This window comes from Serratia sp. CY38905 (genome assembly GCF_052168875.1).
Taxonomy (GTDB): Bacteria; Pseudomonadota; Gammaproteobacteria; order Enterobacterales; family Enterobacteriaceae; genus Serratia; species Serratia sarumanii.
Genome location: NZ_JBJNLV010000006.1, coordinates 1 through 111,238 on the forward strand (window position 1 = coordinate 1; position 111,238 = coordinate 111,238).

The following is a 111,238-nucleotide window of genomic DNA, read 5'->3' on the forward strand; positions in this document are numbered from 1 at the left end:
AGTCTCAGGATGAGACGAATTGTGTAGGACAAATCCGCCGGGAGCGGATTTGAACGTTGCGAAGCAACGGCCCGAAGGGGGGCGGGCAGGACGCCCGCCATAAACTGCCAGGCATCAAAACAAGCCGAAAGCCCTGAACATCAGTTCAGGGCTTTTTGCTATGCGTAAAACGGAAAATCCCCGTTGCAATCCGCTTCAGCTTTCAGCGTGCGGTTTAATATTCATCACAAATTCCGCGCATTGTCCCTCCAAACGCCAGATATTCTTCGTCCGCTATTAAGTTTGGCTGTTAACTTATAAATAACAATAAAGTAACAACCAGAGCGGCAGGACGCCGAATTTCATCATTGCTATGGCTCGGAGAAAATACCATGACAGAAACAACCTCGGTTCTTGAGGATGAACGCGGCGTCGAACAGGGGGCGCTGGATAACAAAAAACGCATTTTTGCCATCGTCGGGGCTTCATCAGGCAATCTGGTGGAGTGGTTTGATTTTTATGTTTACTCCTTCTGCTCAATCTACTTTGCCGCCTCATTTTTTCCGGCGGGCAACAGCACGACACAACTGCTGCAAACTGCCGGTGTGTTCGCCGCCGGCTTCTTTATGCGGCCGATCGGCGGCTGGCTGTTCGGCTACATTGCCGATAAACACGGCCGAAAAAACTCAATGTTGCTTTCGGTCTGCATGATGTGCGCCGGATCGCTGGTGATCGCCTGTCTGCCGACGTATGAGTCGATCGGCAGCTGGGCGCCGGCGCTGCTGCTGATCGCGCGATTGTTCCAGGGGCTGTCTGTGGGCGGCGAGTACGGCACCAGCGCCACCTACATGAGCGAGGTGGCAATCAAGGGGCGGCGCGGCTTCTACGCATCGTTCCAGTATGTCACGCTGATCGGCGGGCAACTGCTGGCGCTGCTGGTATTGGTGATCCTGCAGCAGATATTGTCCGGCGAAGAGCTGAAGGCCTGGGGATGGCGCATCCCGTTTGCCTTGGGGGCCGTGTTGGCGGTGGTGGCGTTGTACCTGCGCCGTTCGCTGAATGAAACCTCCGATGCGAAAACACGTAACCACCAAGATGCCGGTTCGCTGACGGGGCTATGGAAAAACCGCAAGGCGTTTGTGATGGTGTTGGGCTTTACCGCCGCCGGTTCACTGACCTTTTACACTTTTACCACCTATATGCAGAAATATCTGGTGAACACCGCCGGTATGGACGCCAAGCTGGCCAGCGCCATCATGACCGCCGCGCTGTTCGTCTTCATGCTGCTGCAGCCGGCGGCAGGCGCGTTCTCGGACAAAATCGGCCGTCGCAGCTCGATGCTGATCTTCTCGGCATTGGCCACCCTGTTGACGGTGCCGATCCTGTTCGCCCTGAAAGGGGTGAGCAACCCCTTTATGGCGTTCGGCCTGATCGTACTGGCGCTGTTCGTTGTCAGCTTTTACACCTCGATCAGCGGGCTGCTTAAAGCCGAGATGTTCCCGCCGGAGGTGCGTGCGTTAGGGGTAGGCTTGTCTTATGCGGTAGCGAATGCCCTGTTCGGCGGTTCGGCGGAATATGTCGCGCTGTCGCTTAAATCGTTCGGCGTGGAAAATGCCTTCTTCTGGTATGTTTCCGGCATGTGCCTGCTGGCGTTGCTGGTCTCACTCCGGCTGCATCGCAAAGGCAAGGAAATACAGCTGTAATAAAAACCCCGGCCTTGGCCGGGGTCAGAGTAGATCTTACAGGATACGGCTAATCAACCGATCGATGCGGATACGCCGTAGACGGCGAATCAGCTTGCGCACCTTGATCGGGTACTGCTGAATGCTTTGCAGCTCCTGATAATGGCCGACCACGGTGGTGTGAGTGCGGATGCACTCCAGTTCTGTTTGCCGTTGCTCGCGCATTTCCTGCTTGGGATCGTGGATCAGAATGGCGTTTTCCAGATCCAACCGCCAGGCGCGCGGGTTGAGGTTATTGCCGGTAATCAGCTGCCACTCTTCGTCAACCCACATGCCTTTCAGATGATAGCTGTTATCGCCATCCTTCCACAGACGCACGATCAGCTGCCCGGTGTCTATATAGCGCTGCAAGCGGCTCAGAAAACGGCGCAGGTTGATCTCGTACAGGTAGGGCAGCGCGCCGATGATTTTGAACGGCTGGTCTTCCGGAATATAGAAGTCGTTGGCGGTCTTGTCGCCGACGATGATCTCCACCTGTTTGCCCTGGCGCAGCAGATAAATGATATTGCGCACCAGCAGCGCCGGCAGGTTGAAATAAGGGGTGCACAGCGTCAGTTTCTGGTCGGCGCACGACATCAGGTGATGAATGGTTTTATTCAGCACGCTTTGCTTGCCAAGCCCAACCAGTGGCGTCACCGCCAACTCATCGTTGCCGGCCTTGCCGCGGAAGTGATAGCCGGCGCGGCGAAGGGCGAAACGGAACAGGCGGGTCTCGTTTTTGATCTCCGGGCTTTTCGGCCGATCGCTGCGATCGAGGCGCTGTACGGCGCCGGCGGTGAGCAGATGCTGCTTGATGTAATCGATCAGGGTATCGGCCAACACCTCGTTGGTGATCAGCTGGTAGCGATCGTAACGGTATTTTTCATGCTGATGCAGATAAACGTCGTTGATGCTGGCGCCGCTGTAGATCACGGTATCGTCGACCACAAAGCCCTTCAGGTGCAGTACGCCCAACGCTTCGCGGGTATTGACCGGCACGCCGTAGATAGGCACCGACTGCTCGGGATGTTGGCCGGCCATGGCGCAGTACCAGTCGGCGTTGGTATTGGCGGCGGCGGCGCCGATGCGGCCGCGCTGTGCGCGGTGCCAGTCGACCAGCACGCAGATTTCCAGCTCGGGCCGCCGCTGCTTGGCTTGATACAGCGCGTTGAGGATCTCGCGCCCGGCGTCGTCATGCTCCAGATACAGGGCCACCAGATAGATGCGTTGGGTAGCGTTGGCGATGGCGTCCAGCAGCGTGGTGCGAAAATCGGACGGCGCGTACAACGTACGAACATCAGCAACCGTCTGGGGGAGTTTGGGCAGTTGTGCAAGGTGTTGTTGATGTTTGCTACGTTTAAATTTTGACAACATCACAGTGCGTTTCTTCTCTCATGATTGATGGCCGGAACGCCACAGGCATAAAAACATTAAACCGAATAATCGGGCGATAATACCATTAGTTGCCTCGATTGTGCGTATGTTTTGGCGTTAAGTGGTGGATTCGTAGCGCATTGCGACGCAGGTCACTGCGCGTCGTCGGCCTGCAGCGGCAGCGTCAGATTGACGATGCCGTCCTCAAGCTGCACCTCGATGCCAAAGCCCAACCGCTGCGCCAGCGCGATCATGCCGCGGTTATTCGGCATGGTGATACCGCTCAGGCGGGTCAGGCCATGCGCGCGCGCATAGGCGATCATTTTCTCCAGCAGCTGGCGGCCCAGGCCCAGGCCTTTCAGGTCGGAACGTACCAGCACGGCGAACTCGGCATCGGTGTTGTCCGGATCGGACAGCGCGCGGGTCACGCCGATGATCTCGTCTGCGCGCACCGCCACAAAGGCCATTTCCCGATCGTAGTCGATCTGCGTCATGTTGGCCAAATCGTCATGGGTAAACTCGTTGATCTCGCTGAAGTAGCGGTAATAGAGATCTTCCTTGGTCACCCGGTCGATGAAATGCTTCAGCGCCGGCTCGTCTTCCGGCAGGATAGGGCGGAACAGGCATTGGCTGCCGTCTTTCAGCGCGATGGTTTCTTCCAGCTCATGCGGATAAGGGCGAATCGCCAGCCGCGCCTGCGGATCGCCGCTGAACGGCGCGAGCTGCATCGAAACGTCCAGCAGGGTGAATTCGCTGCCGGAGGCCAGCACCGGGTGAATATCCAGCCGGGCGATCTCCGGGCAGTCGAGGATCAGGTTGGAGACCTGCACCAGCAGGCGGCTCAGCCCGGGGATATCCAAAGGGCGCAGCGCGCTGCGGCCGCGGATCTTGCCGCCTTTCACCGCCTGCAGCACCAGATAACGCGCCAGCGCCATGTTCAGCGGCGGCAGCGCTACCGCCACCTGATTTTCCTGGCGCCATTCCACGCCGCCTTCGCCCAGCATGATCAGCGGGCCGAAAATCGCATCCTGCTCCACCGCGATGCGCAGCTCCTGGGCGCCGGCACGGTTGGCCATGCTCTGCACCAGCAGGCCGTGAATGCGCGCCTGAGGGTAGGTGCGCTTTACGCGGTCGAGGATCGCCTCCGCCGCGCGCTGCACTTCGGTCGCGGTGCGCAGGTAGAGCATGACGCCCTGAACTTCCGATTTGTGCGGGATATCCGGCGAACGCAGCTTCAGCGCCACCGGGTAGCCGATCTGTTCGGCAATGTGTACCGCTTCGGCGCTGTCCTCGGCAATCCAGGTCGGCAGGGTGCTCAGATCGTAGGCCTGCAGGATGGATTGCACCTCGTGGGTATCCAACTGGGTGGCGCCTTCGGCCAGCGCCTGATGGATAAGGCGGTGGGCGTCGGCGGTGTTGGCGGTCAGGCCGATCGGCAGCGCAGGCGTCTCTTTCAGCTGCTTCTGGTTGCGGCGATATTCCACCATATGCATAAAGGCGGTCACCGCGCCTTCCGGGGTGCGGTAGGTGGGAATGGCGGCCTCGGTAAACAGCCGGCGCGCCTCTTGCGAAGAGTATTCGCCGCACCAGTTGGTCAGCAACGTGATGCGCTTGCCGCGCGCATGGCGATGCAGCGCGTCGATCAGCCGTTCCGCCGTGGCGGTGCCCGGCGCCGCCGCGCTCGGCGCGTGGATCAACAGCAGCGCGTCATAGTCGTGGCTGTCGAGCAGCGCTTCGATTGCCGCCAGGAAGCGCTGCGGCGTGGCGTCATCGCGCAGGTCGAGCGGATTGCCGGCGCGGATGAAATCCGGCAGCGCGTCGCTCAATTTTGCCAGGCTCTCATCGCTCAGCGTGGCCAGTTTGCCGTTGCGTCCGAGCAGTTCGTCCAGCGCCATCGCCGCCGGCGCCGCCCCGTTGCTGACGATCATCAGCCGCTCGCCGCGCAGCGGATGCATATGGCTGAGGGTTTCCACCGCCGAGAACAGCTCGTGGGTATCCTGCACGCGCAGCAGGCCGGCGCGCTGGATGGCGGCATCATAGGCGGCGTCAAGCCCCAGCTGGCTGTTGAGCAGCAGCTGCGCCTGTTGGCTGCGGCCGCTTTTGATCACCAGAATGGGCTTGTTGCGTGAGGCGCTGCGCGAGGCGGAGAGAAAGCGCCGCGCGTCGCTGATGTTTTCCAGATACAGCAGGATGGCGCTGGTCTTGCTGTCGCGCGCCAAAAAGTCGAGCAGGTCGTCGACGTCGATGTCCAGGCTGTCGCCCAGCGCGATGAAGTAGGAGAAACCGACTTCGCGCTGCTGCGCCCAGTCGAGAATGGTGTTGGCCACGGCGGCGGACTGCGAGATAAACGCCAGTTTGCCCTTTTGGATCGGCACCGGCGAGAAGCTGGCGTTGATGCCCTGCCACGGCGCCAGCAGCCCCAGGCTGTTGGGCCCTAACAGCCGCATGGCGTAGCGCTGTGCGCAGGCCTTCAGCTCGGCGAACTGTTCCGGCGGCGAAGAGAGCACGATGGCGGTTTTGCAGCCGCGTTGGCCCAGCGCTTCAATCAGCGCCAGATTGCGTTTGGCGTGGGTGCAGATGATCGCCAGATCTGGCGTCAGCGGCAGGCTGGCGACGTCGGGGTAGGCCATCACGCCGCATACCGCCTTGTAGCGCGGCGTGACCGGCAAGATGGGCCCGCCGAAACCGCCGGCCAGCAGATTGCTCATCATCAGGTTGCCGGCGCGGCCGGGCTGCTGCGACGCGCCCAGCACGGCGATCGATTTGGGACGTAGTAGCGCTTCTAACCCTCGCTGGCTCATGCACGGCTCCTTTTGGCAACGTTACGCCTGATTTTAGGCGCTTTCTGGCTATATTGCTGTGACCGGTGCCTCCGGGCGGGTCGGTTTTCCCGCCAGATACTGTTGACGGAAATAGCGGAAATGCTGATTCAATCCGTCGGCGGCCGGCAGATCGCCCGCCTGTTGCAGCAGGGCGGCGGCCACTTCCGCCGTGCAGTGTTGCTCGGCGCGGCTGGCTTCGCGCAGCTGGTAGTCCGATGCCGCGTCGACGTTGAGGGAAAACACCGGGAATTGATTGAGGTACGGGCTTTTACGGAACATTTTGCGCGCTTCCGCCCAGGTGCCGTCCAGCATGATGAACAGCGGCGGTTTGCCGCCGGCGGGCAGCTCGCTGAACACCGGCCGTTCGGCGTCGGCGTAGGAAGCGGGGAACACCACATAAGGCTGCCGCGCCGGATCGTTGATGGCCGCCAGCAGGGCCGGATCGATCTCGGTGCGCGACCAGAGGAACGCCTGGGTGTCCGGCAGGATATCGGCGATCAGGCGGCCGGTGTTGCTGGGCTTGAGCGGCTCGGCGCCGAACATGATCAGGCAGAAACGGCTGCCGGCCTGCTGCGGGCGAATGGTGTCGCACAGGCAGTTTTTATGCGGCAGCAGGCAACCCTGACAACGCGCCACCCGGCAACCGCGCGCCAGGAAGGGGCGGGTGGCGCGGTCTAAACGGAATTGGCGCAGGCGAAGTACGGCGTTGTCGGTCATAACGATCCTGGGGAAAAACCGCCATTGTAACGCAGAAAAAAGCCCGCCGGGAGGGGCGGGCTCGATCGGGGCGCGTTCGCGCGCGATGGCGGGATACGGCCTATACTTGCCGAATCACACTAACTCGTTGAGCCAGTTGTCAAACGGCGCTTTCGGCATCGCGCCGTTGAGCATATCGACCATTTTGCCCTGACGGAACACCATGATGGTCGGGATGCTGCGGATGCGGAAACGGGCGCTCAGCTCCGGCTCGGCTTCGGTGTTCACTTTCACGAAGCGCACTTTGCCGGCGCGCTCTTCGGCCACGTCTTCAAAGATCGGCGCAAAGCTGCGGCACGGGCCGCACCACGGCGCCCAGAAATCGACCACGACCGGCAGATCGTCCTGCAGCAACTGGTCCAGCGTGGCGGCGGTGGCGTTGATCACTTCACCGTCGAAGAGCTCATGGCCGCAGCGGCCGCATTTCGCGTTGTCCGCCAGACGTTCTTCCGGCACGCGGTTGGTGGCATTGCAAGCTGCACAAACTGTATTCATGTTGACCTCGGGTACAGAGAAAGCATGGTCCCCGCAACGCGGTTGCGGAGATGTTTCTTTAATGCTGACAATTATCGGCAAAACCCGGCGCATGAACAATGAGGTTTGTTCAATGGATGTGATAGTTGGGAGCTTTTAGCGCAAGTTGGTGGCTTCGTGCACCAACATCAGGTAATCTTCGCGCCCTGCGCGTTGGTGGAGAAGACAATGAACGATTCATTTAGTGGCAAGAACGGTAAAGTCAAAGTGATGTACGTCCGCAGTGACGACGACAACGGCGACGACCGCAACAAGAATAAACGTCCGGCCGGCAAAGGCCGTCCGGCTGACGGTGCGCGCTCGGGCCGCACCGGTCAAGACAAGGCGCGCGGCGGCAACGATCGCCGCGGCGCCGACTCCCGCCGCAGTGAAAGCGATCGTCCTCGCCGTCCGGCGCGCTCTGAAGATCGCGGCGGCAACGAGTCGCCGTGGAGAACCGTCTCGCGCGCGCCGAATGAAGAGCCGGCGTTCGATCACGGCGGCATCAGCGGCAAAAGCTTTATCGATCCTGAGCAACTGCGCCGCCAGCGCGCGGAAGAAACCCGCGTTTACGGTGAAAACGCCTGTCAGGCGCTGTTCGCCAGCCGCCCGGAAGCGATCGTGCGCGCCTGGTTCGTGCAGTCGGTCACCCCGCGCTTCCGCGAAGCGCTGCGCTGGATGGCGGCCAACCGCAAGGCTTACCACGTGGTGGATGAGGAAGAGCTGGCCAAGGCTTCCGGCACCGAGCACCACGGCGGCGTGTGCTTCCTGATCAAAAAACGTCAGGGGCTGGACGCGCAGACCTACCTGAAAACCGCCCCGGCGACCGACTGCGTGCTGGCGCTGGAAGAAGTAGGCAACCCGCATAACCTGGGCGCCATCGTCCGTTCGTGCGCCCACTTCGGCGTCAACGGCGTGCTGCTGCAGGATCCGGCGCTGCTGGAGTCCGGCGCGGCGGTGCGTACCGCAGAAGGCGGCGCTGAGCACATCAAGGCGATCAACGCCGATGATTTCCTGTCGGTGCTGGATACCTTCCGCAAGGCGGGTTACACCATCGTTACCACCTCCAGCCATAAAGGCACCGCGCTGGCGCAGGCCAAGCTGCCGGCCAAGATGGTACTGGTGCTGGGCCAGGAACGTGACGGTCTGAGCGACAGCGCCTGGCAGCAGGGCGACATGAACGTGTCTATCGGCGGCACCGGCAAGGTGGAAAGCCTGAACGTTTCCGTGGCGACCGGCATTCTGCTGGCGGACTGGTGGCGTCAGAATCAGGCGTAATCTGTTCTACGTCGGATAAAAAACGGGCGCCTCAGGGCGCCCGTTTCGTTATTGAAGCTTAGTGGGCGCCGCCGCCCCCACCGCCGCCGGAGCTGAACGGCGGTTTCGCCACCCACACCAGCGCCAGCAGCACCAGGAATACCCCGGCCGACAGCCAGAAGATCTCGTTGGCGGAGATGATCAGGCCTTGCGCGGTGATCTCATTGGCGATGTAGGCCGAGGCCTGCTGCTTGCTCATGCCGAGCTGCTCCAGCTGCCGGTACATCTCCTGCGACTGCGGGCTGTACGGGTTGACGAACTCCGTCAGCTGCGAATGGTGCTGCGATTCGCGCTGCGTCCACAGGGTGGTGGTGATCGAGGTACCGATCGACCCCGCCAGCGTTCGCGTGAAGTTCGACAGGCTCGACGCCGCCGCCATGCGTTCCGGCGGCAGGCCGGACAGCGTGATGGTGGTCAACGGCATGAAGAAGCAGGCGATGGCGAAGCCCTGAACGAACTGCGGCCAGGCGGACGCGCCGAAGTCCATGCCCGGTTCAAACGTATAGGCACGCCAGTAGAAGCACACGGCATACATGATGAAGCTGAAAGTCACCAGCTTGCGCATGTCGAGCCGGTTGCCGAACTTGCCGATGATCGGCGACAGCAGCACCGGGATCAGCCCGACCGGCGCCGACGCCAGCCCAGCCCAGGTGGCGGTATAGCCGTACACCTCTTGCAGCAGCTGCGGCAACAGCACGATGGCGCCGAAGTACAGCATGTAGGCCAGGCTGATGCACAGGCAGCCGATGGTGAAGTTGCGCGACTTGAACAGCGACAGATCCACCACCGGATGGTCGTCCGTCAGCTCCCACACCACCAGGAACAGCAGCGCTACTACCGCCACGACGGTGAGCGTGATGATCTCGGTCGAGTTGAACCAGTCCAGCTCCTTGCCCTGATCGAGCATCACCTGCAGCGAACCGATGCCGACGATCAGCAGCACCAGGCCGACGGTGTCGATCGGTTTGATCTCGGTTTTGGTTTCTCGCCCCTTCAGCGTCGCCATCGCCGCCACGATCACGAAGGCGCCGATCGGGATGTTGATGAAGAAGATCCAGCCCCAATGGTAGTTGTCGCTGATGTAACCGCCGAGGATCGGCCCGAAGATCGGCGCGACGATAACGGTCATCGACCAAAGCGCCAGGGCCATCGCCCGCTTGGCGGGCGGGTAGTTGTTCAGCAACAGGCTCTGCGACAGCGGGATCAGCGGCCCGGCCACCACGCCCTGGATCACGCGGAAGAAGATCAGCATGCCGAGGCTGTTGGAGATGCCGCACAGCCAGGAGGCGAGGACGAACAGCGCGGTGGACCAGAGGAACAGCCGCACTTCGCCGATGCGCTTCGCCAGCCAGCCGGTGATCGGGATCGAGATGGCGTTCGCCACGCCGAACGAGGTGATCACCCAGGTGCCCTGCGAGTTGGAAGACCCGAGGTTACCGGCAATGGTGGGGATCGCCACGTTGGCGATGGTGGAGTCCAGCACCTGCATGAAGGTCGCCATGGCGAGCGCGACCGTCATCCAGGCGAGCTGGGCGCCTTCAAGCGGTTTCTGTGGCAAGATGGCCTCCCGCGCGCTTAGCCGGCGTTCGCATGGATCACGTCGGCGATCAGCTGATTAACCGGCGCCAGGTTCAAGGCCAGCGCGTCGCTCTGGTACAGCGGTTTGTCGCGCACCACGTCGGCCAGCACGCGGCCGTCCAGGTTGGCGGTGTCGACGGTCACCAGCGTCGAAAGACCGATGCGCAGCGGATGGTCGGCCACCTGCTTGGCGTCGAGCTCAATACGCACCGGCAGACGTTGCACCACTTTGATCCAGTTGCCGGTCGCGTTCTGGGCCGGCAGCAGCGAGAAGGCGCTGCCGGTGCCCATGTCGATACCGGCCACTTTGCCCTGATATACCACGTCGTCGCCGTAGACATCGCTGACCACCGTCGCCGGCTGGCCGATGCGCATGTTGGCGATCTGGGTTTCCTTAAAGTTGGCGTCAACCCAAATGTGATCGGCCGGCACCACCGCCATCAGCGGCGAACCGGCGGCGATCTGCGCGCCGACCTGCACGCTGCGGCGCGAGACATAGCCGGTAATGGGGCTGATCACTTTGGTACGCTGCAGCGCCAGCCAGGCATCGCGCATCTGCGCGGCGGCCTGTTGGATCGCCGGCTGCTGTTCCAGCGGGGTATTCAGCACCATCGCCTGGTTGGCGTTGTATTGCTGCACCGCCACTTCCAGCGCGGCCTTGGCGCTGTCGACCGCATCGCGAGCGTGTTGCAGCTCTTCGCGGCCGATGGCGTCAACGCTGCCCAGCACCACACGGCGCTTCAGATCGTTCTCGGCCTTGCTCAGATCGGTCTTGCGCAGGGCGATGTTGGCCTGATATTGCTTGCTGTTGATGATCAGCTGGTGGGTCTGGCGCACGCTGTTGGCCAGGCCGGTCTTGGCGCGTTCAAACGCCTGCTCGGCATCGGTCGGATCGAGCGTCAGCAGCACGTCGCCCTGCTTGACGTAGTCGGTGTTGTCGAAATTGACGCTGTTCACGCTGCCGGACACCTGGGCCATGATCTGCACCTGGTTGCCGGAGACGTAGGCGTCGTCGGTTTCCTGATGATGACGCAGCACCAGGAACCAATACACTAAGTAAGCCACCCCTATAACAATGAAAATAACCGTCAGCAACAGTAGCCAAAATTTACGCTGCTTCTTTTTGCCGCTCGGCTGCTGCGGGTTTTGGATTTCCGCGCTTGCGCTCATGGTGTTCTCCAAGCCTTATATTATTATGCTTTCGAATCCGCTGCGGCCGGGGCCTGATAGCCACCGCCCAGCGCACGGATCAGTCCTATCTTCGCCTGCAGTAAGTTGCTGCTGGCATTCAACTCCGCCTGTTGCTGCTGCAATAGCTGCGTCTGGCTGGTCAACAGATCGTCGCGCCCGATAATCCCTGCCTGGTAACGGGCGTTGGCGACCTGATACACCTGTTGCATCGACTGGGCCGCGGACGCCGCCTGCAGCTGCTGTTGCGCAGAACTCTGCTGGATGGTGATGGCGTCGGCGGTTTCCTGTACCGCATTCAGGATGGTTTGGTTGTAGGATTCCACCGCTTCGTCATACAGCGCGGATTCCTCGCCCAGCTTGCTGCGCAGCGCCCCGGCGTGGAAGATCGGCAGCGAAATCGCCGGCATCACGTTCCAGGCCTGGCTGGCCGCTTCAAACAGATTCGGGCTGGTGCCACTGGTATTGGTGGTCATCAGGCCGGCGAAGGCTGAAATGGTCAGGCTGGGGTAAAACTCTTTACGCGCGGCGCTGACGCGCTGGCTGTAAGACTCCACCAGCTGGCGTTGCGCGGCGATGTCCGGGCGTTTGCCCAGCAGATCCGCCGTCAGCTCGCCCTGCGGCGCCATCAGGTTGTCTGCGGGCAAAGGCACCTGACGCAGGTGCTGCATGGCGTTCGGCCCCTGGCCCGCCAGCGCGGCGAGTTGGTGCCGGAGCTGCTCGATCTGCGACTGCAGCTGCAGGATCTGCTGCTTGGCGACGTCGGACTGCGCCTGGGTTTGTTGCGGCACGTCGACGCCGGTCAGCCCGGCCTGATAGCGCTGTTGGCGCAGCGCGGTCAGGCGCTCATTGTTGTTCACTTCCTGTTGCAGCAGCTTCTCGAGCGCCAGATTGCTCTGCAACTGATAGTAGGCGGACGCCACCGAGCTGGTCAGCGTCAGCGCCGCCTGTTCCTGCTCGGCGCGCGCGGCGTTGACCTGCGCTTTGGCGGCGTTCACCTGGTTGCGGTATTTGCCCCACCAGTCGAACTCGTACGCCAGGTTCAACCCCAGCGAGTTGGAGCTTGAATAGATCGGCTTATGCGGATACCCCAACCCCATATTGACGTTTTGCGGCACGCGCTGGCGCTGGGTGCTGGCGTTCAGATCCAGGTTCGGCCCGTTGGCGGCGCTGGCTTCACCCACCACGCTTTGCGCTTCGCGCACGCGGGCGGCGGCCTGCCGCAGGGTCGGCGAGCTTTGCAGCGTTTGCGTCATCAGGGTATCCAATTGCGGATCCTTGAGGGCGCGCCACCACTGCGGGCTGACGGCCAGCGAACTGACTTTCGGCTGAGCCAACTGCAGGCTCTGCGGATCCATCAGCGTGGATTGCGGGGCAATATTATCGGTCGAAGCACACCCGGCCAGCAGCAACACGGCGAACAGCGGGGTGAATCTCCAGTTAAATGGGGATCGCATAATAGGTACCTGAACAGAAATTGTGAATTAGGGTAACTGTTCTGTGATTTCCATTTGATCCAGACGTGCCAGCAATTTGCGCGTCAGCTGTTCCAGCTGTTTTTGCTCATCGTCGGTCAGCGTGGACCACAGGAAATGCAGACATTGGTGCTGCGGTGGCAGCAGTTGACTGAGAAACTCTTCCCCCTGCGGTGTCAGATGCAGATGCAGGCAGCGGCGATCGTTGTCGCTTTCCCGGCGCTCGATCCAGCCGCGTTTCTCCAGCTCATCGGCGATGCGGGTCGCATTGGTGCGCGAGGAGCCCAAGGCAGAGCTTAGCTCAGAAGGTTGGATGCTGTGGCTCTCCTGCGCATCCAGGGTAATCAGCGCCATAAACAGTGTTTCGTTAATCCCCTGCGCCTTGAGCATCTTATTGCGGTTTTCCAGCAGCTTGCCTTGCATGTGCATGCACAGGCGGGTCAGCAGGATTTCCTGATAAGGGAAATCTTTCTGCCGCGTGGCGCGGAAATTCAGCATTTGTTCTATGGGGGCAAACGAGCTTTCCATAATTTAGGGCCTCATTAATTTCGTTCGAGATAGTAACGACGGTGACTAATAATGTAAATGTTCAGCCGTGCGGATAATTTAGCAATTCGTGTCATTTGTCAGTGTTTGTAAAGATGTGGCGCCTGAAAACGCCAAAGTGAAGCCAAACGATCGGAGCGGCGTCAGCCCGGACCGAAAAGCATTAACAGCTTTAATGTGACGCCAAAGGCCGTCGCGCCGAGCAGCGTCGACAGAATGATGCTTTTGCTGCGGTAGAAGCACAGCGCCAGCGCGGCGAACCCCACCAACGTCGGCAGCAGCTTGTCCGGTTCGCGCATCACCACCGGCGTGCTGGAGACCACCAGCAGGGCGCAGATCGAGGCGATGCCGATGCTGTCGAGCAGCAGGGCGGCTTTACCGCGTTTGAGGCCGGGTTGGGCGCGCGCCGGCGCCAGCCGCAGCGGCAGATAACGGAACAGGTAATTGGCGCAGCCCACCACCAGACCGATCGCCAGCACATCAGTGTTCATGGGGGGCCTCCGCAGGGGCTGGCTGGAACAGGGCGGCGATGCAGCCGGCGCCGATGCCGGCCAAAATGGCGACCGGAATGGAGAACAGCACTACGCCGAGCAGCGCGCCGGCCAGCGCGGCGGCGATAGTCAGGCTCTGCGGGCGGCGGAAGGCGGCCAGCAGGAAGCTGAGAAACAGCGCCGGCAGCATGAAGGCCAGCGAGGCTTCTATCACCGGGAACTGCTCCAGCGGGCCGTTGCCGAACAGCGCGCCGAGCGCGGTGCCGGCGACCCAGGAGAGCCAGGAACAGAGCGCGATGCCCAGCATCCAGTTTTCGCTCCAGCTGCGGTTATTGCGCATCAGCCTGGCGGTCGCGGCGGCGAAAACTTCATCGGTCAGGCCAAAGGCCCACATCGCCGTTTTGCCGGGCGACATGCGCGAGACGATGCGGTGACGCAGCGCCGGGCCGTACAGCAGGTGGCGCACGTCCATCGCCATCACCGTCAACGCGGAGACCCACAGCGACATTCCGGCGCTCAGCAGGGCGGTGATCACGAACTGGCTGGCGCCGGCGTAGATGATGCAGGAGAAGAAAATGCTTTCCAGCGGGGAAAAGCCCAGTTTGACGGCGCTGAGGCCGAAGGCGAACGCCACCGGGACATACCCGATGACGATCGGCAAACTGTCGACGACGCCGTTGGCGAAGGTGGCGCTGACGGCGGGCGGATTGAGGCTGTCTGCAGCTTGGCTTTGCATGGTTGTGGGTCGCAGGGTAGATAGGACTTCAATAGTTTATGGCCAGAACATTACCAGAGAGTAAGTAATGTTTATACCCTGCACCGCTAATAAATTTCTTAAGTTACTATTTGCACGATAATCAGATTGTCGCCAGCCCCTGCGGATCGTGGTGCTTGCCGAGCCACCAGGTCAGCAGGTTGAGCAGGCATAACACCCCGCCGGCGGCGGCCACGCCGTACCAGCCGGCATGCTGATAGGCCGAGGCGGAGAGCAGTGAACCGAGGGCGCCGCCGATAAAGTAGCTGGTCATGTAGCCGGCGGTCAGGCGGTTGCGCGCGTCCGGCATGATGCGGTACATCACGCTCTGGTTGGTGACGTGTACTGCCTGCACCGCCAGATCGAGGATCAGGATGCCGGCGATCAGCGCCCACAGCGATTGTTTAGCCAACGCGATGGGTATCCAGGACAGCAGCAGCAGCACCAGGCCGACGGTGGTGGTCAGCCCGGCCTTGCCCTTGTCCGCCAGATGCCCGGCGCGCGAAGCGGCCAGCGCCCCGGCGGCGCCCACCAGGCCGAACAGCCCGATCACCCCCTCGGAGTAGTTGAACGGCGGCGCGGCGAGCAGAAAGGCCATGGAGGTCCAGAGCACGCTGAAGTTGGCGAACGACAGGGCGCCGAGGATGGCGCGGGTGCGCAGCAGCGGCGTGCGGCAGAACAGGCTGAAGATCGAGGCCAGCAGCTGCGGGTAGTTCAGCCCGGAGTGCTGCTTATAGCGCGGCAGCGCGCGCCACAGGATCAGCGCCATCAGGATCATCAGCACGCTGGCGACCCAGTAGATGGTGCGCCAGCCGCCGAACGACGCCAGTGCGCCCGCGACGGTGCGCGCCAGCAGGATGCCGAGCAGCAGGCCGCTCATGATGATGCCGACGGTCTTGCCGCGCTTTTCCGGGTGAGCCAGCGTGGCGGCCAGCGGCACCAGGATCTGCGCCACCACAGAGAACAGCCCGGTGAGTGCGGTGCCGAGGATCATCATCGGCAGCGTGGCGGAGGTGGCGGTGATCAGCATACCCCCGGCGGCCAGCAGCGTCATGAAAACGATCAGCCCGCGGCGCTCGAACATATCGCCGAGCGGCACCAGCAGCAGCAGGCCGGTGGCGTAACCAAGCTGCGCGGCGGTGACGATAAAGCCGGCCTGGTTGACCGACAGATTGAAGCCGGTGGCGATGGTTTCCAGCAGCGGCTGCGCGTAATAGTTGCTGGCGACCGCCAGGCCGGTAGCGATGGCGATCAGCACGGTCAGCGCCGGGCTGAGGCCCGGGTGGACGTTTTGTTGGTTCATGATTTTTTCATCACGGGAAGAAGATAGCGCGCAGTATCCGGCAATGCGTCTGCGGAAACCAATGTATAATTTTCATTTGATTTATCTCATTTCAAGATAGATGCCATGAACCTGAAACAGATCCGCTATGCGCTGGCGGTGGCGGAGGAACAGAGCTTCACCCGGGCGGCGCAGCGCTGCCATACGGTGCAGTCGGCGCTCAGCCACCAGATCGCCAAACTGGAAGAAGAGCTGGGCTGTACGCTGTTTGAGCGCACCTCGCGCCGGGTGCGATTGACCCCCGCCGGCCAGGCTTTCATTCCCTCGGCGCAGCGGCTGCTGGCGGCACAGCAGGCGCTGGTGGAAGAGGTGACCGCCGCCGGGGATGCGGTGTCCGGTACCTTGACCATCGGCACCATTTCAACCATAAACGCGATTGATCTGACCGAAAAGCTCGACAAGTTTCATCGCCACTATCCGGCGGTGAACATCCGCCTGTACGTCGGCATGAGCGAAGCCCTGCTGGAGGACGTGCGTCAGCAGAAGTGCGATATGGCGTTCGTCGGCATCTGGCCCGGCGACGTCGATTTGCTGCCGATGTCGCACCGGCAGTTGACCGATGAGCCGCTGGTGGCGTTGGTGGCGCCGCAGCATCCGCTGGCCAACCGCGAGCGGGTGAATCTGCAGGCGCTGGCGGAAGTGCCGCTGGTGGATTTCTACAGCGGCACCGGCGCGCGGCGCCAAACCGATCGCGCCTTCCAGGCGGCGGGCATCCGCCGGCACGTCAGTTTTGAAATCGATCATATCGAATGGTTGGAGAATCTGGTGCGGCGCGGATTGGCGGCGGGCATCGTACCGATCTCGACCGCGCAACGCCTAAGCACGCTGGTGTCGATTCCGATTGAAGACGGGCCGCGACGCCAGGTGTATTGCATCTGGCCGCAGCCCTTGTCAAACGCCGCCGCACGTTTTTTACAGTTCAGCGGCATTGATATGGTGGGGTAGGGGGCGGCGGATGCGGCGCCCCCGAGCAGTTACGGCTTCGCCGCCTCGGCGGCGGTTTTCACCCAGCCGTCGAAGGTCGCCTGATGCGCCTTGATCCAGCCGTTGACGTGGTTCTGGATGTCGGCTTCCGAAGCCTGGCCTTCATGCATACGCAGGTTTTGCGCGTTAATGTCGGCGATCGGCAGCTTCATGATGGCGAACAGCTTGGCGGCCGCCGGATTGGCTTCGGCCCACTGCTTGTTGGCGGCGATGCGCATGGTGTTGACCGGGAAGCCGTAGTTGGCGCCGTTAGGCAGCTTGGTGTCGACGTTCTTCTGCTCGCCCGGCAGAGAGGAGAACGGCACCTGCAGCCAGACCACGTCGCGGCCCGGCACCATCACATCGCTGACCCAGTACGGCGTCCAGGTGTAATACAGCACCGGTTTGCCCTCTTTGTAACGGGTGATGGTGTCGGCGATCATCGCCGCGTAGTTGCCCTGGTTGTGCTCGACGGTGTTGCTCAGGCCGTAGGCCTTGATGTGGTGGTTGATCACCGCTTCGCAGCCCCAGCCCGGGGTGCAGCCGGTCAGATCGGCCTTGCCGTCGCCGTTGGTGTCGAACAGCTTGGCGATCTTGGGATCCTTGAGCTGTTCGACGTTGGTGATGTGGTATTGCTCGGCGGTCTTCTTGTCGATCAGGTAGCCCTGCGCGGCGCCGTTGACGTAGACGCCTTCGCGGTAGAACTTGGCGTCGCCGCCGGCGGCCTTGTACTGATCGGCGTGCAGCGGATCCCAGTTGACCGCGATAAAGGTCGCGTCGCCGGAGGCGATCGAGGTGTAGGCGACGTTGTAATCCACTTCACGCGGTTCTTTCACGTCGTAACCCAGTTTTTCCAGCGCCTTGCTGACCAGCAGCGTCTGGAAGGTCTCTTCGGAAATGGTGCTTTGCACCGGCTGTACCGCGATCCCCTTGCCGGGTAAATCTGCCGCGCTCACGCTCTGTGAGCCAATCAGCGTCGTCAGGGCGAGAGCCCAGATGCCCGTAGTGCGCATAGTGTTTCCCCTTTTTTCGATGTGGTGGTGTCATAGCCCGCCGGGGCCGCAGCCGCCGGCGGGAAAAGCGTCAGGCTTGCTTGATGAACGGGCGAGTCAGCAGCCCGATGGGGCCGCGGCGGTACCAGCGGCCGATGCCTTTGCTGCGGCGATCGCGCCCCAGCGATTGGGTGAGGCGATCGAGAATGATCGCCAGGATCACGATGCCGACCCCGCCGACGGCGGCCAGGCCCATGTCCAGCCGGCCGATGCCGCGCAGCACCATCTGGCCCAGCCCGCCGACGGCGATCATCGAGGCGATGACCACCATCGACAGCGCCAACATCAGCGTCTGGTTCACGCCGGCCATGATGGTCGGCATTGCCAGCGGCAGCTGCACCTTGAACAGCAGCTGGCGCGGGCTGGCGCCGAAGGACTCGGCGGCCTCGATCAGATCTTCCGGCACCTGCTTGATGCCGAGAATGGTCAGGCGCACGATCGGCGGCAGCGCGAAGATAATGGTCACTACTACGCCCGGCACGTTGCCGATGCCGAACAGCATGACGATCGGCACCAGATAGACGAAGGCCGGAGTGGTCTGCATCGCGTCGAGCAGTGGCCTGATGACTTTGGCGGCGTGCTTGCTGCGCGCCAGCCAGATGCCGAGCGGCAGGCCGATAAGGATGCAGAAGAACAGTGCGGTCAGCACCAGCGCCAGCGTGACCATCGCCTGCGACCAGGCGCCGATGGCGCCGATGGCGACCAGGGAGAGCAGCGTCGCGGCGCCCATGCCGATGCCCGAGACCTGCCAGGCGAGCAGCGAGAACACCAGAATGGCGATCGGCGCCGGCATGCCCAGCAGCAGTTGCTGGAAGCCGCTCAGGATCATGTCGACCGGCACGCGGATGCCCTGGAACAGCGGGCGGAAGTGCAGCACCAGCCAGTCGATGCCCTGCGTGACCCAGGTATCGAACGGCACCCAGGCCTTGTGGAACGGATCGAGCAGGCTGAAGTGTTCCGGCTGCGCCGGGGCGCTGCTGAGCCAATCGGCGCCTTGTCCGGCGGCGTCATGGGTGGCCGGCGGCGGCGCGCTGGACCAGGCGTCGCCGGCGTTGGCGGCGGCATCGTTTGCGGGTGCGGCGCCGGTATCGGCCGGTGCGGTAGCCCAGGGATCTTGGGTTTGCGTAGTATCACTCATTGGCGGAGCCCTCCTTGTCCAACGCCTGCAGCAGCATGGCCTTGGAGATGATGCCGAGATAGTTATGTTCTTCGCACACTACCGGCACCGCGCACGGCGCCTGGGCGACCAGGGAAATCAGATCGCTGAGCGGCGTGTCGGCCGGCACGGCGGCAGGGGCCTCGAGCAGGGCATCGTCCAGCGTTTGATTGGCGGACAGCGCCTTTTTCAGCGACTCTATCGACACCACGCCGATAAATTTCTTTCCGCGTTCAACAACATAACCATAATCACGGTCCTCATCGCGCAGCAGCTGCAGCGCCGATCGGGGGCCAAAGCCGGGGGTTTTGCGGATCAGCGTCACCGGGCGCCGTTGGGCGATATCCTTGGCGCTGAATACGTGACTGATGTCCACGCCGCGGAAGAAGGTGCGCACATAGTCGTTGGCCGGGTTGTTCAGGATCTCGTCCGGCGTGCCGACCTGGATCACCTCACCGCCCTGCATGATGGCGATGCGATCGCCGATGCGCATCGCTTCGTCCAGATCGTGGGAAATAAACACGATGGTGCGCTGATGCTGGGCCTGTAATTTCACCAGCTCATCCTGCATTTCGGTACGAATTAACGGATCGAGCGCCGAGAAGGCTTCGTCCATCAATAATATATCCGGGTTATTGGCCAGGGCGCGGGCTAATCCCACGCGCTGGCGCATGCCGCCGGATAATTCATCCGGATAAGACAGCGCATAATTCTCCAGCCCGACCTGGCGCAGGGCATCCAGCGCTTTTTCCTGGCGTTCCTGCAGCGGTATGCCGGCTAATTCCATACCGAATGCGGTATTATTCAGGACGTTCATGTGCGGCATCAGCGCGAATGACTGAAATACCATGCTGATCTTATTTCGCCGCACGGTACGCAGCGCGGCGTCGGATATTTTGGCGATGTCCTCACCGTCGATCAGCACCTGGCCGCGGGTGGGTTCTATCAGACGATTGAGAAGGCGTACCAGGGTGGACTTGCCGGAACCGGAGAGCCCCATGATGACAAATATCTCGCCTTCTTCAATGGCCAGAGTGGCGTCTTTTACGCCGAGCGATAAGCCGGTTTTTTCAAACAGCCGATCTTTTGTCAGACCTTTATCCAGCAGTTTGAATGCGCGTTCCGGGTGTTCGCCAAATATCTTATACAGGTTCTTTACTTCGAGTTTAATTGCCATGCAATTTGCTGTTTCCTCTGGTTTAATTAACGCGTTATGGGCTGTCCTTAGCAAAATAAAAGAGCTTTTTACCCTAACACAGTGAATATCTGAGACAACCCTCAATGTCATTTAAATGGGATATTAGTGGTTTACATCAAGGTTTTAATTAGTTATGGTAATTTTGCCCATGACTCGAAATTGACGGCCGCTATTCGCCATAATGGTTTGGTTTTTAGGGAAATAACGCGGCGTGAAGCAATGGGATATTTCGCTTCTGCGTCTGCCGTTTCGGATAATAAAAAACCCGACCAGAGGCCGGGTAAAAGTCATCAGTATTTCATCAGTTTTAACGACAGGTGCCGATATCGAGGGGGATATCGTCGGGCGCTATGTTATCGCCGTAATATGACAGCCAGATGGCAGCCTCAGGCCTTGCGATACAGCCGCCGCGGGTGGCCGATATTGCCGTACAGCATCTCCACCCGCACGAACTGGGTGGCGACGCAATATTCCAGATAACGGCGGGCGGTAGTCTTGCTGATGCCGACCTGCTCCACCACGTCTTCCACCGCATGCGCCACCGCCGGCTGGGCGATAAACAGCGCCTGCACCAGCTCGAGGGTATTGGTTTCGATGCCTTTGGCGCTTGGCTCGCTGGAGAACTGCTTCGACTGCAGGTTGTACAGCGCATCGACGTTGTCCTGATCGATGATCTTGAAGGTGCGCTGGGTTTGCACGAACTGCATGAAGCGTTCGAGCGAATTGCGCAGCCGCTTGTAGGATACCGGCTTGATGATGTAGTCGAAGGCGCCGTTGCGGATCGCCTGGCTGCAGGTGTGCATGTCGCTGGCGGCGGTGATGAAGATCACCGAACAGGCGGGGTTCTTCACCGCCGGCTCTTCCATCAGCTCGATGCCCTGGCCGTCCGGCAGAAAGTTATCCAGCAGGATCAGCCGCGGCTGATGCGCATTGGCTTTGGCCCGCGCTTCGGCCAGCGTGGCGGCGTAAGCCACCACCCGCAGGTTGAAATTTTTCTCGATGAACTCCGCGTGCAGCGTCGCCAGTTGCGGCTCGTCTTCCACGATCAGAACGTCCAGTGCTTGGTGTGACATAATCGGGTGCTCAAAAAATCGGGTTATGGGTTTTATTTAGGGATAAATATAGAGAATATCGCGCCGTGCGGCTCGTTGTCCGACACTTCTATGCTGCCGTGCGCCTGCGCCACGTGGCTGGCGACCAGATGCAGGCCGATGCCGTGGTCGCTTTTATCCGCTTTGGTGGTGACGCCCTGTTCAAACAGCGTATCACGAATCTCCTCGGCGATGCCGGTGCCGCGATCCGCCACCTCGATCACCAGCTCGTCGCTGCCGTCGCTGATATAAAGCTCGATCGCGTCGTGCGGGGCCGGGCAGTGCAGCGTCGCCTCCACCGCATTATCCAGCAGGTTGCCGACGATCGACATCAGTTCGGTCTCATTCAGCGCCGCCGGGATCTGCCGCAGCTGGCAGGCCGGATCGAAGCGCAGCTCGATGCCTTTTTCTCTGGCGCTGGAATATTTGCCCAGCAGCAGGCCGCACAGCGCCGCCGAACTGAAGCGCTGCGAGATGAAATCGAGGATCTCCTGCGCGCCCTCCGACTGGGCCTCCACGTAGCGGATGGCCTCGTCGTAGCGCTGCATATGCAGCAGCCCGGCCAGCGTGGCGGTCCAGTTCAGCTGTTCGTGGCGCATGATGCGCAGGTTGTCGGCATAGCGTTTCACCTGGCTGAGCTGGCTGCTCAGGGTATTGATGTCGTTCTTGTCGCGGAAGCTGATAACCCAGCCTTGCAGCTCCTGCTCCTGCATGATGCGCACTCGGCTGGCGATCACCCGCACGTGATTGAAGCGGCACACCTCATCGTGCGTATCCTGGCCCAGCTGCGCGGCGGCGAAGAAGTTCGGCTGCGCCTGAATGACGTCGCCGATCGGCCGGCCCAGCAAGCCGGCGGCGGGCTGGTGCAGATCCAATAGCTCGCGCGCCGCATGGTTGATGGTGATGATCCGCATCTGCGGATCGATGGCGATCACCCCTTCATAGATGGCTTCCAGCAGCGCTTTTTGCTGGCGCACCAGCAGCGCGATCTCTTTCGGCTCCAGCCAGAACATCTGGCGCTTGAGGTTTTTCGACAGCAGCCAGGAAAAGACGAACAGGGCGATCAGCAGCAGGACGATGGAGCCGATAATTTGCGTCAGCGTCCTGGCATTTAAATTATCGATGTGCGATTTCAAATAGCCGACGGAAACGATGCCGATCACGCGATTATTTTCATCCAGGATCGGCGCCTTGCTGCGCAATGAAACGCCGATGCCGCCCTTGCGAATGGAAATAATGCTTTTCCCTTCCAGCACCTCTTTATTATCGCCGCCGATCATCGGCGTGCCCAGACGGCCTTCATATTCGGAATGATAAAGATGGCGGGCGTGATTATCGCCGATGACGATATAACTGGCGTCGCTGCTGGCGCGGATTTTTTTCATCAGCGCAGTGATTCGGGCGGCGTCGTTGTTTTCCACCGCGTTGACCAGCGAAGGAATGAGGGCGATTTCCCGTGCCTGCACCTGCGCGCGGGCGCCGAGATCGCGGTGCAGTTGCGCATCCAGCTGGTAATAGGTGTAGGCGCCGATGCAGGTCAGCAGCAGGCAGGAGAAGGCCACCAGGCACAGAAACAGCTTGATTTGAAATGAGAGTTTGAGCCGCATGGCGGAGCTTTACCGTAAAGAGATCCTGAAGCCTTACCCTATCACGAGAAGCGGGGTCTGTAATATTGCGCTCGATCAACTTGTGATCCCTCACACGGGATTAGAGTGAACCGGACGAGAATTGTTCGTCTGCGATAAAGTTGATAAGCTTTAAAATAAAAACGGCATTAACACCATTAAAACCACGCCGGTTTTTACATAATCTTAATTAACCCCATAGAAACCATAACCACCATTAAAAACCCTTTTTAACTTTGAACATAATCACAGCAGATAATCCGTGCGCTTCTCTATGATGGCTGAACAAACTAATAAGAGGCCAGATTATGAGCACAACAGATGATTCTTACCTCGTAGCCAAAGACAAGGCCGCCGATATTCCTCTGCGCGAGAAATGGTGGCGGATACTGGACAATTATAAAGTAGGGATTATTCCGTTACCGTTCTTTATTCTGGCCGGCGTATTGATTCTGCTCGACTGCCTGGAAGGCAAATTGCCGAGCGATATCGTGGTGATGGTGGCCACCCTGGCATTCTTCGGTTTCGCCTGCGGCGAATTCGGCAAGCGCCTGCCGCTGATCGGCAAAATGGGCGCGGCGGCGATCTGCGCCACCTTCATTCCTTCCGCGCTGGTGCACTACGGCCTGCTGCCGGACGTGGTGGTGGAGTCGACCACCAAGTTCTACAAATCGACCAATATTCTTTATCTCTACATCTGCTGCATCATCGTCGGCAGCATCATGAGCATGAACCGGCAGGTGCTGATCCAGGGCTTCCTGCGCATCTTCATTCCGATGCTGTGCGGCGAGATCGTCGGCATGCTGGTGGGGATGGGCGTCGGCATGGCGCTGGGCCTGGAGCCGTTCCAGATCTTCTTCTTCCTGATCCTGCCGATCATGGCCGGCGGCGTGGGTGAAGGGGCGATCCCGCTGTCGATGGGCTACGCGGCGATCCTGCACATGGAGCAGGGCGTGGCGTTGGGGCGCATTCTGCCGATCGTGATGCTCGGCAGCCTGACCGCCATCGTCATCGCCGGCCTGCTCAACCAGTTGGGCAAGCGTTATCCGCACCTGACCGGCGAAGGCAGCCTGATGCCGAGCAAGCAGGGCGACAGCGACATGAACGCGGTGGAAAAAATCAGCGGCAAGGTGGATGTCAGCACCATCGCCTGCGGCGCGCTGCTGGCCATCCTGTTGTATATGGTGGGCATGTTGCTGCACCGCCTGATCGGCCTGCCGGCGCCGGTGGGCATGCTGTTCGCCGCCGTGGCGGTGAAGCTGGCGCATGGGGTGTCGCCGCGCATTCAGGAAGGCTCGCAGGTGGTGTACAAATTCTTCCGCACCGCCGTGACCTATCCGATCCTGTTCGCGGTCGGGGTGGCCATCACGCCGTGGCAGGAGCTGGTGGACGCGTTCACCGTACAGAATCTGATCGTGATCGTCACGACCGTCAGCGCGCTGGTGGCGACCGGTTTCTTCGTCGGCAAGAAAATCGGCATGCATCCTATCGATGTGGCGATTGTCTCCTGTTGCCAGAGCGGGCAAGGCGGCACCGGCGACGTCGCGATCCTCACCGCCGGCAACCGCATGTCGCTGATGCCGTTCGCGCAGATCGCCACCCGAATCGGGGGCGCTATCAACGTCTCGCTGTCGCTGCTGGTGTTGGCCAAGTTCTTCGTATAACTCCTAGAAATCCTTAGCGTTACTTTGCCTTTCCCCGCCCCCGCGGGGATTTTTTTTGCCCGCGCGCCGGCCGTACGCGCGGGCGGGGTGGATGGGGGTTATGCCGCCTGTTTCATGGCGGCGTCGTACCAGGCGAAGTAGCGCTCTACGCCGCGGCGGCCGGATTCGATCAATGCGCGTTTTTTCTCCTCGCTGATGCCGAACTCCAGCGTGCCGACGTCAAGCGTGTCGACATACACGGTGCGTTTCCAGTCGTCGCTGTCCAGGTGCACCTTGGTTTGGATGTCCAGCATCACGTTGGCCACCGCCAGGGTGAAATCAAACAGGTTGTTGACCTGCGTGCGCGGACCTGCCTGCCCGGCTGCCTGGGCGATTTCGCCGGCGGAGTCCAGGCGAAGGCCCAGCGTGCGGGTGTTGATGCGCTGGCTTGAAGCGTCGATGTAAGGCGGCGTGGCGGAGAAGTCATAGTCGAACAGCCGCACCGGGTAGTTGTCGATCATGCCGCCGTCGATGCACAGGTCGCCCAGGGTGTTGTTCTTCGCCACGAAGGCGAATGGGAATGACATCGAAATGCGCAGGCCGTCCGCCACTTTCATGCGAGGCGTAGTGCGATGCGAATAGACCTCGCGCTGGCCGCTGTTGAGGTTGGCGCCGATAAAGTAAATCGATTTGAACCCTTTCGCCGCTTTCATCGCTTCGAACTGTTCGAAGGTAATATCCGGCTTGCCGGTGTATTGCTTGATAATATCGCGCGACCATTGATAGAAATAATCGCCGGGCGCGATGCCGTATTGATTGAACAGGCGATAGGCATCGTGGAGCGTACCGAAAAAGCCGCCGTTATAATCGAGGAATTTTTTAAAATCCATCGCCGACAGAATTTTGGTTACGTCCGCCGAGCTGCAGCCCAGGCCGACCAGCAGCGCGGCGATAGCGCCCGCCGAGGCGCCGGAGGTTTGCTTGATCTGTGGCATGATGCCTTTAGCTTCCAGCAATTCCAGCGCACCGCCATAGGCGATGCCTTTTACGCCGCCGCCTTCAAAGACCAGATTTTCGAATTGATAGTTCATGATATTTCCTCACTCTTGGTTTAGGGAGTAAGAAAAATAACCAAGTGGCGAGCGAGAAAATATTGATTGGGGTTGTGTGAGTCGGCAAACAAAACTATTCATAATAAATATATTATTTATATATTTATTAAAGGCATTTATTAAACAGGCGCATCGGGATTTTTGCGTCAATACTTAGCGCTGTTCAATTCTCGCAAGGAGTCATCATGTTCTGGAAACGTTGTCTGCTGGGCGCGGCGCTGGCCGTTATGTCATTACAGGCCGGCGCCGCCGCGCCGCAGGCCAAAACCCCGACGCCGGGAGTTTACCGCATCATGCTGGGCAGTTTTGAAGTGACCGCGTTGTCTGACGGTATCATTCGCCTGCCGGCGGACAAACTGCTGCTGAACACCACGCCGCAGCAGATCGCCGCCGGGTTGGCCGAGCGGCATCAAAGCCTGCCGGTGGTCACCTCGGTCAATGCCTATCTGATCAATACCGGCGACAAGCTGGTGATGATCGACAGCGGCGCCGGCCAGCTGCTGGGCGACGGCCTGGGCAAGCTGGTGGATAATCTGCGCGCGGCGGGCTATCAGCCTGAGCAGGTGGATGAGATCTACCTGACTCATATGCACCCGGATCACCTCGGCGGCCTGACGCACGACGGCAAGGCGGTATTCCCCAATGCGGTGGTGCGCGCCGCCAGCCAGGATGCGGACTTCTGGCTGAGCGCCGACCGGTTGAAACAGGCCAAGGCGCAGAACAAAGGCAATTTCGAAAAGGCCATGGCGGCGATCAAGCCTTACCAGGCGGCAGGGCACTTTAAGCCGTTCAACGGCGACGGCGAGCTTTCGCCGGGCATCGCCGCCTTTGCCGCTCACGGCCATACGCCAGGCCACAGTGTCTATCAGGTGACCAGCCAGGGCAAAAAGCTGCTGTTGCTGGGGGATCTGATCCACGTGGCGGCGGTGCAGATGCCGCATCCGAAGGTGGCTATCAGCTTTGACAGCGACGCCAAGGCGGCGGTCGCTCAACGGCTGCGGGTGTTCAGCGACAGCGCGCGGCAGAACGAGCTGGTGGGCGGCGCACACCTGTCGTTCCCGGGATTGGGCTACCTGAATCGCCAGGGAGAAGGGTACAGCTGGGTGCCGCTGAATTACGGCGCGTTGTAACGGGGATGGCCGCCCGTTGGGCGACCATCGAACGAGTCCAGACGCATTGTTCGATAATTTGGGATGATGATGCCAGACAATCGGGGCTTATTCGCCGCGATAAAGAGTGCATGATTAACGTTACCCTCGTCGTTTTCTTTAAGGATCTCCGATGAACCAGAAAACTCCCCCCGTCGCTATCGTCACCGGCGCATCGCGCGGCATCGGTGCCGCCATCGCCGAGCGTCTGGCCGCCGACGGCTTTACCGTCATCATTAACTATTCAGGCAACCCGGCGCCGGCCGATGAGCTGGTGCGCAAGATAGAACAGCGCGGCGGTCGCGCGCTCGGCGCCAAAGCCGACGTCAGCGATGCGGCCGCGGTCGCCCGCCTGTTCGACAGCGCCGAACAGGCATTTGGCGGCATCGACGTGCTGGTCAATAACGCGGGGGTAATTGCGTTGGCGCCGGTGGCGGACATGCGCGATGAAGACGCGGATCGCCTGATCGACATCAACCTGAAAGGCAGCTTCAACACGATGCGTGAAGCGGCGAAGCGCCTGCGCGACAACGGTCGTATCATCAACTTCTCCTCCAGCGTGGTGGGGCTGCTGCAGCCGGGGTACGGCATGTATGCCGCCAGCAAGGCGGCGATCGAGGCGTTGACCAGCGTGCTGGCGAAAGAGCTGCGCGGCCGCAATATCACGGTAAACGCCGTCGCGCCGGGGCCGACCGCCACCGGTTTGTTCCTCGACGGCAAAACGCCGGAGCTTATCGATCGGCTGGCGAAGATGGCGCCGCTGGAGCGGCTGGGCACGCCGGAAGATATCGCTGCGGCGGTGGCCTTCCTGGCCGGCGCCGACGGCGGCTGGATCAACGGCCAAACCCTGCGCGCCAACGGCGGCATCATCTGATTGACGACGCGCCGCCGCAGGATCGGGTATCCTGTGGCGGCACACATCACATCAAGGGCGGTTTATGGCGGGCGACAATCAGCAATCCCAGCACGGCGTAAGATCGCCCTGCGTCAGCCTGTGCCGCATCGACGACGAAACCCAGCAGTGCCGGGGATGCCGGCGCACGCGGGCGGAGATCGCTGCCTGGCCGACCGCCGGCGACGCGGAGAAACGCGCCATCTGGCGGCGGCTTGAGCTGCGTGCGGCCTTCAAGCAAAACACATAGTCGCGGGAGCACGACACGTCGCACTCCCGCGAAAGCCTTTTCCTGATACGGCCAGCCAGTTCTCAGAAATCCCAGTCCTCATCTTCGGTGTTGACCGCCTTGCCGATGACGTAAGACGAACCGGAACCGGAGAAGAAGTCGTGGTTTTCATCGGCATTTGGCGACAATGCCGACAGGATAGCCGGGTTGACCTCCGCCATCGCCGGCGGGAACAGCGCCTCATACCCGAGGTTCATCAGCGCTTTGTTGGCGTTGTAGTGCAGGAAGGTTTTCACGTCTTCCGTCCAGCCGACGCCGTCGTACAGCTCCTCGGTGTAGCGCACCTCGTTGTCGTACAGATCCTGCAGCAGATCGAAGGCAAAGTTTTTCACCTGCCGGCGCCGTGCGGCGTCCACTTTCTCCAGCCCTTTCTGGAATTTATAGCCGATATAGTAGCCATGCACCGCCTCGTCGCGAATGATCAGGCGGATCAGATCGGCGGTGTTGGTCAGCTTGGCGCGGCTCGACCAGTACATCGGCAGGTAAAAGCCCGAATAGAACAGGAACGACTCGAGGAACACGCTGGCAACCTTCTTCAGCAGCGGATCGTCGCTGCGATAGTGCGCCAGAATGATGCCGGCCTTCTTCTGCAGCGCGCGGTTTTCCTCGCTCCAGCGGTAGGCGTCGTCCACGTCCGGCGTTTGGCACAGGGTGGAGAAGATTGAGCTGTACGAGCGGGCGTGCACCGCCTCCATAAAGCTGATGTTGGAGTACACCGCCTCTTCGTGCGGCGTCAGCGCATCGGCGATCAGGGCCGGCGCGCCGACGGTGTTCTGGATGGTGTCCAGCAGCGTCAGCCCGGTGAACACCCGAATGGTCAGCTGCTGCTCCTTCGGCGTCAGCGTGGCCCAGGAGGGGATATCGTTGGACAGCGGCACCTTCTCCGGCAGCCAGAAGTTGGAGGTCAGGCGGTTCCACACCTCCAGATCCTTGTCGTCTTCGATGATGTTCCAGTTGATGGCGCGCACCAGCGGCGCCGATGTTACGGTCGTCATAAGTTGCCTCACAGCGCGCAGGACACGCAGCCCTGCACCTCGGTGCCTTCCAGCGCCATTTGGCGCAGGCGGATGTAGTAAATGGTCTTGATGCCTTTGCGCCAGGCGTAGATCTGCGCGCGGTTGATATCGCGGGTGGTGGCGGTATCGCGGAAGAACAGCGTCAGCGACAGCCCCTGATCGACGTGTTGCGTGGCGGCGGCGTAGGTATCGATGATCTTTTCCGGGCCAATCTCATAGGCATCCTGGTAATACGCCAGGTTGTCGTTGGTCATGTAGGGCGCCGGGTAGTAAACGCGGCCGATCTTGCCTTCCTTGCGGATCTCGATGCGTGAAACGATCGGATGGATGCTGGAGGTGGCGTTGTTGATGTACGAGATGGAACCGGTCGGCGGCACCGCCTGCAGGTTCTGGTTGTACAGCCCGTGCAGCATCACCGACTGGCGCAGCGCGCGCCAGTCGTCGCGGTTCGGAATGGCGATGCCGACGGCGGCGAACAGCTCGCGCACCCGCTCGGTCTGCGGCAGCCAGTCGCGCTCGGTGTACTTATCGAAGTACTCGCCGCTGGCATAGCGGGAATGCTCAAAGCCGTCGAAGGCGCCGCCGCGCTCGATCGCCAGCCGGTTAGAGGCGCGGATGGCGTGATAGGCCACGGTATAGAAATAGAGGTTGGTGAAGTCGATGCCTTCTTCCGAGCCGTAGAAGATGCGCTCGCGCGCCAGGTAACCGTGCAGGTTCATCTGGCCCAAACCGATGGCGCGGGCGCTGCGGTTGCCTTCGGCGATCGACGGCACCGAGCGGATATCGCTCATGTCGGCCACCGCGGTCAGCGCGCGGATCGCGGTCTCGATCGCCTTGCCGAAGTCCGGCGCGTCCATGGTTTTGGCGATGTTCAGCGAGCCGAGGTTGCAGGAGATGTCCTTGCCGATGCGATCGTAGCTCAGATCCTCGTGATACGTGCTGGCGCGGTTGACCTGCAGGATCTCCGAACACAGGTTGCTCATGTTGATCCGCCCGGCGATCGGGTTCTCCCGGTTAACCGTATCCTCGAACATCACATAGGGGTAGCCGGATTCGAACTGGATCTCCGCCAGCACCTGGAAGAACTCGCGCGCGTTGATGCGCGACTTGCGGATGCGCTTGTCGTCCACCATCTCGCGGTACTTCTCGCTGACGGCAATCTCCGAAAACGGCACGCCATACACCCGTTCGACGTCGTAGGGCGAAAACAGGTACATCTCTTCGTTGTTCTTCGCCAGCTCGAAGGTGATATCCGGGATCACCACCCCCAGCGACAGCGTTTTGATGCGGATCTTCTCGTCGGCGTTTTCGCGCTTGGTGTCGAGAAAACGCAGAATGTCCGGGTGGTGGGCGTTGAGGTAAACCGCGCCGGCTCCTTGGCGCGCGCCGAGCTGGTTAGCGTAGGAGAAGGCGTCTTCGAGCATTTTCATGATCGGAATGACGCCGGAGGACTGGTTCTCGATGCGCTTGATCGGCGCGCCCACCTCGCGAATATTGCTCAGCAGGAAGGCCACGCCGCCGCCGCGTTTCGACAGCTGCAGCGCGGAGTTCACCGCCCGCCCGATCGATTCCATATTGTCTTCGATGCGCAGCAGGAAGCAGGAGACCAGCTCGCCGCGCTGGCGTTTGCCGCAGTTGAGGAAGGTCGGGGTGGCCGGCTGGAAGCGGCCGGAAATCATCTCCTCCACCAGATCCTGCGCCAGCCCGGTGTCGCCCGCCGCCAGCGTCAACGCCACCATGCACACCCGATCTTCGTAGCGCTCCAGATAGCGTTTGCCGTCGAAGGTTTTCAGCGTATAGCTGGTGTAGTACTTGAAGGCGCCGAGGAAGGTCTCGAAGCGGAATTTTTTGGCGTAGGCCTGCTGGAACAGCTGCTTGATAAACGGGAATTCGTACTGCGCCAGCACCTGCGGCTCGTAGTAGCCTTCCTCCACCAGATAGCGCAGCTTTTCCTCCAGGTTGTGGAAAAACACGGTGTTTTGGTTGACGTGCTGCAGGAAGTAGTGCCGCGCCGCCAGCCGATCTTTATCGAACTGGATCCGGCCTTCCGCATCGTAAAGATTGAGCATCGCGTTGAGCGAATGGTAATCCAGCGCGCCCGTTTCGGGCCTGGTCAGTTCTGTCGTTGCCAAAATGCGGTTACTCCCTGTCTAACGTTTTCAACGTCTTGCGTAGTGCCGAGCAGCTCAAAGCGGTATAAAAAAGGCACCTGGCATTTTTTGGCGATGATGTCGCCGGCGATGCCGTACGCCGCGCCGAAGTTGGTGTTCCCGGCGGCGATGACGCCGCGCAGGTATGAACGGTTTTGCGGAACGTTGAGAAAGCGGATCACCTGGATCGGCACCGCGCCGACGGCGCTACCGCCGCCATAGCTGGGTACGATCAAGATAAAGGGGTGTTCCATCAGCAGCTTGCTGCGGGCGCCGGCGATCGGAATGCGGATCGCCGGCAGGCCCAGTTTCTCAACGAACCGATGGGTGTTCTCCGAGCTGCTGGAGAAATAAACCAGCGGATTCATCGGCGGGCCTCAGCAGGTGAGCGCCAGCGCGCCGATCTTGTCCGGCCGGAATCCAGACCAGTGATCGTCTCCGGCGATAATCACCGGAACTTGCTGATAACCTAAGGATTTAACATGGTTCAGCGCCTGCTGATCCTGGGTGAGATCGACCACCTGATAATCAATCCCCTGTTTATCAAATGCGCGATAGGTGGCGTTGCACTGGACACAGTCCGGCTTACTGTAAATAATAATGCTCATGATTCGCATTTACCTTTAGACTGAAGGAAAGGCGGACAAGTCAGATAACGGAGCATTGTTCCTGGCGTTTCTGACGGCGTTATCAACCGAACGACATTCCCTGCGGTTGACCTATAAAATACTATATGTTGATATTTATTTTATCAACCACGCCATATATGGTGTTTTGTAAGGATGGAGGCGCAGACCGCGCCGGGGCTGGAAAAGGCGAGGGAAAAAATTTTTGCGGGTGAGAAATTCCCCCTCTCAGTGCAGAGGGGGGAAGAGAACGCATTACTGGCGCATGCTGACGGCCAGCCGGTTGAAGGCGTTCATGATGCTGATGGCGAAGGTCAGATCGGCGATCTCGGCATCGCTGAAGTGCGCCTTCAGCGCCTCGAAAGCGCTGTCCGGCGCGCCGGTGGCGGCGATCAGCGTCACCGACTCGGCCCATTCCAGCGCGGCGCGCTCGCGCTCGTTGAACTCATGGCTGACGCGCCAGCCCGCCAGCGTATCCAGCTTGGCATGGCTGAAGCCGCTTTCGCGCAGCGCTTTGCCGTGCATATCCAGGCAGTAGGCGCAGCCGTTGATCTGCGAAACGCGCATAAACATCAACTCGATGGTCGCCTTGTCCAGGGCGCCTTTCTCCAGCGCCATCAGCGCGCTCACCATATTTTTGTACGGGGCGGGCGCCAATTCGGCATAGTTCAAACGTTGCTTAATCATGGTCAACCTCAATCGGTAGTAACGAAATCATGGCGCTACTTTAGCGGCCTTATGGTCTATGCTATAGGGCCATAAAATGATTATTTAACCGGGCCATAATGCCATCTTTCCTGACTTCGCTGCGGCTGGACAGCCGGCTCGCCGAACCGCTGTACCGGCAGATTTACCTGCGGATTAAAGACGCCATCGCCCAGGGCAGCCTGGCGGCGGGCAGCCGGTTGCCCTCGGTGCGCGGGTTGGCGAGCGATCTGGGCGTGGCGCGCGCCACGGTGGAAAGCGCCTACGCGCAACTTATTGCCGAAGGTTTCTTGCAGAGCCGCGGGCAGGCGGGCACCTATGTTTCACCGCAGCTGCCGCACGTGCCGCCGGGCGCGGTATCCGCCGCGCCGCCGCTGGCGGCGATAGCGCCGGATCCGCTGCAGCCGCAGGGCATGCTGCAGCCTTTCCAGCTGGGCGTGCCGGCGCTGGATGCGTTTCCGCGGGCGCTGTGGCAGCGCATTGTCGCCCGCCGGCTGCGCGCTTCCACGGTGGCTTCCCTGGCGCTGCCGCCGGCCGGCGGCCTGCCTGAACTGCGTGAGGCGATCGCCCATTATCTGCATTTGTCGCGCGGCATCAGCTGTCGGCCGGAGCAAATTTTCCTCTGCGCCGGTTATCCGGCGCTGTTGGACTGGGTGGTGGAGACGCTGTTGCACGCCGGCGACGCGGTATGGATAGAAGATCCCGGCTATCCGGTCACGCGCCCGCTGCTGCGGGCCGCCGGCGTCAGGCCGCTCGCCGTGCCGGTGGATGAACAAGGCATGGACGTGGCCGCCGGTATGCTGACGGCGCCTGAGGCGCGGCTGGCGGTGGTGACGCCGACCCATCAAAGCCCGCTCGGCGTCTCGCTCAGCCTGGCGCGGCGCATGGCGCTGCTCGACTGGGCGCAGCAGCGCGGGGCCTGGATCCTGGAAGATGACTACGACAGCGAGTTTCGCTATCACGGGCGGCCACTGCCGCCGCTGAAAAGCCTCGATGTTCAGGGGCGGGTGCTGTACGCCGGCACCTTCAGCAAAACGCTGTTCCCGGCGCTGCGCATGGCTTATCTGGTGGTGCCCGTCGGTCTGACGGAGACATTCGCGCGCAGCAGTCGGCTGCGTGGCTGCGGTTGCCCGCCGCTGCTGCAGGCCGGCGTGGCGGATTTTATCCGGCAAGGGCATTTCTACCGCCACCTGAAACGCATGCGGCCGCTGTACCGCCAGCGGCGCGAGTGGCTGACGCAGGCGTTGGAGCGGCAGCTGGGGGCGTGGCTGAGGGTGGTGCCGCAGCAGGGCGGCATTCAGCTGTTGGCCCGGCTACGTGACGGGGTGGCGGATACGCCGTTGGCGGCGCAAGCCTGGCAACTGGGGTTGGCGGCGCAGGCGTTGTCGGACTGGCGAATCGATCATCCGGCGGGGCAGGGGTTACTGCTGGGGTTTGCCAATTTCACTCGGCAAGAGGAGACGGAACGGGCGGTGCAGGGGCTGGCGCAGCTGTTCAAACGCCTAAATTAAACGGCCCGCGATTTCCGCGGGCCAGACGCACATCTGTTTTATCTTTATGACTGCAGGGGTGTTAACGCCGGGCCAGCAGCACGCCGAGCACGATGCCGACGGCGGCACCGATCCCTACGCCCTGCCAAGGTTTGTCACGCACATAGCTATCGGCTTGATCAACCGCATCGCGCGCATGCTGTGTCAGACTGGTGGAGCCATTGAACCGCGCTCGCGCGTCGCGCAGCACGCCTTTCGCCTTGCTGTGCAGCTCTTTCAGTTCCTCTTTGGTCTTGTCACCGGACTCGCGCAACACTTCATCCAGCGTATCGGCCAACAGAGTGACGTCCTGATCGATATCGCGTTCTGTTCTTTCCGCTTTCTTAAACATTCAGCTCTCCATTTCGACACATGTCTCTTAAGTGTAGACCATGGCGCGATTTGCGTGGCCGATCACGGAAAAAAAACCGCCGTCACGCAGGTGTTTGCCGGCGCCTGGGCTTTGTACATTTGGTTACTCGGCGAAACCAATCACTCACGGAAGCGGCAGTTTGATTCCACTAGTATCTGTTTCAACGGCTCCACCGGAGCTTACCGAAACAACACTCTGAGGATGTAAAGATGAAAAAAGTATTAGCGCTGATCGTTGCTGCCACTATGGGTCTGTCTTCTGTTGCTTTCGCTGCTGATACTGCAGCTACTGCTCCGGCTACCACCACCGCGCCAGCTGCGACCACCACTACCGCTGCGCCAGCGGCTGCCGCTGAAAAAGCGCCGGCTAAAGCAACGCACCACAAGAAAGCCAAGCATCACAAAAAAGCGCCAGCCCAGAAAGCGCAGGCCGCTAAAAAGCACCACAAAAAAGCGCCGGCTCAGAAAGCCCAGGCAGCTAAAAAACACCACAAAAAAGCGCCAGTGCAGAAAGCTCAGGCCGCTAAAAAACACCACAAAAAAGCCGGTAAAAAATCTTAATTAAGTGATGTTTGCGGAACCGAAAGGTTCCGCACTCTCCAGCCCGTACTCCAGACACCCGGTTATCCCGGGTGTCTTCTTTTGAGGCGACGAACGATGATCAATCGCTATCTGTTTGAAGTCATTTTCAGCGCGGTAACCCTGTGCGGAGCGATCGTCGGTTGGGAACTGTTTTTGGCCGGCAGCTTTCTGTAATTATTGCGCCGCGGCGGTTTCGTGCAAATGCCGCCAGCCGAGCGCGTTGGGCTGACGTTCAAAGACCACCGTGGAATAGCGCAGCGTGGCGCTTTGCCCCGGCAGGCTCTGTTTTTCCCGGTAGCTGACTACCGCGCCCGTCGGCCATTCGGCCACCAGCTTCATCTCTTCTATCTCGATTTCCAATCCCGGTTTGGCGGCGCGATGCGCGCGGAAAAAGGCGCACAGCGCGGCAAAATCCAGCGGAGCGCCGCTCAGCGCGATCATGCTGAAATCCGGCGTAAAGCGCGCCAGCAGCGCCTGCTCTTCTCCAGCCCCTTTGCCCAGCCAGCGTTCAATGGCGATGTGGGCGTCGATCACTTCGGTAAAATACGGGTTCATAAAGCATCCTGTTGAGCGTTGAGTTGGCGCACGATGGCGCGGTTGGCGAGGCGCAGGCACAGCAGCAGCGGGATAAATACGCTGGCGCCCGCCAGAATGAAGCAGGTTCGGTAGGCCGCTGCGGGCGGCAACACGGTCAGCAGCAGATTCAGCAGCAGGCTGAGCAGCGCCACGCCGAGGCAAAAACTGAGCTGGCGGTTGATGTTCCACAGCGCGCTGGCGTCCGCCAGCTGAGCGTCGGGGATCTGCAGGAACGCGCTGCTCTGCGCGGTGCTGCTGCACAGGCTGCCGCCAAACCCCATCAGGGCGAAGGCGGCGATCTGCCACGCGTGCTGCCCGGCCTGGTCGATCTGCGCCAGCGTCAGCATGCCGGCGCCTTGCAACAGGCAGCCGGCGATCAGCAGCGGCCGCGGGCCGAGGCGGTTAAAGGTCTTGCCGGTCAGCGTGATGGCCAGGAATGACGCCAGCGCCCAGGGCAGCATCAGGCCGCCGACCTGTGCGGCGGGCATCCCCAGCTGGTTTTGCAGATACAGCATCGCCACCAGGCTGACGCCGATGAACAGGCCGGGAATGCACAAATAAACCGCCATGGCGTTGCGCAGCAGCGGATCGCCGACCAGCCGCAGGTTCAGCAGCGGCTGCGGAGTGCGCAGGCTATGGCGTAAATAATAGGCCAGCACCAGCAGGCCGGCGGCCAGCAGCGCCGCGCCGGAAGCCTGATGGCCGGCCTCGCTCAGCCGGGTCAGGCCGAGCAGCAGCAGCGTCAACGCCGCGCAGGCGCTCAGCAGCCCTTTGCCGTCGAGCGGTTTACGTACCGCTGTCGCCGACGTTTCCGCGCGCAGCCACAGCGCCGCCAGCGCCAGGGCCAGGGCCGCCAGCGGCAGGTTGGCGAAAAACACCCAGCGCCAGTCCAGCCGATCGACGAGCCAGCCGCCCAGCGCCGGTGACAGCGCCGGCGCCAGCAACCCAACCAACATGATGGCCGCCGACAGCCCGGCGCGTTCATGGCTGCGGTACAGCTGATAGGTCAGCGTTTGGCCGATGGGGATCAGCAAGCCGCCGCCCATGCCCTGCAGGGTGCGCCAGCCGATCAGCGCGCCGATGCTGTCGGCGTTGCCGGCGCCGAAGGTGGCCAGCATGAACAGCGCCAGCGACAGCAGGAACACCCGCCGCCCACCGATGCGCTGCGCCAGCCAGGCGCTGAGCGGGATCACCAGCGTCAGGCCGAGAATATAGCCGTTGCTGACCCACGCCAGTTGGCTGACCGACGCCCGCATCGCCTGGCCGATGGCGGGGTAGGCGACGTTGGCGATAAACATATTGATCAGATCGACGAAAAAGCCGAGCAGATAGACGATTGCCACTTTGCTGCGATAAGACATGGTGCCTCCGGTTGAAGGCGAGCAGTGTATCGGGGGGAAAAGTGCGGATAAATCGGCGGCGGGCGATTACACTGTCAAAATGATTTTGACAATAAGGGCGGCGAAATGCTGAATTTGCAGCGCCTGGCGATCTTCGCTGCGGTAGTGGAAGCGGGCAGCTTTACCGCGGCGGCGGCGGCGCTGGGGCAAACCAAGGCGGTGGTGAGCTTTAACGTCAAGCAGCTGGAGAACGAGCTGGGGGTGTCACTGCTGGCGCGCAGCACCCGGCGGCTGTCGCTGACCGACGCCGGCGAACGCTTTTACCAGCGCAGCCTGCAGCTGCTGCAGGAGGCGGAAAACGTGCTGGACGACGTGCGCCGCGATCACCACGGGCTGAGCGGCGTGCTGCGCATCACCAGTACGCCGGAGTACGGCGCGCAGGTGGTGGTGCCGGCGCTGGCGGCGTTTTCGCGGCAGCATCCGCGGCTGCGCATCCAGCATGTGTCTTCTTCTTATCACGCCGATCTGATCTCGGAGCGCTTTGACGTGGCGATCCGCCTGGGCCAGCTGGCGGATTCCAGCCACCGCGCGGCGCTGATCGACAGTTTCGCCATTTTTCCGGTGGCGTCGCCGGGTTACCTGGCCGAGCGACCGATTCATTCGCTGACCGAGCTGGCGCAGGCGCAGTGGATCGCCCATAGCCGGCTCAGTTCGCCGCTCAGCTGGCAGGTGGCCACGCCGCAGCGCGAAGCGGTGCTGTTCAAGGTGGCGGACGCTGCGACGCTCACCGGCGACAGCGCCGCGGCATTGCTGGCATTCGCCCTGCATGGCGCCGGGGTGGCGCTGCTGCCGGCGTGGCTGGCGCAGCCCGAAATCGACGCCGGCCGGCTGCAGCGGTTGCTGCCGGATCACCGTTTCCCCGAGCAGAGCATCTACGCGCTCTACCCGAATACCCGCCACGTGCCGGAAAAGGTGCGGGCGTTTATCGATTTTCTGCGCGCGCGGGTGGCGGCCAACCGTTAGCGAAATAATAATTCGTTATAACTCTCTCATTTATCATCAGATCCCATCGGGGTATGCTGGCAATCTCTGTCTACCCCGTCCGATGCGAGCCACCTTCGATGACCGCAGAAAATAACCTCCAGCTGAACCGACGCATTCTGTCCGTGGTGATGTTCACCTTTGTCTGCTACCTGACCATCGGCCTGCCGCTGGCGGTGCTGCCGGGATTTGTGCATGACCACCTGGGTTACAATTCGGTGCTGGCGGGCCTCATTATCAGCGCGCAGTACTTCGCCACGCTGTTCAGCCGCCCGCACGCCGGGCGCTATGCCGATCAGCTGGGGCCGAAAAAGGTGGTGTTGTTCGGCCTGGCGTGCTGCGGCGCCAGCGGCCTGTTTTATGCGCTGGCGTTCGGCGTTGACGGTTACCCGTGGCTCAGCCTGCTGTTGCTATGCGTGGGGCGGGTGTTTCTCGGCGTCGGCGAAAGCTTCGCCAGCACCGGTTCCACGCTGTGGGGTATCGGCCGGGTCGGAGCGATGCACACCGCGCGGGTGATTTCCTGGAACGGCGTCGCCACCTACGGGGCGATGGCGGCCGGGGCGCCGCTCGGCGTGTACCTGAATCAGCAGTGGGGATTGGCCGGGGTGGCGGCGCTGATCGTGCTGGCGGTCGCGGTGGCGCTGCTGTTGGCGAGCGGCAAGCCGGACGTTTCGATCGCCGCCGGGCAGCGCATCGCTTTCCGCGCGGTGTTCGGCCGCATCTGGGCCTATGGCCTCGGGCTGGCGATGGGCACCGTCGGCTTTGGCGTGATCGCCACGTTCATCACCCTTTACTACGCCGACAAAGGTTGGAGCGGCGCGGCGTTTTCGCTGACGCTGTTCAGCTGCGCCTTCGTCGGCATCCGCCTGATCTTCAGCAACGTCATCAACCGCCACGGCGGTCTGAAGGTGACGCTGGCGTCGTTTCTGGTCGAGATCGTCGGGCTGTTGTTGATCTGGCAGGCCGGCGAACCCTGGATGGTGCAAACCGGCGCGTTGCTGGCCGGCGCCGGTTTCTCGCTGGTGTTCCCGGCGCTGGGCGTCGAGGCGGTGAAACAGGTGCCGCCGCAGAACCAGGGCACGGCGCTCGGCACCTATTCGGCATTCCTCGATCTGGCGCTGGGCATCACCGGGCCGCTGGCCGGGCTGCTGATTGGGCAAGCGGGCGTGCCGTCGATCTATCTGGCGGCGGCGCTGCTGGTGGCGCTCGGGGTGCTGCTCACCCTGCGTCTGCTGCAGCGCAGCCGAGCCATTCAGGAATAGTCTGAAACCCGGATTCCTCCCCAGAAAATCATTGTTTCGGTGAATGATTACGGTAAGGTCGCTCAGCGGTCCAGAATGAGAGGAGGAATCGATGTATTTACGGCCGGATGAAGTGGCTAAAGTGTTGGAGAATACCGGCTTTGAGCGTGATTATGTCACCGACCAGGCCTATGGCTACCGCAAGGGTACACACTACGTGTATGTGAATCGCGAAGCGCGGATGGGCAGAACCGCATTGGTGATCCACCCGGCGCTGAAAGAGAGAAGCGTGCATTTCGCCACGCCGACCTCTCCGGTGCGCACCAGCGAGCAGTATCTGGAGTTTCCCCTGGATTTAAGCAGCGACGCCCCGAACCAGCGTTACGGCATCGCACACGGCTTCAGCTCGCGCGAAGCGCTGTCGCGCTACCTCTACAGCATGTTCCTGTAATCGGTCCCCCGCCCGGGGGACGCGATCAGCCGTGGGCCAACGCTTCGCGGTTGAAACGCTCATTGTAGGCGCGGCGGAACTGCGCCAGTTCAAACGCATCGATATCCAGCTCGGCGAAGTAAAACAGCGCCGCTTCGGTGTGCTCGGCGTGCAGCTCCGGCGACAGGCCGGCGCGCAGCAGCACGTCGCGCCATAGGGCAATCTGCTCGTCGTCCGCCTGTTTGATGAACGTCAGGTAGATGAACAGCAGGTAAGCCGCCTGGTGCATCTCTTCGGTGTAGCCGTTGTTCAGCATGCGGATAAAGGTCTGGCTTTGGCGGCTGCCCATCTCCTGGATCATCGATTCAATCAGCATCGGCTTGACCCTCAGCAGATGGGCCAGCGAATCGATGGCTTTGCGGGTGTCGGACGTCAGGATGCGGTAACCGATGATAAATACGACGATCAGGGCGGCGAGGATGATCCAGGTCATTTAGGCTTTATTACACTCTCAATACGCCAGAAGAGGGGGCGGGAGGCGCTGTGCGACAGCGCCCGCTATCAATGCTGTTCGCCGCTGAAATTACCGACCGCGCCCTGTTGGCGCAGGTGGTGATTGAAGGTGGCCGCGTCTTTGGCCAGCGCATCCAGATGGGCGCCGAGCATTTTGATCTGCTTCACCAGCGCATGCTGCTCCGGCACCGAACTGGCGGTGCTCAGTTTGCGCGCCAGTTGTTCATTCTGCGCCCGCAGCGCGGCTTCGCGCTGTTTGGCTTCTTCCAGCAGTTGCTGCAGCGCCTGGTAGCTCTGCTGCCATTCGCGGTGTTGCCGTTCGAAGCTGCTCTGCAACTCATTCATCGCATTTTGAAACTGGATTTCCAGCTCGCGCATTGTCATGGGCTCGATCCTTTGCGGCACTCAATGATGGCTTAGCAGTATAGCGAAAACTGTTCGCAAGCTCACCCGTTGACGACAAATGAGACAAATGCCGCTGACAATTCCCGGCTTGCAACCGTGGCAAGGCGTCTTACAATCGACCCCATTCCCGGCCGTAAAGGCTGCCGTTCAAGAGAGGTGGAAGATGAGCGAGCAGGAAAAAGACTTTTTTGAACAGGCGATGGCGGACGTGGTGCCGCTGGCGAGCGGGCGGCAGACGCTGTACCTCAAGCCGCAGGAGACGGTAGACAAAAGCGCGCGGCGCGAAGCGCAGCGGCTGCGGCAGGAAAACTTCCTCAGCACCGATTTCCTCGAGGTGATCCCCTGTGAACAGCCGCTGGAGTTCAAAGGGGAAGGCATTCAGCAGGGCGTGCTGGACAAGCTGCGCAACGGGCGTTACCCGCCGCAGGCGTCGCTGAACCTGTTGCGTCAGTCGGTCGAAGCCAGCCGGCAGGCGCTGTTTCGCTTCATCGTGCAGGCGGAGGCGCAAAACCTGCGTTCGCTGCTGATCGTGCACGGCCGCGGGCGGCAGAACGAAAGCCATCCGAATATCGTGCGCAGTTACGTCGCCAAATGGCTGGCGCAGTTTGAACAGGTACAGGCGTTTTGCCGCGCCTTACCGCGCGACGGCGGCGAGGGCGCCTGCTACGTCACGCTGCGTAAATCGGCGCAGGCCAGGGCGGAAAACTTTGAGCGCCACGCCAAGCGCAGCCGTTGAAAGGATAGCGGAAATAAAATGGCCGGCGAGAGTCGCCGGCCATCGATGAATTATTTATTAAATATTTTATAGTCCAGCGAATAACGGCCGGCGCCGGTTACCGCCAGCAACAGCAAGCCGCCAATGATGCTGATGTTTTTAAAGAAGTTGATTTCGTTGCCCATCATTTCCATGCCGGTCATTTTCCAGAACGGATGGCCGATAAACGCGGTGCCCAAAACATACAGGGCGAAAATGACCGCGATAGGGCGAGTAAACAGACCGAGAATAAGCGCGATGCCGAAAATAAACTCCACCAGCACGGCAACGATCGCCGCCAAATAAGGCATCGGTGTGCCATAGCCTTCCATCGCCGTGACGGTCGCACCGAAGTTGACCAATTTCATCCAGCCGAAAATGATAAACAGAATCATCAGTAATATGCGGGACAGCAAAATGACGCCGTCTTTTGAGCTATCACCCATTTCGAACTCCTTAGCCACTGTCGGAATTATGTTGTCTTACTGAATAAAGATTAGAACAATTTACGTTTTTTTCTAGCGGCGACGGGCGGTTGCGCCACTTTTTTCGGTGTGCGAGACGCGTGGTGAAGCCGGCGGCATTGCCTATACTTGAACCCGGAGCAAAAACAATAAAACAGGCAATGTGAGGCCAAGATGGACGAGAAATTGACCGCCGCCGGTTACCGCCGTTATTCCGGTGATAAGATTGACGTTTATTTTAACCGTGCAGTTTGCCGCCATTCCGCCAACTGCGTGCGTGGCAACGCGGCTATTTTTACCCTGAACCGCCGCCCGTGGATTATGCCGGACAATGCCGAGCCGGCCGAAGTGAAACGCGTCATCGACACCTGCCCCAGCGGCGCACTGAAATATAGGGAGAAATAATATGGCTCATAAAATACTGGCAGACGAGAAGCGTTTTTATATCAATGATGAACAAGGCAAGCTGATCGCCGAGATCTCTTTCGTGCCGAGCGGCGACAAGCTGACCATTATCGATCACACCTGGGTGGATGAGTCATTGAAGGGGCAGGGCGTCGGTAAAAAGCTGGTGGCGCTGGTGGTGGAGAAAATGCGCGCGGAGCAGCGTAAAATCATTCCGCTGTGCCCGTTCGCCAAACACGAGTTCGATACCACGCCGGCCTATCAGGACATTCGCGCCTGACGCGATAACGGGGCGCGGCGCGCCCCGAGCGTTCAGCAGACGCCGAAATCGCCGTCTTCGTGGTACAGCGCCACGTCGCTGGCCTGCACCTCCGTGCGCTGCTCTTTGCCCAGTTCATTCCAGCTGCAAACCAGGGTTTCGCCGTCGATCGCCACCACGGTCATCTTTGGGCCGCCGGTGGTGCGTTGAACAAAATCACCGATATTGAATGCCATGCGTTCCTCCACAACAGATTAAACCTCACCTATTGATAACACAGAATGGCGCTGCCGTTGGCACGAGTTTCGTTATGTATTATTTTATATAGCGATTATCACCAAGGAGAGCAGACTAACATGCCGGGATTATTGATGTTTTATGTGGGCGGTACGGCGCCGGGCGCCAATATTGAGCTGCACGACGTGCAGTTCGCGGCGGCGGATCGGCCGGAAGAGGCGTATCCGCTGCTGCGTGAAAAGTGGTTCGGCGATAAGCGCAAGGTGCATGTCGACGGCTATGCACGCATCGACTGGGCGGACGGTTACGACGTGAGCCTGGAGCCTGCGCCGTTCGCCGGTGAAGAGAAGCTGTTTTTCGTCAACGTGGGCGGCTACCGCAGCGATGAGCTGGCGGAATTGCACCAGTTCGGCCTGTTCGTGGCGCGCTCTGCCGACGAGGCGAAGGGCAAAGCCAAACGGGTGCTGCTGACGGACAGCGCGCAGCAGCACAAGGATGACCTGGCTGAGGTGGACGACTGCCTGCTGCTGCAGGCGCTGCAGGGCTACCACGTGCATCTGCGGGCCAACCCGCACGGCAAACCGGCCCGGCCGCTGTGGCAGGGGTATCTGCCGATCGGCGAACCCGCGTTATAGCGCCGCCAGCGCCTGCAGCTGTTGCCGCAACCAGCGGCAGGCCTCCGGCCGGCCGTTTTTGCGGTGCAGGTAGATTTTGATCTGATACGGCGGCACCGGAAACGGCAGGGGATGGATAGCCAGCGCCGCCGCCTGCCGCAATTTTTGCGCGGCGTAGCGCGGCATGCTCATCACCAGTTCGCTGTCGGCGACGATGAACGGCGCTCCCAGCAGCGAAGGCGTGCGGATGGCGATATCGCGCTGCAGCCCCAGCTTATCGAGCTGGTAGTCAATGACGCCGCGTTGTTCGTTCCACGGCGTCACCACCAGATGGCGCGCCCGCAGGTAGTTTTCCAGCGTCAGTTCGCCGTATTTTACGCTGAAGGCGGATGAACAAATCGCCACATACTCATCCTCCAGCCAGCTCACCTCGTCGATCTCCGGGTAGCTTTCGCCGTCGGTTTCGGTAAAGCCCAGCGCGAAGTCGATGCGCCCCGCCAGCAGATCGTTCAGCGCCACCTTGCGCTCGGAATAGCGCAGCTGGAACGACAGCCCCGGCGCCAGGCGCTGCATCTGCGCCATCAGCGCGGGAAATACCGCGAAGGCGGTGTAATCGGTAATGGCGAAGGTGAAGCTCTCCCGGCTTTCGGCGGGAACGAAGCGCGGGCGCGGATGCAGCCCTTTGGCCAGCAGCGCCAGACTTTCGCTGACGGTTGGGGCCAGGCTGTCGGCATACACCGTCGGGTGCATGTCGTTGCCGACCCGGTAAAACAGCTCGTCCGCCAGCGCCTTGCGCAGCCGGATCAGCGCGTGGCTCAGCGCCGATGCGCTGAGAGCCAGCTCCGCCGCGGCGCGCGTTACAGACCGCAGCCGATACACCGCTTCGAACACCAGCAGCAGATTGAGATCGAGGCGTTTCAAATCCAGATGCATGATATTCATTACCTGTTGATGAAAATGCAGTTCATACAGTATTTGAGGCGCGATATGCTGGCAAGCACAGCCATCAACACACTCAGGATTTGCCATGACCATTGAGATTTACCCGGCGCAAAAAAGCGACGCCAAACTGATTCTGGATATGATTATCGAGCTGGCGGTGTACGAAAAGGCGCGCGAGCAGGTGCTGGCCAGCGTGGAAGATATCGAACGCAGCCTGTTTGGGCCGGGCGCCTGTTCCGAAGCGCTGATTTGTACGGTGAACGGCGAGCCGGCGGGTTATGCGGTGTTCTTTATGAGTTACTCCACCTGGCTGGGTAAAAACGGCATCTATCTGGAAGACCTGTACGTGGCGCCGAAGCATCGCGGCGCGGGCGCCGGTAAAAAGCTGCTGCGGCACATCGCCCAGCTGGCGTGCGAGCGGCAGTGCGGCCGCCTGGAGTGGAGCGTGCTGGACTGGAACCAACCGGCCATCGATTTCTACCTCAGCATCGGCGCGCAGCCGCAGGGCGAGTGGGTGCGCTATCGCATGGAAGGCGAGGCGCTGACGCACTTCGCGGCGCACGGGGCGGCGCTGCCGGCATAATAGCCGTTGGGGGGAGGCGGCCTCCCCAACTGTGGTGATGTGAACGGTTTACTGCGGATCAATCAGGCGGGTTTGCGGGCGGCGAGAATGAAGATCATCGGGCGCTCCTGCTCTTCGTCCAGCGCCGGATTAGCGGCAATTTGCTGCGCGCTGGGGCCCCATTCGTTCAAATGCTGAATGATAAAGCCTTTCTGCGCCAGCGGGTTGATATAGCTGCCGAGCGTGCGGTGCTGCTTGATGACGCCTTCCGCCAGCCAGTTGGAAACGCGCTGGCCTTCTCGCTGGTAGCCGTTCACCGGCCAGGATTTCTGTCCGTTGCCGTCGGTCAGCCAGCCCTGCTGCGCCGGGGCGGTGTAGATCGGGTGCTCGGCGGTGAAGATGAACTGCCCGCCGGGTTTCAGCGCGGCGTAAACCGTGGCGAACAGCGCGGCCAGATCCTCGAGGTAGTGCAGCGTCAGCGAGCTGTAGACCAGATCGTAACTTTCCGGCGGCAGCTGAAGCTGCGCCAAATCCTGCCGACGATACGCGATGCCCGCGTCGGCGGTCATCTCCCGCGCTTTGGCCAGCATTTTTTCCGAGACGTCCAGCCCCAGCACGCTGGCTGCGCCCTGTTCGCGCGCGCTGCGGCAGAACCAGCCGTAGCCGCAGCCGAGATCGACCACGCTTTTGCCCTGCAAATCCGGCAGGATGCGGCGGATGGCGGGCCATTCCGGCGCGCCGTCCAGGCCGTGCTGCGAGCGGCTGAGCTGCGCATAGCCGTCGAAAAAGGCCTGATTGTCATAGATGTTTTGCGTCATGATGACTCCTTAGTGAATGACGGCGGCGGAATGCCGCTGCCATACCGTGCATATTGCTGCATAATTCTACGCTGACAACATGGATAACAGGAATGACGATGGACATGATTTCGGTGCGGCAAGCGCCCGAGCTGGCGCCGCGCGCCATTGCGTATTTTCAGCGGCACTGGGCCACGGCAGAGACGCTGATGATGTATGAAGACGCCATCAACCGCAGCCTCGACGCCGCCAACCCACTGCCGCAGTGGTACCTGCTGATGGAAAATGACCAAATCCTCGGCTGCGCGGGGCTCATCACCAACGACTTTATCAGCCGTGGCGAGCTGTATCCCTGGCTGTGTGCGCTCTACGTAGAGGAAACGCAGCGCGGCCGGGGCTACGGCGCCAAACTGATTGAGCATGTGGCGGCGGAAACCCGCCGACTGGGCTTCCCGCAGCTACACCTGTGCACCGATCTGGAAGGCTACTACGAGCGCAGCGGCTTCGTTTATAACGGGCTCGGGTATCACCCCTGGGGCGAAGCCTCGCGGGTCTATTCGCGGGTGCTGTGATCGCCGCCGCCGGGGGCGCGTAAGACCAACCTGACTTTTCTTTTCGTTCACCTCATCGCGCATCGCGGGTTACACTGGCCGCTTGTTCGCCACCGACCGGGTTAATTCGCCGCCGCGATGAGAGTGCCACGCCAGCTACAGCAACGCTTTACCGCCTGCATCGCCATTATGGCGGTGCTGTTGCTGTTTGTGGCGCCGGTGGTGTCGAAATCGCTGATGCACCACCCGATGATGGGCGGCATGGCGCAACCGGACGCCGCCATGCCGCACGACATGCACGCGATGACGATGCCCGCCGCCGAGCATGCCGGCCACCACGGCATGGATCCGGCGGAGATGATTTTCTGCGGCTATTGCGAGCTGCTGATCCACGTGCCGCTGCTGCTGTGGGCATTCGTCCCGCTGCTGTGGCTGATGGCGCGCATCGCGCGCCTGCCTAGCGCACCGCGCATCGTTTCTCCGCCCATTCGGCGCCTTATTCTGCGGCCGAGCCCGCGCGGGCCGCCCGGCCAACCGTTTTTCCCTATTGCTTGATCATGGGTAACGCCGTCCGTATCGCTGCGGACGGTTTGCCTGCGCGCACAGTTTGAAAAACGAGAAAGGCCATGTCTTCAATAACCAAAACTCCACCTGCCGCATCGCCGCGTGGCGCGATGCTGAACCTGATCAGACGGCTGCATTTTTATATCGGCCTGCTGGTCGCTCCTTTTATTCTGGTCGCTGCATTGACCGGCACGCTGTATGTGTTGACCCCGCAGCTTGAAGAGGCGCTGTATCGCGATGCGCTTTTCACCGAACCGCACGGGCAGGCGAGATCGCTGGCTGACCAGATCGCCGCCGCCCGCAGCGCGGTGGGTGACGAGGCGCGCATTTACGCCGTGCGCCCGGCACCCGGCGCAATGGACACCACGCGCGTACAGTTCGCGGGCGCCGATCTGGGCTCTTCTGAGTCGCGCGCGCTGTTTGTCGATCCTTATACCCTGGCGATCAAGGGTGATATGACGGTGTACGGCACCTCCGGCGTGCTGCCGCTGCGCACCTGGCTGGATAAGCTGCACAGCAGCCTGCTGCTCGGCGATCTGGGGCGCAACTACAGCGAGCTGGCGGCCTCCTGGCTGTGGGTGGCCGCGCTGGGCGGCGTGGCGCTGTGGCTGGCGACGCGGCCGAAGCGCAAGCTGAAAAGGGCGAAAGGGGGCTTCGCCGCCAGCCGCCATTGGCATATCACGCTGGGTGTAGCGCTGCTGGCCGGGCTGCTGTTCTTCTCGGCTACCGGGCTGACCTGGTCGCAGTGGGCCGGCGGCAACATCGACGCGCTGCGGGCCAACCTGGGCTGGCTGACGCCGCAGGTCAACACCAGCCTGCAGGCCGATACGCCGCAGACGCCGGCCGATCCGCACGCCGAGCACCGCGGGATGATGCCGGGCATGAAGATGGGCCCTGCCGCGCAGAGCAATGCGCTGAACGGCGACTGGGATCGGGCGCTGCACGCTGCGCGCGCCGCTGGAATAGACGCCGCCAAGGTCGAGCTGCGCCAGCCGAAAGGCGAGGGCAAAGCCTGGACGGTAACCGAAGTGGATCGCAGCTGGCCGACGCAGGTGGACGCGGTTGCCATCGCACCGCAAAGCTTCGCCGTCGTCGACCAGGTGCGGTTCGACACCTTCCCGCTGATCGCCAAGCTGACCCGCTGGGGCATCGACGCCCACATGGGCATTCTGTTCGGCTTGCCGAATCAGCTGCTGCTGGCGGCGTTCGGCCTTGGGCTGTGCTTGATGATCGCGCTGGGTTACCGCATGTGGTGGATCCGCCGCCCGGCGGCGGGAGCGCAGCATCCGGTGCATACGCTGGTTGCCGCCTGGCTGGCGCTTTCCCTGCCGGCGCGCGCCGGCACGCTGCTGGTGGCAGCCGTACTGGGTTATTGCCTGCCGGTGATGGGCGTGAGCCTCGCGGCGTTGCTGCTGGTGGACGTGTGGCGCTGGCGCGGCCAACGGCAAAGCCACCGGGACGAAACGCCGGAAGCGGCCGCCCGCCGCGCCGAGGTGCGCAAGTTCCGCGCGGCGGTGGCGACGGTGGCGGTGGCGGTCGGCTGCGTGATGGGCCGAGCGATCCTCGGCGGCACCGTCGAGCAATTCCAACTGCCGATCGGCGCCTGGAGTGCCCAGATGGTGATCATGCAGAGCCTGATGGTGCTGCTGTATACGCTGGTGTTCACCCTGCTGCTTTCCATTCCGCTGTGGTATTTCTTCCTGGGGGAGAAAGAGGGGCGTTGAGGCATTTTTCGCCGACGCAAAGCATTCAACCCCGCTGCGGCGGGGTTTTTCTTGTTACATTAGGCGGTGCGCGTGCAGCTTAACGCTCTCCATGATGCTGTCCATCGTCACCTGCACGCGGTGCGGCAACACGCCGCGCCGGCGGTAGATCAGGTAGGCCTGCATATCGATGCCGCGCTCGCGCGCCAGGCAGGGCAGCAGTGTGCCGGCATCCAGCTCGGCGGCGACGGAATAGTACGGGGCGTAGACGATGCCCAGGCCCTGTTTGGCCAGCTCGATCGCCGGCAGAATGTTATCGCAAACGCTGGCGCCGCCGATCTCGACCTGCACCAACTCCCCCTGCGCACTGTAGCCGCTCCAGGTATTGCGAATGCCGCCCAGCATGCGCAAAGTGATGCAGCGATGCTGCGGCAGTTCATCCAGCGCTGTCAGCGGCGAGCGGGCGATGTAATCCGGTGCGGCGAACAGCCCGACGCGAAAACGGGTGAAGGGCCTGGCGATCAGGCTTTCGTTTTGCGGCTGGAAAAAGCTGATCAGCAAATCGCAGTCACTGTCGAACACTGCGCCGTACTTTTTCTCGCGTTCGTCGGGGTTGCGGGTCACCAGATCGACAGTCAGCGCCGGTGCAGCGTGCAGCAGCGGCGGCAGTAAATAACGGGCCAGGAAAGCGTGGATGCCGATCGGCGCGCCGAGCGTGACCATGCCGTTCAGGCTGCGTTTATAGGTGCCGGACATATCGAGCAGATCGCTGTGTTCGTCCAGCAACTGCGAGGCGCGCCGCAAGAATTGCTCGCCGAATTCAGTCAGCGCCAGGGTACGCGGGCCGCGCAGGAACAGTTCCAACCCAAGCCGCCGTTCCAGCGCGGTGAGGGCGCGCGACACGTTAGACTGCGGCATATCCAACAGCTGAGCCGCTTTGCTGACGCTCGCCGTTTCGGCAATGACGCGGACAATCCTGAGTTCTTCAATGCGGAAGTCTTTCTCTTTCACTGGCCGGCTCTTGTGAGTTTGTATATCAAAAATGATATACACCTTTGGCGGCATTGTCATATGACTTATCACGGGCGGGTGGGTATCATTCGATTTGATTATTTGCTATCCACCAAAATAAAGAGAAATCCGTCAATGAAAGTGACAAGAGCGGTTATTCTGCCTGCGCTGTTATTACTGGCCGCGTGCTCTTCCGCCGTGACCGAAAAAGAAAAATACTCGACCTTTTTGACCAATTATAACGATATCAATAAAGGTCAATCCGCGTCCGGAAAAGACGTTTTATATTGGAAGGATAAGAACGTCGATTTTTCCCGTTATCAATATCTGGTTTATCAACCGATGATTTATTTCCCGCGGCCGAAACCGAGCGAGATGGTGAGCCAGCGTTCACTCGACAATATTCTGAACTATACCAACCAGCAGTTTAAGCAGGCGATGGGCACCCACTTTACGCTGGTGGACATGCCGCGCGAGCATACCCTGATTTTCCGCGGCGCCATCACGGCGATCGACACTCAGAAGAAAGGGCTGCAGATCTATGAAGTCTTGCCGATCACCCTGCTGATTGTCGCGACGCAAAGCGTGACCGGGCACCGCACCATGGAGAGCGCGGTCTATATGGAAGGCGAGTTTATCGATGCGGCGACTAATCAGCCGGTCATTAAAGTGGTGCGCAAGGCTTCGGGGGAAAATCTCAATAATGAGAAAGCGCAGCTTAAAGTCACCGACGTGAAGAATGCCATCGATACCATCGCCAACGATATCAGACAATATAACACGCTATAAACCTCGTTTATTTCCGTTATTCTCAGCCAGGAATTTACATGTTTCTTAACTATTTCGCTTTAGGCGTACTGATTGCGGTATTCCTGATTTTATTCTACGGCGTCATTATTATTCATGACATTCCGTATTTGCTGGCAAAAAAACGCCGGCACCCGCATCAAGATGCGATTCACGTTGCCGGTTGGGTCAGCCTGTTTACGCTGCACGCCATTTGGCCGCTGCTGTGGATCTGGGCGACGCTCTATCGGCCGGAACGCGGCTGGGGCATGAGTGAGAAGGCAGAACCTTCAACGGATCTGCAGGCGCGCATCGCAGTGCTCGAAGCGGAATTACAACGCCTGCAGGAAAAGCCGACGGCGGTTCCCGGCCCCACGGTAAGTTGAGCGTAGCCTATGGATTTGCTCATTATTCTCAGCTACGTGGCGCTGAGCTACGGCGTATTTAAACTGTTCCGCATTCCGGTTAATAAATGGACCGTGCCGACCGCCGTGCTCGGCGGGATCGTTATCGTCGGCGCGTTGATTTTGACGATGAACTACAACCATCCGTACAGCGATCGGGCGCAGAAAATTGCCGTTTCTGTGCCGATGGTGCCGCAGGTCTCGGGCATGATCGTTGAGGTGACGGAGAAAACCAACGTGCTGCTGCGCAAAGGCGAGGTGCTGTTCCGTCTCGACGACAGCCGCTACCGCGCGCGGCTCACCAGGCTGGAGGCGGATCTGGCCGGGGCAGAGGCGGAGATCAGAACGCGCCGGGCGGCGCTCAGCGAGTCCGCCGCCAACGTGCAGCGGGCTAATGCGGAGTACGAGCGTGCCCGCAAGGACTACCAGCGCTATGCGAAAGGGGCGGCGATGCCAGTCAACCCGTTCTCGGAGCAGGACGTCAGCCATGCGCAGCAGCAGTACCAGGCGCAATCCGCCGCGCTGCAGGCGGCGAAAGCCCAGTTCCAGCAGGAACAGGCGCGGTTGTCCGGGCGCTATGACGGCGAAGACGCCACGATAGCCAGCCTGAAATCGCAGATTGCCGAAGCGCGCTACAACCTGGAACAAACGGTGGTGCGTGCGCCGAGCGACGGTTATGTCACGCAGGTGCTGGCGCGGCCGGGTACGGCGGCGGTTCGCCTGCCGTTCAAGCCGGTGATGATTTTTATCCCGCAGCAAAAGCGCCAGGTGGTGGCGGTGTTCCGTCAGAACGCCATCCTGCGCTTGGCGCAGGGGGACCAGGCCGAGGTGGTGTTCAACGGCTTGCCGGGGCAGGTTTATGGCGGCACCGTAAGCCGGGTGTTGCCGGCGATACCGGACGGCAGCTACCAGGCCAGCGGCGCATTGCAGGGCCTAAGCGCCACGCCGGGCCGGGAAGGGGTGTACGTGATGATTGACCTGGCGGCCAACCCGGATCTGGATCATCTGCCCGACGGCGTGAGCGCTCAGGCGGCGGTCTATACCGGGCACTTCGAGCACGTCTCCGTGATGCGCAAAGTGCTGCTGCGCATGACCAGCTGGCTGCATTATCTTTATCTGGATCACTAGCCTGCAAAAGCCGGAAGACGAGACGGTGTGATTCTACCGGATAAGGCCACCCGCAACTGACCATGAAAGCCATTGGCCGCCGCCTTCATGCTATCGCGTACTTGCTCTAAGGCGATGAATACGCGGCGCCCATGTTCCACGATTTACTCTCGTCCTATCTAACCAAGCTCGCTAACTCGCGCCGTTCTGGCTTTCGCTTCGTGGCGGACGCGCTTGGCGCGATATCAGTCCTGCGAACGCTCTTGCCATCCGCCGCCCAGCGCCTTGAAAACATCGACGCGAGCCGAGCCGGCCTGTTGGTCCGCGGTCGCAACCTGCGACCTCGCGCTGATCAGGCTGTTTTGGGCCACGATCACATCCAGGTAGCTGATGGATCCAGCCCGGTAGCGTTGTTCAGCGAGGCGGAATGCACTCTCGGCATGGTTCTGCGCTTGAACCAGGGCGTCGTGCTGCTGCATGACTCCCACATACGTGCTCAAGGACTGTTCGGACTCCTTCAATGCCATGAGGACCGCGCCATCGAAGCGCGCCAGTGAGGCCGCGCCTTGAGCCTTGGCTTGCGCAATCCGGCTTCGTGCCGCCGTCATGTTCGGGAACGTCCATGAAATCAGCGGCCCGAAACCGAACGACCAGGTACGGTCGCCGCGCAGGTCGTCATTGCGCAGGTAGCTTGCCGAGGCGCCGATCGTGACCCTGGGATAAAGATCGGCGACCGCAACTCCGATGCGCGCCGTATCGGCGGCCAACTGGCGTTCGGCCTGGCGGATGTCGGGGCGCCGGCGCAGCATGGTCGTGCCATCGCCAATCGGAATGGCGCCTGCAACTTCCGGCGCCTTGTTACAGGCGCGTGCCGGCTCGGGGACTTGCGTAGGGGGACGCCCCATCAATGCCGCCAGCTCGAACAGCGCCGCGTTCTGCTGGGCCTGCAGCCGGGGAACAGCTGCCTCGGCCTGGGCGAGTGCCGTACCGGATCGTTCCACATCAAGGCGCGAGGCGGAGCCGGCGTGCTCCTGGCGGGTCACGAGATCCAGCGTTCTCTGTGCCAGCTCGACGGACGAACGTGCCACGTCAACGGACTCTGCGTAGGCGCAGGCATCCACATACGAGCGCGTCGTCTCCGCGGCCACGAGCATCTGGGCCGCATCATGGGCCGCAGCGGCCGCCTCGGTATCGCCGCGCGCCGCTTCGATGTCGCGCCGCACTCGTCCAAAAAGGTCTAGTTCGTAGGAAATATCCAGTCCGCCGGTGTAGTTCCACTGCACCGGCGCCTGGCCGGCCCCGCCAGCGGTCTGGTCGCGACCGTGACGGGCGCCCGCAGTCACATTGGTCGATGGCAAGCGTTCCCCGCGTGTCTCCCGGTAGATCGCGCGCGCCCGATCCAGATTGGCCAGTGCCACACGCAGATCGGTATTGGCGGCCAGCGCTTCCTGCACGATGGCGCTCAACGCAGGAACGTCATACAGCTTCCACCAGTCCGTAGGCGGCGGCGAACCGGCGTCCACCTGCGGCGATTGACTGATGAACGAACCCGATGTGGTTTCAGGCAAGGCCGGGGCGTGGTAGTCCGGCCCGCTGGCGCAGCCCGTCATGGTAAGGGCGACGGCCAGAATCAGGGCGCGCGGCAGCGCCTTCTTTCGTTCAAGACGCATGGGATACCTCCGCCGATGCGAGTTCACGGGCGCGCAGGTTCTGCTCCGCAGTCCTGTGGTCCTTGGCGATAAAGCTGTAGATGGTTGGCAGCACGAACAGCGTGAAGAGCGTGCCGATCAACATGCCCATCACGACCACGATGCCAATCGAGAATCGGCTGGCCGAGCCGGCGCCTTCCGCGAACACCAGCGGCACCAGGCCCGCGACCATCGCCGCCGTCGTCATCAGCACCGGGCGCATACGTACCGCAGCCGCCTTCTCGATGGCTTCGAGCCGGCTCAGGTTCTCGTGCTGCTGGATGTAGTTGGCGAACGTGACCATCAGAATACCGTGCTTGGAGATCAGGCCGATCAGCGTGACAAGCCCAATCTGCGTGTAGATGTTCAGCGTGGCGTAGCCCAGCCAGAGCGGCACTAGTGCGCCGCACACCGCCAGCGGCACCGTCACCAAAATCACCAGCGGGTCGCGCAGGCTCTCAAATTGCGCCGCCAGCACCAGAAAGATGACGACGAGCGCGAAACCGAAGGAAACCAGCAGGCGGTTGCCCTCCTGCACGAACTGGCGACTGTCGCTGAGCCAATCGACGCTGGTGCCGGCCGGCAAGGGCTGCGATTGCAGGAGTGCCACCGCTTCGCCCATGCTGACGCCGGGGCGCGGCAGCAGCTCGATCGTGGCAGAGTTCATCTGGCCGAACTGGGTCAGAGCGTTGACCTGGGGCCGCGTTTCCACATGGACCACCGTGGACAGCGGCACCAGCGCACCGGAACTGGCCTTGACGTAGAAGCGGCCCAGATCGTCTGGGGTCATACGATCGCTGTCCCGAACCTGCGGGATGACGTCGTAGGAGCGGTCGTGGAAGTTGAAGCGATTGACGTAGTTCTCACCGACCAGCACGGCCAGCGTGTCGGCGATGGCCTGCATGGTCACGCCCATCTCGCGCGCCTTGCTGCTGTCGATGGCGACATGGGCCTGCGGGCTGTCGAATGCCAGATCGTTCTGCACGTACAGAAAGAGCCCGCTCTTGTAGGCCGCGTCCTTGATCTGCTCGGCCGTCTCGAACAGCGTCGAGAAGTCGTCGGGCGAACGCAACACCATCTGCACCGGCAGGCCGCCACTGGAACCGGGCAGCGGCGGCACCTGAACCGCTGTCAGCGTCTCGCCGTCGATGCTGGCGCCGGCCGCCTGGAGCTGCCCCTGTATCTGGATTGAGGAGCGGGAACGCTGCGACCAATCCTTGAAGATCGCACCGGCCAGCATCTGGTTCTGGCCGCGCCCGGAACCGCCGATGTGCATGAAGCTGTTGTCAAACTCCGGCAGCGATTCAAAAATCTTCTCGATTTTCTGGGCATAGCGAGCGGTGTAATTGACGCCCGCATATTGCGGTGCCTTGGCGATGACGATGACCGCACCCTGATCCTCGACCGGGGCCAGCTCGTGGCGGATGCCCATAAACAGCACCACGATGGCGCCCAGCACGGCGACCCCGACCAGCAGCACCGCGCTGCGCGCGGCCAGCGTGCGGGCCAGCAGGCGCCGGTAGAATGAGGTCAGTCCTTCTATATAGTGTTCGACCTGCCTGGCGAGTTTCGCCTCGCTCTGCTTGGAACTGAGCAGCATCGAACTCATCACCGGCGACAGCGTGAGCGCGACCACGCCGGAGACGATGACCGAACCGGCCAGCGTGAAGGCGAACTCCTTGAATAGCGCCCCGGTCAATCCGCCCATCAGGCCGATCGGCGCATAGACCGCCGCCAGCGTGATGGTCATGGCGATCACAGGGCCGACGATCTCGCGGGCGCCGAGCAGGGCCGCCCGCACAGGCGATGCGCCTTCCTCGATATGCCGGTGTATGTTTTCCACCACCACGATGGCGTCATCCACGACCAGCCCGATCGCCAGCACCATCGCCAGCAGCGTCAGCAGGTTGATCGAGAAGCCGAACGCCAGCATCAGCGCCGCCGTTCCGACCAGCGACAGCGGAATGGTGACGACGGGGATGATGACTGCGCGGAAGGTTCCCAGGAACAGGAAGATCACGGCGATGACGATCGCGATGGCTTCGATCAACGTGTGTTGAACCTCCGCAATCGACGCATTGACAAACTTCGCCACGTCATAGTTTGGCACGACCTGCAACCCTGGCGGCGCAGTCGCCCGGATGCGGGGCAACAGTTCCTGTGCCTGCCGAGCAATGTCCAGCGGGTTGCCGTCCGGTGTCGGGAAGAGCGCCGCGAACACCGCCGGGATGCCGCTGGCGAAGGACGCATTGTTGTAGTTCTGGCCGCCGATCTCGACCGTCGCCACGTCGGCCAGTCGTACCACGCCGCCGCCGGCGCTGGACTTGATCACCATTTGGCGGAAGTCCTCTACGCTGCGCAGGTCGGTGGCTGCGCTGATGTTGGTGACGGTCAGCGAACTCTTGAGCTGGCCCGGCGCCGACTGCACGCTGTTGGCGCGCAGGGCCGCCGCGATCTCACTCGCCGACAGGCCGCGCGCGGCCAGCTTCACGGGGTCGATCCAGATGCGCAGCGCCAGCGTCTGCCCGCCGTTGGTATCGACTTGCGCCACACCCGGTATCCCAGCGAACAGCGGCAGCGCCACGCGGTTCACGAAGTCCGTGACCTGTGGGATGGTCAGGGTGTCGCTGTAGAACGCGACATACTGGACGGCGGTACCGCCTTCGGTGGACTTGCTGATAACCGGATCGGCGACGCCCGCTGGAAGCTGGTACTTGACCTGCTGCACCTTGGCCAGGATCTCGGTCATGGCCCGGTCGGCATTGGCATTGAGCACCAGCCGGGCCTTGATTTCGCTGCGGCCGGGGGTTGTCGTCGAACTCAGGTATTCGATGCCGCTGGCCGTGGCGATGGACTGTGAGATGGGCGTCGTGACAAAGCCCTGCATCACCTCCTGAGTCGCCCCCGGCAGCGAGGTCGTGATATTGATGGTGGCGTTTTCGAGGTACGGATACTGGCGCACCGGCAGGGATAAGACCGAAGCCAGGCCTGCCAGCAGGATCAGCAGGCTCACGACCAGGGCCATAATGGGCCGCCGGATGAAAAGGTCGGTGAAGTTCATCGCGGAGTCCCCTCAGACGATGCGGCATTGATCTTTACTTTGCCGCCCGGCAGCAGCCGGTTCTGACCGGCGACCACCACGATGTCGCCGGACTTCACGCCCTGCGTCACCAGCACGTCGTCGCCCAGCCTGCGGCCAGTGATGACGGGAACGGCCACGGCTTTGCCGATCCCCTGCGCGTCGGCCTCCTGAACGAGCACCACGCTGTCACCCGAAGCGGATGTCTGGATCGCCGTAAGCGGCAGAGCGATGGCATGCTCCGTCGCCGGAAGTTCCAGCTTGGCCACCGCGTACATGCCAGACTTCAGCAGGTTGTCGGTGTTCGACAGGATGGCCTGGATGGCGACGTTGCGGGTTTCCCCGTCGATGCGCGGCTCAATGGTGCTGACCTTGGCGTCGAAGATCTTGCCCGGAACGGCATCCACAGTGACCTGCACCCGCGCGCCGAGCGCCAACCTGGAAAGTTCCTGCTGCGACAGGGTGAAATTGACGTACATCAGGTCGAGCTGCGTCAGCGTGGCGATAGCTTCGCCTGCGTTGAGGTACTGCCCAAGGTTGATGCGCCGGATACCGAGTTGGCCGGAGAACGGCGCCCGGATGTTCTTTTGCTGGATTCGTGCATCCAGTTGCCGGACGGCGGCGGCGGCCTGGTCGGCTTCTGTCTTGCGCTGCTCCAGCAGTTCGCGTGGCTCGGCACCGCTGGATGCCAGCGCCTGCGAGCGCCGCAACTGCAACTGCGCGAAATTGGCCCTCGCCTCAGCGGCACTGCGCTCGGCCTGTTCCGGGGCATCGTAGAGCTGAACCAGCGTGGCGCCTTCTTTAACGATCTGGCCGGCGGTAAAGCTGAGGGCCGTCACCCGACCGGCCGTGTCCGGGGCCAGTACGACTTCGCGCACGGCTTGCAGGCTGCCGACCGCTTGCAGTACCCCGGCGACGGTGCGCGGCTGCACGTGCACGGTCGATACCAGTGCCGGTGCTCGCGCGGGAGGCGCAGCGCCGCCGGCCCGAGCTGCGCGCCATGCATATAACCCGCCGAAGATGACGAGTAGACCCAGCAGACTGATGGCGATTGCTCCGGCATTCCTGGCGGCGGGACTGCCTGCGCTTGCGTTGTCAGCCTGCACGGTCGCTGCCGAATCGTCAGAAAGCAGGCGCAAGGCAATGACCAGCGCCAGCGCGACGGTGATGGCGCCGGCCAGATAGACCGAGCTAATCCCCTGAGCGCCAGCCAGCGCGCCGGCCAAGGGGCTGGTCAGGCCCAGCGCGATGTCCATGAATGCCACGTAGGCGCCCATCACCAAGCCGCGAGTCTGCGGCGGAGCGCGCCGCACGGCTTCCACACCGAACCCTGGATAGGCCAGCGAGTAGCCGAAGCCCGTCAGGGCCGCGCCTGCGTAGGCGAGCGACGCGGAGTCGGCACGCCAGATGAACAGCTGCCCGACGGCCTCGATGGCAACACTCACCAGCGCCACCTTCGCGCCGCCCAGCTTGTCCGGCAAGTGGCCGAAGAAGATGCGTGCGCCGATGAAGGCCAGGCCGAACGCGGTGAACGCCAGCGAAGCGTTGCCCCACTGTTTGGCGGCGAACAGCAGCGCGATGAAGGCCGTGATCAGTCCGAAGCCGACGCTGGACAGTGCCAGGCCCATGCCGGGCCATAGCACGGCACCGAGCACCTTGTAAAACGGCGTGCGCCTGGTTGCCGAAGGGGCGACGGCGCGCACGCCCCAAACCACGGCCAAGGCCACGAAGGGAATGACTACCACAGCGGCGGCGATGCCGGCGAATCCCCACTGGGCGTTCACCGCGACGCCGAGGGGCGCACCCAGCGCATAGGCACCGTAGATGGCGATGCCGACCCAGACCATGACCTTGCCTGCGTTCCGCGGCCCGACCAACCCGAGTGACCAGCCCAGCGCCCCCGTGGCGATCAGACTTTCACCCAGGGCCAGCAGGATGCGGCCCAGCACCACGATCCATACCGAGGTGGTCGGTGTGGTGACGAAGGCCAGAGATGCCAGGTAGACCAGGCCGGAACTGGCTGCGAGCAAGCAGCCAATGACCACCGCTCGCTTGGCGCCGCGCAGGTCCGCGAGGTTGCCGGCCCAGGGACGGGACAGCAGTGCCACGACGAATTGCAGGCCGATGACCAAGCCGATCACGAGCGTACCCATGCCGAGCGTTTCATGCAGATGGAGCGGTAGGACCGGCATCTGCATTCCAATGGTGAGGAACCCGATGAAGACTGCCAGCGTGATGGGCAGCAGCGTCAGGAAGACATTGGCACCAGGCGGTGACGCCATCGCCGGTGTCGGCGAGGAAAGAGATTGTTCTTGTGACATAGGTACACTCAGGAATTGAGTACGACGGATCAGCCGGCGTAGTAGCCAGGCTGATCCAGGTCGGCGATCAGGTTCGGGCCTTGGGGTTTCCAGCCGAGCAGTTCACGCGTGCGGGTACTGGACGCCGACATATCGGCGCCAGCCATGTTGGCGAACCAGCCGAAGTGCTCGCGGTCGCGCGACTCGATCGGCAGACCCAGGCGGTTGCCGATCGCTTCGGCAATCGCCTTGAACGGCACGGCTTCGTCCGCGATCGCGTGATAAACCGATTCGGTGACGCCTTGCTCCAAGGCAAGGCGATAGACGCGTGCGGCATCTCGCCGATACACACCTGCCCAGCAGTTCTGGCCGTCACCCAGGTAGGCCGATACGCCTTTCTGCTGCGCCAGGCGAATGAGGAAGGGCACAAAACCGTGGTCGCCCACCCCATGAACCGACGGCGCAAGGCGCACCGTTGCTGCGCGCACCCCGCGCGTCGCCGCAGCCCGCGCGGCTTCCTCCGACTTGCGAGGTGAGGCCGGATTGGGCAGGTCGGCCTCGGTGGCGCCACGCGGGAGCCCAGACAGGCCGGAAGTGACGAGCAGCGGCCGGTTCGATCCTTCCAATACGCGGCCAAGCGCCTCGATCACGCGGCGGTCTTGCTCCGCATTCTCGATGAACTTGGAGAAGTCATGGTTGAACGCGGTGTGGATCACGGCGTCCGCCGTCGATGCGACAGAACGCAAAGTATTCAGATCATCGAGCGTGGCCTGAATGACTTTCGCGCCCGTTCCAGCGAGTTGGGTCGCCTTATCGGTGGAACGGACCAGGCCAGTGACCGAGTGGCCGGCAGCGATCAGATCTTCGACCACGGCAGAGCCGACCCAGCCTGTGGCGCCAGTAACAAATACGTGCATTGTAAAATCTCCTGATTGTATGGTTGATTCAGGCCAGCCGGATCGACAGTTCCACGTCTTCGCCAAACGGTACGGACAGATAGCCCTTGTTCGGAGAGCGTACGCGCGCGAGGTAGTCAGGGCTGTAGTCGGCATTGTCGGCGACGATTAGTGCGCCGGGGCGCAGGCGGTGTTCGACTAAGTCGAGGACTTCGCAGTAGATCGACTTGGCGCCATCGAGCAGTAGCAGGTCGATGGAGTCGGGGAGGTTCGTGGCCAGCGTTTTCAGGGCGTCGCCTTCACGGATTTCGACCAAGTCATCCACGCCGCCTTCAACAAGATGCTGGCGAGCCTTGGCAACCTTCGAAGGCTCGAACTCGCTGCCGATCAGGTGGCCGCCACCGTTGTCGCGCAGCGCAGCCGCCAGATACAGGGTCGAGAGTCCGAACGAGGTGCCGAACTCGACAATGCTGCGCGCGCCCGTGCTGCGTGCCAGTTGGTACAGCAGCACGCCGGTCTCGCGCGACACCGGCAGCCACAAGTCCTTGGCGCGACTGTAGAAGTCGAGGTACTCGGTTTTGCTGCTCATCAGGCGCTCACGATCTTCGCGCGAGATGCCCGCCATTGCCGGACTGGTGGCCCGGTCGGCCTGTTTGAACAGGCGATCTAGCAATGGTGCCAGCGGTAGATTGGTCAGTGTTGAGGTCATAAAGTTGTCCGGTTCGAGGTTGGATAGACAGAGCCTTTGTGTTGAGGCGCCTTAAATGCGAATAATCATTCGCGTTGATGAAATAATATGACGAATCCATCATGTTAGAAATTCGCATTGAGGTTCGCGTTTTCTGCCTTCCAAAACCGACAAGCGAATCATCGTGGTTGCCTTGAAAACACGGCGGTTGCGCCTATCCAGTTGCATCCTCGAAGATCGAAGAGTCGCCAAATGCTCAGGTTTTTCGTCACTAAAACGGGAACATGGTTGAGATGTAGAGCGGTCTTTCAAACGATGCGCATCGAGAAGATATGCCTTCCCAAGATGCGTGAGGGGAGAGGGCGATGTGTGCGTGCTACGGCGGCAATATTGACCACGCAGGCCATTCACTCAGGATTGAGGTGACGCCCTGTGCTATGCTAATATGCGAACAATCCGTCGCATTAATGGATTGGGAAGATTGACCGCGTTTCTGTCCGCTAAGCTTGGAATCACTACACCACCATGATCACCCGCCGTCGTCCACAGATTACCTCGCGCAAGCAACCCCAACAGGCGCGTTCGACCGAGCTGGTGGCAGCCATTCTGGAAGCCGCCACACAGGTTTTGGCCGAGGAAGGCGTTACTCGGTTCACCACAGCACGCGTTGCTGAGAAAGCCGGCGTTAGCGTCGGGTCGATCTATCAGTATTTCCCCAACAAGGAGTCGATCCTGTTCCGTCTTCAGGTCGATGAATGGATGCAGACGACCCGGATGCTGCAAAACATCCTCGAAGATTCCGGTACACCGCCCTTGGAGCGACTGCGAACCCTTGTGCATGCCTTCCTTCGCACCGAGTGCGAAGAAGCAGAGATTCGCGGCGCGCTCAATGACGTGGCTCCGCTCTATCGCGACAACCCCGAGGCGCGCCAGGCCAGGGCCGAAGGAGACCGGATGATCGACGCCTTCATGATGGAGGTCTTGCCAGAAGCGTCTACCGCCTCCCGCGAATTGGCCGGCGATCTCATCTTCACCACGCTCAGTACCTTGGGCAACAGCTTTTCCCAAACCCGGCGATCCAAGGCTGAAATCAAAGCCTATGCTGATGCAATGACCGGGATGTTCAGCGCCTACCTTCAGACACTTCAGCAGGATGGCCGGTCGCGATCTTGATGTAGAGGTGTCGGTCACAACTGGAACTGAACGGTTGCAAGTCTCCATGTGATCCGAGGGAGGTTCGTGGCGCAATCCGCCAATCATGTATTGCGGAGCTTCAACTAAGACTGGGGTGACATGACCGGGCAATTTCCCATGACGCCGCGCTACCGCGTACCGTCGCGGCAAGCTGCTGCCCTGGCCGCTGCGCCAGGCCCGTGGCGGCAATATCCTTCGCTGCCTGCGCCAACTCTCGGTTGCACAGCGTGCCCAGCCAGCAGGTTGCGCGCCAGGATCACTCGCTGCACGCGCCGTTCGGCCAGGCCTTTATTGGTGAGGGGGCGTGTCGTCCGCGCCATGCAAGGGAGCGTCCGTTTATTGGTATACGCCATTGGCATACGTTTTAGCGTATACCTAATCGTATACCGATAATCACTGGATTGAGCCGGATACGCTCGGATGGTTACGGATACAAAAAAGCCCGCAACCGAAGTTGTGGGCTTTTTCGCTATTATCGCCGGGTCTATCTGGTTCACTGGCGACGTATTTGGTGGAGCTGGCGGGAGTTGAACCCGCGTCCGAAATTACTACACCGTCGGCACTACATGCTTAGTCCAATCTTTACATTCGCCGGCCAGCTGCGGATGGACACGCTACTGACAGACTAGCCTGATTGAGTTTAACGCTTCAGCCCCAGGCAGGACATCCACGCGATCTCTTTTGGGTTTGACCTCTCTTGATCCCCGTCCTAAGAGCGGAGGCTAGGGAGAGAGGGCTCTAAGCAGGGTATTAAGCTGCTAAAGCGTAGTTTTCGTCGTTTGCGACTATTTTTTTGCGGCTTTTTACGAGGCCAACCGCCCCTCGGCATGCTCCTAGGGCTTCGCAAATCCCGTCGAATCCAGAATCAGCCCCAAGTAACTTTGTGCAGTATACCAGAAGTTTACTTCGATAAGCCAGCGGCTTAACGATTGGCGTGCTTCATGATACGGGCTTTCGCCGTCTGCCATTCGCGATCTTTGATGTCATCGCGTTTGTCGTGCTCTTTCTTGCCTTTGGCTACGCCGATCTTGATCTTGCTCCAGGCATTTTTCCAATACAGGGACAAGGCCACCACGGTGTAGCCATCGCGGTTGACGCGGCCGAGCAGGGTATCCAGCTCGCGTCGTTTCAGCAGCAGTTTACGGGTACGCGTCGGATCGCACACCACATGCGACGAAGCCACGTTGAGCGGAGTGATGGTGGCGCCAAACAGATAGGCTTCACCGTCACGGAACGTCACGTAGCTGTCGCTGAGGTTGGCTTTGCCTGCACGCAGCGATTTAACTTCCCACCCTTGCAGCGACAGGCCCGCCTCGAACTCTTCTTCAATGAAGTATTCGAAACGCGCGCGCTTGTTTTGAGCAATGGTGGCGGAACCGGGTTTGTGTGCTTTTTTCTTTGTCATAGTGCGTTCATTATACTGGATGCTTCAGCGAAAGAAATCCTTTCCCGTTCAGCACCTGCGCAATTTTTCGCATTTTTGGCGCCCTCATCCCTTAGCAGATTTTTTGTTTGCCGCCAGATAAATGGTATTATCTGTACGTTTTATGTCTCACAGGAAATGATATGCCCCAGATCAGTCGGTCTGCATTAGTGCCGTTCAGCGCCGAGCAGATGTATCAGTTGGTTAACGATGTTCACTCTTATCCCGATTTTCTGCCAGGTTGCACCGGCAGCCGGGTGCTTAACGCTACCTCCAACGAAATGACCGCCGCGGTGGACGTCGCCAAGGCCGGTATCAGCAAGACCTTCACCACGCGCAATACGCTGCTGGATAACCAGAGCATCAATATGCAACTGGTCGATGGCCCGTTCCGCAAGCTGATGGGCGGTTGGCAGTTCACGCCGCTGAGCGAAGAGGCCTGCAAGGTGGAGCTGCACCTGGACTTCGAGTTCACCAACAAACTGATTGAGCTGGCGTTCGGCAAAGTGTTCAAGGAGCTGGCGGGCAACATGGTGCAGGCATTCACCCAGCGGGCGAAAGAGGTCTACAGTGTCTGACATCCAGGTCGAGGTGGTGTACGCCTTGCCGGAGCGCCAGTACCTGCGCAAGGTGAAGCTGGCCGAGGGCAGCAGCGTCGAGCAAGCGATCCAGGCTTCGGGCCTGCTGGAGCTGCGCCAGGATATCGATCTCAAGAGCAACAAAATCGGCATCTACAGCCGCCCGGCCAAGCTGGGCGATACGCTGAACGACGGCGACCGGGTGGAGATCTACCGGCCGCTGATAGCCGATCCGAAAGAGCTGCGCCGGCAACGGGCAGAAAAGGCAAAAAAATAAGGCGCTTATAGCGCCTTATTTTTTTATCTGAAACTGATTTTCTCTTCCGCGTTGCAGCCTGCGACTGTCATGAGGAACACCATGCCCCCTCATGGGCCGGAAGAGCGGGCGGCGCCGATTACTTGGTCAGCGCCGGTTTGTTCTGGATATCGGTCAACACGCCTGCGCTGTCGAAGGTCAGCGTCAGCGTCTGCTGGGTGATGTCTTCATGGCCAGGCTGCTGGCGGAACACATAGAACCACGTCTGAGTCCCGAACGGGTCTTGCAGCATTGGGGTGCCCAATGTGTAAGCGACCTGTTGCTGGGTCATCCCTTTCTGAATTTTCGCCACGTCGGTCGACGTCAGGTAGTTCCCCTGGTTGATGTCAGGACGATAAACCACCTTTTCAAAAGTAGAACAGCCTGCAGTCAGCATCACAAGAACTACAGCGGCGGCAGTCAGCGTTTTACAGCGCATAGTAATCACATTCCTTTAGGGCATAGGATGCCGATGATAATAGACCTTGCGGCAGTTGGAAACCTTTATACCCTTCATCTTTCAAGTTGCGACGCGTTGGCTTTCTTTCAGCACCTCAAGCGCTTGGCCTGTTTCAGGCCGTTGAGGAGGCTTAGGATCGCCGCCGCGCCGCACTTTAGATATCTTTCGGGTCAACAGCGTCACTGTCAGACCGCAGGAAAGTGAAAAAGTTGAGCTTTTTTATGCCGCCAGCAGTTCTTTGGCGTTCGCCAACGTATTGCGGGTGACTTCACTGCCGCCGAGCAGGCGCGCCAGCTCCTGCAGCCGGGCGCGTTTATCCAGCGGCGCCATTTGGGTTTCGGTGACCGTGCCGTCGGTCTGCTTGCTGACGAACAGGTGTTGATGCCCGCATCCGGCCACCTGCGGCAGGTGGGTCACGCACATCACCTGGGTGGATTCGCCGAGCTGGCGCAGCAGGCGGCCGACGATGGCGGCGGTCGGGCCGCTGATACCCACGTCCACCTCATCGAAGATCAGCGCCGGGGTTTCCATCTTGCGGGCGGTGATCACCTGAATCGCCAGCGCGATGCGTGACAGCTCACCGCCGGAGGCGACCTTCGCCAGCGGCTGCAGCGGCTGCCCCGGGTTGGTGGAGACGCAGAACTCGGTGCGGCTGGCCCCTTCGGCGCTCAGATGCTGCGGCTCGAAACGCACGTCGATGTTGAACTTGCCGTGCGGCATGGAGAGCGCCTGCATGCTGTCGGTGATGAGCGTGGTCAGCTCGGCGGCGTAATGCAGACGTTTCTGATGCAACTGTTCCGCCAGCGCCAGCGCCTGCTGGTGATGCAGGGTGACCGCCTCGTTCAGGTGCTCATGGTCGCTTTCCTGCTGCGACAGCAGCTGCTGTTCATCCAGCAACTGCTGATGCAGCTGCGGCAGCTCTTCCGGCGCAACCTGGTGTTTGCGCGCCAGGCTGATTTGGCGCGACAGGCGCTGTTCCAACTCGTGCAGGCGGTTGGGATCGAGATCCATGCGATCGGCGTAGTGGCGCAGCTCGTCGCTGGCTTCGCTGATCTGGATAGAGGCCTCTTCCAGCATGTCCAGCAGGCCGCTGAGTTTGTCGTCCAGCCCGGCCAGCTCGAGCAGCAGGTGCTTGGCGCTGTATAGCTGGCTGAGCATGTTGTTCTCGTCGCTGTCGGCCAGCAGCTGCAGCGTCTGCTGGCTGAGGGTCAGCAGCTGGCCGCTGTTGGCCAGGCGCTTGTACTCGGCGTCGGTCTGTTCGAACTCGCCGGCCTGCGGCGCGAATTCGTTCAGCTCTTTCAATTGGTATTGCAGCAGCTGCTTGCGCGCTTCGCGCTCGATGGACTGCTGCTGATGGTGCGCCAGCTCGCGACAGCTCTGGTGCCAGCGTTGGTAGGCCTGGCTCATCGCCGCCAGCAGGGCGGGTTCGTCGGCGTAGGCGTCGAGCAGCGCTTTTTGGTGCTCCGGTTTTAGCAGCAGCTGATGGGCGTGTTGGCCGTGGATTTGGATCAGGCGTTGCCCCAGCTCGCGCAGCTGCGACAGCGGCACGGCGGTGCCGTTGATAAAGCCGCGCGAACGGCCGTCGGCGTTGATCACCCGGCGCAGCAGGCATTCGTTGCTGTCGTCCAGCTGGTTCTGTTCCAGCCACTCGCGCGCGGACGGGGTGTCCGCCAGCGAGAAACGGGCGCAGATGTCGGCGCGGGCGGCTCCCAGGCGCACCACGTTGCCGTCGGCGCGGTTGCCGAGGCACAGCCCCAGCGCATCGATGGCGATGGATTTGCCGGCGCCGGTTTCACCGGTGATCGCCGTCATACCCGGTTGAAAATCGATTTCCAACTCACGAACGATAGCAAAGTTGCTGATGGTTAATTGCGCCAGCATGGGAACCTTCCTGTGTATAAACACATAACTGTAGTTTCATACAGTATAAACTGGTTTTATATACAGTAAAGTGGCCGACGCAGATTTTAGAACAATTTTTTCGACCAGCCCAGTTTGGTGCTTAACGTGTTGAAATAGCTGTAGTCCTTCGGGTGAATCAGGTTCAGGTGGAAATCGCTGCGGCGGATCAGCACTTCTTCGCCTTCCTGGATCGGCAGCGCGATCTGGCTGTCGCAGCTGATCTCCAGATCGCTGCCGATCTGCGAAAACTTCAGGCGGATGGTGCTGTCGCCGTTGATCACCAGCGGCCGGGCGGAGAGGGTATGCGGGAACATCGGCACCAGCGCGATCGCCTCCAGCGACGGGGTGAGGATCGGTCCGCCGGCGGAGAGCGAGTAGGCGGTGGAGCCGGTCGGCGTGGCGATGATCAGGCCGTCGGAACGCTGCGAGAAGGCGAAACGATCGTCGATGTACACCTCGAATTCGATCATGTGCGCCACTTTGCCGGGATGTAGCACCACTTCGTTGATGGCGGTGCTGATGCGGCACTGCTGGTGCTCTTTATGCACGATGGTTTCCAGCAGGAAACGCTGTTCGTCGATGTACTCGCCTTCCAGCACGTCCGCCAGCTGCTGCAGGGCGTTGTCGGGATCGAGATCGGTGAGGAAGCCGAGGTTGCCGCGGTTGACCCCGATCACCTTGATGTCGTAGCGCGCCAGCACGCGCGCGGCGCCGAGCATGTTGCCGTCGCCGCCGACCACCACCGCCAGGTCGGCGCGCTGGCCGATATCCGCCAGGCTGCCGGTCACGGCGTCTTTCAGCCCTAAATCATGGGCGATCTGGCGTTCGACCATCACCGAATAGCCGCGGGCGACCAGCCAGTGGAACAGCATCTCGTGGGTTGCCAGCGCTGAAGGGTGACGCGGGTGGCCAACAATGCCAATACAGGCGAATTTTTTATTCATTTGTTGTGATTTTCCTCACCGGGAGCCGTTTATGCCCCACATTGTGACCGGTTGACTTGAAACCCCGGTTTTGATCCCCATAATAAGCCAAGTTGCGAGATTAATGCTAAAACGCGGAGATATTCATGAGTAGTAAAGAACAGAAGACGCCAAACGAGCAAGTCTCGGAAGAAATGGAACAACACGCTCATCACGAGGATACGCTGCCGGAAGCGGCGGAAGGCGTCGATCTGCGCGATGCGCGTATCGCCGAACTGGAAGCCCAACTGGCGGAAGCTCAGCAGCACGAGCGCGACAGCCTGCTGCGCGCCAAAGCCGAAGCGGAGAACATCCGCCGCCGTGCCGAACTGGACGTCGAGAAAGCGCACAAGTTCGCCCTGGAGAAATTCTCCGGCGATCTGCTGCCGGTGATCGACAACCTGGAGCGCGCGCTGGATCTGGCGGATAAAAACAATCCGGAACTGGCTGCGATGATCGAAGGCATCGAGCTGACGCTGAAATCGCTGCTGGACGTGGTGCGTAAGTACGGCATCGAGATCGTCGGCGACGTCAACGTGCCGTTCAACCCGGAAGTGCATCAGGCGATGAGCATGATGGAATCCGCCGATCATCAGCCGAACCACGTGATGATGGTGATGCAGAAAGGTTATACGCTGAACGGCCGCCTGCTGCGCCCTGCGATGGTTGCGGTCTCCAAAGCCAAGGCGTAATCGCCCCGGCAACGGCATAAAGAAAGGCACCCGAGGGTGCCTTTTTTGTCTCTGGACTACACCTGCGGCAGGCGCGGCATCCAGTCGATCGGCGTGAGCCCTTGTTGCTCCAGCAGCTGATTGGCCTGCGAGAAGTGGCGGCAGCCGAGGAAGCCGCGGTGGGCTGAGAGCGGCGACGGGTGCGGTGCCTTCAGCACATGGTGGCGGTTGCGGTCGATAAAGTTGCCTTTCTTCTGCGCGTGCGAGCCCCACAGCAGGAACACCACGCCTTCGCGGTTCTCGTTCAGGGCGGCGATCACTTTATCGGTAAAGGTTTCCCAGCCCAGGTTGGCGTGCGAGTGCGCGCGGCCGCCTTCCACCGTCAGCACGGTGTTGAGCAGCAGCACCCCCTGTTCGGCCCAGCTTTGCAGATAGCCATGATCCGGGCGTTCGAAACCGGGAATATCAGTCGCCAGCTCTTTATACATGTTCACCAGCGACGGCGGCGCCGGCACGCCGGGGCGCACCGAGAAAGAGAGGCCGTGCGCCTGATTGGGGCCGTGGTAGGGATCCTGGCCGAGGATGACGACTTTGACGTCCGCCAGCTCGGTATAGCGGAAAGCGTTGAACACGTCCTTCTGCGGTGGATAAATGGTCTTACCGGCCTGGCGTTCAGCGGCAACAAAGGCGAGCGTTTCAACAAAATAGGGCTGCTCTTTCTCTTTGCCGATCACGTCATGCCAGGTGAGGGAGGTGGCCATAAACGCTCTCCTTTGTTTTCTTTAGCAATTCATGGGCTATAGCTTACCGTGTCGGCTCGCGCAGCGAAACCCGCTTTTCATTTCTCGCCGCTGCGTCTTATGCAATTAATTTTGAAAATTTACAAAAATAATTGTTTTTTCCGCAGTGGGAAAATTGATATAAAACATAAATTTGCCCCTTCACGCCTTGTGCCTACCCGGTAAAAATTGACTTTAATCAAGGAACTGGCTTGGTCAGGCTGGTATACAGAACAACAAGACAACAATGGTTTTACCAAATGGCCGAAACCAGAATTGGGTTTTCTCACGACGTGAATTTTTACGCCCTTGTACGGAGGCAACATAATGATTACCGGTATTCAAATTACCAAAGCGAACGACCAGGCGCTGGTGAATTCTTTCTGGCTGCTGGACGATGAAAAAGCGGAAGCTCGCTGCGTGTGCGCCAAGGCCAACTACGCGGAAGATCAGGTTGTCGCGGTGAGCGACCTGGGCCAGATCGAATACCGTGAAGTGCCGCTGGAAATGCAGCCGACCGTGCGCGTGGAAGGCGGCCAGCACCTGAACGTCAACGTGCTGCGTCGCGAAACCCTGGAAGACGCGGTCAAGCATCCGGAAAAATACCCGCAGCTGACCATCCGCGTGTCCGGCTATGCGGTGCGCTTCAACTCCCTGACGCCGGAACAGCAGCGCGACGTTATCGCCCGCACCTTTACCGAAAGCCTGTAATTTGCGGCGCAGTCAATCAGGGAGCTTCGGCTCCCTTTTCTGCGTTTGACGGCCGAAAATCGAACGCGGATCACATTCTGCACAAAGATAAGCATTTCTAATACAGAACTCATCCGACCTGCCGATAGCTAAATCAGCACCTATTCAGGTGCTCAATAAAAAGTCTATCGACAAGGAGTCGGCATGAGTATGCCTTTAAGTTTTACCTCTGCAGTATCCCCGGTGGCCGCGATCCCTACACCTCGCGCCGCTGCCGAGACGGCGACGGCGGCGCTGCCCGCGGCAACGCCGGCAAATCCGGCGCCGGTGGCCTCTCCCTCTCAGAACACGCTCAATGCGCAGAATCTGTTGAATACGCTGGTCGGCGATATCTCAGCGGCGGCGCCGACGGCGGCGGCAGCGCCGGGCGTGACGCGGGGGCAGCAATCGCAGGAGGGGGATTATGCATTGGCGCTGTTGGCCAAGGACGTTTATTCACTCAATGGCCAGGGTGCCGCCGGGTTCAACCGCCTGAGCGACAGCGCGCTGCTCGGTTTTGGCATCGATCCCGCCAGCCTGCACGACGCGGGCAGCGGTTTCCAGGCCGGGATTTACAGCAACGACAAGCAGTATGTGCTGGCGTTCGCCGGCACCAACGACTGGCGCGACTGGCTGAGCAACGTGCGGCAGGCGACGGGCTATGACGATGTGCAGTACAATCAGGCGGTTGCCGCCGCCAAAAGCGCCAAGGCGGCCTTCGGCGATGCGCTGGTGATCGCCGGCCATTCGCTCGGCGGCGGCCTTGCGGCCACGGCGGCGCTGGCGACCGGCACCGTCGCGGTCACCTTCAACGCGGCCGGGGTCTCGGATTACACCCTGAATCGCCTGGGTATCGATCCGGCGGCGGCGAAGAAAGATGCCGAAGCCGGCAGCATTCGCCGCTACAGCGAGCAATATGACATGCTGACCAGCACCCAGGAATCGACCTCGCTGATCCCGGATGCCATCGGCCACAACATCACCCTGGCCAACAACGATACCCTGACCGGCATCGATGACTGGCGGCCGAGCAAGCATCTGGATCGCAGCCTGACGGCGCACGGCATCGACAAGGTGATAAGCTCGATGGCGGAACAAAAGCCGTGGGAGGCGAAGGCCAATGCCTGAAGGGCGTCGCTTGCGGTGGGCGCTGGCGATAGCCTTACTGGCGCTGGTCGCGGTGACCGGTTTACTGATGATGGCTAAGGAGCAACAGATGGGGCAGGAGATTTCGCCGTTTGACGGCCACAGCAATCTGGCGCTGGCTCAGGCGGTGGCGCGCGGCGATACGCAGGGCATCCGTGCGCAGGCCACGCAGGATCGTTTGCGCGAGCGGGGCGATCGGCAGGTCACGCTGTTGCAGTGGGCGGTGCTTTCGCAGCAGCCGGGTAGCGTGCAGGCGTTGCTGGATCTCGGGGCCGACCCGGCGGCGGCGGGGCTGGACGGTAACAGCGCGCTGCACACCGCGGCGATGTTGCAAGACGCGCAGTACCTGCGGTTGCTGCTGACCGAAGGGGCACCGGTGAACGTGCGCAATGCCGTTACCGGCGCCACGCCGCTCGCGGCGGCGGTGCTGGCCGGGCGCGAAGATCAACTGCGGCTGTTGCTGGCGGCCGGGGCGGACACCACCTTGAGCGATCGGCTGGGGGATACCCCGCTGCATCTGGCGGCGAAGATTAACGCGCCGCACCTGGCGCTGCTGTTGTTGCAGGCCGGGGCCGATGCCCGGGCGCGCAACCAGCAGGGCTTTGCGTTCCAGTTTTATTTCTCGCAAACGCCGGCGCATTTGCAGAATGACGAGCTGAAGGCGCAGTTCCGCGAACTGGACAAATGGCTGCAGGGGCACCGCCTGGCCACGCACTACGCGCAGCCGTAAACGCCCATAAAAAAACCGCCTGTACAGGCGGTTTTTTCTTAGGCAGCGATGGTTATTACGCGTCGCCGGCCGGTTTGGCCTTCGCCTGACGGCGTTTGCCGACGTTTTTGGCGTCGCGATGGCGCACTTTCACCTTGGCCTTTTCTTTGTTCTTCGCTTTATCTTCCGCGCGTTTGGCCAGCACTTTTTTCGACGGCTTGCCGTTGCTCTTCTCGTTCGGCACCTTGGTTTTTGGCCGCAGTTCGTCGATCACGCGCGCTTTCAGCGGCTCGTTCAGGTAACGGCCCACTTTGCCCAGCAGCAGATGGTCGTGCGCTTCCACCAGCGAAATGGCGGTGCCTTTGCGCCCGGCGCGGCCGGTACGGCCAATGCGGTGCAGGTAAGTATCCGCTGTGCGCGGCATGTCGAAGTTGAACACGTGGGTGATATCGAGGATATCCAGGCCGCGCGCGGCAACGTCGGTGGCGACCAGCACGTTAACCCGGCCATCCATCATGCGTTTAACCGCTTCGTTGCGTTTGGCCTGCACCATTTCGCCTTCGAGATAGCAGGTGTTGATGCCCGCTTCGCGCAGCCAGGTGGCCAGCTCGTGCACGCGTTCGCGTTTGCGCACGAAGATCACCGATTTCTGCACGTCCTGCTGCTTCAGCAGGTGGATCAGCAGCGCGGTTTTGTGCTGCACGTCATCGGCGCGGTAGTACCACTGCAGGATCTTTTTGCGTTCGCGGCGCGACGGATCGGCTTCCACTTCCACTGGCTCTTTCAGGATGCGCTCGGCGAATTCGCGAATTGCTTCGCCTTCCAGCGTGGCGGAGAACAGCAGCGTCTGGTTGCGCCAGCGGGTTTCGGCGGAGATGGTTTCGATGTCCTGCGCGAAGCCCATGTCGAGCATGCGGTCGGCTTCGTCGAGGATCAGGGTTTCCACCGCGCGGCAGTCGAAGTTCTCTTCTTTAATGTATTGCAGCAAACGGCCGGTGGTGGCGACCACCACGTCCTGATTTTCGCTGAACACTTCCGCGTGGTTCATGTAAGCGACGCCGCCGGTGATGGTGGCGATATCCAGCGAGGTATGAGCAGCCAATTCACGCGCCTGATCGGCGACCTGCATCGCCAGTTCACGCGTTGGCGTCAGGATCAGCACGCGCGGCGGGCCGGATTTTTTGCGTGGAAAGTCCAGCAGGTGCTGCAGCACGGGCAGCAGGAAGGCGGCGGTTTTGCCGGTGCCGGTCGGAGCCGAACCTAAGACGTCGCGCCCGTCCATCGCCGGCGGGATCGCAGCGGCCTGAATGGCAGTGGGGCGATCGTAGCCTTTGTCGCGCAGCGCGTCGATCAGGCGATCATCGAGTTCGAGTTCGGAAAAAGTGGTTGCTGTCATGGTCTACCTCTACTTGGGGCGCCGATTATAGACGGGTTGGCCGCGATCTTCACCTATTTAAGCGGAAAGCCGCTCTTTTCCCGCCGATCAGATTGCCTTATGCTACGCCAGTTTTATAGCCAGGTGGTGAGTGTGAGCAAGCGATCGAAAGCCGATTTTACCCCGCGCCGCGGGGGTTTTACCTTTAAACAATTCTTTGTCGCCCACGATCGTTGCGCCATGAAAGTGGGCACCGACGGGGTGCTGCTCGGCGCCTGGGCGCCGCTGGGGCAGGCGCGCCGGGTGCTGGACATCGGCAGCGGCAGCGGGCTGATCGCGCTGATGCTGGCGCAGCGCAGCGGCGACGAAGTGACCATTGACGCGGTGGAGCTGGACGAAGCCGCCGCCGGCCAGGCGCGCGAAAATGCGGCGGCATCGCCGTGGCCACAGCGGATCCGCGTGCATGCGCAGGATATTCACCATTATGCGCAGCGGCATGCCGCTGAGTATGATCTGATCGTCAGCAATCCGCCGTATTTCGAGCCGGCGGTGGCCTGCCGCGACCAGGCGCGCCACAACGCGCGCTACACCGAAACCCTGACACACGAGGCGCTGTTGGCCTGTGCGGCGCAGCTGCTGACGGAACAGGGGACGTTCTGCGTGGTGCTGCCGCACGATATCGGCGCCGAATTCGAACGCCTGGCGCAGCAAAGCGGCTGGCACACGGCGGCGAAAGTGAACGTCAGCGATCGGGCCGATACGCCGCTGCACCGGGTGCTGCTGGCGCTGACGCGGCGGGAAACGCCGCTGCGGGAGCAGGCGCTGGCGATCAAGCAGGCCGACGGCAGCTACACCGACGATTTCCGCCGGTTGATCGCTGACTTCTACCTGTTCTACTGAAAAGAAAAGGGCACCGATTAGGCGCCCTGTCGCAGCGTTTAAGGCTGCAATATGGTCGGCAGCGCTTCCGGCAGTAAATCCGGGTAGTCCAGCGTGTAGTGCAGGCCGCGGCTCTCTTTGCGCGCCATGGCGCTGCGCACGATAAGCTCTGCCACCTGCACCAGATTGCGCAGCTCCAGCAGGTTGTTGGAGATGCGGAAGTGAGCGTAGTACTCGTCGATTTCCGCCTGCAGGGTGTTGATGCGGCGCAGGGCGCGCTCCAGCCGCTTGGTGGTGCGCACGATGCCGACGTAATCCCACATGAACAGCCGCAGCTCGTGCCAGTTGTGCTGAATCACCACCCGTTCGTCCGCATCGTCCACCCGGCTTTCATCCCAGTGCGGCACCTGTTTGGCCTGCTGAATGAACGGCAGGCGCTGCAGAATGTCTTCCGCCGCCGACCAACCGTACACCAGGCACTCCAGCAGCGAATTCGACGCCATGCGGTTGGCGCCGTGCAGGCCGGTATAGCTGACCTCGCCGATGGCGTACAGCCCGTCGAGATCGGTGCGGCCGTGCTGATCGACCATCACGCCGCCGCAGGTGTAGTGCGCCGCCGGGACGATCGGGATCGGCTGCCGGGTCAGATCGAAGCCCAGCGTCAGCAGCTTCTCGTGGATCATCGGGAAGTGCTGGGTGATGAACTCCGCCGGCTTGTGGCTGATGTCCAGGTACATGCAGTCGGCGCCCAGGCGCTTCATTTCATGGTCGATGGCGCGGGCGACGATATCGCGTGGGGCCAGTTCGCCGCGCGGGTCGAAATCTGGCATAAAGCGGCTGCCGTCCGGGCGCTTCAGGTAAGCCCCTTCGCCGCGCAGCGCTTCGGTCAGCAGGAAGTTGCGCGCCTGCGGATGGAACAGGCAGGTCGGGTGGAACTGGTTGAACTCCAGGTTGGCGACCCGGCAGCCGGCGCGCCAGGCCATGGCGATGCCGTCGCCGGAGGAGATGTCCGGGTTGGTGGTGTATTGGTATACCTTGGCCGCGCCGCCGGTCGCCAGCACCACCGTTTTGGCGCGGTAGGTTTCCACCCGCTCCAGTTCGCGGTTCCAGACGTACGCGCCCACCACTCGGCGGGTGCCCGGCAGGCCGATTTTGTTCGAGGTGATAAGGTCAACCGCGTTGCGGCGCTCCATCACGCAAATATTGGGGTGAGCGCTTGCTTTCCCCACCAGCGTGGTCTCTACTTCCTTACCGGTCGCGTCCGCGGCGTGCAGGATGCGGCGATGGCTGTGGCCGCCTTCGCGCGTGAGGTGATAATGCTCTTCGCCCTGCGCGTTGACCTCGGTGTCGAACAGCACGCCCTGATCGATCAGCCACTGCACGCAGTGGCGCGCGTTGCCGGCGATGAATTCGACGGCCTCTTTGTCGCACAGGCCGGCGCCGGCAATCAAAGTGTCATCAACGTGTGAGGCAATGCTGTCCGTCTCATCGAACACCGCGGCGATCCCGCCCTGGGCGTAAAAGGTGGCGCCCTCGCTGAGCGGCCCCTTGCTGAGAACGGTAACCTTGCAATGCTGCGCCAGGCGCAGCGCCAGTGACAGGCCCGCAGCGCCGCTGCCGACGATCAGTACATCGCTTACATGTTCAGATGATGGTTGCATAACGTATGATGTGTGCAGAAGAAGAGTGAATTTCATGTTAGCCTAACTGTCCGGGCAAAAGCCACGGATAGGGTGACATCAACAGAAAAAACAATGGCGATATGGAACTTCGTGTTCTATATGAACTCCAAGCGAGTGCTTGCTCAGGAAAATAATGTATGGCTGGCAGTACAATTTTACGCGTGGAGACGGATTTGGGGAGAGTTTACCTCGGATGAGCGAGCAGTTAACGGATCAAGTTCTGGTCGAGCGGGTCCAAAAGGGCGATCAGAAATCGTTTAACCTACTGGTAGTGCGCTATCAGCATAAGGTGGCGAGTCTCGTTTCCCGCTATGTGCCGCAGGGCGATGTGCCCGATGTGGTGCAGGAGTCGTTTATCAAGGCCTATCGCGCACTGGAATCGTTCCGTGGCGACAGCGCTTTTTATACCTGGTTGTATCGAATCGCCGTGAACACGGCAAAGAATTATCTGGTTGCTCAGGGGCGCCGTCCGCCATCCAGTGATGTGGACGCCAACGATGCGGAAAATTACGAAAGTGCGGGCGCACTGAAAGAAATTTCGAACCCTGAGAACTTAATGTTGTCAGAAGAGCTGAGACAGATAGTTTTCCGTACCATTGAGTCGCTCCCCGAGGATCTTCGCATGGCGATTACCCTGCGGGAGTTGGATGGTCTAAGCTACGAAGAGATAGCCGCCATCATGGATTGCCCGGTCGGAACCGTACGTTCGCGTATTTTCCGCGCCCGGGAAGCTATCGATAATAAAGTTCAACCGCTGATCCAGCGTTAGCAATGGCGGGCACAGGAAGGGTACTTAGGCATGCAGAAAGAAAAGCTTTCCGCTCTGATGGATGGTGAATCGTTCGACAGCGAGCTGTTGAGTTCTCTGTCGCAAGATCGAACGCTTCAACAAAGCTGGCAGAGCTATCACCTGATACGTGACACACTGCGAGGTGATGTCGGGCAAGTGATGCATCTCGACATCGCCGATCGCGTAGCCGCTGCACTTGAGAAAGAACCCGCCCGGCTGGTGCCTTCCGCCGTTCAGGAATCTCAGCCGCAGCCTCACACCTGGCAGAAAATGCCGTTCTGGGACAAAGTGCGTCCCTGGGCGAGCCAGATTACGCAAATCGGTATGGCGGCCTGCGTGTCGCTGGCGGTGATCGTCGGCGTGCAGCAGTACAACCAGCCTTCTGCGCCATCGAATGCGTCCGAATCGCCGGCCTTCACCACGCTGCCGATCATGGGCCAGGCCTCGCCGGTCAGCCTGGGCGTCCCGGCCGACAGTTTCTCCACCGGCAGCGGCCAACAGCAGCAGGTGCAGGAACAGCGCAAGCGTATCAACGCCATGCTGCAGGACTATGAACTGCAACGTCGCCTGCATTCGGATCAGCTGCAGCTTGAGCAAGGCAACCCGCAACAGGCCGCCATTCAGGTTCCCGGAACTCAGTCTTTAGGAATGCAACAGCAGTAATGAAGCAAATCTGGTTCTCCGTTTGTTTATTGACGGGCAGCCTGCTCTATTCCAGCATCGCCCCGGCGCAGCCAACTGCGTCCGGGGCGTTATTGCAACAGATGAGCAGCGCCAGCCGTTCTCTCAATTACGAGCTCGCCTACATCAGCATCAGCAAGCAGGGAATCGAGTCGTTGCGCTATCGCCATGCGGTGATCGGCAACGTGCCGCTCGGCCAGCTGCTGCATATGGACGGCCCGCGCCGCGAAGTGTTGCAGCGCGGCGGCGGGATCAGCTACTTCGAGCCTGGCCTGGAGCCGTTCACGCTCACCGGCGATCACATCGTCGATGCGCTGCCGGCGATCGTCTATGCCGATTTCACCCGCCTGGCCAAGTACTACGACTTTATCTCCGTGGGCAGCACCCGCATCGCCGATCGGCCGTGTGAAGTGCTGCGCGTGGTGGCGCGCGACGGTTCCCGCTACAGCTATATCGTCTGGATGGACGAGGACACCAAGCTGCCGCTGCGGGTGGATCTGCTCGATCGCGACGGCGAAACGCTGGAGCAATATCGGGTGATCTCCTTCGCGGTCGGCGCCGACGTGCAGGGCGCGATGCAGGGGCTGCTCAAAGCCAACCTGCCGCCGCTGTTGTCGCTGCCGGCGGTGGAAAACGTCAAGCTCAGCTGGAGCACCGGCTGGCTGCCGGCCGGGGTGGACGAGGTGGCGCGCAATCGCCGCAAATTGCCGAACGTCGCCGTGCCGGTTGAATCCCGGCTCTACAGCGACGGCCTGTTCAGCTTCTCGGTCAACGTCAGCCCGGCGGGCAGCGGAGCCGGGCAGCAATACTACCGTCAGGGGCGCCGCACCATTCAGACTGAAGTGCGCGCGGGCAACGAAATCACTATCGTGGGCGAATTGCCGCCGGCTACGGCCAAGCGCATCGCCGACAGCATTTCTTTCAAGGTATCGCCGCAATGATGAAAGAGTGGGCCACGGTGGTTTCGTGGCAACAGGGCGTAGCGCTGCTGCGCTGTGAACCCAAGGCCGGCTGCGGCAGCTGCACCGCGCGTTCCGGCTGCGGCGCGCGCGCGCTGAACGAGCTGGTGCCGGAAACCGAGCATCAGCTCCAGGTGCATATCGATCAGCCGCTCGAACCGGGGCAGCGCGTCGAGGTCGGCATTGCGGAAGGCAGCCTGCTGCGCTCCGCCATGCTGGTTTACCTGACGCCGCTGCTGGGCATGATGCTGGGCGGCACGTTGCTGCAATATTGTTTCGGCAGCGACGCCTCGGCGGCCGTCGGCGCCATACTGGGCGGCGGGGCGGCCTTTATGCTGGCGCGCCGGTTGGCTCGGCGTCTGGGTGAGCAGGCCGATTACCAGCCGGTGGTGCTGCAGATTGGGTTGCCGCCTACCGCGATGCGCATGCAGGCGGAAAATTCCCCGCTGATTTAAACCGGCGGCCGCGTCATCGCCGGGTTGTGATAGGCGGGGATGCGGTTGTGGATCATATGCTCAAGGAGCGCGATGAACAGATCGGCGCTGAGCAGCGAATCGTAGTTAATCGCGAACAGCACATTTCCCTGGCCGTCGAGCAAGCGGATGCCGCGCTGCGGATGGTTTTCCACCGCGCGGATCTGCTCGAGCGGCACGTTGCCCCGCTCCGTGGTCAGCAAGGTGGCGCTCAGCCGCAGCGTTTCGGTCGGCGTGCCTTGCCGCTTGCCGAGCAGCAGTTGCCACAGCCAGCGCGCGTCGCCCTCAACGGTGTGAAACGACACCGTCTCCCCTTGATAGAGCGCATTCAGCGCCAGCGGCCCGCGCTGCTGCAGCTGTTGGTCGACGATCACGTCTGCCAGCCGCCACGAATGGGCGACATTGCTGAAAACCGTACACCAGGGCTGATCCACGCCGGCGCGGAACGCCGTGACGTCAAACAGCCCGCCAAAAGCCTGGCCGCCGCGAAAGCGATAGATATCGCCGATCTTCTCAAACGGGATGAAGCGCTCTTTGTGATGGTGGCCGTCAAAGACCCGCACGCCGTGCTCGTACAGGCGATAGGTCAGCGTCGGACGCAGATAATGCCGCAGCGCCAGCAGCGTACAACCGAGTAAAATCGTGCCCGCGCCGGCCTGCAATAGCGTGATGACCTCGCTCTCATCAATGCTGCTCAGCAGCGGTAGCACCAACAGCGCCGCCCCCGCGCTAAACAGCAGCGCCGCCGCCGCCAGAATGCCCCAGTTGACCTTTGAAAAATCGTGCCGGCTCAGCATTTGCCCTTTATCGATCATAATGCACCTTCCAATCAACGTACGCAGATATGCTGGTGAACCCCGGTGGGCTGCCGATGTAGTGCCCTGAATAATGTTTTGTCGCGGAGTTCATGCCCTTTCTATCCGAGGGGCGGTGGTGACGTATATGGGGTTTTTCCTAAAGGAAGATGGGTGAGATGGAAATCTAAGAGGTTGATCCAAATATTCTTTTTTTATAATTTCGGAGAGGGTTTATTGCGCTGCGGCCGGTTATGTATTAGCGCCGGAGTTTGGCGGCCACGAATCACCGGCAAGCCTTGGGTTCAGGCCGTATCGTCCGCGTTAACATCTGTTTTCACCCGCCGGGGCGCCCTGTAACATTTAGCGGCGCATAATAGAATGCCTTCACTGCACCGATCGCTAGGTTTTCAGTGGTGTGGCATGTAGAATGCAGCGATTCAGGTGCAAGACGGCCTAACCCATTCACTGTCGCTTTAGGTCCATGCGGGTTTCTATAGGCGAGTAATTCAGAAATACCAAGGCAGAAAAACTTTTATAATGAAGCATATACGAAATTTCTCCATTATTGCCCATATTGACCACGGTAAGTCGACGCTGTCTGACCGCATTATCCAAATCTGCGGCGGCTTGTCTGACCGTGAAATGGCCGCGCAGGTGCTCGATTCCATGGATCTGGAGCGCGAACGCGGCATCACCATCAAAGCGCAGAGCGTGACGCTGGATTATAAGGCGCTGGATGGGCAGACCTATCAACTCAACTTTATCGACACCCCCGGCCACGTTGACTTCTCCTATGAAGTTTCCCGCTCGCTGGCGGCCTGCGAAGGCGCGCTGCTGGTGGTGGACGCCGGTCAGGGCGTCGAAGCCCAGACACTGGCCAACTGCTACACCGCGATCGAAATGGATCTGGAAGTGGTGCCGGTGCTGAACAAAATCGACCTGCCGGCCGCCGATCCGGATCGCGCCGCACAGGAAATTGAAGACATCGTCGGCATCGACGCCACCGATGCGGTGCGCTGCTCGGCCAAAACCGGCGTCGGCGTGCCCGACGTGCTGGAGCGCCTGGTGCGCGACATCCCGCCGCCGCAGGGCGATCCCGATGCGCCGCTGCAGGCGCTGATCATCGACTCCTGGTTCGATAACTACCTGGGCGTCGTGTCTCTGGTGCGCGTCAAGAACGGCACGCTGCGCAAGGGCGACAAGATCAAGGTCATGAGCACCGGCCAGGTGTACAACGCCGACCGCCTGGGCATCTTCACGCCGAAGCAGGTCGATCGCGACGTGCTGAACTGCGGCGAAGTGGGCTGGCTGGTCTGTGCGATCAAAGACATCCTCGGCGCGCCGGTGGGCGATACCCTGACGCAGGCGCGTCAGCCGGCGGATAAAGCGCTGCCGGGCTTCAAGAAAGTGAAGCCGCAGGTGTACGCCGGTCTGTTCCCGATCAGCTCCGACGATTATGAGTCCTTCCGCGATGCGCTGGGCAAGCTGAGCCTCAACGACGCTTCCCTGTTCTACGAGCCGGAAAGCTCCACCGCGCTGGGCTTCGGCTTCCGCTGCGGCTTCCTCGGCCTGCTGCACATGGAGATCATTCAGGAGCGTCTGGAGCGTGAATACGATCTGGATCTGATCACCACCGCGCCGACGGTCGTCTACGAAGTGGAAACCACCGGCAAAGAAGTGATCTACGTCGACAGCCCGTCCAAGCTGCCGCCGTTGAACAACATCCAGGAGCTGCGCGAGCCGATCGCCGAATGTCACATGCTGATGCCGCAGGAATACCTGGGTAACGTCATCACCCTGTGCGTTGAGAAACGAGGCGTGCAGACCAACATGGTCTACCACGGCAACCAGGTGGCGTTGACCTATGAAATCCCGATGGCGGAAGTGGTGCTCGACTTCTTCGACCGCCTGAAGTCCACGTCGCGCGGCTATGCGTCGCTGGATTACAACTTCAAGCGCTTCCAGGCCTCCGACATGGTGCGCGTGGACGTGCTGATCAACAACGAGCGCGTGGATGCGCTGGCGCTGATCACTCACCGCGACAACTCGCAGTATCGCGGCCGTGAGTTGGTGGAGAAGATGAAAGATCTGATCCCGCGTCAGCAGTTCGACATCGCGATTCAGGCGGCGATCGGCACGCACATCATCGCGCGTTCCACCGTGAAGCAACTGCGTAAAAACGTGCTGGCGAAATGCTACGGCGGTGACGTCAGCCGTAAGAAAAAGCTGCTGCAGAAACAGAAAGACGGTAAGAAACGCATGAAGCAGGTCGGCAACGTCGAACTGCCGCAGGAAGCGTTCCTGGCCATTCTGCACGTCGGTAAAGACGGCAAGTAACCGCGACGAGTTCGCGAAACGAGGGAGTTTGCATGGCGAATATGTTTGCCCTGATCCTGGCGTTGGCCACCCTGGTCACCGGGATCATCTGGTGCTTCGAGCGCTTCAAATGGGCGCCGGCCCGCCGCGCGAAGATCGCGGCGGTCAACGCACAGACCGCGGGCGCCGTAGACGATAAAACGCTGGCGAAAGTGGCGAAGCAGCCCGGCTGGGTGGAGACCGGCGCATCGGTGTTCCCGGTATTGCTGCTGGTCTTTGTGGTGCGTTCGTTTATTTACGAGCCGTTCCAGATCCCGTCCGGCTCAATGATGCCGACGCTGTTGATTGGCGATTTCATTCTGGTGGAGAAATATGCCTACGGCATTAAAGATCCGATTACCCAGACCACGCTCATTGAAACCGGCCATCCGAAGCGCGGCGATATTGCGGTATTTAAATATCCGCTGGATCCGAAACTGGATTATATCAAACGCGTGATTGGCCTGCCGGGCGACCGTATTACTTACGATCCGGTGAATAAGCGTGTTACCGTGCAGCCGTCCTGCAACAGTGGGCAGTCCTGCGATACCGCGCTGGCGGTGACCTACGCCGACGCGCAGCCGAGCGACTTCGTGCAGTTGTTCAGCCGCAGCGGCATGGGCGAGGCCAGCAACGGCTTCTACCAGATCCCGCTGAGCGATAACGTGCCGCCGGGCGGCATTCGCATGCGCGAGCGCCAGGAAAGCCTCGGCAACGTCACGCATCGTATCCTGACCGTGCCGGACGCGCAGGATCGGGTGGGCGCTTACTACCAACAGCCGGGCAAACCGCTGGCGGAGTGGGTGGTGCCGGCCGGGCATTACTTCATGATGGGCGACAACCGCGACAACAGCGCGGACAGCCGTTACTGGGGCTTTGTGCCGGAGAAGAATCTGGTGGGTAAAGCCACGGCCATCTGGATGAGCTTTGAAAAGCAGGAAGGTGAGTGGCCTACCGGCGTGCGTTTCAGCCGGATCGGCGGCATTCATTAATCGCTGACTGATTCCCTGTTATTTTCACGCCGCAGCCTACTGCGGCGTGAAAGATTAAGGGGATATAAAACACAGCATTATGTTTCCACTCGTTGTAGAATACTTTCTCGAGCGATAAAAAGTTGGCCCCTGCTGGGAGCCACTGCAAACGAAACAGCTTTGGATCGGCTTTCGGCGAAGCAGGCCTGTTCCGTATACTGCAAGTTTTTGACGCATTCTTGATCTATTGGTAACTCATGAACCCCATCGTAATAAACAGGCTGCAGCGGAAGCTGGGCTACACTTTTCAACAGCAGGAGCTTTTACTGCAGGCTTTGACTCACCGCAGCGCCAGCAGTAAACACAATGAACGTCTTGAGTTTCTGGGTGACTCGATTCTGAGCTTTGTCATCGCCAATGCGCTCTATCACCGCTTTCCTCGCGTCGACGAGGGCGATATGAGCCGCATGCGCGCCACGCTGGTGCGCGGCAACACGCTGGCGGAGATGGCGCGCGAGTTTGACCTGGGCGAATGTCTGCGGCTTGGGCCGGGCGAATTGAAAAGTGGTGGGTTCCGCCGCGAGTCAATCCTGGCGGATACGGTGGAGGCATTGATCGGCGGCGTGTTCCTGGACAGTGATATCCAGACCGTCGAGCGTCTGATTTTGGACTGGTATCGCAGCCGGTTGGACGAAATCAGCCCCGGTGATAAGCAGAAAGACCCGAAAACCCGTTTGCAGGAGTTTTTGCAGGGGCGTCATCTGCCGTTGCCTTCTTATTTGGTAGTGCAGGTTCGCGGTGAAGCGCACGACCAAGAGTTTACCATCCACTGCCAGGTGAGTGGTTTGAGCGAGCCCGTGGTGGGCACCGGCTCGAGCCGCCGTAAAGCCGAGCAGGCGGCAGCGGAACAAGCGCTGAAAAAGCTGGAGCTTGAATGAGCGAAGTAAAACAACACTGCGGGTTTATCGCCATCGTCGGCCGTCCGAACGTGGGCAAATCGACGTTGCTGAACCAACTGCTGGGGCAGAAGGTTTCCATTACGTCGCGTAAGCCGCAGACGACCCGTCACCGCATCATGGGCATCGACACCGATGGCGCCTATCAGGCGATCTACGTCGACACCCCTGGGCTGCACATCGAAGAAAAACGCGCCATCAACCGCTTGATGAATCGCGCGGCCAGCAGCTCGATCGGCGACGTCGAACTGGTGATCTTCGTGGTCGAAGGCACCAACTGGACCGCCGACGACGAAATGGTGGTCAACAAGCTGCGCAGCCTGCGCTGCCCGGTATTGCTGGCGATCAACAAGGTCGATAACGTCACCGACAAATCCAAGCTGTTGCCGCACATCGCGTTCCTCAGCCAGCAGATGAACTTCCTCGATGTGGTACCTATCTCCGCCGAAAAAGGCATGAACGTCGACACCATCGCCGGCATCGTGCGCAAGCTGCTGCCGGAAGCGGAACACCACTTCCCGGAAGACTACATCACCGATCGCTCACAGCGCTTTATGGCCTCCGAGATCATCCGCGAGAAGCTGATGCGTTTCCTGGGCGAAGAGCTGCCGTACTCGGTGACGGTAGAAATCGAACAGTTCGTGGCCAACGATCGCGGCGGCTACGATGTGCACGGCCTGATCCTGGTTGAGCGCGAAGGCCAGAAGAAAATGGTCATCGGCAACAAAGGCGCCAAGATCAAAACCATCGGCATCGAAGCGCGCCAGGACATGGAACAGATGTTCGACGCCAAAGTGCATCTCGAGCTGTGGGTGAAAGTGAAATCCGGTTGGGCGGACGACGAACGTGCGCTGCGCAGCCTGGGCTATGTTGACGATCTGAAGTAACGATCCGTGGACGGCTGGGAGCGCGCTTTCGTCCTGCATGGGCGGCCGTACAGTGAAACCAGTCTGATGCTGGATCTGTTTACCGAAGGTCATGGGCGGGTGCGCTTGCTGGCGAAAGGCGCGCGCAGCCGCCGCTCCAATCTCAAGGGTTGTCTGCAGCCCTTTACCCCCCTGTTAGTGCGCTGGGGCGGCCGCGGCGAAGTGAAAACGCTGCGCAACGCCGAAGCGGTCTCCCTCGGTTTACCCCTCAGCGGCATGATGCTGTACAGCGGCCTGTACGTGAACGAACTGCTGGCGCGCGTGCTCGAGCAGGAAACCAACTACTCGGTGCTGTTCTTCGACTATCTGCAATGCCTGCAGGCGCTGGCGGCGGAAGACAGCTCGCCGGAGCAGGCGCTGCGTCAGTTCGAGCTGGCCTTGCTGCACCACCTGGGCTACGGCCTCGATTTCCTGCACTGCGCCGGCAGCGGCCTGCCGGTGGATGACGCCATGACCTATCGCTATCGCGAAGAGAAAGGCTTCATCGCCAGCCTGGTGGTGGATCACTACAGCTTCACCGGGCGCGAATTGCGCGCGCTGGCGGAGCGGCAGTTTCCCGATGCCGAGACGCTGCGCGCCGCCAAGCGTTTCACCCGCATGGCGCTGAAACCCTATCTAGGCGGCAAGCCGTTGAAGAGCCGCGAACTGTTCCGCCAGTTCGTGCGTAAGCAGCCGAATACGCCGGTCGACGACGCCTGACCTTTTCCCCTTTTGCCGCCTTGCGCCCGCGTGTAAACTGCTGGCACTGAAAATCGTATTTAGAGGTTGTCATGGCTGATTTGCTGCTGGGCGTCAATATCGATCACATCGCCACGTTACGTAACGCGCGCGGAACCCAATACCCGGATCCGGTTCAGGCGGCATTCATTGCCGAACAGGCGGGAGCCGACGGCATTACCGTGCATCTGCGCGAAGATCGCCGCCACATCACCGACCGCGACGTGCGCCTGCTGCGCCAGACCATCCAGACGCGCATGAATCTGGAGATGGCGGTGACCGACGAGATGCTGGACATCGCCATTGAGCTGAAGCCGCATTTCTGCTGCCTGGTGCCGGAGAAGCGCGAAGAAGTGACCACCGAAGGCGGCCTGGACGTCGCCGGCCAGCTGGACAAAATGAGCGTGGCGGTCGAGCGCTTGGCGCAGGCGGGCATTTTGGTCTCGCTGTTCATCGATCCCGATCATCGTCAGATTGACGCGGCGGTGGCGGTGGGCGCACCCTATATCGAAATCCACACCGGCGCCTACGCCGAAGCGCAGGGCGAGCTGGCGGTACAGGCCGAGCTGCGCCGCATCGCTGTAGCCGCCGCCTACGCGGCCGAGAAAGGGCTGAAGGTCAACGCCGGCCACGGCCTGACCTACCACAACGTGCAGCCGATCGCCGCGCTGCCGGAGATGCACGAGCTGAACATCGGCCATGCGATTATCGGCCAGGCGGTGATGAGCGGGCTGCCGGCCGCGGTTGCCGACATGAAAGTGCTGATGCGGGAAGCGCGCCGGTAATGGCGGTGCTCGGGCTGGGAACCGACATCGTTGAGATGGCGCGTATCGAAGCGGTGGTGGAGCGCAGCGGCGATCGCCTGGCGCGCCGCGTGCTGAGCGACGCCGAGTGGGCGCTGTATCAGCAGCACCAGCAGCCGATTCGCTTTCTGGCCAAACGTTTCGCGGTGAAAGAGGCCGCCGCCAAGGCGTTCGGCACCGGCATTCGCAACGGCCTGGCATTCAACCAGTTCGAAGTGTTCAACGATGCGCTGGGCAAGCCGAATATTCGTTTGCACGGCCGCGCCGCCGAGCTGGCCGGGGAGATGGGGGTCACCGCGATCCACGTTTCGCTGGCCGACGAACGGCGCTACGCCTGCGCGACGGTGATCGTCGAAAGCTGAAAATAGCAAGGGCGCCTGTGGCGCCCTTGTCAGTCCTGCGGCAAATTAAATGCGATCGGCGTGGTGCAGCACCACGAACTTGTCCCACAGCTGTTCGTTGGTCTCACGATGCTGCGGATCGGTGATGATGGTGTTGTCGATCGGGCAAACCTGCTGGCAGGTCGGCGTATCGTAATGGCCGACGCACTCGGTGCAGCGATCGGTATCGATCTGATAAATCTCATCGCCCATCGAAATCGCCTGGTTTGGGCATTCCGGCTCGCACATATCGCAGTTGATGCATTTGCGTGTGATTAGCAGGGCCATGATGTATCTCTCATTATTAACAGGGGTATTTTCGCAGCGGCATTATACCGGTTAAACCAGCTTTTTCATTAACTGTTCGCTGTGTTTGATGCGATCGCGGGCATGATCGAGATCGTGCTGGATCAGCGCCATAAACAGCAGGTCGGTGAGGGCGTACTGGGCCGTGCTGGAAGAGATGGCCGCGCTGCGGGTATGGGGCTCTTCGGCGATGGTATAGAGGCAGTGGTCCGCGCGCTGCTGCAGGCCGTTGGGAGAGAAGCTGGTCAGCGCCAGCACCCTGGCGCCGGCCTGGCGCGCCTCTTCCGCCGCCAGATTGATTTCACGCCGTTCGCCGCTGAAAGAGATAGCCAGCAGCAGATCGCGTTTGTCCAGCGCCTGAACCGCCGCCAGCTGGACGTGCATGTCCGCTTCGGCCACTGCCATCACGCCGATTTTCAGCAGTTTGAAGGAGAAATCCTTGGCCACCAGCCCGGAGGCGCCGATGCCGATCAGCATGACCCGGCGCGCCTGGCGCAGCATGTCCAGCGCCTGATGCAGCCGCTCTTCGCTGTTGATGTCCAGCGTCGCGCGCAGCGCCGCCTGCTTTTCCGCCAGCAGTTTTTCACCGACGATTTTAAGCGTGTCGCTGCTGAGGATGTGGTTGTGAACGGTCACTACCGGCTCGGCCTGCGGCTGGGCCAGCGTCTCGCTCAGCGCCAGTTTCAGCGCCGGAAAGCCCTTATAGCCCAGCTTTTGGGCGAACTTGACCACGCTCGACTGGCTGATGCCGGCCAGCTCGGCCAGCTTTTGCGAGCTGAGATGGCGCGCCTGCTCGGCGTTGTTCAGCAAAAAGTCCGCCAGCTTGCGGTCGTTTTGCGCCAGTGTCGGATACATTTGGCGTATGCGCAGAAGGGTACTCATTGATCTTTCCCTGGAAACCAGCGGCCATTTTGCCATGCAGGCGGCGAAAACGCGCGGTGAAAATTTTTGTGAGCTCGTCGTTAAAATAGCAAATAGCGCTCGCTTTGTTGAATAAAATATTCAAATATTGATTTAATTTTGTGAATTAAAAATTCAAAGGTGAACAGATGAACTTAGGCGCACTGGTATCGGAAACCCGCAACCCGGCCACCATGGGGCTGGATGAGATGTCGACGCTGGAGATGGTCCGCTGCTTTAACCAGGAAGACCGCAAGGTGCCGGAGGCGATCGAAAAGGTGCTGCCGGCGATCGCGCAGGCGGTCGATTTGGCGGCGGCGGCGTTGAAGGCCGGCGGCCGGCTGATTTATTTGGGCGCCGGCACCAGCGGCCGATTGGGGGTGTTGGATGCCTCCGAGTGCCCGCCGACCTTCGGCGTGCCGCACGGCGTGGTGGTGGGCTTGATCGCCGGCGGGCCGGGCGCGTTGCTTAAAGCGGTGGAGGGTGCGGAAGACGACGAAGCCCTGGGCGAAGCCGATCTCAGGGCGCTGAACCTCACCGCCGTCGATATGGTGGTAGGGTTGGCGGCCTCGGGGCGCACGCCTTATGTGATCGGCGCACTGCGCTATGCGCGCGGGTTGGGCTGCCCGACGGTGGCCATCTCCTGTAACCCGGATTCGCCGATCGCGCATGAAGCGCAGGTGGCGATCTCGCCGGTGGTGGGGTCGGAGGCGCTGACCGGTTCGACGCGCCTGAAATCCGGCACCGCGCAGAAGCTGGTGCTCAACATGCTGTCGACCGGCGCGATGGTCAAGTTGGGCAAGGTCTATCAGAACCTGATGGTGGACGTGAAGGCCACCAACGTCAAACTGGTGGATCGCGCCTGCCGCATCGTGGTGGAGGCCACCGGCGCCGAACGCGCTCAGGCGGAGGCGGCGCTGGCGCAGACTGGCTTCGAGGTCAAGCCGGCGATCCTGATGATTCTGGCCGGCGTCAGCGCCGAAGAGGCGCAGCAGCGGCTGCAGCGGCACGACGGTTACCTGCGCGCGGCGCTGGCGCGTTAACTCACGGTGGGGGCGGCGATGGACAAGACAACGGCATTGGCGACACAGATCCTGGCGGGCGTGGGGGGCGAGGGCAATATCCTCAAACTGGAGAACTGCATGACGCGGGTGCGCGTCGAGGTCAGCGACGAACAGCGTCTGGATCTGGCCGCTCTCAAGCAGCTGTCCGGCGTGAAGGGCTATATCAAACAGGGTGAGCAGCATCAGTTTATCGTTGGCCCGGGCGCCGCCGCCAAGGTGGTGGACGCCATGCGCGCATTACTGAGCGGTAGCGCGCAGCCCGCCGTCGCCGTCGGTGACGCGGCCCGCACCAAGGCGCAGGCCAAGCAAAAATACGCTGCGCCGATGAGCGGTGCGCTGAAAAAGCTGGCCGATGTCTTTATTCCGCTGATCCCGGCGTTTATCGCCTCGGGCCTGATCACCGGCATCATCAACCTGCTGAAACGGCCCGACATCGCCGGCCAACTGGCGGTGGACTACCCGAACGTGCTGGGGTTGCTGGCGATCTTCGGCAGCGCGGTGTTCGCCATCATGAACATTTTGGTCGGGGTCAACGCCGCGCGGGTGTTCGGCGGCTCCCAGGCGATGGGCGGCGTGATGGCCGGCATTCTCTCCAGCCCGGCGCTGGCGCAGATCACCTTGTTCGGCGAGGCGCTGCAGCCGGGGCGCGGCGGGGTGATCGCCGTGCTGCTGGTGGTGGCGTTGATGTGCTGGGTGGAGAAACGCCTGCGCACGCTGCTGCCGGAATCGGTCGAGCTGATCCTTAACCCATTGCTGACCACGCTGGTCACCGCCTCGCTGGCGATCCTGATTCTGCAGCCGATCGGCGGCATTATCTCCGACGCCATCGCCCACGGCGCCAATCTGGCGATCGACAAGGGCGGGCTGCTGGTGGGGGCGCTGCTCTCGGGGCTGTTCCTGCCGCTGGTGCTCTCCGGCCTGCATCAGGGGCTGGTGCCGATCCACGTCGAGCTGGTGCAGGCGCACGGTTCCAACCCGCTGCTGCCGATCCTGGCGATGGCCGGCGTCGGGCAGGTGGGGGCGGCGCTGGCGGTGCTGTTGAAGACCCGCAACGCGCGGCTGAAGAAGGTGATCAAAGGGGCGTTACCGGTCGGCATTCTCGGCATCGGCGAGCCGCTGATCTTCGGGGTGACGTTGCCGCTGGGGCGGCCGTTTATCGGCGCCTGCCTCGGCGGGGCGGTCGGCGGCGCGCTGATCAGCTACTGGAAGGTGGCGACGGTCATCACCTTCGGCATTTCGGGGCTGCCTTTGGCGTTGACCATCGTCTCAGGTAAGGTGATGTTGTATCTGGCGGGGATGCTGATTACGATTATCGCCGGTTTTCTCTTCACCTGGATGATGGGGTTCAACGATCCCGAGGAGTAGCGTTTGAGCGACAAGCAGCAACAACCGGCCGCAGAGGGGCGCCGCGTGGTCTTTTTCGATCTGGACGGCACCCTGCATCAGGAGGATATGTTCGGCAGTTTCTTGCGCTTTCTGCTGCGCCGTTTGCCGCTGAACTTGCTGCTGGTGATACCGGTGCTGCCGCCGATCGGCCTGGCGCTGCTGCTGTTGGGGCGCGCCGCGCGTTGGCCGATGAGCCTGCTGCTGTGGGCGATTACTTTCGGGCGCTCCGAAGCGACGCTGAAGGCGCTGGAGCGGCAGTTTATCGAGGCCTTTCGCCAGAAGGTGACCGCGTTTCCGGTGGTGCAAATGCGGCTGCGGCAGTATCTGGACGAGCACGATGCCGAAGTGTGGCTGATTACCGGCTCGCCGGAACGGCTGGTGGAGCAGGTGTATCGCGATTCGGCGTTTCTGCCGCGCGTGCGGTTGATCGGCAGCCGCATCACGCGCCGCTGCGGCGGTTGGGTCTTGACTCTGCGCTGCCTGGGGACGCAAAAAGTGGTGCAGCTGGAGCAGCGGCTCGGCGCGCCGCTAAAGCTGTACAGCGGTTACAGCGACAGCAAGCAGGATAATCCGCTGCTGTTCTTTTGCGAGCACCGCTGGCGGGTAAGTAAGCAGGGCGAGCTGCAGCAGCTGGAATAAGCCAAGGGCGGAGGATTCCGCCCTTGCTGTTTTTATCAGTACCGCGATCGGTCGTCGGTCACGTCGTGCGGCTGGCGCCCCAACTGCCAAATTTTCTCCGCATAATGCCCCAACGCCCACAGGCTCAGGCCGAGCAGCGCGAAAAAAATCGTTTTCGGCATGCTGTCCCAGAAAAACTCGAACAGGCGGGTATACAGGTTAATGCCGAGGAAGGTCAGCCCGAAGCCGCGCAGCATGGCGTCGTCATGCTTCAATCCCAGCCAAATGGCGGCGAGGGCGGCCAGCCCGAACAGCAGGCTCCAGTGGAACAGCTCGATCTGGCGCGCGCGGTACCAGCTGTCGAGGTCGCCGTAGTTGCCGAAGATAGACAGCAGCCACAGGGCGATAAACAGATACAGCAGGCCCATCGCCAGCGACACCCGCTGCAGGCCGCGTTGCGCCAACAGCGGCCGCAGCAGCAGCGCGGCGGCGATCAGCACCGCGCCAAAGGCGATAAAACGAATCGGGTAGCTCATGCCGAGCCAGTAGGCGCCCCAGCCGGACAGGTAGCCGGTCTCGGCGCCGAAGGCGTTGCCGAGCGACAGCAGGGCGAACCACCACACCAGCCCGGAGCGGCTGAACCAGCCGATCGCGCCGTACAGCAGCGCGGCGAACAGCAGCAGCACGGAAACCCGGCCGCTGCCGTTATCCAGCCAGACCCCCAGTTGCCATAAGGCGCAGGCGGTAAGCAACACGGCGACAAACAGCGCCGCCTCATTGCCGTAGCGTTTTTCCGGGTGGCGCCGGCGGCGACGCAGCGCCCAGACGTAGGCCAGTGCCGCCAGTACGCCGGCGATCGCCATGCGTACCGGCGCGTCGAAGCGGAACAGTCCGCTGAGCCATGCAAGCAGTTCGCTGTCGGCGAACAGGCTGGTGACGGCGATCAGCAGCGAGGCCAGCGCGGCGAGAAACGCATAGCGCGCCAGCCGCCGCCAGTCGAAAGGCTGCACGGCCACATGCTGCAGCAGCTGCTGCCGTTGTGCGGGCGTCAAGGCGCCTTCTCCCACCCAGCCGTCCAGCGCCTTACGCACCACGACGGCGTTCTTTTTACTGAGTTTCATGCTTCTTGTCCCTGAATCACACGCTGATTCGGCCAGTATAGCCATTGGCGGGCGGCTACGACAAAGGAGGGCTAGTGTGTATAATGCCCGCCGCAAAAGCGCACGAGGAATTATGCGATGACTGAATATAACGATGAGTACTGGATGCGTCAGGCATTGCAGCTGGCCCTGCGCGCGCAGGAAGAGGGCGAGGTGCCGGTGGGTGCGCTGCTGGTGCTGGACAATCAGGTCATCGGCGAGGGCTGGAACCGCCCGATCGGCCGACATGATCCTACCGCACACGCCGAGATCATGGCGCTGCGCCAGGGCGGCGCGGTGCTGCAAAACTACCGTCTGCTGAACGCCACGCTGTACGTCACGCTGGAGCCGTGCGTGATGTGCGCCGGGGCGATGGTGCACAGCCGCATCCGCCGGTTGGTGTATGGCGCCGCCGACGAGAAAACCGGCGCGGCCGGTTCGCTGGTGGACATTCTGCGCCATCCGGGCATGAACCATCAGGTGGAGATCGTCTCGGGCGTGCTGGCGGAGGAGTGCGCCGCCACCCTGAGCAATTTTTTCCGCCTGCGCCGCGAACAGAAAAAAGCCCTCAGGCTGGCGCAGCGGGCGGCGGATAAGCCGGAATAATCAGTAGTTGAGCGCCAGTTCCGGCATCACCGTCGGGTAGCCTTTCCCCAACGCCTCCTGCTCGGCGGCCGCTTGCGCCGCCTTTCTCTCTTTTTCCTGCAGATAGCCCACCAGGCTGACCTGGTAGCGGCGGATGTTTTCCACATAGTTGTAGGCTTCACGCCCGCGCGCATAGCCGTAGGTCAGCTGCGGGTAGTAGCGCTTCTGGCTGAGCATCGGCAGGCGCTGTTTGACGTCGACCCAGCTGTCCGGGTTGCCTTTTTGCGTCTTGGTCAGCTTGCGCGCGTCCAGCATGTGGCCCCAGCCCATGTTGTAGGCCGCCAGCGAGAACCAGATGCGCTCGTCTTCCGGCACGCTGTCCGGCACCTTGGCCATCAGCCGCTGCAGGTAAAGGGCGCCGCCCTGAATGCTCTCTTCCGGATCGAGGCGGTCGTTGACCCCGAGGCCGTCGGCGGTGGCGCGGGTCAGCATCATCAGGCCGCGCACGCCGGTGGGTGAGGTGGCCTGCGGATTCCAGTGCGATTCCTGATAGGCGATCGCCGCCAGCAGCTTCCAGTCGATCTCGTTGGCGTGCTTCTCGAACAGCGGGCGGAAGTTGGGCAGCACCGAGTCGATGGCCGACAGGAAGGTTTTGGTGTCCACATAGTCGAAGCTGCCGACGTGGCCGAGGTATTTCTCTTCGAGCCGCGCCAGGGTGCCGTCGTCCACCATCTGGCTGTAGAAGTCCAGCATCGCCGCGTACAGGCTGTCGTCGCCGTCGCGTTTCAGATACCAGGTGACCGGCTCTTCGTCGGTGACGTCGAACGCCACCGCCAGCTGCGGATGGATGCGCTGCAGCAGCGCGATGGTCACCGAATCGCCGAGGGTGTAGTCCAGCTTGCCGTCGGCCACTCGCTCCAGCAGCTCTTTGGAGGTGAGATCGCTGGAGGACTCCCAGGCGAGATCCGGGTATTTATCCTGTTTGAGCTGCTTGAGGGTGCTGACGTGCGCGGAACCGGAAGCGACCGCTAGCTTGCCTTTAATGTCGGCGAAACTTTTCGGCCGCGGGGTGCCCAGCCGGTACACCAGCTGTTGGGAAACGGAGTAGTAGGCCGGGCCGGTGCGCGCGCGGCTGAGGCGCTCCTGGTTGTAGATCAGACCCGCCGCCAGCAGGTCGGCGTCGTCGTCGTCCAGATCGTCGAACAGGTCATTGATGTTCTGATGGGGGATCACCACCAGCTTCACCCCGAGGTAGTTGGCGAAGCGCTTCGCCAGTTCGTAGTCGAGCCCACCCGGCCCTTGCTTGGTGTTGAAATAGGTCAGCGGGGAGTTCAGCGTGCTGATACGCAACTCGCCGCGGGAAATGATCTCCTGGAGTTGCCCACCCTGGCCGCTGCGCCAGGTGATATTGGGCCACAGCGCGAGAGCCAGAAGCAGGGTGACAACGCCGATGAGGATGTAGTTTATTTTAAGACGTTTCAAATAGTTATCCAGTGGTGGCACAGGTACGCCGGCGACGATAACCGCGACTTTTCTCATGGTTAAATCACCAGTGCGGGGGCATTTTGCGCAACAAAACGCCAGTGTGCAACTTTATTGACACGTTATGACAATTCGACGGTGCGGCACGCTTTTATCAATTATCCCTACGCAAACGGTTTCGTCGGCGGCGAGGATTCTCTATAATGACGCGCGTTTTCCCCTGTTGCGCCCAATGAAGCGTCTTATCCGTCGCTTCGAAGACGAGAGAACTTTGATTATGGAAATTCTGCGTGGTTCGCCCGCTTTATCGGCTTTTCGCATTACCAAACTGCTGTCCCGCTGCCAGGACGCTCACCTGCCCGTCAGTGATATCTACGCCGAGTACGTCCACTTTGCCGATGTTAGCGCACCGCTCAGTGCCGAAGAACACGCCAAGCTTCAGCGGCTGCTCAAGTACGGTCCTTCTCTCGCCGAACACGCCCCCGAAGGCCGGTTGCTGCTGGTTACGCCGCGTCCGGGCACCATTTCTCCCTGGTCTTCCAAAGCCACCGACATCGCCCACAACTGCGGTCTGCAGCAGGTCGTGCGCCTGGAGCGCGGCCTGGCGTTCTACGTCAAGGCGCCCGAGCTGACGGAAACCCAGTGGCGGCAGCTCGCCGCGCTGCTGCACGATCGCATGATGGAAACCGTCTTCAGCGAACTGCAACAGGCCGAACAGCTGTTCGCGCACCATCAGCCGGCGCCGTATCAGTCGGTCGACGTGTTGGGCGCAGGGCGCGCCGCGCTGGAGCAGGCCAACGTCCGGCTCGGCCTGGCGCTGGCGCAGGACGAGATCGACTACCTGCTGAATGCCTTTACCGGTTTGGGGCGCAACCCGACGGATATCGAACTTTATATGTTCGCGCAGGCCAACTCCGAGCACTGCCGCCACAAGATTTTCAACGCCGACTGGATCATCGACGGCGAACAGCAGCCTAAATCGCTGTTCAAAATGATCAAGAACACCTATGAGCAGACGCCGGACTATGTGCTGTCGGCGTATAAAGACAACGCCGCCGTGATGGAAGGCTCGCAGGTCGGCCGCTTCTTCGCCGCGCCGGAGACCGGCACCTACGATTACCATCAGGAAGACGCGCACATTCTGATGAAGGTGGAAACCCACAACCACCCGACGGCGATCTCGCCGTGGCCGGGCGCCGCGACCGGCTCCGGCGGCGAGATCCGCGACGAGGGGGCTACCGGCCGCGGCGCCAAGCCGAAGGCCGGCCTGGTGGGCTTCTCGGTGTCCAACCTGCGTATTCCCGGCTTTGAACAGCCGTGGGAACAGGATTTCGGCAAGCCGGAACGCATCGTCACCGCGCTGGATATCATGACCGAAGGCCCGCTGGGCGGCGCGGCGTTCAACAACGAATTCGGTCGTCCGGCGCTGCTGGGCTACTTCCGTACCTATGAAGAGCGCGTCAACAGCCACAACGGCGTTGAGCTGCGCGGCTACCACAAACCGATCATGCTGGCGGGCGGCATCGGCAACATCCGTGCCGATCACGTGCAGAAAGGGGAAATCACCGTCGGCGCCAAGCTGGTGGTGCTGGGCGGCCCGGCGATGAATATCGGCCTGGGCGGCGGCGCGGCCTCGTCGATGGCGTCCGGCCAGTCCGACGCCGATCTGGACTTCGCTTCGGTGCAGCGCGACAACCCGGAAATGGAGCGCCGCTGTCAGGAAGTGATCGACCGCTGCTGGCAGCTGGGCGATCAGAACCCGATCCTGTTTATCCATGACGTCGGCGCCGGCGGTCTGTCCAACGCCATGCCGGAGCTGGTGAGCGATGGCGGCCGCGGCGGCCGCTTCGAGCTGCGCGATATCCTCAACGACGAGCCGGGCATGAGCCCGCTGGAAGTGTGGTGCAACGAATCGCAGGAACGTTACGTGATGGCGATCGCCCCGGCGCAGATGGCGCAGTTCGACGAGATCTGCCGCCGCGAGCGCGCGCCTTACGCGGTGATCGGCGAAGCGACCGAAGAACAGCACCTGACGCTCAATGACCGCCACTTCGACAACCAGCCGATCGACATGCCGCTGGACGTACTGCTCGGCAAGACGCCGAAAATGACCCGCGACGTCACCCGCCTGCAGGCGAGCGGCGAGGCGGTGCAGCGCGAGAACATCACGCTGGCCGACGCGGTGAAACGCGTGCTGCATCTGCCGGCCGTGGCGGAGAAAACCTTCCTGATCACCATCGGCGACCGCACCGTTACCGGCATGGTGGCGCGCGACCAAATGGTCGGCCCGTGGCAGATCCCGGTGGCCGACTGCGCGGTCACCACCGCCAGCCTGGACAGCTATTACGGTGAAGCGATGTCGCTCGGTGAACGCGCGCCGGTGGCGCTGCTGGACTTCGCCGCCTCCGGCCGCCTGGCGGTCGGGGAAGCGCTGACCAACCTGGCCGCCACAGAGATCGGTAGCCTGAAGCGCGTGAAGCTGTCCGCCAACTGGATGGCCGCCGCCGGCCACCCGGGCGAAGACGCCGGCCTGTACGAAGCGGTAAAAGCGGTGGGCGAAGAACTGTGCCCGGCGCTGGGCATCACTATCCCGGTGGGTAAAGACTCCATGTCGATGAAGACCCGCTGGCAGGAAGGCAACGAACAGCGTGAAATGACCTCGCCGCTGTCGCTGGTCATCACCGCCTTCGCCCGCGTGGAGGACGTGCGCCACACCGTGACGCCGCAGCTGCGCACCGATAAGGGCGACAGCGCGCTGCTGTTGATCGATCTGGGCAACGGCCATAACGCGCTGGGTGCCACCGCGCTGGCGCAGGTTTATCGCCAACTGGGTGACAAACCAGCCGACGTGCGCAACGTTGCGCAGCTGGCGGGCTTCTTCAACGCCATGCAGCAGCTGGTGGCCGATCAAGCGCTGTTGGCTTACCACGACCGCGCCGACGGCGGCCTGCTGGTGACGCTGGCGGAGATGGCCTTCGCCGGTCACTGCGGCGTGGACGTCAACCTTGACGGCCTCGGCGATGATGCGCTGGCGGTGCTGTTCAACGAAGAGCTGGGCGCGGTGATCCAGGTGAGCGCCGAACGTCTCGATGACGTGAAGCAGGCGTTCGCTCAGCACGGTCTGACCGACAATGTGCATCACATCGGCAGCGTGCAGGCCGGCGATCGTTTCGTCATCACCCAACACGGCCAGGCGCTGTACAGCGAAAGCCGCAATACACTGCGCACCTGGTGGGCGGAAACCACCTGGCAGATGCAGCGCCTGCGCGACAACCCGGCGTGCGCCGATCAGGAACATCAGGCCAAGCAGGATGAACAAGATCCCGGCCTGAATGTGAAGCTGACCTTCGCACCGCAGGAAGACATCGCCGCGCCGTACATCGCCAAGGGCACTCGCCCGAAAGTGGCGGTGCTGCGTGAGCAGGGGGTGAACTCCCACGTTGAAATGGCGGCGGCGTTCCACCGCGCCGGCTTTGACGCGGTGGACGTGCACATGAGCGATCTGCTGGCGGGGCGCCGCGATCTGCAGGACTTCCACACGCTGGTGGCCTGCGGTGGCTTCTCTTACGGCGACGTACTGGGCGCCGGCGAAGGCTGGGCGAAGTCTATCCTGTTCAACGAGCGGGTGCGCGACGAGTTCGAAGCGTTCTTCCACCGTCCGCAGACGCTGGCGCTGGGCGTGTGCAATGGCTGTCAGATGATGTCCAACCTGCGCGAGCTGATCCCGGGCGCCGAACACTGGCCGCGCTTTGTGCGCAACCTGTCGGATCGCTTCGAGGCGCGTTTCAGCTTGGTGGAAGTGGCGGCCAGCCCGTCGCTGTTCCTGCAGGGCATGACCGGTTCGCGCATGCCGATCGCCGTTTCCCACGGCGAGGGGCATGTTGAAGTGCGCGATGCGGCGCATCTGGCCGCGCTGGAAAGCCACGGCCTGGTGGCGCTGCGTTTCGTCAACAACGCCGGTCAGGTGACGGAAACTTACCCGGCCAACCCGAACGGTTCGCCGAACGGCATTACCGCCGTGAGCAGCGCCAACGGGCGCGCCACGGTGATGATGCCGCACCCGGAACGCGTGTTCCGCACCGTCAGCAACTCCTGGCACCCGGAAGAGTGGGGCGAGGACAGCCCGTGGATGCGCATGTTCCGCAACGCCCGTAAGCAGCTGGGCTAAAAACGGCCACCGCCGTACAGAGGGTGCAAGCAATTGCGCCCTTTTTTATGGCCGGCGTTCGCCGTCTGGCGGCAGTGTCTGCATTTTGCGACAGACGCTATTTTTCCTGTCGCTAAATGGAGACATTTAACCATTTGATTTTATTAATGGTAAATGGGTTTGGCTTTAGTTGTCTGCATTTGGCGACAGCGCGGCGTTTTTTTCATCGCTCATCGGGGCGTGATGCACAAAGAAATTTGCTGATATAATCTTATTTTTTAATAAAATCATTTGGTTATTATTTTTATTGCAAAATTGGCACGTAACGTGCATTATTCTCGGCGGCTGCTCATTCACCTTTTTATGACGGCGCCGTAATTAGACGGCAAATCGCCTCATAAGCCTCCGAATGATGCCAAAGAAATGGTGCCTATCGTCCAACCAAACCGATAACAGACCGTGCAAGCGGCTTTATCAAGCATCGGGCGACACGTGGAGTGAGGCACCGCCTGTATCCAACTGTGATGAAGGGTTCATCAATCCTGGATACTTACGGATGCTATTCGTCCTGTTCGATGCCAGCCGCTGCGCTACATCACCCTGGGGACGAGGTTTAAGGGCATCCACACTTTCCTTGCGTTGGGGCAAGTTTCTTGCCCCGATGTCAATTCTCAACGCTGCGCTTATCCCTGTTGCGTTGCCTATGCCCTCGAACGCAGACGCTATCCCCACACTCTCGTTTTCGCACCGGTTGATGTTGCCGGGGTCGCATGCCGTCGGCAGGCCAGGCCTATGGGCGCGGTTCACCGATCCCGCGGCTTTTTCCTTGCGCGTTCAGGATTCTCCCTTGCCGGGCTTTTCTCTTTCCGGCGAGTCAGTTAGCATCGTGACAGAGCTGAGAGAATGAGATGATTTCGTTGAAAAGATGGCGTTTATTCCCCCGTTCGCTGCGGCAATTGGTGCTGCTGGCCTTCCTGTTGGTGCTGCTGCCGCTGCTGGTGCTGGCCTATCAGGCCTACCAGAGCCTGGATCACCTCAGCGCGCAGGCGGCGGACATCAACCGCACCACGCTGGTGGACGCGCGGCGCAGCGAGGCGATGACCAGCGTGGCACTGGAGATGGAGCGCAGCTATCGTCAGTACTGCGTGCTGGTCGATCCCACGCTGCAAAAGCTGTATCAGAACCAGCGCAAGCAGTATTCGCAGATGCTGGACGCCCATGCGCCGATTCTGCCGGACGAGCGCTATTATCAAACGTTGCGCCAGCTGCTGACCCAGCTGGCGGCGATCAAATGCCATAACAGCGGGCCGGATCAAGAGGCTTCCGCCTTGCTCGAGTCGTTCTCGCGCTCCAACGCCGAAATGGTGCAGGCCACGCGCGCGGTGGTGTTCTCGCGCGGCCAGCAGCTGCAGCAGGCCATCGCCGAGCGCGGCCAGTTCTTCGGCTGGCAGGCGCTGCTGCTGTTCCTGGTCAGCGTGCTGCTGGTGGTGCTGTTCACCCGCATGATCATCGGGCCGGTCAAGGCCGTGGAGCGGATGATCAACCGTCTGGGGGAAGGGCGCGCGCTGGGCAGCACCGCGTCGTTCAAAGGGCCGCGCGAGCTGCGTTCCCTGGCGCAGCGCATTATCTGGCTGAGCGAGCGGCTGGCGTGGCTGGAATCGCAGCGCCACGAGTTCTTGCGCCATATTTCGCACGAGCTGAAAACGCCGCTGGCCAGCATGCGCGAAGGCACCGAGCTGCTGGCCGACGAGGTGGCGGGGCCGCTGACTTCCGATCAGAAAGAGGTGGTGACGATCCTCGACAACAGCAGCCGCCATCTGCAGCAGCTGATTGAACAGCTGCTGGATTACAACCGCAAACTGGCCGATGGCCCGGCGGCACATGAGAACGTCGAGCTGCGCGAAATGGTCGATTTGGTGGTCGCCGCGCACAGTTTGCCGGCGCGGGCGAAGATGATTTCCACCGAAATTGCGCTGGAGGCGGAAATCTGCTGGGCAGAGCCTACGCTATTAATGCGCGTGCTGGATAATCTCTATTCCAATGCGGTGCACTACGGCAAGGAATCCGGTAACATTTGGATCCGCAGCCGTCAGGTTGGACAACGGGTGCAAATCGACGTCGCCAATACCGGCACGCCGATCCCCGAGGCTGAAAGAGCCATGATTTTCGAGCCTTTTTTCCAGGGTAGTCACCAGCGAAAAGGGGCGGTAAAAGGAAGCGGACTGGGGTTGAGCATCGCTCAGGACTGTATCCGTCGCATGCGCGGTGAGCTGCAACTGGCGACGGTCGCCGGTGCAGACGTCTGCTTCCGCATTGAATTGCCGTTAACCGCCGAGAATGAATAAATAATGTACACATGGTCTAAGCGCCTTCGTCTTTCACAGACCGAAGGTTCACCGCGTGCCACGCACAGGACGCCGCTCGGCAAACGCCCGATCGGCTGGTTGGGCGCCGTCTTCTTTATGCCGCTGTTGCTGGCGGGCTGCGTCGATCGCGCCGTCAGCGGCGGCCTGAACGCTCAGCAGCAAGAGGCGATCCCGGATACCAAGGTGATCGATTACCGCACCGCGGCTTGCGATACCCTGTGGCAGTTGGACGACAAGGACGCGCTGGATAACGCGCTCTACTGGCTGCGCGCGATGGACTGCGCCGATCGCATCGGGTCGACCCAGGCGCGCGCGCTGGCGAAAACGGTGCCTGGCGACAGCTGGTCCGGCGTTTTCAAACAGAGCATCCTGCTGGGCAGCGCGCAGCCGACTTCCGGCGAGCGCCGCCAGATGATCGACAGGATCAACAGCTACCGAATGGAGTTCCCCGGCTCGTTGCGGCCGCTGACGCAGCTGTGGCGCCAGCAGCAGATGCTGCAGATCACGCTGTTCGATGAAAAAGCGCGCTATCAGCATCTGCAGGAGAGCAGCGACAGCCAGATAGATTCGCTGCGCCAGAGCCAGGCGCGTTTGCAATCGCAGCTGCAGGACACCTCGCGCAAGCTGGAAAACCTGACCGACATCGAGCGCCAGCTCTCTTCGCGCAAGCAGCTGCAAGGGGAAATCCCGGAAAACAGCACAGGCTCGCAAAAGGGCGAAGCCGCCGGTAAAAACGGCGCGGCCGCCAAAGGGGCGGAGCCGCAGGACGAACCGGAAAAGGGCACCGCGCTGCCGGTTGAACCGGAAGACACCTATACGCCGCCCCCTGCCAATAAGGAGTCTCACGCGCAATGACCGCACGCAAACCGGCCAACCTGCTCTTGGTTGACGACGATCCCAGCCTGCTGAAGCTGCTGGGCATGCGTCTGACTAGCGAAGGTTTTCACGTCACCACCGCCGAAAGCGGCCAGGAAGCGCTGCGCCTGCTGGCGCGCGAACAGATCGATCTGGTGATCAGCGATCTGCGTATGGACGAGATGGACGGCATGGCGCTGTTCGCCGAGATCCAAAAGCATCAGCCGGGCATGCCGGTGATCATTCTCACCGCGCACGGTTCGATTCCCGATGCGGTGGCCGCCACCCAGCAGGGGGTGTTCAGCTTCCTGACCAAACCGGTGGATCGCGATGCGCTGTACAAGGCGATCGACGAAGCGCTCGCGCTGTCGGCCACCCCGGCCGGCGACGACGCCTGGCGCGAAGATATCGTCACCCGCAGCCCGCTGATGCTGCGCCTGCTGGAGCAGGTGAAAATGGTGGCGCAGTCCGACGTCAGCGTCTTGATCAACGGCCAGAGCGGCACCGGCAAAGAGGTGGTGGCGCAGGCGATCCACGCCGCCAGCCCGCGCGCCGGCAAGGCGTTCATCGCCATCAACTGCGGCGCGCTGCCGGAGCAGCTGCTGGAGTCCGAACTGTTCGGCCACGCCAAGGGCGCCTTTACCGGCGCGGTCAGCAGCCGCGAAGGGCTGTTCCAGGCGGCGGCGGGCGGCACGCTGTTCCTCGACGAGATCGGCGATATGCCGCTGTCGCTGCAGGTGAAGTTGCTGCGCGTGCTGCAGGAGCGCAAGGTGCGGCCGCTGGGCAGCAACCGCGATCTGGACATTGACGTGCGCATCATCTCCGCCACCCACCGCGATCTGCAAAAGGCGATGGCGAAGAACGAGTTCCGCGAAGATCTCTACTATCGCCTCAACGTGGTGAACCTGAAGATCCCGGCGCTTAACGAACGCGCCGAAGATATCCCGCTGTTGGCCAACCACCTGTTGCGCGAAGCGGCCCAGCGGCACAAGCCGTTCGTGCGCAGCTTCTCGACCGACGCCATGAAGCGGCTGATGACCGCCAGCTGGCCGGGCAACGTGCGCCAGCTGGTCAACGTCATCGAGCAGTGCGTGGCGCTGACCTCGGCGCCGGTGATCGGCGAAGCGCTGGTGGAGCAGGCGCTGGAAGGGGAAAACACCGCGCTGCCGACCTTCGCCGAAGCGCGCAACCAGTTCGAATTGCACTACCTGCGCAAGCTGTTGCAGATCACCAAGGGCAACGTGACCCAGGCCGCGCGCATGGCGGGCCGCAACCGCACCGAGTTTTACAAATTGCTGTCGCGCCACGAGCTGGACGCCAACGATTTTAAAGAATGACAGTTTGCCGCCGGTGCCTGCCACGCAGGTTCTCAACAAATCCGGCGGAATGATTTACACTCCGTTCTCTTTGCCGCGGCGCGCCCGGCGTAGAGCACCATGGAACGTATTAAGCGGGATCGTACACAAATGAGCAGATCACTTTCCATCGCCTTGGCCCAGCTGAACCTGCTGGTCGGCGACATTGAAGGCAACACCGAACGCATGTTGCAAATCGTGCAGGAGCAGCAGAAGGCGGGAGCCGATCTGGTCATGTTCAGCGAACTGGCGCTGTCCGGCTACCCGCCGGAAGATCTGCTGTATCGCAATGACTTCTATCAGCGCTGCGACGCGCAGCTGCTGCGCCTGCAGCAGGCCTCGGCCGAGACCGCGATCCTGGTCGGCCACCCGTGGCGCGAAGGCGACAAGCTGTATAACGCGCTGTCGCTGTTCGCCGAAGGCCGCCTGCTGACCCGCTACTTTAAACAGCAGCTGCCGAACTACGGCGTGTTCGATGAGAAGCGCTATTTCCACGCTGGCAACGACACCTGCGTGGTGGAACTGAAAGGCTACCGTCTGGGGCTGCTGATTTGCGAAGATCTGTGGTTCCCTGAGCCGATCGACGCCGCCAAGGCGGCCGGCGCGGAAATTATCCTGTCGATCAACGCCTCGCCGTATAACCGCGAAAAGCCGTATATCCGCAAAACCCTGATGGCCGGCCACTGCCAGCGCACCCAGCTGCCGCTGGTGTACCTCAATCAGGTCGGCGGCCAGGATGAGCTGATCTTCGACGGCTGTTCCAAGGTCTTCGACGCCGCCGGCACCATGACCCACCGTCTGGCGGCCTTCGACGAGCAAGTGACCCGCCTGGAATTCAACGAGCTGGCCGTGGTGCCGATGGCCGATCCGGCCGCCGAGCTGCCGCAGCTGGCGCAGGTGTACCAGGCGCTGGTGTTGGCGGTGCGCGACTACGTGACCAAAAACGGCTTTAAAGGCGCGGTGCTGGGGCTGTCCGGCGGCATCGACTCGGCGCTGACGCTGGCGATCGCCGTAGATGCGCTGGGCAAAGACAAGGTGCAGGCGCTGATGATGCCGTTCCGCTATACCGCGGACATCAGCATCGCCGACGCCAGGGAAGAGGCGGAAATCCTCGGCGTGGAGTTCGATATCGTCTCCATCGAACCGATGTTCGACGCCTTTATGGGCCAGCTGTCGCCGATGTTCGCTGGCACCGAGCGCGACACCACCGAAGAAAACCTGCAGGCGCGTTGCCGCGGGGTGGTGCTGATGGCGCTGTCCAACAAACGCCGCAGCATCGTGCTGACCACCGGCAACAAGAGCGAAATGGCGGTGGGATACGCCACGCTGTACGGCGATATGGCCGGCGGTTTCGACGTGCTGAAGGACGTGCCGAAAACGCTGGTGTTCAAGCTGTCCGAATACCGTAACACCGTCTCCTACGTGATCCCGCAGCGGGTGATCGATCGTCCGCCGTCCGCCGAGCTGGCGCCGGATCAGGTCGATCAGGACAGCCTGCCGCCATACGATATCCTGGACGCGATCCTGGAAGGCTACGTTGAGCGCGACAAATCGGTTGCCGATCTGGTGGCCGAAGGGTTCGACGAAGCGATCGTGCGCAAGGTGATCCGCCTGGTGGATATCAACGAATACAAGCGGCGTCAGGCCGCCGTCGGGCCGCGTATCACCGCCCGTAACTTCGGCAAAGACCGCCGCTACCCCATCACATCCGGTTTTGGCCGCAAAAATTGGTAAAAGGAAAGAAGATGAAAAAGATCGACGCGATTATCAAGCCGTTCAAACTGGATGACGTCCGCGAAGCGCTGGCCGAAGTGGGCATCACCGGCATGACGGTCACCGAAGTGAAAGGCTTCGGCCGCCAGAAGGGCCACACCGAGCTGTACCGCGGCGCCGAGTACATGGTCGACTTTCTGCCCAAGGTGAAGATCGAGATCGTGGTTGCCGACGACATCGTCGACACCTGCGTGGAAACCATCATGCAGACCGCGCAGACCGGCAAGATCGGCGACGGCAAAATCTTCGTCTTCGACGTGGCGCGCGTGGTGCGCATTCGTACCGGCGAGCAGGACGAAGAAGCGATTTAATGTGATCGTCTACCGAGCACCGCCAGCTTGAGCCTGGGCAGTGCTCGGTCTCCTCACGTACTGCGTGTACGCTCCGGGTCCTGCGCGCTGGCCGTGCCTAATCTGGCCGGCGCTCGCTACGCCCCACACCTCAGTGAACATCTCCCGATCTCTCCACAATTCTGGTTGTTTTCATCATTAGCATTCTAAAAAAGCGAACGCTATCGCGTTTTTGACACTTTTCCCGATCGCTTTTTTCGCGGGATCTACAATCAATCTAACAATCTTGATTGAGGTGATCCCCAATGAATTTCAAGTTGCGGCTAGGCGGCAAGGGCGTGCATCCCCAGGAGCTTACTCAAGTAAGTGACTGGGGGGACAAATCTGCCGGGAGCAGATTTGAACGCTGCTTGCAGCGGCCCGTTAGGGCGTGGCCCACGGATGGGCCACGTAATAGAACGCAGACAACAACGCAGCGGCTTGAAAGGCGATGGGGATGATGACGTTACGCCAAATCCGCCACTTCATCGCCGTGGCGGAAACCGGGTCGATCTCCGCCGGCGCCCAGGCGGTGTTTGTCTCCCAGTCTTCGCTGACGCTGGCGATCCAGCAGTTGGAAACCGAGATCGGCGTGCGGCTGTTCGATCGCCACGCCAAGGGCATGACGCTGACCCATCAGGGGCACCAGTTTCTGCGCCAGTCGTATCTGATCCTGGCGACGGTGGACAACGCCAAGCGCAGCCTGCAGATCGGCACCGAAAGCCTGACCGGCAAGCTGACCGTCGGCGTCACCAGCCTGGTGGCCGGCTACTTCCTGGTGGAGCTGCTCACGCGCTTTAAATCGGCCTATCCCAACGTCACCGTGCAGGTGGTTGAAGACGAGCGCCCGTATATCGAGCATCTGCTGGTCAGCGGCGAGATCGACATCGGCGTGCTGATCCTGTCGAACATCGAAGACCGCGACGCGCTGCAGACCGAGGTGCTGATGCACTCGCCGTATCGCCTGTGGTTGCCGCCGCTGCACCCGCTGCTGGAGCACGAGAGTATCAGCCTGGCGGACGTGGCCAAACAGCCGCTGATCCAGCTCAACGCCGATGAAATGGACGTGCACGCGCGGCGCATCTGGGCGCGCGCCGGGCTGAAACCGGAGATCGCCATGAAGACCGCCTCGACCGAGGCGGTGCGCAGCCTGGTGGCGGCGGGGATGGGGGTCTCCATCCAGCCGGACATGGCGTACCGCGCCTGGTCGCTCGAGGGCAACATGATCGAGGCGCGCAAGCTGGACGATCTGCTGGAGCCGCTGGACATCGGGTTGGCGTGGCGGCGCGGCAGCGCGCGGCCGGAGCTGGTGACGCCGTTCCTTACCATCGCGCGCGAGAACGGCAGCAAACACGCCGCCGGGCTTAAGCATTCGATTTAATCGAACGCGGCGTTCAGTATTTAGAATTTGTTGCCCGCCAGAGGCTCGCTTAGGCTGATTAAAACTAACTTATTCACATTTGGTTAACGTTTTTGTCACTTAGGGGCGTCAGGCGATGGCAGATGTGCAGGTTCTCTCAGGTTTGTCCTGTCAGCAGTTCATTAACGGTCAGATGGTCGACGGCGAAGGCCAGCAGGAGTGCATCGTCAATCCGGCCAACGGCGAGACGCTGATCGTCCTGACCGAAGCCTCTTCGGCGCAGGTCGGCAGCGCGGTGAAAGCCGCGCAGCAGGCGTTTGGTCACTGGTCGCGCACCACGCCGGCCCAGCGCGCCGCCCTGTTGCTGCGCATCGCCGACGCCATTGAGCGGCAGGCGCCGCAGCTGGCGCAGCTGGAAGCCCTCAACTGCGGCAAACCGCTGCATCAGGCGCTCAATGACGATCTGCCGGCGGCGGTCGACGTGTTCCGCTTCTTCGCCGGCGCGGTGCGCACGCAGCAAGGGCAGCTGGCCGGCGAGTATGTGCCGGGCCACACCTCGATGATCCGCCGCGATCCGATCGGCGTGGTGGCCTCGATCGCCCCCTGGAACTATCCGCTGATGATGGCGGCGTGGAAGATCGCGCCGGCGCTGGCGGCGGGCAATACCGTGGTGTTCAAACCCTCCGAACATACGCCGCTGACCATTCTGGCGCTGGTGCCGGCGCTGCAGGAGATCCTGCCGCCGGGCGTGCTGAATATCGTCTACGGCGGCGGGGAAGGGGTCGGCAGCCAGCTGGTGGGGCACCCGCAGGTGCGGCTGGTATCGGTCACCGGCGATATCGTCACCGGGCAAAAAATTCTGCAGGCGGCGGCCAAAAGCGTCAAGCGCACCCACCTGGAACTGGGGGGCAAGGCGCCGGTGATCGTCTGCGACGACGCCGATCTCGACGAAGTGGTCAACGGCATTCGCACCTACGGCTATTACAACGCCGGCCAGGACTGCACCGCCGCCTGCCGCATCTACGCGCAGGCGGGCATCTATCCCAAGCTGGTGGACGCGCTGGGCGAGGCGGTTGCCAGCCTGCGCTTCGCCCGCAAGCGCGATCAGGACAATGAGATCGGCCCGTTAATCAGTGCCCGCCAGCGCGATCGCGTCGCCAGCTTCGTCGAGCGGGCGCTCAGCCAACCGCATATCGAATTGATCACCGGCGCCGCGGCCCACTCCGGGCCGGGGTTCTATTACCAGCCGACCCTGCTGGCGGGCTGCCTGCAAAGTGACGAAATCGTGCAGCGCGAGGTGTTTGGCCCGGTGGTCAGCGTCACGCGCTTCGAACACCTGGAGCAGGCGGTGGCGTGGGCCAACGACTCGGAATACGGGCTGGCTTCGTCGGTGTGGACGCAAAATATCGATCGGGCGCTGCACATCGCCGCCCATCTGCAGTACGGCAGCACCTGGATCAACACCCATTTCACCTTGGCGAGCGAGATGCCGCACGGCGGCCTGAAACGCTCCGGCTACGGCAAGGATCTGTCCAGCGATTCGCTGCAGGATTACAGCGTTGTCAGGCACGTAATGGCGAAGTTCAAAGCCGGCTTCTAACGGTTATATCAAGAAAAATCAGGCGGCAGCCGTTCCCTGCCGCACATCGATAAGCAACACAGGGGTAATTACGATGGGAAAAACTACCGCAGTCACCACCACCGTCTCCGCGCTCTGTCTCACCGTGCTGTGCGGCCTGGCCCAGGCGGCCGATCTGCCGCAGACGCTGGGCAAAGGCGAAGGCCGGCTGGATATCATCGCCTGGCCCGGCTACATCGAACGCGGCCAGTCCGACAAAAACTACGACTGGGTCACCCAGTTTGAGAAGCAAACCGGCTGTGCGGTGAACGTGAAGACCGCCGCCACCTCTGATGAAATGGTCAGCCTGATGGCCAAGGGCGGCTACGATCTGGTGACCGCCTCCGGCGACGCCTCGCTGCGCCTGATCTTCGGCAAGCGGGTGCAGCCGATCAACACCGCGCTGATCCCTAACTGGAAGAACATCGATCCGCGCCTGCTGAACGGCGCCTGGTACACCGTGGACGGCAAAACCTACGGCACGCCGTACCAGTGGGGGCCGAACCTGCTGATGTACAACACCAAAACCTTCCCGACGCCGCCGGACAGCTGGGCGGTGATCTTCCAGCAGCAGAACCTGCCGGACGGCAAGAGCAACCAGGGCCGGGTGCAGGCTTACGACGGCCCGATCTACATCGCCGACGCGGCGCTGTTCCTGAAGGCCACCCAGCCGCAGCTCGGCATCAGCGATCCATACCAGCTCAACGAAGAGCAGTATCAGGCGGCGCTGAAGCTGCTGCGCAGCCAGCACGCGCTGATCCACCGCTACTGGCACGACACCTCGGTGCAGATGAGCGACTTTAAAAACGAAGGCGTGGTGGCCTCCAGCGCCTGGCCGTATCAGGCCAACGCCCTGAAGGGCGAGGGGCAGCCGATCGCCACCGTGTTCCCGAAAGAGGGCGTGACCGGCTGGGCGGACACCACCATGCTGCATGCCGACGCCAAGCACCCGAGCTGCGCCTACCAGTGGATGAACTGGTCGCTGGAGCCGAAGGTGCAGGGCGACGTGGCGGCCTGGTTCGGGTCGGTGCCGGCTTCGCCGGCGGGCTGCAAGGCCAGCGCACTGCTGGGTGAGAAGGGCTGCGAAACCAACGGTTTCAACCAGTTCGACAAAATCGCCTTCTGGAAAACGCCGCAGGCGCAGGGCGGCAAGTTCGTGCCGTACAGCCGCTGGACCCAGGATTACATCGCCATCATGGGCGGCCGCTAAGCCGCGGGGCGCAGCCCGCTGCGCCCGAACTACATCAGTATGGAGCACAGAAAATGACCATTGCCGTGCAATTCATCGATGTTTCGCGGACTTTCGGCGATGTTCGCGCCGTGGATCGGGTATCTATCGACATTCAGGACGGGGAATTCTTCTCCATGCTCGGGCCGTCCGGCTCGGGCAAAACCACCTGCCTGCGCCTGATCGCCGGCTTTGAACAGCTCACTTCCGGCTCGATTCGCATCCACGGCCAGGAAGCCGCCAACCTGCCGCCGTACCAGCGCGACGTGAATACGGTGTTTCAGGATTATGCGCTGTTCCCGCACATGTCGGTGCTGGAAAACGTCGCCTACGGCCTGATGGTGAAGGGCGTCGCCAAACGCGAGCGGCTGGCGCGGGCGCAAGAGGCGCTGGAGAGCGTGGCGCTCGGTTTCGCTGCCGAACGCAAACCGGCGCACCTGTCGGGCGGCCAGCGGCAGCGCGTGGCGTTGGCGCGCGCGCTGGTCAATCGGCCGCGGGTGCTACTGCTGGACGAACCGCTCGGCGCGCTGGATCTCAAGCTGCGCGAGCAGATGCAGGGCGAGCTGAAGAAGCTGCAGCGCCAGCTGGGCATCACCTTTATCTTTGTCACCCACGATCAAAGCGAAGCGCTGTCGATGTCCGATCGGGTGGCGGTGTTCAATAACGGCCGCATCGAACAGGTGGATACGCCGCGCGAGCTTTACATGCGGCCTAAGACGCCGTTCGTCGCCGAATTTGTCGGCACCTCCAACGTGGTGCGCAGCGAGCTGGCGCAGCGCCTGCTCGGCGAAAGCCGAACCTTCTCGATCCGGCCGGAACACATCCGCCTGCTGGAGCTGGGCGGCGCGGCGCAGGACGAGATCCAGGTGCAGGGCACGCTGCAGGAAATCCATTACCAGGGCGCGGCCACGCGGTATGAAATCGCGCTGCATGGCGGCGAAAAGCTGCTGGTCAGCCAGGCCAATCCGCAGTGGCTCGCCGAAGGGCAACAGCGGCAGATCGGCCAGCCGATCGTCGCCTGCTGGCCGCGCGCGGCGATGGTGCCGCTGCTGGAGGAGAGGTGAGATGGACATGAGCATCGATTCCCCCTCGGCGCGCGGCGGTACCGTGCGCGCGCTGTCGACCTGGCTCTATCGCCGGCCGACGCTGTATCTGCTTTTGCTGCTGGTGCCGCCGCTGCTGTGGTTCGGCGCGGTGTACCTCGGTTCGCTGCTGACGCTGCTGTGGCAAGGGTTTTACACCTTTGACGATTTCACCATGGCGGTGACGCCGGATCTGACCTTCGCCAACCTGGCGGCGCTGTTCAACCCGGCCAACTACGACATCATCCTGCGCACGCTGACCATGGCGGTGCTGGTGTCGCTGGCCAGCGCGGTGCTGGCGTTCCCGATCGCCTATTACATGGCGCGCTACACCAGCGGCCGCGTCAAGGCGTTCTTTTACATCGCGGTGATGATGCCGATGTGGGCCAGCTATATCGTTAAAGCCTACGCCTGGACCCTGCTGCTGGCGAAAGACGGCGTGGCGCAGTGGTTCCTGCAGCACCTGGGGCTGGAGCCGCTGTTGGCTTCGCTGCTGACGGTGCCCGGCGTCGGCGGCAACACGCTGTCGACCTCGGGGCTGGGGCGTTTTCTGGTGTTCGTCTATATCTGGCTACCGTTCATGATCCTGCCGATCCAGGCGGCGCTGGAGCGCCTGCCGCCCTCGCTGTTGCACGCCTCGGCGGATCTGGGCGCCCGGCCGGCGCAGACCTTCCGCCACGTCATTTTGCCGCTGGCGGTGCCGGGCATCGCCGCCGGGTCGATCTTCACCTTTTCGCTGACGCTGGGCGACTTTATCGTGCCGCAGCTGGTGGGGCCGCCGGGCTATTTCATCGGCAGCATGGTGTACGCCCAGCAGGGTGCGATCGGCAATATGCCGATGGCCGCGGCCTTTACGCTGGTGCCGATCGTCCTGATCGCCATCTATCTTTCCATCGTCAAACGTCTGGGGGCTTTCGATGCACTCTGAACGCGCGCCCTTAGGGCTGAAGCTGGCCGCCTGGGGCGGACTTGTCTTCCTGCATTTCCCGTTGGCGATCATCGCCATCTACGCCTTCAACACCGAGGATGCCGCTTTCAGCTTCCCGCCGAAGGGGTTCACGCTGCACTGGTTCAACGTTGCCGCCGGGCGGCAGGATATCCTCGATGTGGTGCTGCTGTCGGCGCAGATCGCCTGCCTGGCGACCGCCATCGCGCTGGTGCTCGGCACCCTGGCGGCGGCGGCGCTGTATCGGCGCGATTTCTTCGGCAAGGACAGCATTTCGCTGCTGTTGCTGCTGCCGATCGCGCTGCCGGGGATCGTCACCGGTCTGGCGCTGCTGGCGGCGTTCAAGGCGCTGAACATCGAGCCGGGCATCCTGACTATCGTCGTCGGCCATGCGACGTTCTGCGTGGTGATCGTGTTCAACAACGTCATCGCCCGGTTCCGCCGCACCTCGTACAGCCTGATCGAAGCGTCGATGGATCTCGGCGCCGACGGCTGGCAAACCTTCCGTTACGTGATCTTGCCGAACCTCGGCTCGGCGCTGCTGGCCGGGGGCATGCTGGCGTTCGCGCTGTCTTTCGATGAAATCATCGTGACCACCTTTACCGCCGGCCACGAGCGCACGCTGCCGCTGTGGCTGCTGAACCAGCTCGGTCGCCCGCGCGATGTGCCGATCACCAACGTGGTGGCGCTGTCGGTAATGCTGTTGACCATGCTGCCGATCCTCGGCGCTTACTACCTGACCAAA

At 61.5% G+C, this 111,238-nt stretch carries 108 protein-coding genes and 1 other RNA gene (1 of these 109 cut by a window edge); 59 read left to right on the plus strand and 50 right to left on the minus strand.

Features of this window, described 5'->3' with window-relative positions:
* Nucleotides 1-371 precede the first annotated feature (371 nt).
* Nucleotides 372-1,682: an MFS family transporter gene (locus ACJ8MK_RS14440; RefSeq protein ID WP_033654343.1), complete on the plus strand. Its 1,311-nt coding sequence runs from the start codon at nt 372-374 to the stop codon at nt 1,680-1,682.
* Between the two features lie 36 nt (nt 1,683-1,718).
* On the opposite strand, the gene pssA is transcribed toward ACJ8MK_RS14440, so the two are convergent.
* The 4 genes from pssA to trxC all read right to left on the minus strand — a co-directional run bounded on the left by pssA (nt 1,719) and on the right by trxC (nt 7,147).
* Nucleotides 1,719-3,074, minus strand: coding sequence for a CDP-diacylglycerol--serine O-phosphatidyltransferase (pssA, locus tag ACJ8MK_RS14445; protein ID WP_033649759.1), 1,356 nt, complete (start codon nt 3,072-3,074; stop codon nt 1,719-1,721).
* Between the two features lie 152 nt (nt 3,075-3,226).
* A complete protein-coding gene (locus tag ACJ8MK_RS14450) occupies nt 3,227-5,875 on the minus strand; it encodes a bifunctional acetate--CoA ligase family protein/GNAT family N-acetyltransferase (protein ID WP_442517846.1) in 2,649 nt (882 codons plus the stop codon).
* A gap of 48 nt (nt 5,876-5,923) precedes the next feature.
* On the minus strand, nt 5,924-6,613 hold the full coding sequence (locus ACJ8MK_RS14455) for a tRNA-uridine aminocarboxypropyltransferase (RefSeq protein ID WP_086580360.1): 690 nt from the start codon (nt 6,611-6,613) through the stop codon (nt 5,924-5,926).
* 114 nt (nt 6,614-6,727) lie between these two features.
* Nucleotides 6,728-7,147, minus strand: coding sequence for a thioredoxin TrxC (trxC, locus tag ACJ8MK_RS14460; protein ID WP_004928868.1), 420 nt, complete (start codon nt 7,145-7,147; stop codon nt 6,728-6,730).
* Nucleotides 7,148-7,354: 207 nt separating this feature from the next.
* On the opposite strand from trxC, the gene ACJ8MK_RS14465 reads away from it, so the two are divergent.
* Nucleotides 7,355-8,443 (plus strand): tRNA/rRNA methyltransferase, encoded by a 1,089-nt coding sequence (locus ACJ8MK_RS14465; protein ID WP_004928870.1) that lies wholly within the window; start codon nt 7,355-7,357, stop codon nt 8,441-8,443.
* 58 nt (nt 8,444-8,501) lie between these two features.
* Here ACJ8MK_RS14465 and emrB read toward each other — a convergent pair whose 3' ends face one another.
* From emrB to ACJ8MK_RS14500, 7 genes are all read right to left on the minus strand, one after another.
* A complete protein-coding gene (gene emrB / locus ACJ8MK_RS14470; RefSeq protein WP_193169511.1) occupies nt 8,502-10,040 on the minus strand; it encodes a multidrug efflux MFS transporter permease subunit EmrB in 1,539 nt (512 codons plus the stop codon).
* A gap of 17 nt (nt 10,041-10,057) precedes the next feature.
* Nucleotides 10,058-11,230 carry a multidrug efflux MFS transporter periplasmic adaptor subunit EmrA gene (gene emrA, locus ACJ8MK_RS14475; RefSeq protein ID WP_033649764.1) on the minus strand — a complete coding sequence of 391 codons (1,173 nt, stop codon included), beginning with the start codon at nt 11,228-11,230 and terminating at the stop codon, nt 10,058-10,060.
* Between the two features lie 23 nt (nt 11,231-11,253).
* Nucleotides 11,254-12,705: an efflux transporter outer membrane subunit gene (locus ACJ8MK_RS14480; RefSeq protein ID WP_033635706.1), complete on the minus strand. Its 1,452-nt coding sequence runs from the start codon at nt 12,703-12,705 to the stop codon at nt 11,254-11,256.
* A gap of 27 nt (nt 12,706-12,732) precedes the next feature.
* Nucleotides 12,733-13,251 carry a transcriptional repressor MprA gene (gene mprA / locus ACJ8MK_RS14485; RefSeq protein ID WP_004928879.1) on the minus strand — a complete coding sequence of 173 codons (519 nt, stop codon included), beginning with the start codon at nt 13,249-13,251 and terminating at the stop codon, nt 12,733-12,735.
* A 161-nt stretch (nt 13,252-13,412) separates the two neighbouring features.
* Complete coding sequence (ygaH, locus tag ACJ8MK_RS14490; RefSeq protein WP_033649768.1) at nt 13,413-13,760, minus strand: L-valine transporter subunit YgaH; 348 nt, start codon at nt 13,758-13,760, stop codon at nt 13,413-13,415.
* Nucleotides 13,750-14,496: an AzlC family ABC transporter permease gene (locus ACJ8MK_RS14495; protein ID WP_043147848.1), complete on the minus strand. Its 747-nt coding sequence runs from the start codon at nt 14,494-14,496 to the stop codon at nt 13,750-13,752. Before ACJ8MK_RS14495 ends, ygaH begins: the two co-directional genes overlap by 11 nt.
* Before the next feature lie 121 nt (nt 14,497-14,617).
* On the minus strand, nt 14,618-15,817 hold the full coding sequence (locus tag ACJ8MK_RS14500; protein ID WP_103830246.1) for an MFS transporter: 1,200 nt from the start codon (nt 15,815-15,817) through the stop codon (nt 14,618-14,620).
* A 105-nt stretch (nt 15,818-15,922) separates the two neighbouring features.
* Between ACJ8MK_RS14500 and ACJ8MK_RS14505 the strand changes: the two genes are divergently transcribed.
* Nucleotides 15,923-16,801, plus strand: coding sequence for a LysR family transcriptional regulator (locus ACJ8MK_RS14505; RefSeq protein ID WP_103830245.1), 879 nt, complete (start codon nt 15,923-15,925; stop codon nt 16,799-16,801).
* Between the two features lie 29 nt (nt 16,802-16,830).
* Here ACJ8MK_RS14505 and proX read toward each other — a convergent pair whose 3' ends face one another.
* The 3 genes from proX to proV all read right to left on the minus strand — a co-directional run bounded on the left by proX (nt 16,831) and on the right by proV (nt 20,204).
* The gene (gene proX / locus ACJ8MK_RS14510) at nt 16,831-17,832 is read right to left on the minus strand and encodes a glycine betaine/L-proline ABC transporter substrate-binding protein ProX (RefSeq protein WP_033635697.1); all 1,002 of its coding nucleotides are present in this window, start codon (nt 17,830-17,832) and stop codon (nt 16,831-16,833) included.
* 70 nt (nt 17,833-17,902) lie between these two features.
* A complete protein-coding gene (gene proW, locus ACJ8MK_RS14515; RefSeq protein ID WP_060439359.1) occupies nt 17,903-19,009 on the minus strand; it encodes a glycine betaine/L-proline ABC transporter permease ProW in 1,107 nt (368 codons plus the stop codon).
* Complete coding sequence (gene proV / locus ACJ8MK_RS14520) at nt 19,002-20,204, minus strand: glycine betaine/L-proline ABC transporter ATP-binding protein ProV (protein ID WP_033635695.1); 1,203 nt, start codon at nt 20,202-20,204, stop codon at nt 19,002-19,004. Before proV ends, proW begins: the two co-directional genes overlap by 8 nt.
* A gap of 232 nt (nt 20,205-20,436) precedes the next feature.
* On the opposite strand from proV, the gene ACJ8MK_RS14525 reads away from it, so the two are divergent.
* Nucleotides 20,437-20,595, plus strand: a complete 159-nt coding sequence (locus ACJ8MK_RS14525; protein ID WP_154610457.1) for a hypothetical protein — start codon at nt 20,437-20,439, stop codon at nt 20,593-20,595.
* 16 nt (nt 20,596-20,611) lie between these two features.
* Here the strand turns inward: ACJ8MK_RS14525 and ACJ8MK_RS14530 are convergent, their stop codons facing one another.
* Together ACJ8MK_RS14530 and ACJ8MK_RS14535 are read right to left on the minus strand one after the other, a co-directional pair.
* On the minus strand, nt 20,612-21,298 hold the full coding sequence (locus ACJ8MK_RS14530) for a response regulator (protein ID WP_033635694.1): 687 nt from the start codon (nt 21,296-21,298) through the stop codon (nt 20,612-20,614).
* A gap of 32 nt (nt 21,299-21,330) precedes the next feature.
* Nucleotides 21,331-22,923, minus strand: a complete 1,593-nt coding sequence (locus ACJ8MK_RS14535) for an ATP-binding protein (protein ID WP_060388309.1) — start codon at nt 22,921-22,923, stop codon at nt 21,331-21,333.
* Nucleotides 22,924-23,249: 326 nt separating this feature from the next.
* Between ACJ8MK_RS14535 and ACJ8MK_RS14540 the strand changes: the two genes are divergently transcribed.
* Complete coding sequence (locus tag ACJ8MK_RS14540; protein WP_033635692.1) at nt 23,250-24,605, plus strand: 2-hydroxycarboxylate transporter family protein; 1,356 nt, start codon at nt 23,250-23,252, stop codon at nt 24,603-24,605.
* Nucleotides 24,606-24,703: 98 nt separating this feature from the next.
* On the opposite strand, the gene ACJ8MK_RS14545 is transcribed toward ACJ8MK_RS14540, so the two are convergent.
* A complete protein-coding gene (locus ACJ8MK_RS14545; RefSeq protein ID WP_033649775.1) occupies nt 24,704-25,675 on the minus strand; it encodes a patatin-like phospholipase family protein in 972 nt (323 codons plus the stop codon).
* A gap of 206 nt (nt 25,676-25,881) precedes the next feature.
* On the opposite strand from ACJ8MK_RS14545, the gene ACJ8MK_RS14550 reads away from it, so the two are divergent.
* The 3 genes from ACJ8MK_RS14550 (at nt 25,882) to ACJ8MK_RS14560 (ending at nt 27,986) form a co-directional block, all read left to right on the plus strand.
* Nucleotides 25,882-26,826 carry an MBL fold metallo-hydrolase gene (locus ACJ8MK_RS14550; RefSeq protein WP_164097993.1) on the plus strand — a complete coding sequence of 315 codons (945 nt, stop codon included), beginning with the start codon at nt 25,882-25,884 and terminating at the stop codon, nt 26,824-26,826.
* Nucleotides 26,827-26,977: 151 nt separating this feature from the next.
* The gene (locus ACJ8MK_RS14555) at nt 26,978-27,718 is read left to right on the plus strand and encodes an SDR family oxidoreductase (protein WP_041036432.1); all 741 of its coding nucleotides are present in this window, start codon (nt 26,978-26,980) and stop codon (nt 27,716-27,718) included.
* Between the two features lie 64 nt (nt 27,719-27,782).
* Complete coding sequence (locus tag ACJ8MK_RS14560) at nt 27,783-27,986, plus strand: DUF1289 domain-containing protein (protein ID WP_033654334.1); 204 nt, start codon at nt 27,783-27,785, stop codon at nt 27,984-27,986.
* 62 nt (nt 27,987-28,048) lie between these two features.
* On the opposite strand, the gene nrdF is transcribed toward ACJ8MK_RS14560, so the two are convergent.
* The 5 genes from nrdF to ACJ8MK_RS14585 all read right to left on the minus strand — a co-directional run bounded on the left by nrdF (nt 28,049) and on the right by ACJ8MK_RS14585 (nt 32,504).
* Entirely contained in the window at nt 28,049-29,020 is a 972-nt protein-coding gene (gene nrdF, locus ACJ8MK_RS14565) for a class 1b ribonucleoside-diphosphate reductase subunit beta (RefSeq protein WP_033635683.1), read from the minus strand.
* Nucleotides 29,021-29,028: 8 nt separating this feature from the next.
* Nucleotides 29,029-31,173, minus strand: a complete 2,145-nt coding sequence (gene nrdE / locus ACJ8MK_RS14570) for a class 1b ribonucleoside-diphosphate reductase subunit alpha (RefSeq protein ID WP_442517847.1) — start codon at nt 31,171-31,173, stop codon at nt 29,029-29,031.
* Entirely contained in the window at nt 31,155-31,559 is a 405-nt protein-coding gene (gene nrdI, locus ACJ8MK_RS14575) for a class Ib ribonucleoside-diphosphate reductase assembly flavoprotein NrdI (protein ID WP_033649781.1), read from the minus strand. Before nrdI ends, nrdE begins: the two co-directional genes overlap by 19 nt.
* A gap of 9 nt (nt 31,560-31,568) precedes the next feature.
* Nucleotides 31,569-31,799 (minus strand): glutaredoxin-like protein NrdH, encoded by a 231-nt coding sequence (gene nrdH, locus ACJ8MK_RS14580; protein WP_033635681.1) that lies wholly within the window; start codon nt 31,797-31,799, stop codon nt 31,569-31,571.
* A gap of 273 nt (nt 31,800-32,072) precedes the next feature.
* Nucleotides 32,073-32,504, minus strand: coding sequence for a carboxymuconolactone decarboxylase family protein (locus tag ACJ8MK_RS14585; RefSeq protein ID WP_041036428.1), 432 nt, complete (start codon nt 32,502-32,504; stop codon nt 32,073-32,075).
* Nucleotides 32,505-32,599: 95 nt separating this feature from the next.
* On the opposite strand from ACJ8MK_RS14585, the gene pdxR reads away from it, so the two are divergent.
* Complete coding sequence (gene pdxR / locus ACJ8MK_RS14590; protein ID WP_060423343.1) at nt 32,600-34,033, plus strand: MocR-like pyridoxine biosynthesis transcription factor PdxR; 1,434 nt, start codon at nt 32,600-32,602, stop codon at nt 34,031-34,033.
* 61 nt (nt 34,034-34,094) lie between these two features.
* Here pdxR and ACJ8MK_RS14595 read toward each other — a convergent pair whose 3' ends face one another.
* Nucleotides 34,095-34,403, minus strand: a complete 309-nt coding sequence (locus ACJ8MK_RS14595) for a DUF883 family protein (protein ID WP_004928950.1) — start codon at nt 34,401-34,403, stop codon at nt 34,095-34,097.
* Between the two features lie 230 nt (nt 34,404-34,633).
* On the opposite strand from ACJ8MK_RS14595, the gene asr reads away from it, so the two are divergent.
* Nucleotides 34,634-34,984: an acid resistance repetitive basic protein Asr gene (gene asr, locus ACJ8MK_RS14600; RefSeq protein ID WP_049232502.1), complete on the plus strand. Its 351-nt coding sequence runs from the start codon at nt 34,634-34,636 to the stop codon at nt 34,982-34,984.
* Nucleotides 34,985-35,179: 195 nt separating this feature from the next.
* Here the strand turns inward: asr and ACJ8MK_RS14605 are convergent, their stop codons facing one another.
* Nucleotides 35,180-35,560 carry a DUF4440 domain-containing protein gene (locus ACJ8MK_RS14605; protein ID WP_039568646.1) on the minus strand — a complete coding sequence of 127 codons (381 nt, stop codon included), beginning with the start codon at nt 35,558-35,560 and terminating at the stop codon, nt 35,180-35,182.
* Nucleotides 35,557-36,942, minus strand: a complete 1,386-nt coding sequence (locus ACJ8MK_RS14610) for an MFS transporter (protein ID WP_442517848.1) — start codon at nt 36,940-36,942, stop codon at nt 35,557-35,559. Before ACJ8MK_RS14610 ends, ACJ8MK_RS14605 begins: the two co-directional genes overlap by 4 nt.
* A gap of 105 nt (nt 36,943-37,047) precedes the next feature.
* Between ACJ8MK_RS14610 and ACJ8MK_RS14615 the strand changes: the two genes are divergently transcribed.
* The 3 genes from ACJ8MK_RS14615 to ACJ8MK_RS14625 all read left to right on the plus strand — a co-directional run bounded on the left by ACJ8MK_RS14615 (nt 37,048) and on the right by ACJ8MK_RS14625 (nt 39,654).
* Nucleotides 37,048-37,944 carry a LysR family transcriptional regulator gene (locus ACJ8MK_RS14615; RefSeq protein ID WP_033649787.1) on the plus strand — a complete coding sequence of 299 codons (897 nt, stop codon included), beginning with the start codon at nt 37,048-37,050 and terminating at the stop codon, nt 37,942-37,944.
* A 98-nt stretch (nt 37,945-38,042) separates the two neighbouring features.
* Complete coding sequence (locus tag ACJ8MK_RS14620; RefSeq protein ID WP_033635673.1) at nt 38,043-39,224, plus strand: MFS transporter; 1,182 nt, start codon at nt 38,043-38,045, stop codon at nt 39,222-39,224.
* Nucleotides 39,225-39,315: 91 nt separating this feature from the next.
* Nucleotides 39,316-39,654 carry a DUF2002 family protein gene (locus ACJ8MK_RS14625; protein ID WP_016929830.1) on the plus strand — a complete coding sequence of 113 codons (339 nt, stop codon included), beginning with the start codon at nt 39,316-39,318 and terminating at the stop codon, nt 39,652-39,654.
* A gap of 25 nt (nt 39,655-39,679) precedes the next feature.
* On the opposite strand, the gene ACJ8MK_RS14630 is transcribed toward ACJ8MK_RS14625, so the two are convergent.
* Together ACJ8MK_RS14630 and ACJ8MK_RS14635 are read right to left on the minus strand one after the other, a co-directional pair.
* Nucleotides 39,680-40,126 (minus strand): DUF1198 family protein, encoded by a 447-nt coding sequence (locus tag ACJ8MK_RS14630; protein ID WP_033649788.1) that lies wholly within the window; start codon nt 40,124-40,126, stop codon nt 39,680-39,682.
* Nucleotides 40,127-40,194: 68 nt separating this feature from the next.
* Nucleotides 40,195-40,530, minus strand: coding sequence for an MbeD/MobD family mobilization/exclusion protein (locus ACJ8MK_RS14635; RefSeq protein ID WP_033635672.1), 336 nt, complete (start codon nt 40,528-40,530; stop codon nt 40,195-40,197).
* Nucleotides 40,531-40,714: 184 nt separating this feature from the next.
* Here ACJ8MK_RS14635 and smrA point away from each other — a divergent pair, with 184 nt between their 5' ends.
* Nucleotides 40,715-41,287: a DNA endonuclease SmrA gene (smrA, locus tag ACJ8MK_RS14640; protein WP_049211732.1), complete on the plus strand. Its 573-nt coding sequence runs from the start codon at nt 40,715-40,717 to the stop codon at nt 41,285-41,287.
* 50 nt (nt 41,288-41,337) lie between these two features.
* Here smrA and ACJ8MK_RS14645 read toward each other — a convergent pair whose 3' ends face one another.
* Nucleotides 41,338-41,751 (minus strand): DoxX family protein, encoded by a 414-nt coding sequence (locus ACJ8MK_RS14645; RefSeq protein WP_033635670.1) that lies wholly within the window; start codon nt 41,749-41,751, stop codon nt 41,338-41,340.
* 192 nt (nt 41,752-41,943) lie between these two features.
* On the opposite strand from ACJ8MK_RS14645, the gene ACJ8MK_RS14650 reads away from it, so the two are divergent.
* Complete coding sequence (locus tag ACJ8MK_RS14650) at nt 41,944-42,174, plus strand: (4Fe-4S)-binding protein (RefSeq protein ID WP_033654326.1); 231 nt, start codon at nt 41,944-41,946, stop codon at nt 42,172-42,174.
* Between the two features lies 1 nt (nt 42,175).
* Nucleotides 42,176-42,454: a GNAT family N-acetyltransferase gene (locus ACJ8MK_RS14655; protein ID WP_033654325.1), complete on the plus strand. Its 279-nt coding sequence runs from the start codon at nt 42,176-42,178 to the stop codon at nt 42,452-42,454.
* A gap of 32 nt (nt 42,455-42,486) precedes the next feature.
* Here ACJ8MK_RS14655 and ACJ8MK_RS14660 read toward each other — a convergent pair whose 3' ends face one another.
* Entirely contained in the window at nt 42,487-42,669 is a 183-nt protein-coding gene (locus ACJ8MK_RS14660) for a YodC family protein (protein WP_025303973.1), read from the minus strand.
* 120 nt (nt 42,670-42,789) lie between these two features.
* Here ACJ8MK_RS14660 and ACJ8MK_RS14665 point away from each other — a divergent pair, with 120 nt between their 5' ends.
* Nucleotides 42,790-43,305, plus strand: a complete 516-nt coding sequence (locus ACJ8MK_RS14665; RefSeq protein WP_103799238.1) for a DUF1543 domain-containing protein — start codon at nt 42,790-42,792, stop codon at nt 43,303-43,305.
* Here ACJ8MK_RS14665 and ACJ8MK_RS14670 read toward each other — a convergent pair.
* Entirely contained in the window at nt 43,300-44,226 is a 927-nt protein-coding gene (locus ACJ8MK_RS14670) for a LysR substrate-binding domain-containing protein (RefSeq protein ID WP_342136072.1), read from the minus strand. The genes ACJ8MK_RS14665 and ACJ8MK_RS14670 overlap by 6 nt on opposite strands.
* Before the next feature lie 85 nt (nt 44,227-44,311).
* Here ACJ8MK_RS14670 and ACJ8MK_RS14675 point away from each other — a divergent pair, with 85 nt between their 5' ends.
* Nucleotides 44,312-44,809, plus strand: coding sequence for a GNAT family N-acetyltransferase (locus tag ACJ8MK_RS14675; protein ID WP_033649791.1), 498 nt, complete (start codon nt 44,312-44,314; stop codon nt 44,807-44,809).
* 62 nt (nt 44,810-44,871) lie between these two features.
* Here ACJ8MK_RS14675 and ACJ8MK_RS14680 read toward each other — a convergent pair whose 3' ends face one another.
* Nucleotides 44,872-45,606 carry a class I SAM-dependent methyltransferase gene (locus ACJ8MK_RS14680; RefSeq protein ID WP_101427276.1) on the minus strand — a complete coding sequence of 245 codons (735 nt, stop codon included), beginning with the start codon at nt 45,604-45,606 and terminating at the stop codon, nt 44,872-44,874.
* Nucleotides 45,607-45,704: 98 nt separating this feature from the next.
* On the opposite strand from ACJ8MK_RS14680, the gene ACJ8MK_RS14685 reads away from it, so the two are divergent.
* The 3 genes from ACJ8MK_RS14685 (at nt 45,705) to ACJ8MK_RS14695 (ending at nt 48,424) form a co-directional block, all read left to right on the plus strand.
* Nucleotides 45,705-46,157, plus strand: a complete 453-nt coding sequence (locus tag ACJ8MK_RS14685) for a GNAT family N-acetyltransferase (protein ID WP_334282921.1) — start codon at nt 45,705-45,707, stop codon at nt 46,155-46,157.
* Nucleotides 46,158-46,274: 117 nt separating this feature from the next.
* Nucleotides 46,275-46,691, plus strand: coding sequence for a DUF2946 domain-containing protein (locus tag ACJ8MK_RS14690; protein ID WP_226873137.1), 417 nt, complete (start codon nt 46,275-46,277; stop codon nt 46,689-46,691).
* Between the two features lie 71 nt (nt 46,692-46,762).
* Nucleotides 46,763-48,424, plus strand: a complete 1,662-nt coding sequence (locus tag ACJ8MK_RS14695; RefSeq protein WP_334282922.1) for a DUF2534 family protein — start codon at nt 46,763-46,765, stop codon at nt 48,422-48,424.
* A gap of 54 nt (nt 48,425-48,478) precedes the next feature.
* Here ACJ8MK_RS14695 and ACJ8MK_RS14700 read toward each other — a convergent pair whose 3' ends face one another.
* Complete coding sequence (locus tag ACJ8MK_RS14700) at nt 48,479-49,414, minus strand: LysR family transcriptional regulator (RefSeq protein WP_060431344.1); 936 nt, start codon at nt 49,412-49,414, stop codon at nt 48,479-48,481.
* 135 nt (nt 49,415-49,549) lie between these two features.
* On the opposite strand from ACJ8MK_RS14700, the gene ACJ8MK_RS14705 reads away from it, so the two are divergent.
* From ACJ8MK_RS14705 to ACJ8MK_RS14715, 3 genes are read left to right on the plus strand one after another with little or no spacing between them, the layout of a single operon-like run.
* Nucleotides 49,550-50,203 (plus strand): DUF3313 domain-containing protein, encoded by a 654-nt coding sequence (locus ACJ8MK_RS14705; protein ID WP_442517879.1) that lies wholly within the window; start codon nt 49,550-49,552, stop codon nt 50,201-50,203.
* A gap of 38 nt (nt 50,204-50,241) precedes the next feature.
* On the plus strand, nt 50,242-50,586 hold the full coding sequence (locus ACJ8MK_RS14710) for a DUF3302 domain-containing protein (RefSeq protein ID WP_103830233.1): 345 nt from the start codon (nt 50,242-50,244) through the stop codon (nt 50,584-50,586).
* Nucleotides 50,587-50,595: 9 nt separating this feature from the next.
* A complete protein-coding gene (locus ACJ8MK_RS14715; RefSeq protein WP_060457251.1) occupies nt 50,596-51,732 on the plus strand; it encodes an HlyD family secretion protein in 1,137 nt (378 codons plus the stop codon).
* 224 nt (nt 51,733-51,956) lie between these two features.
* Here ACJ8MK_RS14715 and ACJ8MK_RS14720 read toward each other — a convergent pair whose 3' ends face one another.
* From ACJ8MK_RS14720 to ACJ8MK_RS14740, 5 genes are read right to left on the minus strand one after another with little or no spacing between them, the layout of a single operon-like run.
* Nucleotides 51,957-53,381: an efflux transporter outer membrane subunit gene (locus tag ACJ8MK_RS14720; RefSeq protein ID WP_442517849.1), complete on the minus strand. Its 1,425-nt coding sequence runs from the start codon at nt 53,379-53,381 to the stop codon at nt 51,957-51,959.
* Nucleotides 53,371-56,460, minus strand: coding sequence for an efflux RND transporter permease subunit (locus tag ACJ8MK_RS14725; RefSeq protein WP_442517850.1), 3,090 nt, complete (start codon nt 56,458-56,460; stop codon nt 53,371-53,373). The genes ACJ8MK_RS14720 and ACJ8MK_RS14725 overlap by 11 nt, the downstream gene beginning before the upstream one ends.
* Nucleotides 56,457-58,799: an arabinose transporter gene (locus tag ACJ8MK_RS14730; protein ID WP_442517851.1), complete on the minus strand. Its 2,343-nt coding sequence runs from the start codon at nt 58,797-58,799 to the stop codon at nt 56,457-56,459. Before ACJ8MK_RS14730 ends, ACJ8MK_RS14725 begins: the two co-directional genes overlap by 4 nt.
* A 29-nt stretch (nt 58,800-58,828) precedes the next feature.
* On the minus strand, nt 58,829-59,695 hold the full coding sequence (locus tag ACJ8MK_RS14735; protein WP_049232536.1) for an SDR family oxidoreductase: 867 nt from the start codon (nt 59,693-59,695) through the stop codon (nt 58,829-58,831).
* A 28-nt stretch (nt 59,696-59,723) separates the two neighbouring features.
* Nucleotides 59,724-60,383 carry an O-methyltransferase gene (locus ACJ8MK_RS14740; RefSeq protein ID WP_049232537.1) on the minus strand — a complete coding sequence of 220 codons (660 nt, stop codon included), beginning with the start codon at nt 60,381-60,383 and terminating at the stop codon, nt 59,724-59,726.
* 504 nt (nt 60,384-60,887) lie between these two features.
* Here ACJ8MK_RS14740 and ACJ8MK_RS14745 point away from each other — a divergent pair.
* A complete protein-coding gene (locus ACJ8MK_RS14745; protein WP_049232539.1) occupies nt 60,888-61,535 on the plus strand; it encodes a TetR family transcriptional regulator in 648 nt (215 codons plus the stop codon).
* 530 nt (nt 61,536-62,065) lie between these two features.
* Here ACJ8MK_RS14745 and ssrA read toward each other — a convergent pair.
* Nucleotides 62,066-62,429, minus strand: a transfer-messenger RNA (tmRNA) gene (ssrA, locus tag ACJ8MK_RS14750).
* A 49-nt stretch (nt 62,430-62,478) separates the two neighbouring features.
* On the minus strand, nt 62,479-62,961 hold the full coding sequence (smpB, locus tag ACJ8MK_RS14755) for an SsrA-binding protein SmpB (protein WP_033654311.1): 483 nt from the start codon (nt 62,959-62,961) through the stop codon (nt 62,479-62,481).
* A 161-nt stretch (nt 62,962-63,122) separates the two neighbouring features.
* Between smpB and ACJ8MK_RS14760 the strand changes: the two genes are divergently transcribed.
* Both ACJ8MK_RS14760 and ACJ8MK_RS14765 read left to right on the plus strand, forming a co-directional pair.
* Nucleotides 63,123-63,557: a type II toxin-antitoxin system RatA family toxin gene (locus ACJ8MK_RS14760; RefSeq protein ID WP_033648948.1), complete on the plus strand. Its 435-nt coding sequence runs from the start codon at nt 63,123-63,125 to the stop codon at nt 63,555-63,557.
* Nucleotides 63,550-63,834: an RnfH family protein gene (locus ACJ8MK_RS14765; RefSeq protein ID WP_004929098.1), complete on the plus strand. Its 285-nt coding sequence runs from the start codon at nt 63,550-63,552 to the stop codon at nt 63,832-63,834. The genes ACJ8MK_RS14760 and ACJ8MK_RS14765 overlap by 8 nt, the downstream gene beginning before the upstream one ends.
* A 118-nt stretch (nt 63,835-63,952) precedes the next feature.
* Here the strand turns inward: ACJ8MK_RS14765 and bamE are convergent, their stop codons facing one another.
* The 3 genes from bamE to nadK all read right to left on the minus strand — a co-directional run bounded on the left by bamE (nt 63,953) and on the right by nadK (nt 67,158).
* Complete coding sequence (bamE, locus tag ACJ8MK_RS14770) at nt 63,953-64,291, minus strand: outer membrane protein assembly factor BamE (protein WP_004929101.1); 339 nt, start codon at nt 64,289-64,291, stop codon at nt 63,953-63,955.
* Between the two features lie 240 nt (nt 64,292-64,531).
* Complete coding sequence (gene recN, locus ACJ8MK_RS14775) at nt 64,532-66,193, minus strand: DNA repair protein RecN (RefSeq protein ID WP_038870807.1); 1,662 nt, start codon at nt 66,191-66,193, stop codon at nt 64,532-64,534.
* A gap of 86 nt (nt 66,194-66,279) precedes the next feature.
* On the minus strand, nt 66,280-67,158 hold the full coding sequence (nadK, locus tag ACJ8MK_RS14780) for an NAD(+) kinase (protein WP_019452304.1): 879 nt from the start codon (nt 67,156-67,158) through the stop codon (nt 66,280-66,282).
* Nucleotides 67,159-67,283: 125 nt separating this feature from the next.
* On the opposite strand from nadK, the gene grpE reads away from it, so the two are divergent.
* Entirely contained in the window at nt 67,284-67,868 is a 585-nt protein-coding gene (grpE, locus tag ACJ8MK_RS14785) for a nucleotide exchange factor GrpE (RefSeq protein ID WP_025159545.1), read from the plus strand.
* 56 nt (nt 67,869-67,924) lie between these two features.
* Here the strand turns inward: grpE and ung are convergent, their stop codons facing one another.
* The gene (gene ung, locus ACJ8MK_RS14790; protein WP_442517852.1) at nt 67,925-68,608 is read right to left on the minus strand and encodes a uracil-DNA glycosylase; all 684 of its coding nucleotides are present in this window, start codon (nt 68,606-68,608) and stop codon (nt 67,925-67,927) included.
* A gap of 345 nt (nt 68,609-68,953) precedes the next feature.
* Here ung and grcA point away from each other — a divergent pair, with 345 nt between their 5' ends.
* The 3 genes from grcA (at nt 68,954) to ACJ8MK_RS14805 (ending at nt 71,231) form a co-directional block, all read left to right on the plus strand.
* Nucleotides 68,954-69,337, plus strand: a complete 384-nt coding sequence (gene grcA / locus ACJ8MK_RS14795) for an autonomous glycyl radical cofactor GrcA (protein WP_004929114.1) — start codon at nt 68,954-68,956, stop codon at nt 69,335-69,337.
* A gap of 183 nt (nt 69,338-69,520) precedes the next feature.
* Nucleotides 69,521-70,483 (plus strand): DUF2974 domain-containing protein, encoded by a 963-nt coding sequence (locus ACJ8MK_RS14800; protein ID WP_033648946.1) that lies wholly within the window; start codon nt 69,521-69,523, stop codon nt 70,481-70,483.
* Nucleotides 70,476-71,231 (plus strand): ankyrin repeat domain-containing protein, encoded by a 756-nt coding sequence (locus ACJ8MK_RS14805; RefSeq protein WP_308415157.1) that lies wholly within the window; start codon nt 70,476-70,478, stop codon nt 71,229-71,231. Before ACJ8MK_RS14800 ends, ACJ8MK_RS14805 begins: the two co-directional genes overlap by 8 nt.
* 55 nt (nt 71,232-71,286) lie before the next feature.
* On the opposite strand, the gene srmB is transcribed toward ACJ8MK_RS14805, so the two are convergent.
* Nucleotides 71,287-72,606 (minus strand): ATP-dependent RNA helicase SrmB, encoded by a 1,320-nt coding sequence (gene srmB, locus ACJ8MK_RS14810; protein WP_442517853.1) that lies wholly within the window; start codon nt 72,604-72,606, stop codon nt 71,287-71,289.
* A 99-nt stretch (nt 72,607-72,705) separates the two neighbouring features.
* Between srmB and trmN the strand changes: the two genes are divergently transcribed.
* Nucleotides 72,706-73,485, plus strand: a complete 780-nt coding sequence (gene trmN, locus ACJ8MK_RS14815; RefSeq protein WP_103830229.1) for a tRNA(1)(Val) (adenine(37)-N(6))-methyltransferase TrmN — start codon at nt 72,706-72,708, stop codon at nt 73,483-73,485.
* 38 nt (nt 73,486-73,523) lie between these two features.
* Here trmN and nadB read toward each other — a convergent pair whose 3' ends face one another.
* The gene (nadB, locus tag ACJ8MK_RS14820; protein ID WP_019452310.1) at nt 73,524-75,125 is read right to left on the minus strand and encodes an L-aspartate oxidase; all 1,602 of its coding nucleotides are present in this window, start codon (nt 75,123-75,125) and stop codon (nt 73,524-73,526) included.
* 214 nt (nt 75,126-75,339) lie between these two features.
* Between nadB and rpoE the strand changes: the two genes are divergently transcribed.
* Genes rpoE through rseC form a run of 4 tightly spaced genes read left to right on the plus strand, consistent with a single transcriptional unit; the run spans nt 75,340 to nt 78,031 of the window.
* Nucleotides 75,340-75,915: an RNA polymerase sigma factor RpoE gene (rpoE, locus tag ACJ8MK_RS14825; protein WP_004929136.1), complete on the plus strand. Its 576-nt coding sequence runs from the start codon at nt 75,340-75,342 to the stop codon at nt 75,913-75,915.
* A gap of 30 nt (nt 75,916-75,945) precedes the next feature.
* The gene (rseA, locus tag ACJ8MK_RS14830) at nt 75,946-76,599 is read left to right on the plus strand and encodes an anti-sigma-E factor RseA (protein WP_016929795.1); all 654 of its coding nucleotides are present in this window, start codon (nt 75,946-75,948) and stop codon (nt 76,597-76,599) included.
* The gene (rseB, locus tag ACJ8MK_RS14835; RefSeq protein WP_033635628.1) at nt 76,599-77,558 is read left to right on the plus strand and encodes a sigma-E factor regulatory protein RseB; all 960 of its coding nucleotides are present in this window, start codon (nt 76,599-76,601) and stop codon (nt 77,556-77,558) included. Before rseA ends, rseB begins: the two co-directional genes overlap by 1 nt.
* Nucleotides 77,555-78,031 (plus strand): SoxR-reducing system protein RseC, encoded by a 477-nt coding sequence (rseC, locus tag ACJ8MK_RS14840; RefSeq protein ID WP_442517854.1) that lies wholly within the window; start codon nt 77,555-77,557, stop codon nt 78,029-78,031. Before rseB ends, rseC begins: the two co-directional genes overlap by 4 nt.
* Here rseC and ACJ8MK_RS14845 read toward each other — a convergent pair.
* On the minus strand, nt 78,028-78,864 hold the full coding sequence (locus ACJ8MK_RS14845; protein WP_442517855.1) for a hypothetical protein: 837 nt from the start codon (nt 78,862-78,864) through the stop codon (nt 78,028-78,030). The genes rseC and ACJ8MK_RS14845 overlap by 4 nt on opposite strands.
* Before the next feature lie 519 nt (nt 78,865-79,383).
* Between ACJ8MK_RS14845 and lepA the strand changes: the two genes are divergently transcribed.
* The 7 genes from lepA to acpS all read left to right on the plus strand — a co-directional run bounded on the left by lepA (nt 79,384) and on the right by acpS (nt 85,936).
* The gene (gene lepA, locus ACJ8MK_RS14850) at nt 79,384-81,183 is read left to right on the plus strand and encodes a translation elongation factor 4 (RefSeq protein WP_033648940.1); all 1,800 of its coding nucleotides are present in this window, start codon (nt 79,384-79,386) and stop codon (nt 81,181-81,183) included.
* Nucleotides 81,184-81,215: 32 nt separating this feature from the next.
* A complete protein-coding gene (gene lepB / locus ACJ8MK_RS14855) occupies nt 81,216-82,193 on the plus strand; it encodes a signal peptidase I (protein ID WP_033635624.1) in 978 nt (325 codons plus the stop codon).
* A 236-nt stretch (nt 82,194-82,429) separates the two neighbouring features.
* Nucleotides 82,430-83,110, plus strand: coding sequence for a ribonuclease III (gene rnc, locus ACJ8MK_RS14860; protein WP_004929158.1), 681 nt, complete (start codon nt 82,430-82,432; stop codon nt 83,108-83,110).
* Nucleotides 83,107-84,015: a GTPase Era gene (gene era / locus ACJ8MK_RS14865; RefSeq protein WP_004929162.1), complete on the plus strand. Its 909-nt coding sequence runs from the start codon at nt 83,107-83,109 to the stop codon at nt 84,013-84,015. The genes rnc and era overlap by 4 nt, the downstream gene beginning before the upstream one ends.
* A gap of 6 nt (nt 84,016-84,021) precedes the next feature.
* Nucleotides 84,022-84,753 carry a DNA repair protein RecO gene (gene recO, locus ACJ8MK_RS14870; RefSeq protein ID WP_004929165.1) on the plus strand — a complete coding sequence of 244 codons (732 nt, stop codon included), beginning with the start codon at nt 84,022-84,024 and terminating at the stop codon, nt 84,751-84,753.
* Nucleotides 84,754-84,824: 71 nt separating this feature from the next.
* A complete protein-coding gene (gene pdxJ / locus ACJ8MK_RS14875; RefSeq protein ID WP_025303943.1) occupies nt 84,825-85,556 on the plus strand; it encodes a pyridoxine 5'-phosphate synthase in 732 nt (243 codons plus the stop codon).
* Nucleotides 85,556-85,936: a holo-ACP synthase gene (gene acpS / locus ACJ8MK_RS14880; RefSeq protein WP_004929169.1), complete on the plus strand. Its 381-nt coding sequence runs from the start codon at nt 85,556-85,558 to the stop codon at nt 85,934-85,936. Before pdxJ ends, acpS begins: the two co-directional genes overlap by 1 nt.
* A gap of 45 nt (nt 85,937-85,981) precedes the next feature.
* On the opposite strand, the gene ACJ8MK_RS14885 is transcribed toward acpS, so the two are convergent.
* Both ACJ8MK_RS14885 and ACJ8MK_RS14890 read right to left on the minus strand, forming a co-directional pair.
* Nucleotides 85,982-86,242 carry a YfhL family 4Fe-4S dicluster ferredoxin gene (locus tag ACJ8MK_RS14885; RefSeq protein ID WP_033632309.1) on the minus strand — a complete coding sequence of 87 codons (261 nt, stop codon included), beginning with the start codon at nt 86,240-86,242 and terminating at the stop codon, nt 85,982-85,984.
* A 51-nt stretch (nt 86,243-86,293) separates the two neighbouring features.
* Nucleotides 86,294-87,142: a MurR/RpiR family transcriptional regulator gene (locus tag ACJ8MK_RS14890; RefSeq protein WP_033635621.1), complete on the minus strand. Its 849-nt coding sequence runs from the start codon at nt 87,140-87,142 to the stop codon at nt 86,294-86,296.
* Nucleotides 87,143-87,309: 167 nt separating this feature from the next.
* Here ACJ8MK_RS14890 and murQ point away from each other — a divergent pair, with 167 nt between their 5' ends.
* The 3 genes from murQ to yfhb are packed head-to-tail and all read left to right on the plus strand — an operon-like array spanning nt 87,310 to nt 90,249.
* Entirely contained in the window at nt 87,310-88,203 is an 894-nt protein-coding gene (gene murQ / locus ACJ8MK_RS14895; protein WP_440481744.1) for an N-acetylmuramic acid 6-phosphate etherase, read from the plus strand.
* A gap of 18 nt (nt 88,204-88,221) precedes the next feature.
* A complete protein-coding gene (locus ACJ8MK_RS14900; protein WP_033635619.1) occupies nt 88,222-89,589 on the plus strand; it encodes a PTS transporter subunit EIIC in 1,368 nt (455 codons plus the stop codon).
* A 3-nt stretch (nt 89,590-89,592) separates the two neighbouring features.
* Entirely contained in the window at nt 89,593-90,249 is a 657-nt protein-coding gene (gene yfhb / locus ACJ8MK_RS14905) for a phosphatidylglycerophosphatase C (protein ID WP_103799209.1), read from the plus strand.
* Between the two features lie 35 nt (nt 90,250-90,284).
* Here the strand turns inward: yfhb and ACJ8MK_RS14910 are convergent, their stop codons facing one another.
* Nucleotides 90,285-91,349 (minus strand): DUF2157 domain-containing protein, encoded by a 1,065-nt coding sequence (locus ACJ8MK_RS14910; protein ID WP_033648934.1) that lies wholly within the window; start codon nt 91,347-91,349, stop codon nt 90,285-90,287.
* A gap of 117 nt (nt 91,350-91,466) precedes the next feature.
* Between ACJ8MK_RS14910 and tadA the strand changes: the two genes are divergently transcribed.
* Nucleotides 91,467-91,973, plus strand: coding sequence for a tRNA adenosine(34) deaminase TadA (tadA, locus tag ACJ8MK_RS14915; RefSeq protein ID WP_033648933.1), 507 nt, complete (start codon nt 91,467-91,469; stop codon nt 91,971-91,973).
* On the opposite strand, the gene mltF is transcribed toward tadA, so the two are convergent.
* The gene (gene mltF / locus ACJ8MK_RS14920; protein ID WP_004941352.1) at nt 91,974-93,434 is read right to left on the minus strand and encodes a membrane-bound lytic murein transglycosylase MltF; all 1,461 of its coding nucleotides are present in this window, start codon (nt 93,432-93,434) and stop codon (nt 91,974-91,976) included.
* A 274-nt stretch (nt 93,435-93,708) separates the two neighbouring features.
* On the opposite strand from mltF, the gene purL reads away from it, so the two are divergent.
* From purL to ACJ8MK_RS14980, 12 genes are all read left to right on the plus strand, one after another.
* Nucleotides 93,709-97,602: a phosphoribosylformylglycinamidine synthase gene (purL, locus tag ACJ8MK_RS14925; RefSeq protein WP_442517880.1), complete on the plus strand. Its 3,894-nt coding sequence runs from the start codon at nt 93,709-93,711 to the stop codon at nt 97,600-97,602.
* Between the two features lie 887 nt (nt 97,603-98,489).
* Complete coding sequence (locus tag ACJ8MK_RS14930) at nt 98,490-99,926, plus strand: sensor histidine kinase (RefSeq protein WP_033635614.1); 1,437 nt, start codon at nt 98,490-98,492, stop codon at nt 99,924-99,926.
* Between the two features lie 3 nt (nt 99,927-99,929).
* The gene (gene qseG, locus ACJ8MK_RS14935) at nt 99,930-100,802 is read left to right on the plus strand and encodes a two-component system QseEF-associated lipoprotein QseG (protein WP_074027042.1); all 873 of its coding nucleotides are present in this window, start codon (nt 99,930-99,932) and stop codon (nt 100,800-100,802) included.
* Nucleotides 100,799-102,139 (plus strand): two-component system response regulator GlrR, encoded by a 1,341-nt coding sequence (gene glrR / locus ACJ8MK_RS14940; protein ID WP_033635613.1) that lies wholly within the window; start codon nt 100,799-100,801, stop codon nt 102,137-102,139. Before qseG ends, glrR begins: the two co-directional genes overlap by 4 nt.
* Nucleotides 102,140-102,268: 129 nt before the next feature.
* Entirely contained in the window at nt 102,269-103,891 is a 1,623-nt protein-coding gene (locus tag ACJ8MK_RS14945) for an NAD+ synthase (protein ID WP_060430484.1), read from the plus strand.
* 11 nt (nt 103,892-103,902) lie between these two features.
* Nucleotides 103,903-104,241 carry a nitrogen regulatory protein P-II gene (gene glnB, locus ACJ8MK_RS14950; protein WP_004847623.1) on the plus strand — a complete coding sequence of 113 codons (339 nt, stop codon included), beginning with the start codon at nt 103,903-103,905 and terminating at the stop codon, nt 104,239-104,241.
* Nucleotides 104,242-104,716: 475 nt separating this feature from the next.
* Nucleotides 104,717-105,640 (plus strand): LysR substrate-binding domain-containing protein, encoded by a 924-nt coding sequence (locus ACJ8MK_RS14955; protein ID WP_004941365.1) that lies wholly within the window; start codon nt 104,717-104,719, stop codon nt 105,638-105,640.
* 115 nt (nt 105,641-105,755) lie between these two features.
* Entirely contained in the window at nt 105,756-107,219 is a 1,464-nt protein-coding gene (locus ACJ8MK_RS14960; RefSeq protein ID WP_041036359.1) for a gamma-aminobutyraldehyde dehydrogenase, read from the plus strand.
* A gap of 73 nt (nt 107,220-107,292) precedes the next feature.
* Nucleotides 107,293-108,447, plus strand: coding sequence for a putative ABC transporter substrate-binding protein YdcS (gene ydcS / locus ACJ8MK_RS14965; protein ID WP_033648931.1), 1,155 nt, complete (start codon nt 107,293-107,295; stop codon nt 108,445-108,447).
* 53 nt (nt 108,448-108,500) lie between these two features.
* Complete coding sequence (locus ACJ8MK_RS14970) at nt 108,501-109,529, plus strand: ABC transporter ATP-binding protein (RefSeq protein WP_442517856.1); 1,029 nt, start codon at nt 108,501-108,503, stop codon at nt 109,527-109,529.
* 1 nt (nt 109,530) lies between these two features.
* Nucleotides 109,531-110,475, plus strand: coding sequence for an ABC transporter permease (locus ACJ8MK_RS14975; RefSeq protein WP_025303927.1), 945 nt, complete (start codon nt 109,531-109,533; stop codon nt 110,473-110,475).
* On the plus strand, nt 110,465-111,238 hold the 5' portion of the coding sequence (locus ACJ8MK_RS14980; protein WP_442517857.1) for an ABC transporter permease. Its footprint extends 33 nt past the window's final position; 774 of the gene's 807 nt are visible here — the first part of the coding sequence; it begins with the start codon at nt 110,465-110,467; the stop codon falls past the right edge of the window. The genes ACJ8MK_RS14975 and ACJ8MK_RS14980 overlap by 11 nt, the downstream gene beginning before the upstream one ends.

Excerpts from the sequence above, each read along its gene's own strand:
- ACJ8MK_RS14440 (WP_033654343.1), top strand. The coding sequence starts at position 372 with ATGACAGAAACAACCTCGGTTCTTGAGGATGAACGCGGCGTCGAACAG.
- pssA (WP_033649759.1), bottom strand. The coding sequence starts at position 3,074 with ATGTTGTCAAAATTTAAACGTAGCAAACATCAACAACACCTTGCACAA.
- ACJ8MK_RS14450 (WP_442517846.1), bottom strand. The coding sequence starts at position 5,875 with ATGAGCCAGCGAGGGTTAGAAGCGCTACTACGTCCCAAATCGATCGCC.
- ACJ8MK_RS14455 (WP_086580360.1), bottom strand. The coding sequence starts at position 6,613 with ATGACCGACAACGCCGTACTTCGCCTGCGCCAATTCCGTTTAGACCGC.
- trxC (WP_004928868.1), bottom strand. The coding sequence starts at position 7,147 with ATGAATACAGTTTGTGCAGCTTGCAATGCCACCAACCGCGTGCCGGAA.
- ACJ8MK_RS14465 (WP_004928870.1), top strand. The coding sequence starts at position 7,355 with ATGAACGATTCATTTAGTGGCAAGAACGGTAAAGTCAAAGTGATGTAC.
- emrA (WP_033649764.1), bottom strand. The coding sequence starts at position 11,230 with ATGAGCGCAAGCGCGGAAATCCAAAACCCGCAGCAGCCGAGCGGCAAA.
- ACJ8MK_RS14480 (WP_033635706.1), bottom strand. The coding sequence starts at position 12,705 with ATGCGATCCCCATTTAACTGGAGATTCACCCCGCTGTTCGCCGTGTTG.
- mprA (WP_004928879.1), bottom strand. The coding sequence starts at position 13,251 with ATGGAAAGCTCGTTTGCCCCCATAGAACAAATGCTGAATTTCCGCGCC.
- ygaH (WP_033649768.1), bottom strand. The coding sequence starts at position 13,760 with ATGAACACTGATGTGCTGGCGATCGGTCTGGTGGTGGGCTGCGCCAAT.
- ACJ8MK_RS14495 (WP_043147848.1), bottom strand. The coding sequence starts at position 14,496 with ATGCAAAGCCAAGCTGCAGACAGCCTCAATCCGCCCGCCGTCAGCGCC.
- ACJ8MK_RS14500 (WP_103830246.1), bottom strand. The coding sequence starts at position 15,817 with ATGAACCAACAAAACGTCCACCCGGGCCTCAGCCCGGCGCTGACCGTG.
- ACJ8MK_RS14505 (WP_103830245.1), top strand. The coding sequence starts at position 15,923 with ATGAACCTGAAACAGATCCGCTATGCGCTGGCGGTGGCGGAGGAACAG.
- proX (WP_033635697.1), bottom strand. The coding sequence starts at position 17,832 with ATGCGCACTACGGGCATCTGGGCTCTCGCCCTGACGACGCTGATTGGC.
- proW (WP_060439359.1), bottom strand. The coding sequence starts at position 19,009 with ATGAGTGATACTACGCAAACCCAAGATCCCTGGGCTACCGCACCGGCC.
- proV (WP_033635695.1), bottom strand. The coding sequence starts at position 20,204 with ATGGCAATTAAACTCGAAGTAAAGAACCTGTATAAGATATTTGGCGAA.
- ACJ8MK_RS14530 (WP_033635694.1), bottom strand. The coding sequence starts at position 21,298 with ATGTCACACCAAGCACTGGACGTTCTGATCGTGGAAGACGAGCCGCAA.
- ACJ8MK_RS14535 (WP_060388309.1), bottom strand. The coding sequence starts at position 22,923 with ATGCGGCTCAAACTCTCATTTCAAATCAAGCTGTTTCTGTGCCTGGTG.
- ACJ8MK_RS14540 (WP_033635692.1), top strand. The coding sequence starts at position 23,250 with ATGAGCACAACAGATGATTCTTACCTCGTAGCCAAAGACAAGGCCGCC.
- ACJ8MK_RS14545 (WP_033649775.1), bottom strand. The coding sequence starts at position 25,675 with ATGAACTATCAATTCGAAAATCTGGTCTTTGAAGGCGGCGGCGTAAAA.
- ACJ8MK_RS14550 (WP_164097993.1), top strand. The coding sequence starts at position 25,882 with ATGTTCTGGAAACGTTGTCTGCTGGGCGCGGCGCTGGCCGTTATGTCA.
- ACJ8MK_RS14555 (WP_041036432.1), top strand. The coding sequence starts at position 26,978 with ATGAACCAGAAAACTCCCCCCGTCGCTATCGTCACCGGCGCATCGCGC.
- ACJ8MK_RS14560 (WP_033654334.1), top strand. The coding sequence starts at position 27,783 with ATGGCGGGCGACAATCAGCAATCCCAGCACGGCGTAAGATCGCCCTGC.
- nrdF (WP_033635683.1), bottom strand. The coding sequence starts at position 29,020 with ATGACGACCGTAACATCGGCGCCGCTGGTGCGCGCCATCAACTGGAAC.
- nrdI (WP_033649781.1), bottom strand. The coding sequence starts at position 31,559 with ATGAATCCGCTGGTTTATTTCTCCAGCAGCTCGGAGAACACCCATCGG.
- nrdH (WP_033635681.1), bottom strand. The coding sequence starts at position 31,799 with ATGAGCATTATTATTTACAGTAAGCCGGACTGTGTCCAGTGCAACGCC.
- ACJ8MK_RS14585 (WP_041036428.1), bottom strand. The coding sequence starts at position 32,504 with ATGATTAAGCAACGTTTGAACTATGCCGAATTGGCGCCCGCCCCGTAC.
- ACJ8MK_RS14595 (WP_004928950.1), bottom strand. The coding sequence starts at position 34,403 with ATGTTTAAGAAAGCGGAAAGAACAGAACGCGATATCGATCAGGACGTC.
- asr (WP_049232502.1), top strand. The coding sequence starts at position 34,634 with ATGAAAAAAGTATTAGCGCTGATCGTTGCTGCCACTATGGGTCTGTCT.
- ACJ8MK_RS14605 (WP_039568646.1), bottom strand. The coding sequence starts at position 35,560 with ATGAACCCGTATTTTACCGAAGTGATCGACGCCCACATCGCCATTGAA.
- ACJ8MK_RS14610 (WP_442517848.1), bottom strand. The coding sequence starts at position 36,942 with ATGTCTTATCGCAGCAAAGTGGCAATCGTCTATCTGCTCGGCTTTTTC.
- ACJ8MK_RS14615 (WP_033649787.1), top strand. The coding sequence starts at position 37,048 with ATGCTGAATTTGCAGCGCCTGGCGATCTTCGCTGCGGTAGTGGAAGCG.
- ACJ8MK_RS14620 (WP_033635673.1), top strand. The coding sequence starts at position 38,043 with ATGACCGCAGAAAATAACCTCCAGCTGAACCGACGCATTCTGTCCGTG.
- ACJ8MK_RS14625 (WP_016929830.1), top strand. The coding sequence starts at position 39,316 with ATGTATTTACGGCCGGATGAAGTGGCTAAAGTGTTGGAGAATACCGGC.
- ACJ8MK_RS14630 (WP_033649788.1), bottom strand. The coding sequence starts at position 40,126 with ATGACCTGGATCATCCTCGCCGCCCTGATCGTCGTATTTATCATCGGT.
- ACJ8MK_RS14635 (WP_033635672.1), bottom strand. The coding sequence starts at position 40,530 with ATGACAATGCGCGAGCTGGAAATCCAGTTTCAAAATGCGATGAATGAG.
- smrA (WP_049211732.1), top strand. The coding sequence starts at position 40,715 with ATGAGCGAGCAGGAAAAAGACTTTTTTGAACAGGCGATGGCGGACGTG.
- ACJ8MK_RS14645 (WP_033635670.1), bottom strand. The coding sequence starts at position 41,751 with ATGGGTGATAGCTCAAAAGACGGCGTCATTTTGCTGTCCCGCATATTA.
- ACJ8MK_RS14650 (WP_033654326.1), top strand. The coding sequence starts at position 41,944 with ATGGACGAGAAATTGACCGCCGCCGGTTACCGCCGTTATTCCGGTGAT.
- ACJ8MK_RS14655 (WP_033654325.1), top strand. The coding sequence starts at position 42,176 with ATGGCTCATAAAATACTGGCAGACGAGAAGCGTTTTTATATCAATGAT.
- ACJ8MK_RS14660 (WP_025303973.1), bottom strand. The coding sequence starts at position 42,669 with ATGGCATTCAATATCGGTGATTTTGTTCAACGCACCACCGGCGGCCCA.
- ACJ8MK_RS14665 (WP_103799238.1), top strand. The coding sequence starts at position 42,790 with ATGCCGGGATTATTGATGTTTTATGTGGGCGGTACGGCGCCGGGCGCC.
- ACJ8MK_RS14670 (WP_342136072.1), bottom strand. The coding sequence starts at position 44,226 with ATGAATATCATGCATCTGGATTTGAAACGCCTCGATCTCAATCTGCTG.
- ACJ8MK_RS14675 (WP_033649791.1), top strand. The coding sequence starts at position 44,312 with ATGACCATTGAGATTTACCCGGCGCAAAAAAGCGACGCCAAACTGATT.
- ACJ8MK_RS14680 (WP_101427276.1), bottom strand. The coding sequence starts at position 45,606 with ATGACGCAAAACATCTATGACAATCAGGCCTTTTTCGACGGCTATGCG.
- ACJ8MK_RS14685 (WP_334282921.1), top strand. The coding sequence starts at position 45,705 with ATGGACATGATTTCGGTGCGGCAAGCGCCCGAGCTGGCGCCGCGCGCC.
- ACJ8MK_RS14690 (WP_226873137.1), top strand. The coding sequence starts at position 46,275 with ATGAGAGTGCCACGCCAGCTACAGCAACGCTTTACCGCCTGCATCGCC.
- ACJ8MK_RS14695 (WP_334282922.1), top strand. The coding sequence starts at position 46,763 with ATGTCTTCAATAACCAAAACTCCACCTGCCGCATCGCCGCGTGGCGCG.
- ACJ8MK_RS14705 (WP_442517879.1), top strand. The coding sequence starts at position 49,550 with ATGAAAGTGACAAGAGCGGTTATTCTGCCTGCGCTGTTATTACTGGCC.
- ACJ8MK_RS14710 (WP_103830233.1), top strand. The coding sequence starts at position 50,242 with ATGTTTCTTAACTATTTCGCTTTAGGCGTACTGATTGCGGTATTCCTG.
- ACJ8MK_RS14715 (WP_060457251.1), top strand. The coding sequence starts at position 50,596 with ATGGATTTGCTCATTATTCTCAGCTACGTGGCGCTGAGCTACGGCGTA.
- ACJ8MK_RS14720 (WP_442517849.1), bottom strand. The coding sequence starts at position 53,381 with ATGCGTCTTGAACGAAAGAAGGCGCTGCCGCGCGCCCTGATTCTGGCC.
- ACJ8MK_RS14725 (WP_442517850.1), bottom strand. The coding sequence starts at position 56,460 with ATGAACTTCACCGACCTTTTCATCCGGCGGCCCATTATGGCCCTGGTC.
- ACJ8MK_RS14730 (WP_442517851.1), bottom strand. The coding sequence starts at position 58,799 with ATGTCACAAGAACAATCTCTTTCCTCGCCGACACCGGCGATGGCGTCA.
- ACJ8MK_RS14735 (WP_049232536.1), bottom strand. The coding sequence starts at position 59,695 with ATGCACGTATTTGTTACTGGCGCCACAGGCTGGGTCGGCTCTGCCGTG.
- ACJ8MK_RS14740 (WP_049232537.1), bottom strand. The coding sequence starts at position 60,383 with ATGACCTCAACACTGACCAATCTACCGCTGGCACCATTGCTAGATCGC.
- ACJ8MK_RS14745 (WP_049232539.1), top strand. The coding sequence starts at position 60,888 with ATGATCACCCGCCGTCGTCCACAGATTACCTCGCGCAAGCAACCCCAA.
- smpB (WP_033654311.1), bottom strand. The coding sequence starts at position 62,961 with ATGACAAAGAAAAAAGCACACAAACCCGGTTCCGCCACCATTGCTCAA.
- ACJ8MK_RS14760 (WP_033648948.1), top strand. The coding sequence starts at position 63,123 with ATGCCCCAGATCAGTCGGTCTGCATTAGTGCCGTTCAGCGCCGAGCAG.
- bamE (WP_004929101.1), bottom strand. The coding sequence starts at position 64,291 with ATGCGCTGTAAAACGCTGACTGCCGCCGCTGTAGTTCTTGTGATGCTG.
- recN (WP_038870807.1), bottom strand. The coding sequence starts at position 66,193 with ATGCTGGCGCAATTAACCATCAGCAACTTTGCTATCGTTCGTGAGTTG.
- nadK (WP_019452304.1), bottom strand. The coding sequence starts at position 67,158 with ATGAATAAAAAATTCGCCTGTATTGGCATTGTTGGCCACCCGCGTCAC.
- grpE (WP_025159545.1), top strand. The coding sequence starts at position 67,284 with ATGAGTAGTAAAGAACAGAAGACGCCAAACGAGCAAGTCTCGGAAGAA.
- ung (WP_442517852.1), bottom strand. The coding sequence starts at position 68,608 with ATGGCCACCTCCCTCACCTGGCATGACGTGATCGGCAAAGAGAAAGAG.
- grcA (WP_004929114.1), top strand. The coding sequence starts at position 68,954 with ATGATTACCGGTATTCAAATTACCAAAGCGAACGACCAGGCGCTGGTG.
- ACJ8MK_RS14800 (WP_033648946.1), top strand. The coding sequence starts at position 69,521 with ATGAGTATGCCTTTAAGTTTTACCTCTGCAGTATCCCCGGTGGCCGCG.
- ACJ8MK_RS14805 (WP_308415157.1), top strand. The coding sequence starts at position 70,476 with ATGCCTGAAGGGCGTCGCTTGCGGTGGGCGCTGGCGATAGCCTTACTG.
- srmB (WP_442517853.1), bottom strand. The coding sequence starts at position 72,606 with ATGACAGCAACCACTTTTTCCGAACTCGAACTCGATGATCGCCTGATC.
- trmN (WP_103830229.1), top strand. The coding sequence starts at position 72,706 with ATGCTACGCCAGTTTTATAGCCAGGTGGTGAGTGTGAGCAAGCGATCG.
- nadB (WP_019452310.1), bottom strand. The coding sequence starts at position 75,125 with ATGCAACCATCATCTGAACATGTAAGCGATGTACTGATCGTCGGCAGC.
- rpoE (WP_004929136.1), top strand. The coding sequence starts at position 75,340 with ATGAGCGAGCAGTTAACGGATCAAGTTCTGGTCGAGCGGGTCCAAAAG.
- rseA (WP_016929795.1), top strand. The coding sequence starts at position 75,946 with ATGCAGAAAGAAAAGCTTTCCGCTCTGATGGATGGTGAATCGTTCGAC.
- rseB (WP_033635628.1), top strand. The coding sequence starts at position 76,599 with ATGAAGCAAATCTGGTTCTCCGTTTGTTTATTGACGGGCAGCCTGCTC.
- rseC (WP_442517854.1), top strand. The coding sequence starts at position 77,555 with ATGATGAAAGAGTGGGCCACGGTGGTTTCGTGGCAACAGGGCGTAGCG.
- ACJ8MK_RS14845 (WP_442517855.1), bottom strand. The coding sequence starts at position 78,864 with ATGATCGATAAAGGGCAAATGCTGAGCCGGCACGATTTTTCAAAGGTC.
- lepA (WP_033648940.1), top strand. The coding sequence starts at position 79,384 with ATGAAGCATATACGAAATTTCTCCATTATTGCCCATATTGACCACGGT.
- lepB (WP_033635624.1), top strand. The coding sequence starts at position 81,216 with ATGGCGAATATGTTTGCCCTGATCCTGGCGTTGGCCACCCTGGTCACC.
- rnc (WP_004929158.1), top strand. The coding sequence starts at position 82,430 with ATGAACCCCATCGTAATAAACAGGCTGCAGCGGAAGCTGGGCTACACT.
- era (WP_004929162.1), top strand. The coding sequence starts at position 83,107 with ATGAGCGAAGTAAAACAACACTGCGGGTTTATCGCCATCGTCGGCCGT.
- pdxJ (WP_025303943.1), top strand. The coding sequence starts at position 84,825 with ATGGCTGATTTGCTGCTGGGCGTCAATATCGATCACATCGCCACGTTA.
- acpS (WP_004929169.1), top strand. The coding sequence starts at position 85,556 with ATGGCGGTGCTCGGGCTGGGAACCGACATCGTTGAGATGGCGCGTATC.
- ACJ8MK_RS14885 (WP_033632309.1), bottom strand. The coding sequence starts at position 86,242 with ATGGCCCTGCTAATCACACGCAAATGCATCAACTGCGATATGTGCGAG.
- ACJ8MK_RS14890 (WP_033635621.1), bottom strand. The coding sequence starts at position 87,142 with ATGAGTACCCTTCTGCGCATACGCCAAATGTATCCGACACTGGCGCAA.
- murQ (WP_440481744.1), top strand. The coding sequence starts at position 87,310 with ATGAACTTAGGCGCACTGGTATCGGAAACCCGCAACCCGGCCACCATG.
- ACJ8MK_RS14900 (WP_033635619.1), top strand. The coding sequence starts at position 88,222 with ATGGACAAGACAACGGCATTGGCGACACAGATCCTGGCGGGCGTGGGG.
- ACJ8MK_RS14910 (WP_033648934.1), bottom strand. The coding sequence starts at position 91,349 with ATGAAACTCAGTAAAAAGAACGCCGTCGTGGTGCGTAAGGCGCTGGAC.
- tadA (WP_033648933.1), top strand. The coding sequence starts at position 91,467 with ATGACTGAATATAACGATGAGTACTGGATGCGTCAGGCATTGCAGCTG.
- ACJ8MK_RS14930 (WP_033635614.1), top strand. The coding sequence starts at position 98,490 with ATGATTTCGTTGAAAAGATGGCGTTTATTCCCCCGTTCGCTGCGGCAA.
- qseG (WP_074027042.1), top strand. The coding sequence starts at position 99,930 with ATGTACACATGGTCTAAGCGCCTTCGTCTTTCACAGACCGAAGGTTCA.
- glrR (WP_033635613.1), top strand. The coding sequence starts at position 100,799 with ATGACCGCACGCAAACCGGCCAACCTGCTCTTGGTTGACGACGATCCC.
- ACJ8MK_RS14945 (WP_060430484.1), top strand. The coding sequence starts at position 102,269 with ATGAGCAGATCACTTTCCATCGCCTTGGCCCAGCTGAACCTGCTGGTC.
- glnB (WP_004847623.1), top strand. The coding sequence starts at position 103,903 with ATGAAAAAGATCGACGCGATTATCAAGCCGTTCAAACTGGATGACGTC.
- ACJ8MK_RS14955 (WP_004941365.1), top strand. The coding sequence starts at position 104,717 with ATGATGACGTTACGCCAAATCCGCCACTTCATCGCCGTGGCGGAAACC.
- ACJ8MK_RS14960 (WP_041036359.1), top strand. The coding sequence starts at position 105,756 with ATGGCAGATGTGCAGGTTCTCTCAGGTTTGTCCTGTCAGCAGTTCATT.
- ydcS (WP_033648931.1), top strand. The coding sequence starts at position 107,293 with ATGGGAAAAACTACCGCAGTCACCACCACCGTCTCCGCGCTCTGTCTC.
- ACJ8MK_RS14970 (WP_442517856.1), top strand. The coding sequence starts at position 108,501 with ATGACCATTGCCGTGCAATTCATCGATGTTTCGCGGACTTTCGGCGAT.
- ACJ8MK_RS14975 (WP_025303927.1), top strand. The coding sequence starts at position 109,531 with ATGGACATGAGCATCGATTCCCCCTCGGCGCGCGGCGGTACCGTGCGC.